The 112515-nt window shown below is 67.8% G+C and carries 111 protein-coding genes, 2 tRNA genes and 1 other RNA gene (2 of these 114 cut by a window edge); 50 read left to right on the top strand and 64 right to left on the bottom strand.

The features are described 5' to 3' along the window. Window positions 1-1032, bottom strand: partial view of a DUF1254 domain-containing protein gene (locus tag MOX01_RS09860; RefSeq protein ID WP_141369457.1) — the 5' portion only. The gene continues 300 nt to the left of window position 1, outside the view; only the first 1032 of its 1332 coding nucleotides appear in the window; it begins with the start codon at window positions 1030-1032; its stop codon lies off the left edge, out of view. Window positions 1033-1161: 129 nt separating this feature from the next. On the opposite strand from MOX01_RS09860, the gene MOX01_RS09855 reads away from it, so the two are divergent. Further along, a complete protein-coding gene (locus tag MOX01_RS09855) occupies window positions 1162-2286 on the top strand; it encodes an AI-2E family transporter (RefSeq protein WP_230977899.1) in 1125 nt (374 codons plus the stop codon). 23 nt (window positions 2287-2309) lie between these two features. Here MOX01_RS09855 and MOX01_RS09850 read toward each other — a convergent pair whose 3' ends face one another. The 4 genes from MOX01_RS09850 to MOX01_RS09835 are packed head-to-tail and all read right to left on the bottom strand — an operon-like array spanning window position 2310 to window position 7844. Continuing rightward, the gene (locus tag MOX01_RS09850; RefSeq protein WP_141369456.1) at window positions 2310-3230 is read right to left on the bottom strand and encodes a diacylglycerol/lipid kinase family protein; all 921 of its coding nucleotides are present in this window, start codon (window positions 3228-3230) and stop codon (window positions 2310-2312) included. Window positions 3231-3280: 50 nt separating this feature from the next. Next, a complete protein-coding gene (locus tag MOX01_RS09845; RefSeq protein ID WP_141369454.1) occupies window positions 3281-6256 on the bottom strand; it encodes a bifunctional [glutamine synthetase] adenylyltransferase/[glutamine synthetase]-adenylyl-L-tyrosine phosphorylase in 2976 nt (991 codons plus the stop codon). Window positions 6257-6264: 8 nt separating this feature from the next. Beyond that, on the bottom strand, window positions 6265-7602 hold the full coding sequence (gene glnA / locus MOX01_RS09840) for a type I glutamate--ammonia ligase (RefSeq protein WP_046749109.1): 1338 nt from the start codon (window positions 7600-7602) through the stop codon (window positions 6265-6267). 2 nt (window positions 7603-7604) lie between these two features. After that, window positions 7605-7844, bottom strand: coding sequence for a hypothetical protein (locus tag MOX01_RS09835; protein ID WP_058631777.1), 240 nt, complete (start codon window positions 7842-7844; stop codon window positions 7605-7607). Window positions 7845-7912: 68 nt separating this feature from the next. On the opposite strand from MOX01_RS09835, the gene ppgK reads away from it, so the two are divergent. After that, the gene (gene ppgK, locus MOX01_RS09830) at window positions 7913-8659 is read left to right on the top strand and encodes a polyphosphate--glucose phosphotransferase (RefSeq protein WP_046749111.1); all 747 of its coding nucleotides are present in this window, start codon (window positions 7913-7915) and stop codon (window positions 8657-8659) included. A gap of 80 nt (window positions 8660-8739) precedes the next feature. Here the strand turns inward: ppgK and rnpB are convergent. The 4 genes from rnpB to MOX01_RS09810 form a co-directional block, all read right to left on the bottom strand. Then, window positions 8740-9096: RNase P RNA component class A (gene rnpB, locus MOX01_RS09825), an RNA gene on the bottom strand. Window positions 9097-9139: 43 nt separating this feature from the next. Beyond that, a complete protein-coding gene (locus MOX01_RS09820) occupies window positions 9140-10840 on the bottom strand; it encodes a bifunctional 3'-5' exonuclease/DNA polymerase (RefSeq protein ID WP_141369452.1) in 1701 nt (566 codons plus the stop codon). 22 nt (window positions 10841-10862) lie between these two features. After that, entirely contained in the window at window positions 10863-11597 is a 735-nt protein-coding gene (locus MOX01_RS09815) for a zinc ribbon domain-containing protein (RefSeq protein ID WP_046749113.1), read from the bottom strand. Window positions 11598-11633: 36 nt separating this feature from the next. Next, window positions 11634-12056: a YchJ family protein gene (locus MOX01_RS09810; protein ID WP_082738396.1), complete on the bottom strand. Its 423-nt coding sequence runs from the start codon at window positions 12054-12056 to the stop codon at window positions 11634-11636. A gap of 41 nt (window positions 12057-12097) precedes the next feature. Here MOX01_RS09810 and MOX01_RS09805 point away from each other — a divergent pair, with 41 nt between their 5' ends. After that, window positions 12098-12946 carry an aldo/keto reductase gene (locus MOX01_RS09805; RefSeq protein WP_230977900.1) on the top strand — a complete coding sequence of 283 codons (849 nt, stop codon included), beginning with the start codon at window positions 12098-12100 and terminating at the stop codon, window positions 12944-12946. A gap of 10 nt (window positions 12947-12956) precedes the next feature. Here the strand turns inward: MOX01_RS09805 and MOX01_RS09800 are convergent, their stop codons facing one another. After that, window positions 12957-13793 carry a helix-turn-helix transcriptional regulator gene (locus tag MOX01_RS09800; RefSeq protein WP_141369448.1) on the bottom strand — a complete coding sequence of 279 codons (837 nt, stop codon included), beginning with the start codon at window positions 13791-13793 and terminating at the stop codon, window positions 12957-12959. A gap of 100 nt (window positions 13794-13893) precedes the next feature. Between MOX01_RS09800 and MOX01_RS09795 the strand changes: the two genes are divergently transcribed. Continuing rightward, window positions 13894-14658 carry an SDR family oxidoreductase gene (locus MOX01_RS09795; RefSeq protein WP_141369446.1) on the top strand — a complete coding sequence of 255 codons (765 nt, stop codon included), beginning with the start codon at window positions 13894-13896 and terminating at the stop codon, window positions 14656-14658. A 37-nt stretch (window positions 14659-14695) separates the two neighbouring features. On the opposite strand, the gene MOX01_RS09790 is transcribed toward MOX01_RS09795, so the two are convergent. The 3 genes from MOX01_RS09790 to MOX01_RS09780 form a co-directional block, all read right to left on the bottom strand. After that, entirely contained in the window at window positions 14696-15649 is a 954-nt protein-coding gene (locus MOX01_RS09790; protein ID WP_058631885.1) for an L-lactate dehydrogenase, read from the bottom strand. A gap of 67 nt (window positions 15650-15716) precedes the next feature. After that, window positions 15717-16604: a TIGR01777 family oxidoreductase gene (locus tag MOX01_RS09785; protein ID WP_061017313.1), complete on the bottom strand. Its 888-nt coding sequence runs from the start codon at window positions 16602-16604 to the stop codon at window positions 15717-15719. A gap of 121 nt (window positions 16605-16725) precedes the next feature. Then, window positions 16726-17283 carry a dihydrofolate reductase family protein gene (locus tag MOX01_RS09780; RefSeq protein ID WP_058631883.1) on the bottom strand — a complete coding sequence of 186 codons (558 nt, stop codon included), beginning with the start codon at window positions 17281-17283 and terminating at the stop codon, window positions 16726-16728. 95 nt (window positions 17284-17378) lie between these two features. On the opposite strand from MOX01_RS09780, the gene MOX01_RS09775 reads away from it, so the two are divergent. Further along, entirely contained in the window at window positions 17379-17822 is a 444-nt protein-coding gene (locus MOX01_RS09775) for a hypothetical protein (RefSeq protein WP_058631882.1), read from the top strand. A gap of 33 nt (window positions 17823-17855) precedes the next feature. On the opposite strand, the gene MOX01_RS09770 is transcribed toward MOX01_RS09775, so the two are convergent. Then, a tRNA-Val gene (locus tag MOX01_RS09770) sits at window positions 17856-17928 on the bottom strand. Window positions 17929-18081: 153 nt separating this feature from the next. On the opposite strand from MOX01_RS09770, the gene aceE reads away from it, so the two are divergent. The 6 genes from aceE to MOX01_RS09740 all read left to right on the top strand — a co-directional run bounded on the left by aceE (window position 18082) and on the right by MOX01_RS09740 (window position 25699). Continuing rightward, window positions 18082-20808: a pyruvate dehydrogenase (acetyl-transferring), homodimeric type gene (gene aceE / locus MOX01_RS09765; protein WP_046749121.1), complete on the top strand. Its 2727-nt coding sequence runs from the start codon at window positions 18082-18084 to the stop codon at window positions 20806-20808. A 31-nt stretch (window positions 20809-20839) separates the two neighbouring features. Further along, a complete protein-coding gene (locus MOX01_RS09760; protein WP_141369677.1) occupies window positions 20840-22036 on the top strand; it encodes a PucR family transcriptional regulator in 1197 nt (398 codons plus the stop codon). A 91-nt stretch (window positions 22037-22127) separates the two neighbouring features. After that, complete coding sequence (locus tag MOX01_RS09755) at window positions 22128-23048, top strand: ACP S-malonyltransferase (protein ID WP_058631872.1); 921 nt, start codon at window positions 22128-22130, stop codon at window positions 23046-23048. Then, on the top strand, window positions 23045-24046 hold the full coding sequence (locus tag MOX01_RS09750; protein WP_058631871.1) for a beta-ketoacyl-ACP synthase III: 1002 nt from the start codon (window positions 23045-23047) through the stop codon (window positions 24044-24046). The genes MOX01_RS09755 and MOX01_RS09750 overlap by 4 nt, the downstream gene beginning before the upstream one ends. Window positions 24047-24114: 68 nt before the next feature. Then, window positions 24115-24363 (top strand): acyl carrier protein, encoded by a 249-nt coding sequence (locus MOX01_RS09745; protein ID WP_017202249.1) that lies wholly within the window; start codon window positions 24115-24117, stop codon window positions 24361-24363. A 97-nt stretch (window positions 24364-24460) separates the two neighbouring features. Then, window positions 24461-25699, top strand: a complete 1239-nt coding sequence (locus MOX01_RS09740; RefSeq protein WP_141369444.1) for a beta-ketoacyl-[acyl-carrier-protein] synthase family protein — start codon at window positions 24461-24463, stop codon at window positions 25697-25699. A gap of 141 nt (window positions 25700-25840) precedes the next feature. Here MOX01_RS09740 and yczE read toward each other — a convergent pair whose 3' ends face one another. Then, the gene (gene yczE / locus MOX01_RS09735; protein ID WP_058631870.1) at window positions 25841-26506 is read right to left on the bottom strand and encodes a membrane protein YczE; all 666 of its coding nucleotides are present in this window, start codon (window positions 26504-26506) and stop codon (window positions 25841-25843) included. Between the two features lie 95 nt (window positions 26507-26601). On the opposite strand from yczE, the gene yczR reads away from it, so the two are divergent. Then, window positions 26602-28005: a MocR-like transcription factor YczR gene (gene yczR / locus MOX01_RS09730; RefSeq protein ID WP_058631869.1), complete on the top strand. Its 1404-nt coding sequence runs from the start codon at window positions 26602-26604 to the stop codon at window positions 28003-28005. A gap of 138 nt (window positions 28006-28143) precedes the next feature. On the opposite strand, the gene MOX01_RS09725 is transcribed toward yczR, so the two are convergent. Both MOX01_RS09725 and MOX01_RS09720 read right to left on the bottom strand, forming a co-directional pair. Further along, a complete protein-coding gene (locus MOX01_RS09725; protein ID WP_046749126.1) occupies window positions 28144-28647 on the bottom strand; it encodes a DUF3145 domain-containing protein in 504 nt (167 codons plus the stop codon). A gap of 192 nt (window positions 28648-28839) precedes the next feature. After that, window positions 28840-29613 carry a hypothetical protein gene (locus tag MOX01_RS09720; RefSeq protein ID WP_021200730.1) on the bottom strand — a complete coding sequence of 258 codons (774 nt, stop codon included), beginning with the start codon at window positions 29611-29613 and terminating at the stop codon, window positions 28840-28842. A 176-nt stretch (window positions 29614-29789) separates the two neighbouring features. Here MOX01_RS09720 and MOX01_RS09715 point away from each other — a divergent pair, with 176 nt between their 5' ends. The 3 genes from MOX01_RS09715 to MOX01_RS09705 are packed head-to-tail and all read left to right on the top strand — an operon-like array spanning window position 29790 to window position 33383. Then, window positions 29790-31793, top strand: coding sequence for a DUF262 domain-containing protein (locus MOX01_RS09715; RefSeq protein ID WP_058631868.1), 2004 nt, complete (start codon window positions 29790-29792; stop codon window positions 31791-31793). 2 nt (window positions 31794-31795) lie between these two features. Beyond that, window positions 31796-33043, top strand: coding sequence for an alpha/beta fold hydrolase (locus MOX01_RS09710; protein WP_170224187.1), 1248 nt, complete (start codon window positions 31796-31798; stop codon window positions 33041-33043). A 55-nt stretch (window positions 33044-33098) separates the two neighbouring features. Next, window positions 33099-33383: a hypothetical protein gene (locus MOX01_RS09705; RefSeq protein WP_230977901.1), complete on the top strand. Its 285-nt coding sequence runs from the start codon at window positions 33099-33101 to the stop codon at window positions 33381-33383. A 68-nt stretch (window positions 33384-33451) separates the two neighbouring features. On the opposite strand, the gene MOX01_RS09700 is transcribed toward MOX01_RS09705, so the two are convergent. The 3 genes from MOX01_RS09700 to glgA all read right to left on the bottom strand — a co-directional run bounded on the left by MOX01_RS09700 (window position 33452) and on the right by glgA (window position 35789). Further along, window positions 33452-33709 carry a type B 50S ribosomal protein L31 gene (locus MOX01_RS09700; RefSeq protein WP_021200734.1) on the bottom strand — a complete coding sequence of 86 codons (258 nt, stop codon included), beginning with the start codon at window positions 33707-33709 and terminating at the stop codon, window positions 33452-33454. Between the two features lie 91 nt (window positions 33710-33800). Then, a complete protein-coding gene (locus MOX01_RS09695) occupies window positions 33801-34586 on the bottom strand; it encodes an ABC transporter ATP-binding protein (protein WP_141369440.1) in 786 nt (261 codons plus the stop codon). A gap of 18 nt (window positions 34587-34604) precedes the next feature. Further along, window positions 34605-35789 (bottom strand): glycogen synthase, encoded by a 1185-nt coding sequence (glgA, locus tag MOX01_RS09690; protein ID WP_058631864.1) that lies wholly within the window; start codon window positions 35787-35789, stop codon window positions 34605-34607. A gap of 46 nt (window positions 35790-35835) precedes the next feature. On the opposite strand from glgA, the gene MOX01_RS09685 reads away from it, so the two are divergent. The 3 genes from MOX01_RS09685 to MOX01_RS09675 are packed head-to-tail and all read left to right on the top strand — an operon-like array spanning window position 35836 to window position 38503. Further along, window positions 35836-37077, top strand: coding sequence for a glucose-1-phosphate adenylyltransferase (locus tag MOX01_RS09685; RefSeq protein ID WP_141369438.1), 1242 nt, complete (start codon window positions 35836-35838; stop codon window positions 37075-37077). Window positions 37078-37125: 48 nt separating this feature from the next. Next, the gene (gene serB / locus MOX01_RS09680; RefSeq protein ID WP_046749133.1) at window positions 37126-37761 is read left to right on the top strand and encodes a phosphoserine phosphatase SerB; all 636 of its coding nucleotides are present in this window, start codon (window positions 37126-37128) and stop codon (window positions 37759-37761) included. Between the two features lie 46 nt (window positions 37762-37807). Then, window positions 37808-38503, top strand: coding sequence for an alpha/beta fold hydrolase (locus MOX01_RS09675; RefSeq protein WP_061015389.1), 696 nt, complete (start codon window positions 37808-37810; stop codon window positions 38501-38503). 15 nt (window positions 38504-38518) lie between these two features. On the opposite strand, the gene MOX01_RS09670 is transcribed toward MOX01_RS09675, so the two are convergent. Then, a complete protein-coding gene (locus MOX01_RS09670; RefSeq protein WP_046749399.1) occupies window positions 38519-39229 on the bottom strand; it encodes a beta-ketoacyl-ACP reductase in 711 nt (236 codons plus the stop codon). A 155-nt stretch (window positions 39230-39384) separates the two neighbouring features. On the opposite strand from MOX01_RS09670, the gene MOX01_RS09665 reads away from it, so the two are divergent. From MOX01_RS09665 to MOX01_RS09650, 4 genes are read left to right on the top strand one after another with little or no spacing between them, the layout of a single operon-like run. After that, the gene (locus MOX01_RS09665; RefSeq protein ID WP_141369436.1) at window positions 39385-39996 is read left to right on the top strand and encodes a DUF4190 domain-containing protein; all 612 of its coding nucleotides are present in this window, start codon (window positions 39385-39387) and stop codon (window positions 39994-39996) included. 55 nt (window positions 39997-40051) lie between these two features. Then, complete coding sequence (locus MOX01_RS09660) at window positions 40052-40399, top strand: DUF3099 domain-containing protein (RefSeq protein ID WP_058633205.1); 348 nt, start codon at window positions 40052-40054, stop codon at window positions 40397-40399. After that, on the top strand, window positions 40396-40590 hold the full coding sequence (locus tag MOX01_RS09655; protein WP_046749137.1) for a hypothetical protein: 195 nt from the start codon (window positions 40396-40398) through the stop codon (window positions 40588-40590). Before MOX01_RS09660 ends, MOX01_RS09655 begins: the two co-directional genes overlap by 4 nt. Then, complete coding sequence (locus MOX01_RS09650) at window positions 40587-41399, top strand: SURF1 family cytochrome oxidase biogenesis protein (protein WP_046749138.1); 813 nt, start codon at window positions 40587-40589, stop codon at window positions 41397-41399. Before MOX01_RS09655 ends, MOX01_RS09650 begins: the two co-directional genes overlap by 4 nt. Window positions 41400-41415: 16 nt before the next feature. On the opposite strand, the gene MOX01_RS09645 is transcribed toward MOX01_RS09650, so the two are convergent. The 3 genes from MOX01_RS09645 to abc-f all read right to left on the bottom strand — a co-directional run bounded on the left by MOX01_RS09645 (window position 41416) and on the right by abc-f (window position 44155). Further along, a complete protein-coding gene (locus MOX01_RS09645; protein ID WP_046749139.1) occupies window positions 41416-41853 on the bottom strand; it encodes a cupin domain-containing protein in 438 nt (145 codons plus the stop codon). Then, the gene (locus MOX01_RS09640; RefSeq protein WP_141369434.1) at window positions 41850-42467 is read right to left on the bottom strand and encodes a pyridoxine/pyridoxamine 5'-phosphate oxidase; all 618 of its coding nucleotides are present in this window, start codon (window positions 42465-42467) and stop codon (window positions 41850-41852) included. The genes MOX01_RS09645 and MOX01_RS09640 overlap by 4 nt, the downstream gene beginning before the upstream one ends. Window positions 42468-42556: 89 nt before the next feature. Next, window positions 42557-44155: a ribosomal protection-like ABC-F family protein gene (abc-f, locus tag MOX01_RS09635; RefSeq protein WP_017202270.1), complete on the bottom strand. Its 1599-nt coding sequence runs from the start codon at window positions 44153-44155 to the stop codon at window positions 42557-42559. Window positions 44156-44318: 163 nt separating this feature from the next. Here abc-f and MOX01_RS09630 point away from each other — a divergent pair, with 163 nt between their 5' ends. From MOX01_RS09630 to MOX01_RS09615, 4 genes are all read left to right on the top strand, one after another. Beyond that, a complete protein-coding gene (locus MOX01_RS09630; RefSeq protein ID WP_141369432.1) occupies window positions 44319-44936 on the top strand; it encodes a DedA family protein in 618 nt (205 codons plus the stop codon). Between the two features lie 5 nt (window positions 44937-44941). After that, the gene (locus MOX01_RS09625; RefSeq protein WP_141369430.1) at window positions 44942-46303 is read left to right on the top strand and encodes a sensor histidine kinase; all 1362 of its coding nucleotides are present in this window, start codon (window positions 44942-44944) and stop codon (window positions 46301-46303) included. Beyond that, entirely contained in the window at window positions 46300-46971 is a 672-nt protein-coding gene (locus MOX01_RS09620) for a response regulator (protein WP_141369428.1), read from the top strand. Before MOX01_RS09625 ends, MOX01_RS09620 begins: the two co-directional genes overlap by 4 nt. 113 nt (window positions 46972-47084) lie before the next feature. Further along, the gene (locus MOX01_RS09615) at window positions 47085-48401 is read left to right on the top strand and encodes an acyltransferase family protein (protein ID WP_141369426.1); all 1317 of its coding nucleotides are present in this window, start codon (window positions 47085-47087) and stop codon (window positions 48399-48401) included. Window position 48402: 1 nt separating this feature from the next. Here MOX01_RS09615 and MOX01_RS09610 read toward each other — a convergent pair whose 3' ends face one another. Together MOX01_RS09610 and MOX01_RS09605 are read right to left on the bottom strand one after the other, a co-directional pair. Then, window positions 48403-48996, bottom strand: coding sequence for a CbiQ family ECF transporter T component (locus MOX01_RS09610; protein WP_141369424.1), 594 nt, complete (start codon window positions 48994-48996; stop codon window positions 48403-48405). Further along, window positions 48993-49691, bottom strand: a complete 699-nt coding sequence (locus MOX01_RS09605; protein ID WP_230977903.1) for an energy-coupling factor ABC transporter ATP-binding protein — start codon at window positions 49689-49691, stop codon at window positions 48993-48995. The genes MOX01_RS09610 and MOX01_RS09605 overlap by 4 nt, the downstream gene beginning before the upstream one ends. A 64-nt stretch (window positions 49692-49755) precedes the next feature. Here MOX01_RS09605 and MOX01_RS09600 point away from each other — a divergent pair, with 64 nt between their 5' ends. Then, the gene (locus tag MOX01_RS09600) at window positions 49756-50340 is read left to right on the top strand and encodes a TetR family transcriptional regulator (RefSeq protein ID WP_046749404.1); all 585 of its coding nucleotides are present in this window, start codon (window positions 49756-49758) and stop codon (window positions 50338-50340) included. Here MOX01_RS09600 and MOX01_RS09595 read toward each other — a convergent pair. From MOX01_RS09595 to sufB, 7 genes are all read right to left on the bottom strand, one after another. Then, on the bottom strand, window positions 50303-51673 hold the full coding sequence (locus tag MOX01_RS09595; protein WP_141369422.1) for an MFS transporter: 1371 nt from the start codon (window positions 51671-51673) through the stop codon (window positions 50303-50305). The genes MOX01_RS09600 and MOX01_RS09595 overlap by 38 nt on opposite strands. Further along, a complete protein-coding gene (locus MOX01_RS09590; protein ID WP_141369421.1) occupies window positions 51670-52824 on the bottom strand; it encodes a MalY/PatB family protein in 1155 nt (384 codons plus the stop codon). The genes MOX01_RS09595 and MOX01_RS09590 overlap by 4 nt, the downstream gene beginning before the upstream one ends. 92 nt (window positions 52825-52916) lie before the next feature. Further along, window positions 52917-53246: a metal-sulfur cluster assembly factor gene (locus MOX01_RS09585; RefSeq protein ID WP_021200756.1), complete on the bottom strand. Its 330-nt coding sequence runs from the start codon at window positions 53244-53246 to the stop codon at window positions 52917-52919. Between the two features lie 9 nt (window positions 53247-53255). Then, complete coding sequence (gene sufC, locus MOX01_RS09580) at window positions 53256-54026, bottom strand: Fe-S cluster assembly ATPase SufC (protein WP_046749145.1); 771 nt, start codon at window positions 54024-54026, stop codon at window positions 53256-53258. A gap of 3 nt (window positions 54027-54029) precedes the next feature. After that, complete coding sequence (locus MOX01_RS09575) at window positions 54030-54356, bottom strand: non-heme iron oxygenase ferredoxin subunit (protein ID WP_046749146.1); 327 nt, start codon at window positions 54354-54356, stop codon at window positions 54030-54032. Then, on the bottom strand, window positions 54353-55558 hold the full coding sequence (gene sufD, locus MOX01_RS09570; protein ID WP_141369419.1) for a Fe-S cluster assembly protein SufD: 1206 nt from the start codon (window positions 55556-55558) through the stop codon (window positions 54353-54355). Before sufD ends, MOX01_RS09575 begins: the two co-directional genes overlap by 4 nt. Next, window positions 55559-56977: a Fe-S cluster assembly protein SufB gene (sufB, locus tag MOX01_RS09565; RefSeq protein ID WP_021200759.1), complete on the bottom strand. Its 1419-nt coding sequence runs from the start codon at window positions 56975-56977 to the stop codon at window positions 55559-55561. Window positions 56978-57210: 233 nt separating this feature from the next. On the opposite strand from sufB, the gene MOX01_RS09560 reads away from it, so the two are divergent. Together MOX01_RS09560 and MOX01_RS09555 are read left to right on the top strand one after the other, a co-directional pair. Next, window positions 57211-58317: a COX15/CtaA family protein gene (locus MOX01_RS09560; protein WP_052748805.1), complete on the top strand. Its 1107-nt coding sequence runs from the start codon at window positions 57211-57213 to the stop codon at window positions 58315-58317. A gap of 67 nt (window positions 58318-58384) precedes the next feature. Further along, window positions 58385-58849 carry a hypothetical protein gene (locus MOX01_RS09555; protein WP_141369417.1) on the top strand — a complete coding sequence of 155 codons (465 nt, stop codon included), beginning with the start codon at window positions 58385-58387 and terminating at the stop codon, window positions 58847-58849. Window positions 58850-58953: 104 nt separating this feature from the next. Here MOX01_RS09555 and MOX01_RS09550 read toward each other — a convergent pair whose 3' ends face one another. Further along, window positions 58954-59859, bottom strand: a complete 906-nt coding sequence (locus tag MOX01_RS09550) for a heme o synthase (protein ID WP_046749149.1) — start codon at window positions 59857-59859, stop codon at window positions 58954-58956. Window positions 59860-60077: 218 nt separating this feature from the next. Between MOX01_RS09550 and tkt the strand changes: the two genes are divergently transcribed. The 6 genes from tkt to pgl are packed head-to-tail and all read left to right on the top strand — an operon-like array spanning window position 60078 to window position 68191. After that, window positions 60078-62189, top strand: coding sequence for a transketolase (tkt, locus tag MOX01_RS09545; protein ID WP_141369671.1), 2112 nt, complete (start codon window positions 60078-60080; stop codon window positions 62187-62189). Next, window positions 62186-63298: a transaldolase gene (tal, locus tag MOX01_RS09540; RefSeq protein WP_113681601.1), complete on the top strand. Its 1113-nt coding sequence runs from the start codon at window positions 62186-62188 to the stop codon at window positions 63296-63298. Before tkt ends, tal begins: the two co-directional genes overlap by 4 nt. Then, entirely contained in the window at window positions 63295-64902 is a 1608-nt protein-coding gene (locus MOX01_RS09535; protein ID WP_046749151.1) for a glucose-6-phosphate isomerase, read from the top strand. The genes tal and MOX01_RS09535 overlap by 4 nt, the downstream gene beginning before the upstream one ends. Window positions 64903-64923: 21 nt before the next feature. Then, complete coding sequence (zwf, locus tag MOX01_RS09530) at window positions 64924-66474, top strand: glucose-6-phosphate dehydrogenase (protein WP_046749152.1); 1551 nt, start codon at window positions 64924-64926, stop codon at window positions 66472-66474. Continuing rightward, window positions 66471-67406 carry a glucose-6-phosphate dehydrogenase assembly protein OpcA gene (locus tag MOX01_RS09525; protein WP_046749153.1) on the top strand — a complete coding sequence of 312 codons (936 nt, stop codon included), beginning with the start codon at window positions 66471-66473 and terminating at the stop codon, window positions 67404-67406. The genes zwf and MOX01_RS09525 overlap by 4 nt, the downstream gene beginning before the upstream one ends. 5 nt (window positions 67407-67411) lie before the next feature. Beyond that, on the top strand, window positions 67412-68191 hold the full coding sequence (pgl, locus tag MOX01_RS09520) for a 6-phosphogluconolactonase (protein WP_174799767.1): 780 nt from the start codon (window positions 67412-67414) through the stop codon (window positions 68189-68191). Window positions 68192-68224: 33 nt separating this feature from the next. Here the strand turns inward: pgl and MOX01_RS09515 are convergent, their stop codons facing one another. Next, window positions 68225-69316, bottom strand: a complete 1092-nt coding sequence (locus tag MOX01_RS09515) for a DMT family transporter (protein ID WP_058633217.1) — start codon at window positions 69314-69316, stop codon at window positions 68225-68227. Between the two features lie 61 nt (window positions 69317-69377). Here MOX01_RS09515 and def point away from each other — a divergent pair, with 61 nt between their 5' ends. Both def and MOX01_RS09505 read left to right on the top strand, forming a co-directional pair. Next, a complete protein-coding gene (gene def, locus MOX01_RS09510) occupies window positions 69378-69944 on the top strand; it encodes a peptide deformylase (protein WP_141369413.1) in 567 nt (188 codons plus the stop codon). Window positions 69945-70064: 120 nt separating this feature from the next. Next, a complete protein-coding gene (locus MOX01_RS09505; protein ID WP_061015334.1) occupies window positions 70065-70580 on the top strand; it encodes a hypothetical protein in 516 nt (171 codons plus the stop codon). Window positions 70581-70641: 61 nt separating this feature from the next. Here the strand turns inward: MOX01_RS09505 and MOX01_RS09500 are convergent, their stop codons facing one another. Continuing rightward, window positions 70642-72060 (bottom strand): PucR family transcriptional regulator, encoded by a 1419-nt coding sequence (locus tag MOX01_RS09500; protein ID WP_058633212.1) that lies wholly within the window; start codon window positions 72058-72060, stop codon window positions 70642-70644. Between the two features lie 113 nt (window positions 72061-72173). Between MOX01_RS09500 and MOX01_RS09495 the strand changes: the two genes are divergently transcribed. Both MOX01_RS09495 and MOX01_RS09490 read left to right on the top strand, forming a co-directional pair. Continuing rightward, on the top strand, window positions 72174-73271 hold the full coding sequence (locus MOX01_RS09495) for an alcohol dehydrogenase catalytic domain-containing protein (RefSeq protein ID WP_141369411.1): 1098 nt from the start codon (window positions 72174-72176) through the stop codon (window positions 73269-73271). Window positions 73272-73338: 67 nt separating this feature from the next. Then, on the top strand, window positions 73339-74775 hold the full coding sequence (locus MOX01_RS09490; RefSeq protein WP_141369409.1) for an APC family permease: 1437 nt from the start codon (window positions 73339-73341) through the stop codon (window positions 74773-74775). A 128-nt stretch (window positions 74776-74903) separates the two neighbouring features. Here the strand turns inward: MOX01_RS09490 and MOX01_RS09485 are convergent. From MOX01_RS09485 to dusB, 5 genes are all read right to left on the bottom strand, one after another. Then, window positions 74904-74979 (bottom strand) — tRNA-Asn (locus MOX01_RS09485). Between the two features lie 97 nt (window positions 74980-75076). Beyond that, entirely contained in the window at window positions 75077-75850 is a 774-nt protein-coding gene (locus MOX01_RS09480; RefSeq protein WP_141369407.1) for an ATP-binding cassette domain-containing protein, read from the bottom strand. 36 nt (window positions 75851-75886) lie between these two features. After that, complete coding sequence (gene dnaG / locus MOX01_RS09475) at window positions 75887-77746, bottom strand: DNA primase (RefSeq protein ID WP_046749180.1); 1860 nt, start codon at window positions 77744-77746, stop codon at window positions 75887-75889. Next, on the bottom strand, window positions 77746-79131 hold the full coding sequence (locus tag MOX01_RS09470) for a deoxyguanosinetriphosphate triphosphohydrolase (RefSeq protein ID WP_141369405.1): 1386 nt from the start codon (window positions 79129-79131) through the stop codon (window positions 77746-77748). The genes dnaG and MOX01_RS09470 overlap by 1 nt, the downstream gene beginning before the upstream one ends. Further along, a complete protein-coding gene (dusB, locus tag MOX01_RS09465; protein WP_061015339.1) occupies window positions 79121-80275 on the bottom strand; it encodes a tRNA dihydrouridine synthase DusB in 1155 nt (384 codons plus the stop codon). The genes MOX01_RS09470 and dusB overlap by 11 nt, the downstream gene beginning before the upstream one ends. Window positions 80276-80334: 59 nt before the next feature. On the opposite strand from dusB, the gene MOX01_RS09460 reads away from it, so the two are divergent. Further along, on the top strand, window positions 80335-80829 hold the full coding sequence (locus MOX01_RS09460; protein ID WP_046749183.1) for a glutathione peroxidase: 495 nt from the start codon (window positions 80335-80337) through the stop codon (window positions 80827-80829). Window positions 80830-80843: 14 nt separating this feature from the next. Here the strand turns inward: MOX01_RS09460 and MOX01_RS09455 are convergent, their stop codons facing one another. Then, window positions 80844-81530 (bottom strand): DsbA family oxidoreductase, encoded by a 687-nt coding sequence (locus MOX01_RS09455; RefSeq protein WP_058631369.1) that lies wholly within the window; start codon window positions 81528-81530, stop codon window positions 80844-80846. A gap of 69 nt (window positions 81531-81599) precedes the next feature. Here MOX01_RS09455 and MOX01_RS09450 point away from each other — a divergent pair, with 69 nt between their 5' ends. Further along, complete coding sequence (locus MOX01_RS09450) at window positions 81600-82211, top strand: P-loop NTPase family protein (protein ID WP_061015340.1); 612 nt, start codon at window positions 81600-81602, stop codon at window positions 82209-82211. Here MOX01_RS09450 and MOX01_RS09445 read toward each other — a convergent pair. Further along, on the bottom strand, window positions 82151-82954 hold the full coding sequence (locus tag MOX01_RS09445; RefSeq protein ID WP_058631371.1) for an isoprenyl transferase: 804 nt from the start codon (window positions 82952-82954) through the stop codon (window positions 82151-82153). The two genes, MOX01_RS09450 and MOX01_RS09445, sit on opposite strands and share 61 nt — an antisense overlap. After that, window positions 82951-83694 (bottom strand): DNA repair protein RecO, encoded by a 744-nt coding sequence (recO, locus tag MOX01_RS09440; RefSeq protein ID WP_141369403.1) that lies wholly within the window; start codon window positions 83692-83694, stop codon window positions 82951-82953. The genes MOX01_RS09445 and recO overlap by 4 nt, the downstream gene beginning before the upstream one ends. A 34-nt stretch (window positions 83695-83728) precedes the next feature. Here recO and MOX01_RS09435 point away from each other — a divergent pair, with 34 nt between their 5' ends. Further along, window positions 83729-84421, top strand: a complete 693-nt coding sequence (locus MOX01_RS09435) for a trimeric intracellular cation channel family protein (protein WP_046749188.1) — start codon at window positions 83729-83731, stop codon at window positions 84419-84421. 5 nt (window positions 84422-84426) lie between these two features. Here MOX01_RS09435 and MOX01_RS09430 read toward each other — a convergent pair whose 3' ends face one another. Continuing rightward, complete coding sequence (locus MOX01_RS09430; protein WP_141369401.1) at window positions 84427-85170, bottom strand: TetR/AcrR family transcriptional regulator C-terminal domain-containing protein; 744 nt, start codon at window positions 85168-85170, stop codon at window positions 84427-84429. 66 nt (window positions 85171-85236) lie between these two features. Between MOX01_RS09430 and MOX01_RS09425 the strand changes: the two genes are divergently transcribed. After that, the gene (locus MOX01_RS09425; protein WP_141369399.1) at window positions 85237-85617 is read left to right on the top strand and encodes a VOC family protein; all 381 of its coding nucleotides are present in this window, start codon (window positions 85237-85239) and stop codon (window positions 85615-85617) included. Between the two features lie 72 nt (window positions 85618-85689). On the opposite strand, the gene leuA is transcribed toward MOX01_RS09425, so the two are convergent. Then, entirely contained in the window at window positions 85690-87444 is a 1755-nt protein-coding gene (gene leuA, locus MOX01_RS09420) for a 2-isopropylmalate synthase (RefSeq protein WP_046749191.1), read from the bottom strand. Window positions 87445-87637: 193 nt separating this feature from the next. Here leuA and MOX01_RS09415 point away from each other — a divergent pair, with 193 nt between their 5' ends. Continuing rightward, a complete protein-coding gene (locus MOX01_RS09415) occupies window positions 87638-88285 on the top strand; it encodes a hypothetical protein (RefSeq protein WP_141369397.1) in 648 nt (215 codons plus the stop codon). Between the two features lies 1 nt (window position 88286). Here the strand turns inward: MOX01_RS09415 and MOX01_RS09410 are convergent, their stop codons facing one another. The 12 genes from MOX01_RS09410 to hrcA form a co-directional block, all read right to left on the bottom strand. Beyond that, entirely contained in the window at window positions 88287-89240 is a 954-nt protein-coding gene (locus MOX01_RS09410) for an NADP-dependent oxidoreductase (protein WP_141369395.1), read from the bottom strand. A 13-nt stretch (window positions 89241-89253) separates the two neighbouring features. Further along, a complete protein-coding gene (locus tag MOX01_RS09405) occupies window positions 89254-89727 on the bottom strand; it encodes a hypothetical protein (protein WP_141369393.1) in 474 nt (157 codons plus the stop codon). Continuing rightward, window positions 89724-90704, bottom strand: a complete 981-nt coding sequence (locus MOX01_RS09400) for a hypothetical protein (protein ID WP_058631378.1) — start codon at window positions 90702-90704, stop codon at window positions 89724-89726. Before MOX01_RS09400 ends, MOX01_RS09405 begins: the two co-directional genes overlap by 4 nt. Further along, the gene (locus MOX01_RS09395; RefSeq protein ID WP_113681134.1) at window positions 90697-91224 is read right to left on the bottom strand and encodes an RNA polymerase sigma factor; all 528 of its coding nucleotides are present in this window, start codon (window positions 91222-91224) and stop codon (window positions 90697-90699) included. The genes MOX01_RS09400 and MOX01_RS09395 overlap by 8 nt, the downstream gene beginning before the upstream one ends. 54 nt (window positions 91225-91278) lie before the next feature. After that, window positions 91279-92175, bottom strand: a complete 897-nt coding sequence (gene era, locus MOX01_RS09390) for a GTPase Era (protein WP_046749411.1) — start codon at window positions 92173-92175, stop codon at window positions 91279-91281. Next, window positions 92168-93463 carry a hemolysin family protein gene (locus MOX01_RS09385; protein ID WP_046749196.1) on the bottom strand — a complete coding sequence of 432 codons (1296 nt, stop codon included), beginning with the start codon at window positions 93461-93463 and terminating at the stop codon, window positions 92168-92170. Before MOX01_RS09385 ends, era begins: the two co-directional genes overlap by 8 nt. Continuing rightward, window positions 93460-93918: an rRNA maturation RNase YbeY gene (ybeY, locus tag MOX01_RS09380; protein ID WP_017202321.1), complete on the bottom strand. Its 459-nt coding sequence runs from the start codon at window positions 93916-93918 to the stop codon at window positions 93460-93462. The genes MOX01_RS09385 and ybeY overlap by 4 nt, the downstream gene beginning before the upstream one ends. Continuing rightward, the gene (locus tag MOX01_RS09375) at window positions 93915-94940 is read right to left on the bottom strand and encodes a PhoH family protein (RefSeq protein ID WP_227751189.1); all 1026 of its coding nucleotides are present in this window, start codon (window positions 94938-94940) and stop codon (window positions 93915-93917) included. Before MOX01_RS09375 ends, ybeY begins: the two co-directional genes overlap by 4 nt. A 79-nt stretch (window positions 94941-95019) precedes the next feature. Beyond that, a complete protein-coding gene (locus MOX01_RS09370) occupies window positions 95020-95370 on the bottom strand; it encodes an HIT domain-containing protein (protein ID WP_046749197.1) in 351 nt (116 codons plus the stop codon). A gap of 66 nt (window positions 95371-95436) precedes the next feature. After that, window positions 95437-96165, bottom strand: a complete 729-nt coding sequence (locus tag MOX01_RS09365) for a 16S rRNA (uracil(1498)-N(3))-methyltransferase (protein ID WP_141369392.1) — start codon at window positions 96163-96165, stop codon at window positions 95437-95439. Between the two features lie 2 nt (window positions 96166-96167). Beyond that, entirely contained in the window at window positions 96168-97283 is a 1116-nt protein-coding gene (dnaJ, locus tag MOX01_RS09360) for a molecular chaperone DnaJ (protein ID WP_061018470.1), read from the bottom strand. 36 nt (window positions 97284-97319) lie between these two features. Then, window positions 97320-98351 (bottom strand): heat-inducible transcriptional repressor HrcA, encoded by a 1032-nt coding sequence (gene hrcA / locus MOX01_RS09355; protein ID WP_113681136.1) that lies wholly within the window; start codon window positions 98349-98351, stop codon window positions 97320-97322. Window positions 98352-98454: 103 nt separating this feature from the next. Here hrcA and MOX01_RS09350 point away from each other — a divergent pair, with 103 nt between their 5' ends. Further along, window positions 98455-99873, top strand: coding sequence for a carboxylesterase/lipase family protein (locus MOX01_RS09350; RefSeq protein WP_230977904.1), 1419 nt, complete (start codon window positions 98455-98457; stop codon window positions 99871-99873). 15 nt (window positions 99874-99888) lie between these two features. On the opposite strand, the gene hemW is transcribed toward MOX01_RS09350, so the two are convergent. The 4 genes from hemW to lepA all read right to left on the bottom strand — a co-directional run bounded on the left by hemW (window position 99889) and on the right by lepA (window position 104172). Next, entirely contained in the window at window positions 99889-101106 is a 1218-nt protein-coding gene (hemW, locus tag MOX01_RS09345; protein ID WP_141369388.1) for a radical SAM family heme chaperone HemW, read from the bottom strand. Next, window positions 101106-101759: a DUF1990 domain-containing protein gene (locus MOX01_RS09340; protein WP_046749203.1), complete on the bottom strand. Its 654-nt coding sequence runs from the start codon at window positions 101757-101759 to the stop codon at window positions 101106-101108. Before MOX01_RS09340 ends, hemW begins: the two co-directional genes overlap by 1 nt. A gap of 67 nt (window positions 101760-101826) precedes the next feature. Then, window positions 101827-102288, bottom strand: a complete 462-nt coding sequence (locus MOX01_RS09335) for a DUF1990 family protein (protein WP_141369386.1) — start codon at window positions 102286-102288, stop codon at window positions 101827-101829. Window positions 102289-102318: 30 nt separating this feature from the next. After that, window positions 102319-104172 (bottom strand): translation elongation factor 4, encoded by a 1854-nt coding sequence (lepA, locus tag MOX01_RS09330; protein WP_141369384.1) that lies wholly within the window; start codon window positions 104170-104172, stop codon window positions 102319-102321. A 241-nt stretch (window positions 104173-104413) separates the two neighbouring features. Between lepA and MOX01_RS09325 the strand changes: the two genes are divergently transcribed. The 5 genes from MOX01_RS09325 (at window position 104414) to MOX01_RS09305 (ending at window position 110982) form a co-directional block, all read left to right on the top strand. Further along, window positions 104414-105397, top strand: coding sequence for an ABC transporter permease (locus tag MOX01_RS09325; RefSeq protein WP_058631388.1), 984 nt, complete (start codon window positions 104414-104416; stop codon window positions 105395-105397). A 2-nt stretch (window positions 105398-105399) separates the two neighbouring features. Further along, window positions 105400-106329, top strand: a complete 930-nt coding sequence (locus MOX01_RS09320; RefSeq protein ID WP_058631389.1) for an ABC transporter permease — start codon at window positions 105400-105402, stop codon at window positions 106327-106329. Beyond that, on the top strand, window positions 106326-108254 hold the full coding sequence (locus tag MOX01_RS09315) for an ABC transporter ATP-binding protein (protein WP_058631390.1): 1929 nt from the start codon (window positions 106326-106328) through the stop codon (window positions 108252-108254). The genes MOX01_RS09320 and MOX01_RS09315 overlap by 4 nt, the downstream gene beginning before the upstream one ends. 115 nt (window positions 108255-108369) lie before the next feature. Beyond that, window positions 108370-110079, top strand: a complete 1710-nt coding sequence (locus MOX01_RS09310; RefSeq protein ID WP_058631391.1) for an ABC transporter family substrate-binding protein — start codon at window positions 108370-108372, stop codon at window positions 110077-110079. Window positions 110080-110154: 75 nt separating this feature from the next. Next, complete coding sequence (locus tag MOX01_RS09305) at window positions 110155-110982, top strand: alpha/beta fold hydrolase (RefSeq protein ID WP_141369382.1); 828 nt, start codon at window positions 110155-110157, stop codon at window positions 110980-110982. Here the strand turns inward: MOX01_RS09305 and MOX01_RS09300 are convergent. Together MOX01_RS09300 and MOX01_RS09295 are read right to left on the bottom strand one after the other, a co-directional pair. Then, window positions 110926-112164 (bottom strand): MFS transporter, encoded by a 1239-nt coding sequence (locus MOX01_RS09300; protein ID WP_141369381.1) that lies wholly within the window; start codon window positions 112162-112164, stop codon window positions 110926-110928. The two genes, MOX01_RS09305 and MOX01_RS09300, sit on opposite strands and share 57 nt — an antisense overlap. Next, a protein-coding gene (locus MOX01_RS09295) for a glycoside hydrolase family 1 protein (protein ID WP_141369379.1) crosses the window boundary here: on the bottom strand, window positions 112161-112515 show its 3' portion. The gene runs 1007 nt beyond the window's last position; 355 of the gene's 1362 nt are visible here — the last part of the coding sequence; the start codon falls outside the window, past its right edge; the stop codon is at window positions 112161-112163. The genes MOX01_RS09300 and MOX01_RS09295 overlap by 4 nt, the downstream gene beginning before the upstream one ends.

Below are 112515 nucleotides of genomic sequence, written 5' to 3'. Positions count from 1 at the left end.
CGCGAGGTGGAGGGTGTAGTTCCTCTCCCCGGTGAGCTGCTCCCCGCGATCATCGACGTACGTCATGATGTACGCCGCCTCGTAGCCGTGATTGCCCCAGAGCCCCGCCTTGGCCGATCCTGCTCGCAGAGCCAGGCGCTGAAGCCCCTCGGGTGCTTTCCACTGAGGGTCGTCCAGTGCACCGATCTGGAAGAAGTCGAGGTTGTAGTCGAACACATGCAGAGTCATCTGCCAGCCGTTGATCACGGGAGCGGATCCGGACTGAAGGATCGCATCGAGCGCAGCGCTTCCCTCCGCGAACGCATCCTCGAGACGGGCCACGGCGGTCTCGCCGAGTCCGCCGACCGGAGCCTCGCCGGTGATCCCGAGTTCGACGAACGTGGCCTCGAGCGCACGGTCTCGCGCCGCGCCGGGGAAGGCCCGCGACCACACGCGGAACTGCTCCCAGAAGTCCAGAGCCTCGGATCCCTGCGGCGCGGCGTCGGGAAGCCCCTGTCCGGCAACTCCGCTCAGCGACATCGCGTCCTGCAGCGCGTGAACGGCCGGAAGATCAGCATCGCCGTCGACGGCCCAGCGACCGACGAGCGAGACGACATCCGTCGGCGCATCGATCTCGATGACGTCGGGGACGGCCTGCGTCTCGGACCGAGTCGACGGTCCCCGCAGGACCACGTCCTTCGCCCCTCCGCCTGTCGCACGGGTGCCCACGTACGCGAAGTTGTTCGTCCACGCATCGACGAACTGCATCACGTGATACCGATCCCCCGCGTCCGGCAGATGCAGCCGTACGGGACCAGCGCTCAGATCGATCTGCGCGAAGGAGTACACCGTGTCGTTGTTGATCGAGACGAAGTCGTCGTCTGCGCTCGCGAGCGTGCGGGCGTGGGCGATGGCGTTGAGAGGGGTCGCCGCCATGGTGCCGATGCCGTTCTGCACCGAACGTCGAACCTGTCCGAGATTGAATACCAGCGGGAAGGCATACAGGTAGGCGGTGACGGCGAGGGCGTCGCGGTGGGGAGCGTGTTCGGTCATGGCTCATCTTCTCGTCGAACGAGGGGGCGCGCCAGTGCCCGTTCCCGGCTTGACCCGGTGGACTCGCGAGTGATCAACTGGTGAGTCTGAGCATCGACCGGGGGAACCATGCGCCGTAGAAGAGTCATCGTGAACACCGACGCACACACGCCGGTCGCCGCCGCACCGTCTCAGCCCTCGAACGCGGTCGTCGCATATGCGAGGACCAACCCGTTCATGTTCGGCCTGCTGGGCGCCCTCGGGGTGCTGGTCGCCCTGGCCATCGGCGGAGTGATCGGCCAGCTCGCGACCGTCTTCGTCTACATCGGAGTGGCGGTCTTCCTGGCCCTCGGCCTCGACCCGATCGTCTCGTTCATCGAGAAGAAGCTCCCGCGCGCCGCCGCCGTAGCCATCGTCGTCGCTGCTGTGCTCCTCGCGTTCGCCGGCATCATCCTCGCCATCGTCCCGCTCCTCGTGGAACAGGTCGGCAACCTGATCAAGGACGGGCCGAAGATGGTCGAGGACTTCATGGCCAGCGCCTGGTACAAGGACGTCAGCAGCCAGTTCGGCACCATCGACGACGCCGTTCAGGGCGTCCTCGGGTTCTTCAAGGATCCCAACAACTTCTTCGACATCGGCGGCGGCGTCTTCGCGGTCGGCGCCGGTATCGCCGGCGGGTTCACCGGTGTCACCATCGTCCTGATCCTGACGCTGTACTTCATGGCATCGCTGCGCAGCATGAAGCACCTCGCGGCACGCTTCGTCCCGGCGTACCAGCGGGACACCTTCAGCGGCCTCCTCGAGGACGTCTCCGGGGCCGTGGGCCGCTATGTGATGGGCCAGGCCAGCCTTGCGCTGATCAACGGCATCCTGAGCCTGATCTTCCTCACCATCATCGGCGCGCCCGTTCCGGCGCTGCTCGCACTCATCGCCTTCATCGGGTCGATGATCCCGTTGGTGGGAACGCTGACGGCGTCGATCATCAACTCTCTGATCTGCCTCTTCGTCTCCCCCGTGACGGCGCTCATCGCGATCATCTACTACCTGATCTACATGCAGATCGAGGCCTACATCCTCTCGCCGCGGATCATGAGCAAGGCCGTCGCGGTGCCGGGAGCGCTCGTCGTCATCGCCGCCGTCGCCGGCGGTGCACTCGGCGGTATCCTGGGAGCCCTCGTGGCGATCCCCGTCGCCGCGAGCATCATCATCATCGTGCAGAAGGTGACGTTCCCGGCCCAGGACAGGAAGATCGTCCCGCCGGCATCGGCGCGCTGATCACGGCTCCTACCGGGGCGCCCTCAGCGGACGAGGAGAGCGTCGGCCTCGACGCGGACGTCGAATGCCGAGACCTCGCCCATCTCCTCTCCGTCGATCTCGAACACGAGAGGCGTCTTGAGCTCGACGGAGATGGTCTCCACCGGGAGGTGACGTGCCGAGTCGGTGCTGACGGCCTCATCCGTCGCGCCGAACAGGCGACGGATGCCGTTGTCCCACACGAATGATCGCAGCGTATCGAGCCACTGCAGCGCGCCGTCGGCGCTGATCATCAGCACGTCGAGCTTGCCGTCGTCCAGCACGGCGTCCGGCAGCAGTCTGATGCCGCCCTGCACCATCCCGCAGTTGCCGATCAACATGGTGTGGCCCCGCACCGCGACGGCCTTCTCCCCGTCGATCGTGAGGGTGATGTCGGTCATCTCGGTACCGGCGAGAGCGCGTCCCATGGCCTCGACATAGGCGAGCCAGCCCGCCTTGGACTTGAGGTCGTCGTCGGTCTCCACCAGCATCTGGGCGTCGACCCCGAATCCGACCATCACGGCGAACGCGTGCTCGGTTCCGTCGTACGACACCCAGCCGAGGTCGATGCGACGGGGCTCGGCGTCGCGCACCCGCTCCAGTGCGGCCTTCACGTTGTTCAGCGGTACCTCGAGGTTCCGCGCGAGGAGGTTGCCGGTCCCCTGCGGGACGATCCCGAGCGCAGTCTCGGAACCCGCCAACGACTCGGCGACCGCGCGTACCGTGCCGTCTCCCCCGACGGCGACCACGATGTCGCGGCCGTCTTCACGCGCCTGGCGAGCCATGCCGCGACCCGGGTCCTCGGGGGTCGTCTCCCACCAGCGGATGTCGTACCCGTCGTCGAACACTTCGCTCACCGCGGCTTGCAGGACCTCCTGCTCGACCTTCGAAGGGTTCCAGACGATGCCGATTCGCGCGTTGGTCATATCGTCAGCTTGGGACACGACACGCGATACCGCAAACCGACGCTCTCGACTCACCCGTAGAAGAGCTGCTCGAAGGTCTTCCTGGCGCGCCGGGTCACCCCGAGGTAGTCCTCCTCGAGTTCTGTGGCGGAGCGATCGGGATAGCCGAGCAGACGACCGATCGCATCGAGCTGACGGCGATCGGCGGGGAGCACGTCGCTGGTCTGCCCGGTCAGCAGAGTGATCGCTGACCTGAGACGACTAGACAGCAGCCACGCCGCGCGAAGACGCGCGGCGTCCTCCTCTGCGACCAGATCGGCCGCGACGGCGGCTTCGAGCGCACCGAGCGTCGAGGTCGTGCGCAGCCCGGGAACACCGTGCGCATGCTGCAGCTGGAGGAGCTGGACCAGCCACTCCACATCGCTCAGTGAGCCGGGGCCGAGCTTCAGGTGGCGACGGGGATCAGCACCCTGCGGCAGCCGTTCCCCCTCGACCCGCGCTTTGATGCGCTTGATCTCGCGGGTGCCCTGGAGGTCGATGGACTCCGGGTAGCGGATCGTGTCGGCAAGCGCCGTGAACCGGGCGATCAGCTTCGCGCTGCCCGCCACTCCGCGCGCCCGGAGCAGCGCCTGGGCCTCCCACGACAGCGACCAGCGGCGGTAGTACTCCGCGTATGCCTCGATGGAGCGGACGATCGGACCGTTCCGCCCCTCCGGCCTCAGATCGGCATCGAGGTCGAGCGGCAGCCGGTGATCGGTCAGGTGCTCGCGGAGGCCGGCCACGATCTGCGTCGCGAGCTTCTGCGCGCGCTGGGGATCGACACCGTTCGCGTCGTAGACGTACAGGATGTCGGCGTCGGATCCGAACCCCAGCTCGGCACCGCCGAAGCGCCCCATCGCGATGACGGCGAAGTCGAGCGCCTCGTCATCGACCGGGACGACTTCGCGCATCACCGCGCGGAGAGCGGCCTGGATCGTCGCCTCGGTGATCTCCGTGAGTGCGGTGGCGACCTCTTCGATCGTGAGGACATCGAGCACCGCCCCCATGGCCGTGCGCAGGAGCTCTCTCCTCCGCAGCGCCCTGACGGCCCGCAGCGCATCGCCGATCGTCTCATGGCGCGTCTGGATCGCTCTGGCCTCTTCGTCGAGGGCTGCGGCCCCGCGCGGGCGCAGCCGCCCAGCGTTGTCCAGCCAGGCCACGGATTCCGGGATCCACTCCAGGAGCTCGCCGATGTACCGGGAAGAGGACAGCAGGCGGGTGAGGCTCTCCGCCGCCCCCGACGAATCGCGCAGCATCCTGAGGAACCACGGGGTGTCTCCGAGACGCTCGCTGATGCGGCGGAAGGCGAGGAGCGCGTAGTCAGGATCGCTTCCGTCGGCGAACCACCGCACCATGATGGGCATCAGGTGTCGCTGGATGGTCGCCTTGCGGCTGAGCCCGCTCGTGAGCGCACCGATGTGGCGGAGTGCGCCCGCCGGATCCCGGAAGCCGATGGCTGCCAGGCGGTCGTGCGCCTGAGCGGCGGAGAGGGTCCGCTCCTCTTCCGGCAGACCGGCGACAGCGCTCAGCAGTGGACGGTAGAACAGGCGCGTATGGATCTCGCGCACCTCCCGCCGGACGCTCTCCCAGCGGGCCCACACACTGTCACCGCTCTCCGCGAGGCGTGTGCCCCTCGCCAGGATCCGCAGGCCTGCCGGAGTCCGAGGCATCAGATGCGTGCGGCTGAGCTCTCTCAGCTGGAGGCGATGCTCCATGAGCCGGAGCAGGCGGTAGTCCTCGGCGAACGCCGCCGCATCGACCCGCCCGATGTAACCGCCCTCGACGAGCGCATCGAGGCTCTCGAGGGTCCCGCGCGTGCGCAGCGACTCGTCGGTGAGTCCGTGGACGAGCTGCAGCAGCTGCACGGTGAACTCGATGTCGCGAAGCCCACCCGCCCCGAGCTTCAGCTGATACGGAGCGTCGTCCGGGTCGATGTGCTCCATCACGCGCTCCCGCATGCGCTGCACGCTCTCGACGAAGTCCTGCCGCGCGGCACTGGACCAGACCTTCGGCTGCACCGCGGCGATGTACTCCGCCCCGAGTTCCGCATCTCCGGCGAGGGGACGCGCCTTGAGCAGAGCCTGGAACTCCCAGCTCTTGGCCCAGCGGTCGTAGTACGCGAGATGGGATGCGAGCGAGCGGACCAGAGCACCTTGCTTGCCCTCTGGACGCAGCGCGGCATCGACCTCCCAGAGCGGCGGTTCCACCTCGATCGCGTCGAGGTTCCGCATGGTCTCGCGCGCGAGCCTGGTCGCGATGTCGATGGCACGCGCCTCCGTGACGATCTCTTCGTCGCTGCTGCCGCCCACGAAGATCACGTCGACGTCGCTGACGTAGTTCAACTCCCGAGCGCCGGCTTTTCCCATTCCGATGATGGCGAGACGGGTCGCCGCCACCTCATCCCGCCCCATCGACTCCTGCACCCGGGTCCGCGCCACCGCGAGCGACGCCTCCAGGGCAGCACCCGCGAGGTCGGCCAGCGCTGCCGACACGGGGCCTACTGCCATCTCCGGTGCCGTGCGCGAGAGGTCGAACGCGGCGATGGCAGCGAGATTTCGTCGGTAGGCGACTCTGAGCGCGACGACCGCGTCGTCCCCACCCGACTGCGCGAACCCGTCGCACGCACCGACTGAGGCCAGCAGCCGCTCCTGGAGCTCCTCGGCCGATGGCAGTGCATCGCGGGGTGCTTCCAGGACGCTCAGCTGGTCCGGGTGACGGAGGAAGAACTCGGCGAGTCCCTCCGAGGCGCCGAAGACCCGCCAGACACCGCGGCGGGTCTCCTCGTCGACGAGGAGCCCGCGCAATGACGACTCATCCCGACGCGCCACGCGGAGCAGCCCGCGGACGGCGGCATCGGGATCCGCGGCATCGGCAGCCTCGAGCAGCACCGTCCGCGGCTGATCGAGAATCTCCGCCAGCTCAGCGAGGCCTGCCGCGGCCTCGCTCAGCTCGGAGAAGCCGAGCCTGGCGAGGGCGGAGAGGGAGACCGAATCGTCAGGACGCGCCATCGGGCGGGTCAGAGCAGCTCGAGGTTGCTCTTCAGCTCGAACGGGGTGACCTGACCGCGGTAGGCCTCCCATTCCTTGCGCTTGTTGAGCAGCACGTAGTTGAAGACCTGTTCGCCCAGAGTCTCCGCGACGAGCTCGGACGCCTCCATGTACTCCAGGGCGTGGTCGAGACTCGCCGGCAGTGCCTCGTAACCGAGAGCTCGCCGCTCGGCGTCGCTCAGCGACCACACGTTGTTCTCGGCCTCCGGCGGCAGATCGTATCCCTCCTCGATGCCCTTGAGCCCGGCTGCGAGCAGGAGCGCGTAGGCGAGGTAGGGGTTCGACGCGGAATCGATGCCGCGGTACTCCACGCGGGACGACTGGCTCTTGTTCGGCTTGTACATCGGCACGCGGACGAGTGCGGAACGGTTCGCGTGGCCCCAGGTGACGAAGCTCGGTGCCTCGTCGCCGCCCCAGAGCCGCTTGTACGAGTTGACGAACTGGTTGGTGACCGCGGAGATCTCGTTCGCGTGACGCAGGAGGCCCGCGATGAAGTGCCGGCCCGTCTTCGACAGCTGGTACTTCGCGCCCTCTTCGTAGAAGGCGTTCTGGTCGCCCTCGAACAGTGACATGTGCGTGTGCATACCGCTTCCGGGCTGGTCGCTGAGCGGCTTCGGCATGAACGTCGCATAGACGCCCTGCTCGATCGCCACCTCCTTGATCACCGTCCGGAAGGTCATGATGTTGTCGGCCGTGGTGAGGGCGTCCGCGTAGCGGAGGTCGATCTCGTTCTGACCGGGCCCGCCCTCGTGGTGACTGAACTCGACCGAGATGCCGAGGTCTTCCAGCATCCGGACCGAACGGCGACGGAAATCGTGCGCGGTGCCGCCAGGCACGTTGTCGAAGTAGCCCGCCGAGTCGACGGGCACGGGCCCCTCCGGCCCGAACGACGAGGACTTGAGCAGGTAGAACTCGATCTCGGGGTGCGTGTAGAACGTGAACCCGGCGTCAGCGGCCTTCGCGAGCGTGCGCTTGAGCACGTGACGGGGATCGGCGACGGCGGGCTGGCCGTCGGGAGTCGTCAGGTCGCAGAACATGCGCGCGGTCGGGTCGATCTCGCCGCGCCAGGGCAGCGTCTGGAACGTCGTCGGATCGGGCTGGGCGAGCAGGTCGGACTCGTAGGTGCGTGTCAGCCCCTCGATCGCCGAACCGTCGAACCCGATTCCCTCCGCGAAAGCACCCTCGACCTCGGCCGGCGCGATGGCCACCGACTTGAGAGTGCCGATCACGTCGGTGAACCACAGTCGCACGAACTTGACGCCGCGCTCCTCGATGGTCCGGAGGACGAAGTCCCTCTGCTTGTCCATGGCTACTCTGCGCCCTGGCCCTTTGCGTCGCCCGTGTTCTGGGGGCCCTTGACGTCCCAGCCCTGCTCGACGGCCTCTTCCTCGGCCCAGGCGCGCGAACGCTCTTTGACGACCTCCGGAGCACGACGGGCCTCAGCCTCGGTGTCGAACGGACCGATGCGGTCGATGGAGGGCGAGATCATCCCGAACTCGATCTCGCCGGTCGTGGAGTTGTACCAGTACTTGTGGTCACCGTCAGACATGTCTGCCCCTTCTTCACGTGATGTCATCGATCCTACTGGCGTGCACCGCGGTCGCTAAGCTATCGCCCATGGCAAAAGCGATCGGCGTCGACATCGGCGGCACGGGTATCAAAGCAGGAATCGTCGACCTCGAGCACGGAATCATGGCGTCCGACCGGGTACGGGTACCGACCCCCGAGGGCGCATCGCCCCAGGACGTGCTCAATGCCGTGCAGACCGTGCTGAAGACCCTCGACGTGCACGACTCGACCCTGCCGCTCGGCGTCGCATTCCCGGCGATCGTCAAGCGCGGCAAGACCCTCTCCGCCGCCAATGTCTCCAAGGAGTGGATCGACTTCGACGCCGAGCGGTTCTTCCGGGACGGTCTCGGTCGCAACATCGTGTTCGTGAACGACGCCGACGCCGCCGGTGTCGCCGAAGCCCGCCACGGAGCGGCCAGGGACGTGCGCGGTTTCACGCTCCTCACGACGCTCGGCACCGGCATCGGATCGGCCTTCCTCTACGACGGCGTGCTCCTTCCGAACACCGAGCTCGGTCACCTCAACTTCGGCGAATACGAGTCGGTCGAGACCTACGCTGCGACGTCGGCACGGGAGCGCGAGAACCTCTCGTGGGCCGAGTGGGCCGAGCGTCTGCAGGCGTTCTACTCGCACATCGAGTTCCTGTTCAGCCCCGACCTGTTCGTCGTCGGCGGCGGCGTGTCGAAGAACGCCGGAGACTTCCTCCCGCTGCTCGACCTGAAGACCCCGATCGTCCCGGCGATCCACCGCAACAACTCCGGCATCATCGGCGCGGCGTCGCTCGCCGGGGACTGACCTTCGACAGGCTCAGCCACCCGGATCCGCACGAAGGCCCCGACGACTCTCCAGTCATCGGGGCCTTCGTGCGTGTGAGGCGAATGGGCCGACCTGTACGCCGGGTTCTGTTCCGGGGTTCTTCGCCCCTTCGACGGCCATCTCTCTCGGCGACACGTTGCCGTGGCACTCTAGCGGTCTACCCGAGGACTCGGCGAGCCGCGTCAACATCCTCTGTCTGACCTTGCTCCGGACGAGGTTTACCTGGCGGGCCATGTCACCATGACCCCCGGTGGTCTCTTACACCACCCTTTCACCCTTACCCCTTGCGGGGCGGTCTGCTCTCTGTGGCACTTTCTCGCGGATTGCTCCGGGTGGGCGTTACCCACCGTCCTGCCCTGAGGAGCCCGGACGTTCCTCGGTACGGTTGCCCGTAACGCGGCCGTCCAGTCGACCCATTCGCCTCTCCAGTCTACGTTCTCCTGCGCACACGACCGGCGGCTACTTCTCCGCGGACTCCGCGATGCGCAGGTCGAGGGGCACGTCGATGGGAAACGAGCCGAAGAGCCTCGTCGTGGCCGTGGCCGCGGCCTCGCGCACCGCCTCGGCAGCCTCCTCCGCGTGTTCCAGGGGAACGTGGAGGATCACCTCGTCGTGTAGGAAGAACGCCAGGTGCGCAGAGCGCGCGAACGGACCGGACGCCGCCGCCTCGGCGAACACCTCAGGGATCTGCTGCAGGCGATGCCGGATCTCCGCGAGCCAGATCAACGACCACTCGGCAGCAGTGCCCTGCACCACGAAGTTCCTGGTGAACCGGCCCCAATCGCGTCCACGCCGCCGTGCGAGCGCGACGACCGCGGGGTCGGCATCCGCACCGGTCGCGTCCGCCTGCAGCCGCACCCACTCCGTCGACGGACGAGGCGATGACCGCCCTAGCCAGGTCGAGACGATTCCCCCGTCCTCCCCCGTGCGCGCCGCGGCATCCACGAGCGCCATCGCCTTCGGGTAGACCTTGCGCAGCCGCGGGACCAGCCGGCCGCTGTCTCCGGTCGTGGCGCCGTACATCGCTCCGAGAACCGCGTACTTCGCCTCCTCGCGGGTGGAGACGGCCCCGGACGCCACGACGCCTGCATAGAGGTCGCTCCCCCGCGCCGCGCGGGCCATCGCTTCGTCGGAGGCCATCGCGGCGAGCATCCGCGGCTCGAGCTGCGCGACGTCTGCCACGACCAGGGTCCACCCCGGGTCGGCTCGGACAGCGGGGCGCAGGCTCCGCGGAAGCTGAAGAGCCCCTCCACCGGCGGACGCCCAGCGACCGGTGACGACACCGCCCGGGATGTAGACCGGACGGAACCGACCCTCATGCACCCACTCCGCCAACCATGCCCATCCGTTGGCGCTGAGCAAGCGGGAGAGCTTCTTGTAGGCGAGGAGGGGCTCCACGACCGGATGCTCGTGCTGGGCGAGCTCCCATCGACTCGTCGACTCCACCTGGACCCCGACGCGATGCAGCGCCCTGAGCAGCTTCTGCTGGCTATCGAGGTGGAGCGACGGATCGCCGAGGAGCGCGCGCACCCGATCGCCCAGCTCGACCATGCGACTCGGTGCTCCCCCGGCGGCAGGACGGGTGCCGAGGGTGTCGGTCAGGATGGCATCGTGCACGCCTTCATCCCAGGGCAACCCCGCGACCCGCATCTCCTCTGCGATGAGTCCGCCTGCCGACTCCGCAGCGCACAGGAGGGTGAGGCGTCCGTCCTGTGCAGCGGCCATCACCCTCCGCTGTGCGCGGTACTGATCGAGTGCGGTCGTGATCGCATCGTCACCGCTCACGTCGTCGAACACGTCGAACAGCGAGGGCACCGCTGCCGTCGGCTCTCGCCGCTCCCACTCCGGCGAGGCCGGGAGCGGGCTCTGCACCGACGACGTGTCGCGCAGGATGGCGTGGCACAGCACCAGATCGTGACTGCGGGTGATCCGAACGCCGTGCTCGAGCAGGAACGCGTAGGTCTCGGCGGCGCTGCGCATGACCCACCGCGGGGCATCGGAGTCCTCGACGGAGCGCACCCATTCCGGGAGCTCAGCAACACGCAAGGACGTGCGATCCAGCTCCTCGTCGTTCCGATCGAGCTCGATCGCGACGTACTCCTGCGCTCCGACGGAGACGAGTGCGATGCGGCGTTCGACCCCCGCCGCCGGCGCCGTCATCGCCGACGCGCGCAGGCGCGACTCATGCGAGCCCGGACTCCTCGGTGCGCACCAGGATGCACCCACATTCGGGGCAGGACACCACGAGGTCATCCGCCGCTCGCCTGATGTCGTTCAGATCCGTGCTGGGGAGCAGGATGCGGCACCCCTCGCAGGTACCGCGGGTCAACAGGGCGGCACCTGCGCTGTTCTTCGCGCGGCGGTCGTACTCCGCCAGCAAGGCAGGCGACACGGTCTCCGCGACGGCCGCACGATCGCGGGCGAGCTGTGCGCCGAGGTCGGTGGCTGCTGCGACGTCCGCCTTCGCCTGCGCGGTGAGCGCCGACCCCTCGGCGGTCGTCGTGTCGAGGAGCGCCTGCTGCGCGGCGACGGCGGCCTCTGCCTCTTCGAGACGGCCCATGACGTCGAGCTCGGCATCTTCGAGGTCACTCTGTCGGCGGGCGAGGCTGCCGAGCTCGTGCTCGAGCGCCTGCGCGTCCTTCGGATTCGTCGATGCGGCCAGGCGTTCGGCGTCGCGGTTCCGGCGTGCCTCGACGACGGCGACATCCGACTCCAGCCGCTTCAGCTCGGTGCGCACGTCGTCTCTGGTACCCGCGAGTGCGGTCAGCTCGCGGAGCTGGTCCTGACGGATCGCCACGAGCTCGGTGATCCGCTCCGCCTGGCTCGGCTTGGTCTTGGCACGCTCGGCCTGCGCGATGCGCCGGTCGAGGTCGGCGATGTCGAGCAGGGTGCGCTGGTTCTCGGGGCTGGCGTTCACGCTCTCAAATCTAGCCGCTGTCGCGACATCCGCCCATCAGTGCACGTCGCCGTCGACGTAGTACCAGTGCCGATCCTCGCGCACGAAGCGGCTGCGCTCATGGAGCGAGCCTCTCGTGGCGCGCTGCTGCCAGAACGCCTCGAACTCCACGATGCCCTCGCGGTCGAACGGGCCCCCGGCCTCGCGATCGATCACGAGCAGCCGCCGCCACCGCAGATCCGGTTCGAACTCGATCGTCCCCGGTCTCGTCGTCGGATGCCACGTGCGCAGGAGATGCGCCTCGTCTCGCAGAGAGAACGCGGTGTAGCGCGAACGCATCAGGCGTTCGGCCGTCGGCGCCGTCGCTCCGTGGAGGAGCGGACGGCAGCAACGGCCGTACACGTCGCCGGATGAGCAGGGGCACCGCTCGAGCTCGTCGATCATGACGTCATCCGACGCCATCTCCGCCTCCGATGTCATCCCCTCAGCGTACGCTCGGGGAAAAGGCCAGAAGGAGCACCGTGACCACTCAGCCCGTCGTCCCCTCGTTCACCGCTCACAACGGGTTCGCCCTCCCCGCGATCGGCTTGGGCACGTACGCCCTGAACGGCGATGCCGGGGCCGAATCGGTCAGCGCCGGCATCGGTGCCGGCTACCGGCTCGTCGACACCGCATTCAACTACGAGAACGAGGGCTCGGTGGGCCGTGGGGTCGCAGCTTCCGGGGTGGCACGTTCGGACGTGATCGTCACCACGAAGCTCCCCGGACGGCACCACTCCTCGGCGAAGGCGCGCACCAGCATCGAGGAGAGCCGCTCCTGCCTCGGACTCGACGTGACCGACCTGCACCTCATCCACTGGCCCAACCCCAACCAGGACGAGTACGTCCAGGCGTGGGCCGCGCTCGTCGACGCGCAGGCCAGAGGCGTCGTCCGCCAGATCGGCGTCTCCAACTTCCTCCCGGAGCACCTTGAGCGCATCGAGCGGGAGACCGGGGTCAGGCCCGTGGTCAACCAGATCGAAGTGCATCCGTACTTCCCGCAGGACGAGCAGCTGGCCTACCACCGCGAACGCGGCATCCTCACCGAAGCGTGGAGCCCGTTGGGGCGTGCGAAGGAGCTCTTCGACGAACCCGTGATCAACGAGATCGCATCGTCCCGGGGTATCACCACCGCGCAGACGGTGCTCGCATGGCACGTGGCCCGTGGCACGGTCTCCATCCCGAAGGCCTCGTCACTCGAGCACCAGGTGACGAACCTCGCCGCCGCGGAGATCGTGTTGGACGACGCGGAGGTGGCCGCGATCACCGCGCTCGGTCGCCCGGACGGGCGCCTGTTCGACGCCGATCCCCGGACCCACGAAGAGTCCTGACGACCGCTGGTCAGACGTTCTGCGTGCCGAGGACCCGCAGGAACTCGAGCTTGCTCGCGGATTCGCTCCCCGGCGCTGCCGTGAGCACGATGAGCGCCTGCGACTCGTCCTCGGTGAACAGCGCCTGACAGTCGACCTCGATCTCACCCAGCTCGGGATGCACCATCACCTTGTGCTGCTCGAATCGTCGACTCACCTCGTGCGCGTCCCACAACTCCACGAACTCCGAGCTGCGCACCGTCAGCTCCGCAACGATGTCACCCGCCCTCGATCGAGCACCCATCACCCCGTATGCGGCACGCAGCGAGCCCACGAGCGCACGGGCCTGTCGCGGATGGTCGGTTTCCCGGTAGCGCAGCCGTTCGGTATCGGGGTAGGCGAACCAGCGGTAGATGCCGCTCCGGTCGAGTCCGGTGAGGGTGGTCGCGTCGCCGATCAGCGGACGGGATGCGTCGTTCTGCACGAGCACTTCGTCGAGCACCGAGACGACGAACGCGGGGGTGTCGTGCAGCCGGTCGAGCACGCGGAGGATGCCCGGGCGCACGTACTCCGCGTGCCAGGCACGATCGGGGGCGATGTGTCCGCAGAGCCGGAAGAGATAGTCCCGCTCGTCTTCGGTCAGCCGCAGGGCCCGGGCCAGGGCGGTGAGGATCTGGACACTCGGCTGAGGCCCTCGTCGTTGTTCCAGTCGCGTGTAGTAGTCCGTCGACATCGTCGCCAGCTGCGCGACCTCTTCTCGGCGCAGACCCGCGGTGCGACGCCGCGGCCCTGCCGCGAGTCCGACGTCGGCCGGGCTCAGCGCCTCGCGTCGACGGAGGAGGAATTCGGCCAGTGCTTCGCGGTCCACCTCAGAAGTATCCCCCGCTGCCGGCTCGCGTTCCAGGGATCGCCCGTCCCTGGATGACCGCTCTCTGGAGCGGCTGCCACAGGAGGACGACGGTGGGGATATGAACATCAGCGGAAACACCATCTTCATCCCCGGCGCCACGAGCGGCATCGGTCTCGCTCTCGCGTTGCGGCTGCGGGAACGGGGGAACACCGTGATCGTCGGAGGGCGCCGCGAGGACCGTCTCGCGACGATCGCCGACGAGCACCCCGACATCCACACCGTACGGGTCGACACGACGGATGCGAGCAGCATCGAAGCAGCGGCGGCCGAGGTGCTCGCCGCGCACCCCGGTCTCAATGTGCTCATCACGATGGCGGGCGTCATGCGGGCCGAGGACTGGAGCACGCCCTCGGGATTCCTCTCCGCCGCGGAGGAGACGGTCGTCACCAACATCCTCGGCCCCATCCGACTCATCGCCGCTTTCGTCGAGCACCTCCGCGCCCAGGGCGACGCGACGATCATGACCGTCTCGTCCGGACTCGCGTTCGCCCCGCTCCGGGTGACACCCACCTACAACGCCAGCAAGGCCGCGATCCACATGCTCAGCGAGTCCCTGCGCCTGCAGTTCGAGGGGAGCAGCGTGTCGGTGCTCGAGCTCGAGCCTCCCGCTGTGCGCACGGCGCTCATGCCGGGCCACGAGGACAACGAGTCGGCGATGCCGCTCGACGAGTTCATCGACGAGGTCATGGCCTTGATCGAGGCCCAGCCCGACGCCGCCGAGATCCAGGTCGAGCGGGTGAAGTTCCTCCGCTACGGCGAGGCCCGCGGTGATTACGATCAGGTCGTCGCCACGCTCAACCGCACGGACCCGCACGGCCGGTGATGCGGAGCGGGGTGTCGGCTTCGCAACGATCCCCCGCTCACGGACGCAGGGATGCCGCCGCAGTCGTGAGGGCGTCGGCGGACTGGCGCAACAGGGCCAGCTCCCCGTCGGAGAACGATGTGTTCCGGATCGGCACCGCCCCCGTCGCGCTCACGATCGACGGCACCGAGAGTGCGACACCGTCGATACCGTGGAAATCACGCAGCACGGTACTCACCGGCATCACGGCGTGCTCGTCACTCAGGATCGCCTCGACGATGCGCGCACTCGACAGGCCGATCGCGTAATTGGTCGCGCCCTTGCCCAGGATCACCTTGTACGCGGCGTCACGCACGTCCACGGCGATCTCCTGCAGCTCATCGAGGGTGAATCGCGGGTGCCCCGGAGTCTCCCACTCCAGGATCGGCACCGTGCCGATCGTGGCACGGGACCAGAGCGGGAACTCGGTGTCGCCGTGCTCGCCGATGATGTGCGCATGGACGCTCGCCGTCGAGACACCGGCGCGCTGTCCGAGCTTCCAGCGCAGCCTCGAGGTGTCGAGCACGGTTCCCGAGGCGAAGATGCGCTCGGGCGGAAGCCCGGTCTCCTCCTGCGCGATGACCGTCAGCACGTCGCAGGGATTCGTGACGATCACGTAGATCGCGTTCGGGGCGACCTCCAGCAGATCCGGCATCATGCCACGGATGATGCCTGCGTTGACCTCGGCGAGCTCGATGCGAGTCTGGCCTGGCTTCTGCTTCGCGCCGGCCGTGATCACGACGACGTGCGAACCCGCGGCGACGGAGATGTCGCTGCCGCCGATGATGTCGCTCGAGCCGGTGAACTGCGTGCCGTGAGCGAGGTCGAGCACCTCGGCCTCGACCTTCTCGGTCGCGATGTCGTAGAGCGCGACATGCCGCGCGGAACCCCTGATCAGTGCCGCATAGGCGACACTCGACCCCACACTTCCCGCGCCGACGACCGTGAGCTTCGAGTTCTCGATGATCTCCATGCGCTCAGTCTCGCAGTGGAACGTGTCGATGCGGGAGGGCTGTCGCCGGAAGAATGCCCCAGAACGGTCAGAGCGCGGCGGCCACAGCGTCGGCGGCGGTCGGATGTGTGAATCGGAAGCCGGACAGCTCCAGCACCTGCGGACGCACATCCGCATCCGGGAGCAGGAGCGAGTCGGCGGCATCGCCGAGTGCGATCCGGAGCGCCCAGGCGGGGGCGGGGAGCCAGAACGGCCGGTGCATCCGCTCGGCGAGAGCACGCCCGATGTCGTTCGCAGACGCGGGAGTGGGCCCCGTGAGGTTGACCGGCCCCGAGATCTTCGCGTCGAGGATGTGACGGATCGCACGCACCTCGTCGTCGAGTGAGATCCAGGGCCAGATCTGCGTGCCCTGACCGAGCGGGCCCGAGACGCCGAACCGGGTCAGCTGGATGAGCGGTTTGAGCACTCCTCGCCGATGGATGACGGGAGCGGTACGCAGCAGCGCGACCCTGGTGTGGTCCTCCGCGCGTCGGGCTTCGGCCTCCCACCGCACCGTCAGCTCCGCCAGGAACGTCTGCCCTGCAGCGGAGTCCTCCGTGAGGATCTCGCCGGGAGCGGAACCGTAGTAGCCGACCGCGGACGCCGAGACGAGAGCCGGAGCATCGGACCGCAGCGCACGGAGGGCGGTCGTCAGGGTGCGGGTGGCCTGCAGACGCGAGTCGACCAGCTGACGACGATAGCCGCGCGTCCACGGAAGTCGTCCGACGCTGGCACCCCCGAGCGCGACCACGGCGTCGGCGCCTGCCACGACATCAGGGTCGAGCGCGCTCTCGCCCGGCGCCCACTGCGCCTCATCCTCGGATCGCGGCGCACGACGCACCAGGGTGGTGACCTCGATACCGTCGGTGCGCAGCGAAGCGGCCAACGCGGAACCGATCAGGCCAGAGGCCCCGCTGATGACGATGCGTCCCGCCATGTGTGAAAGCTCCCCGCTGTCGATTCTGGAGTCCTGCCGTGCGGTACAGCGTACGCGCCGCGCTGCGCCCGCCCCTCGGGCCTTGCCTCGGCGACCGCGACGCGGTATGCACCGGGCCGGATCACTCGGCGCGCCTGTAGTGCGTCACGATCGCTCCGTTGCGCAGCGGCTCCGCCGAGACCAGTTCGAGCTTCCGCGTGTCGGACGATCGATCCCGGAACAGGGTCGGACCGTGCCCCGCGATCCGGGGGTGGATGAGGAACCGGTACTCGTCGATCAGATCGAGCCTGTCGAGTTCGGCGGCGAGGGCGCCGCTTCCGAGGAGAACACCCTCCGGCGTGTCGTCTTTGAGACGCTGCACGCCCTCTCGCAGGTTCCCGGCTATCCGATGGGTGTTCGTCCAGGGGAACTCATCGCGCGTGGAGGACACCACGTACTTGGGTTTGACCTCGAGAGCGAGCGCCCACTCGCGCAGCGCCGGCGGGGCCTCCACCTCGCCGCGAGCGACCGCGGGCCAGGCGTCCTCCATCATCTCGTAGGTCGTGCGACCCCAGAGCACGGCGCCGGAATCCTCCAGCAACCGCGTGAAGTAGGCGTGGGTCTCGTCATCGGCGATCCCCTCCTCATGGTCGACGCAGCCGTCCAGGGTGATATTGAGGCTGAAGGTCAGAAGTCCCATGTCGGGAGCCTAGATCCGCAGCGAGGCGACCGCCAGGGAGTCGACGGGAAGCCGAAGGGCAACGGACCCCGCATCTGCCCGATAAGGTCGCGATCATGGGTTTCTCGGTGCTCGGGCTCGCGCTGAGTCTCGCCGTGTTCGCCCCCAACCTGCTGCTGGTGTGGTTCCCTCCTCGACCGGCGATGGAGCGCGTCGCCGTGCCGAAGGTCGTCGAGGTCCTCGAACGTTCAGGGCAGGCACTCTGCGTGACGGTGCCGGTGATCACGGTGGGCGATCGCCCGCTCTGGTGGTGGGCGATCCCCGCGGCGATCCTCGTCGTGGCGTACTGGGCCCTCTGGGGGCGTTACCTCGTGTCGGGCAGACGACTGTCGTCGCTGTTCGCCCCGGTCGTCGGAGTTCCCGTTCCGATGGCGCTGCTACCGGTCGGCGTGTTCCTCGCCGGTGCCGCGTGGCTCCAGAACCCTTGGATCGCGATTGCGGCGGCGGTGCTCGCCGCCGGGCACATCCCGAACTCGGTGATCGCTGCGAAGCCTCGTTAGTGGTCGCGGCGGGGTGAGCCGTCTCGGTGGAGGTGGGCCCTGCCGGGATCGAACCGACGACATCCACGGTGTAAACGTGGCGCTCTACCAGCTGAGCTAAAGGCCCTGGTGTGCCCAGTCTATCGGGCGGACGATGCGCACCCGTGTCGTGGAAGAGGGATAGGCTGAACCCGGCGCGCGTTGTGCACAGCTGACAAGGCTGCCCGTGTCGCTTCCCGTTTCCTTGGCATGACCTGCCAGCTTGACGAAAGGTTCCCCCGTGACCGTGCACGACCAGGATCCGTACTCCCAGGGTCCCCAGGACAGCGACCCGGAAGAGACGGGCGAATGGCAGCAGTCGCTCGATGAGCTGGTTGACGCCAAGGGCCACGGACGTGGCCGCGAGATCATGCTCAGCCTCCTCAAGCGCTCCAAGGAGCTGCACCTGGGCGTGCCGATGGTCCCGACCACCGACTACATCAACACCATCGCGCCGGAGAACGAGCCCGAGTTCCCTGGCGACGAGGAGGTCGAGCGCCGGTACCGCGCCTGGATCCGCTGGAACGCGGCCATCACGGTGCACCGCGCCCAGCGCCCCGGCATCGGCGTCGGTGGTCACATCTCGACGTACGCGTCCTCCGCGGCGCTGTATGAAGTGGGCTTCAACCACTTCTTCAAGGGCGCCGACCACCCCGGTGGCGCCGACCAGATCTTCATCCAGGGCCACGCCTCACCCGGCACCTACGCCCGCTCCTTCCTCGAGGGGCGCCTCACCGAGGACCAGCTCGACGGCTTCCGCCAGGAGAAGTCGCACGCGCCGAACGGCATCCCGTCCTACCCGCACCCGCGCCTGATGCCGGAGTACTGGCAGTTCCCGACGGTGTCGATGGGCCTCGGTCCGATCAACGCCATCTACCAGGCGATGTCGAACAAGTACCTCGAGAACCGCGGCATCAAGGACACGTCCCAGTCGCACGTCTGGGCATTCCTGGGCGACGGCGAGATGGACGAGGTCGAGAGCCGCGGACAGCTGCAGGTCGCAGCCAACGAGGGACTGGACAACCTCACCTTCATCGTCAACTGCAACCTGCAGCGCCTCGACGGCCCCGTGCGCGGCAACGGCAAGATCGTGCAGGAGCTCGAGTCGTTCTTCCGCGGCGCGGGCTGGAACGTCATCAAGGTGGTCTGGGGCCGCGAGTGGGACGACCTGCTCGCCCGCGACACCGAGGGTGCGCTGCTCAACCTCATGAACGTCACCCCCGACGGCGACTACCAGACGTACAAGGCCGAGTCCGGCGCATACATCCGTGAGCACTTCTTCGGCCGCGACGAGCGGGCCGCGGCCCTCGTCAAGGACTACTCCGACGACGACATCTGGAACCTCAAGCGCGGTGGCCACGACTACCGCAAGGTCTACGCCGCGTTCAAGGCCGCGACCGAGCACAAGGGCAAGCCCACCGTCATCCTCGCGAAGACCGTCAAGGGCTACGGCCTCGGACCGCACTTCGAGGGCCGCAACGCGACCCACCAGATGAAGAAGATGACGCTGGACAACCTCAAGACGTTCCGCGACGCCATGCACATCCCGATCACGGATGCGCAGCTGGAAGAGAACCCGTACCTGCCCCCGTACTACAACCCGGGGCCTCAGGACGAGACGATCCAGTACATGCTCGAGCGCCGCAACGCGCTCGGCGGGTTCCTCCCGGAGCGCCGCTCGACCCACGTCGGGCTCTCCCTCCCGGACGATTCGGCATATGCCTTGCCCAAGAAGGGCTCCGGCACGCAGGAGATCGCCACGACCATGGCGTTCGTCCGCCTGCTGAAGGACCTGCTGCGCTCCAAGGAGTTCGGTCACCGCATCGTGCCGATCATCCCCGACGAAGCGCGCACGTTCGGCATGGACGCCTACTTCCCGTCGGCGAAGATCTACAACCCGAACGGCCAGCACTACACCTCGGTCGACCGTGAGCTCCTCCTCGCCTACAAGGAGAGCCCGCAGGGCCAGATCGTGCACGTCGGCATCAACGAGGCCGGCGCCCTCGCCGCCTTCACCGCGGCGGGCACGTCCTATGCCACGCACGGCGAGCCGCTGATCCCGGTCTACATCTTCTACTCGATGTTCGGATTCCAGCGCACGGGCGACGCCCAGTGGGCAGCCGGCGACCAGATGGCCCGCGGGTTCATCATGGGCGCCACGGCCGGTCGCACCACCCTCACGGGTGAGGGACTCCAGCACGCCGACGGCCACTCGCACCTGCTCGCCGCCACCAACCCGGCGACGATCTCGTACGACCCGGCCTACGGCTACGAGATCGCGCACATCGTGCGCTCCGGTCTCGAGCGGATGTACGGCGGCCAGCACGAGGACCCGAACGTGATGTACTACATCACGCTCTACAACGAGCCTCTCGTGATGCCGGCCGAGCCGGAGGATGTGGACGTCGACGGCATCGTCCGCGGTATCCACCGCGTCTCCGTCGGCGAGGGCGAGGGACACCGCGCACAGCTGTTCGCATCCGGTGTCGGACTCCCCTGGGCCCTCGAAGCGCAGGAGCTGCTGAAGAAGGACTGGGGCGTGATCGCCGATGTCTGGTCGGTCACCTCGTGGACAGAGCTGCGCCGCGACGGCCTCGCCGCCGACGAGCACAACTTCCTGCACCCCGAGGCCGAGCCGCGCACCGCGTACCTCACTCAGAAGCTCCAGGGTGCCGAGGGACCGGTCGTCGCGGTCAGCGACTTCATGCACGCCGTGCAGGACCAGATCCGTCCGTGGGTCCCGAACCGCTTCGCCACTCTCGGTGCCGACGGCTTCGGCTTCTCCGACACCCGTGCCGCCGCACGGCGCTTCTTCAAGATCGACGGCCCGTCCATCGTGGTCCGCACGCTGCAGTCGCTCGCCGAGGACGGCAAGGTCGACCGTTCGCTCGCGGCCCAGGCGATCGAGAAGTACCGCCTGCACGATGTGAACGCCGGGACCAGCGGCAACGCGGGCGGCGAAAGCTGAGCCCTCGGTGACAGGTTCTTCTCCCTCCGGCATGGACAAGGCCGCGACACTCACCTGGCTGCGCCGGATCTCCGGTGACATCGCTTCGGTGACGATCAAACGCCTGGAGGACACCCTCCCGTGGTACGCCGACATGCCACCAGCCCGCCGCTCCGCGGTCGGGCTGGTGGCCCAGGCGGGCATCACCTCGTTCATCCAGTGGTATGAAGACCCCACCTCCACGCCGTGGATCGCCGCCGACATCTTCGCGGCAGCCCCGCGCGAGCTGCTGCGCAGCGTGAGCCTCCAGCAGACTCTGCAGCTCATCCGCGTGACGGTCGAGGTCACGGAGGAACGCGTCGCCGGACGAGGCGACGATCTGCGGGAGGCGATCCTCCTCTACTCCCGCGATGTGGCCTTCGCCGCCGCTGATGTGTATGCCAGAGCCGCCGAAGCCCGCGGACTCTGGGATGCCCGGCTGGAGGCCCTCGTCGTCGATTCGATCCTCACCGGCGAAGCCGACGAGGAGCTGCCGAGCCGGATCGCCGCACTCGGATGGCATGGTCATGGCGAGGTGGCCGTGCTCGTGGGCACCACGCCCGCGCAGTTCGACGTCGACCTGGTTCGTCGCACCGCACGCAAGCTCGCGGTCGACGTGCTCATCGGCGTGCAGGGTTCCCGGCTCGTGCTGGTCCTGGGGCGCGCCCGCGTCGAGGGGCAGGAAGGCGAAGAGGAAGAGCTCGGGTTCCGGGAGATCGCCTCCCGCCTCGAGCCCTCGTTCGGTCCTGGCTATGTCGTGCTCGGACCGGAGGTCGCCGCACTCGTCGATGCGAGCCAGAGTGCCCGTGCCGCTCTCGCCGGTTTCGCGGTCGCCCGTGCATGGCGCGGTGCTCCCCGCCCGGTCGAAGCCGACGACCTGCTGCCCGAGCGCGCCCTCGCCGGCGACCCGCTCGCCAAGCAGACCCTCATCGAACGCATCTTCCGCCCGTTGCAGGCCCACTCGACCGACCTGGTCACCACGCTGTGGAGCTACCTCGACAACGGGCGCTCCCTCGAGGCCACGGCACGCGAGCTCTTCGTGCATCCCAACACCGTGCGATACCGCCTGAAGCGCGTCAGCGAGGTGATCGGCTGGGATGCCACCGGTCCCCGCGAGGCCCTCATCCTGCAGACCGCGCTGATCCTCGGCTCGATCGGCGCCGCAGACCAGGTCCGTCGACGCGCACCGCTTCGCCGCCCTTCGCGCTGAGTCGGCTTTCTGTACGCCACACACAAGGGTTTTTCGGAATCTTGTGATGGATCATCCACCGCTTCGCCCCGATCGTTGGCAGACTGGGTGGGTGATTGTCGTCGTATGCCCCGGACAGGGCTCGCAGACCCCCGGTTTCCTCGCCCCCTGGCTCGAGCTCGACGGAGTGGCAGACCGCCTCGCCGTGTACTCGGACGCCGCGGGGGTCGACCTGATCGAGCACGGGACGGTGTCGGACGCCGACACGATCCGGGACACGCGCGTCGCGCAGCCCCTGATCGTCGCCGCGTCGCTGATCGCCGGTGACGCACTGACGCAGCGAGCCGGACGCCGCGCCGACGGGATCGCCGGTCACTCGGTCGGTGAGATCGCCGCGCTCGTCGGCAGCAACGTGATCGATGCCGACACCGGTATGCGCCTCGTGGGCATCCGCGGGCGGGCGATGGCTGATGCCGCGGCGCAGGAGCAGACGGGTATGAGCGCCGTGCTCGGAGGCGACGAAGACGCTCTCCTCGCGCGCCTCACCGAACTCGACCTCTCGCCCGCCAACTACAACGGCGGCGGCCAGATCGTCGTCGCCGGCGCCCTCCCCGCACTCGCCGCACTCGCGGAGGAGCCGCTCAAGGGCACCCGCGTGGTCCCGCTGCAGGTCGCCGGAGCATTCCACACGCAGTACATGGCTTCCGCCGTCACAGCCCTCCGTGACGCCGTCGCCGACGTCACGCCGGCAGATCCCGACATCACCCTGTGGACCAACCGCGACGGCTCTGCCGTCACGGACGGCCCGCAGGCGCTGAGCTTCCTCGTCGACCAGGTGTCGTCGCCGGTGCGATGGGACCTCTGCATGCAGTCGTTCGCCGAAGCCGGCGTCACCGGTGTGATCGAACTGGCCCCGGCCGGCGCTCTGGTGGGTCTCGCCAAGCGCGGCCTCCGTGGTGTCCCCACCGTCGCCGTGAAGACCCCTGAAGACCTCGATGCAGCAGTCGCGCTGCTGAACGGAGAAGCCGCATGAGCGTCACCCTCGCCCAGCTCACGGGTCCCGCGTACACGCGCATCTACTCGTACGGCGCCGCCCGCGGTGAGAACGCCGTGCCCAACGAGGACCTGATCGGCCCGATCGACTCCAGCGACGAGTGGATCCGTCAGCGCACCGGCATCGTGACGCGCGCTCGCGCCGACAAGGGCACGGACGCGATCGACCTGGCCACCGCCGCGGCTGCCGAGGCGATCGAGAAGTCGGGTGTTCCGGCAGATCAGGTCGACCTGGTGATCGTGGCGACGATCAGCAACCCGAAGCAGACCCCCTCGGTCTCGGCGATCGTCGCCGACCGCGTCGGAGCGAATCCCGCTGCCGCGTACGACATCAACGCCGCCTGCGCCGGATACGCCTACGCGATCGCCCAGGCCGATGCGCTGATCAAGGCCGGGGCCGCCCGCTACGCGCTGGTCATCGGTACAGAGAAGCTCTCCGACGTCGTCGACCCGACCGACCGCAGCATCTCGTTCCTCCTCGGCGACGGGGCGGGCGCCGCATTGATCGGTCCGAGCGACACGCCCGGCATCGCCCCCGCCGTCTGGGGATCCGACGGTTCCAAGGCCGACGCCGTGGGAATGAACGGCACCCTCACCGACTTCCGCGACGGCGTGGTTCCGTGGCCGACCCTGCGCCAGGAAGGTCCCACCGTCTTCCGCTGGGCGGTCTGGGAGATGGCGAAGGTCGCGCGCGAGGCACTGGACAAGGCGGGTGTGGAGCCGGCCGACATCGCCGCCTTCATCCCCCACCAGGCCAACATGCGGATCATCGACGAGTTCGCCAAGCAGCTGAAGCTGCCGGAGACCACGGTCATCGCGCGCGACATCGAGACCACGGGCAACACCTCGGCTGCGTCCATCCCCCTGGCCAGCCACCGTCTGATGGCCGAGCACCCCGAGCTTTCCGGTGGACTCGCGCTGCAGATCGGATTCGGTGCGGGACTCGTGTTCGCCGCACAGGTCGTCGTCCTTCCCTGAGAATGCGCTGACTTTCCCTAGACTGTTCCACGGTTCCGAAAACAACCCGCAAGAAAGAGGAAGACCACATGGCTTTCACCAACGACGAGGTCCTCGCTGGCCTCGCAGAGCTCATCACCGACGAGACCGGCATCAACGCTTCCGAGGTCGCCCTCGAGAAGTCGTTCACGGACGACCTCGACATCGACTCCATCTCGATGATGACGATCGTCGTCAACGCCGAGGAGAAGTTCGGCGTCACCATCCCCGACGACGAGGTCAAGAACCTCAAGACCGTCGGCGACGCCGTCAACTTCATCGTCGCGGGCCAGGAGTAATCCCGGCAGGATGCCACCCCCGCACCTCGCGGGGAGTGGCATCCGCCGACCTGCCCTCTCACCCGTTCGACTTCGTTTCGACAAGGAACCACACCCCATGACCAAGCGCATCGTCGTCACCGGCATCGGCGCCACCTCCGCCATCGGCGGCACGGCCCCGGAGAACTGGACGAACCTGCTTGCCGGCATGTCCGGCACCCGCACGCTCGAACACGACTGGGTGCAGCAGTACGAGCTGCCCGTCACGTTCGCCGCCGAGGCGATCGTCCGCCCGGAAGAGGTTCTCCCCCGGCATGAGGCCAAGCGCCTCGACCCCTCGTCGCAGTTCGCGTTGATCGCGGCGCGCGAAGCCTGGGAGGATGCAGGTTCCCCCGAGGTGGCTCCCGAACGGCTCGGCGTCGACTTCGCCACCGGGATCGGCGGCCTCTGGACGCTTCTCGACGCATGGGACACCCTGCGCGAGAAGGGTCCCCGTCGGGTGATGCCGCTCACGGTCCCGATGCTCATGCCGAACGCCGCTGCGGGCAACCTGTCGCTGCAGTTCCATGCACGTGCCTACGCGCAGACCGTGGTCAGCGCCTGCGCCTCCAGCACCGAGTCGATCATCCACGCTCTCCACCACCTTCAGGATGGCCTCGCGGACGTCGTGATCGCCGGTGGCACCGAGTCGGCGATCCACCCCATCACGATGGCCTCCTTCGCCTCCGCGCAGGCGCTGTCCCGCCGGAACGACGACCCGGCCCATGCCTCCCGCCCCGGTGCGATCGACCGCGACGGGTTCGTCATGGGTGAGGGCGCCGCCGCACTCATCCTCGAGACCGAGGAGCACGCGAAGGCACGCAGGGCCAAGATCTACGGGTATGTGCTCGGCGGCGGAGTCACAGCCGACGCCTACCACATCACCGGGAACGACCCCGAGGGGAACGGTGCGGCACGAGCCGTGACCCAGGCCCTCGACGAGGCCGGCGTCACCGCCGACCAGGTCACGCACATCAACGCGCACGCGACGTCGACGCCGGTGGGCGACCCGAACGAGTACGTCGCGCTCAAGAAGGTCTTCGGCGAGCGGATCGACGAGATCCCGGTCTCCGCGACGAAGGCTTCGACCGGACATCTGCTGGGCGGCACCGGCGCGCTCGAGGCGATCTTCTCGCTCCTCGCCCTGCGCGACCGCGTCGCACCTCCGACGATCAACATGACGGAGCCGGACCCCGCGGTCCCGTTCCGTCTCTCGGGCGAAGCCACGCCTCTCGGCGACGGCCCGCAGATCGCGATCAGCAACTCCTTCGGCTTCGGCGGACACAACGCGGTCCTCGTTCTCGCCAGCGCCGACTGATACGCCACGCACACGAAGAGCGGCCCTCGGGATTCCGAGGGCCGCTCTTCGCGTATGCATGAGGATCGCACGGATGCATGAGTATCCACCGGTACTCGGTCATGCCCGTATGCACAGGTCATGCAGATGCACACGGATCCGTCAGGCGGAGCGGAGGCTCCCGAGCTTTCGCGAACGGGTCTCGCGCATCCGGGTGATGCGCGGGAGGAACCAACCGATCAACGGACCGACGCCGAAGGCGAAGAGGACGGTTCCTACTCCGACGGGGCCTCCGAGGAGGAAGCCGACGAGCAGCACGCTCCCCTCGATCAACGTGCGCACCAGCCATACCGCCCAGCCTGTTCGCCGAACGAGTCCCGTCATCAGGCCGTCACGAGGGCCCGGGCCGAAGTCGGCAGCGATGTAGAGGCCGGTCGCGAAGGCCAGCAGCAGCAGCCCGAAGACGAACATCGGAGCGCCGATCCATACCGAGGACGGCTGCGGGATCAGGGCGAGCGCGAGGTCCGCACTCGGACCGACGAGCAGGGCATTCAACACGGTGCCCAGCCCCACGCGTTGGCGCAACGGGATCCAGAGCAGGAGGACGACGATCGAGACCAGCACGGTCATGACGCCGTATCCGAGCCCGGTCTGCTCCGCGAGACCGAGTGCCAGCACGTCCCACGGTGCCACTCCGATGCCACCGCGCACCATGAACCCGAGCGCGACGCCATAGAGGAACAGACCGACGAGCAGCTGCACGAACCGCTCGACGAGGTCACGCCGACTGGTGGCGGTCACGGGGAGGAGCACGGAACGGAGGATCATCCCTCCACTCTGGCCCCTGTCCCCCCATCCGAAGCGATACCACTCACCGCAAAGTGGCCTGCGTAGATCAGTCCACTTTGCGTCATGCTGGACATATGGGATCACGTCTCGTCGAACAGCTCGGGGTGCACAACGTCGCCGGCGCCACGGCATCGGCGCTCGCAGACCAGATCAGGGCGCTGATCCTCGACGGCCGCCTCACCGTCGGCGAGCGTCTCCCGAGTGAGCGCGCCCTTGCGCTCGAGCTGCGCCGTTCTCGCTCCACGATCACTCGCGCGTACGGCATCTTGGAATCGGACGACTACGTCTCGCGCCTGCACGGGGGAAGCACGCGCGTCACCCTCCCGAATGGACATGCTGCTCCTGGAGCCGAGGCCGACGACGAGTCGATCGACCTCTCCATCGCGTCGATGGACTCGACGCCGGGGTTGTACGACGCGACCGTGCGGTCGCTGCCCCGTCTCGCGGCGCTGCGCGGCACCAGCGGGTACTCGCTCCGCGGACTCCCCGAGCTGCGCGAGGCGGTCGCTCAGCGCTTCCGCGATCGGGGCGCACCGACGTCGGCCGACGAGATCATCATCACCTCCGGAGCGCTCAATGCGATCAATCTGATCCTCGCGGCGATCGGGCGTCGCGGAGAGAAGGCGCTGGTGGAGCAGCCGACTTTCCCTCACGCGCTGGAGGCCCTGCACCGCCACGGGTACCGGCTTGTTCCGACGCCCGTGGATGCCGACGGGTGGGATGCCAGGCACCTGAACGAGACGCTGCTCAGCGCCCGGCCGCATGTCGCCTACCTCATCCCCGACTTCCACAACCCGACCGGAGCGACCCTTCCCGATGACGAGCGGTCGCGGATCACGACCACAGCCCGCAACGTGGGTACCCACCTCATCGTCGACGAGACGACCACCGAACTCGACATCGACCGGGGATGGTCACCGACTCCGATGGCCGCGGGCGGGCCCAATGTGATCACCGTCGGATCGATGTCGAAGATCGCCTGGGGCGGGATGCGCATCGGCTGGATCCGTGCGGAGTGCTCCGTCATCGCGCGGCTGCTCGCCGTGCGCCCCTCCTTCGAACTCGGCACGGCCCTGCTCGAGCAGTGCATCGCCGTCGAACTCCTCGCCGACATGTCGGCGCTCACAGCGCATGTCCGTCGACGTCTGCACGCCGGACGCAGCGCCGTCGAGGAAGGGGTGGCCGCCATCCCCGGGTTCCGGATGCCACATACGCCTGGCGGACTCTCCGCCTGGGTCGACATCGGCGCACCGCTGTCGACCGCGCTCTCTCTCGCCGCCCGCGAAAGGCAGCTCGTCCTTCCTCCCGGCCCCCGCTTCACGACGGGCGGAGTGCTCGAACGCCGACTGCGCATCCCCATCACGCTGCCCCCCGAGCGCATGTCGGAAGCGATGCGGCGGTTGTCCCTGGCCTGGGACGACGTGCGCGGCGGGAGCCCGTCCGCGTCCGGTGCGTTGCAGCACGCGGCCGTCATCTGACACGGACGACGAGGACCCCGCCTCGTTTCCGGGGCGGGGTCCTCGTCGTGCGGAGCGGGGATACGTCTTCTCAGCGTCCGGGATCACTCACCGGCATCCGATACTCACGCCTCCCCCGTTCCGGTCTGTGGCGCCGGGCTAGCCGACCTTATGGAGCCAGACGACTCTGGCGTCGTCGCTGGCATGACGGAAGGGCTCCAGTTCCTCATCCCACGCCGACCCCAGGGCGATGTCGAGTTCGCGCTGCAACTCGACGGCACTCCCTGCCGCGATCTCCATCGCGTAGCGGATGCGGTCCTCGCCGACCACGATGTTGCCGGCTGCGTCGGTCTGGGCATAGTGGATACCGAGGTCGGGCGTATGCAGCCACCGGCCGCCGTCGCTGCGCGGCGTGGGGTCCTCGGTCACCTCGAAGCGGAGGTGCTCCCACCCACGGATGGAGGTCGCGAGAGCCGCGCCGGTACCGACGGGGCCGTCCCAGTAGAACTCCGCCCGTCGGGCACCCTCGAGCACGGGCTGCTCGGTCCAGTCGAAGTTCACCGCACGCCCGATAGCGCGACCCACCGCCCATTCGAGGTGCGGGCAGAGCGCGCGAGGCGCAGAGTGGATGAACACCACTCCGCGTGCGTAAGCCGTCGCCATGATCTCTCCGTTTCATCAGGTGCGTCTTCCCCAACGACCTGAACCACGAAGTGGCGAGAATATGCGGTTGTGCGCCCATTCTCGCCGAGATCCCCGCAAATCACAAGCATGTGGTTCCACGACGAGGGCCCCGGTCCGTAGACCGGGGCCCTCGGGCGCTTCGACGGGCTCAGCGACCCACCGTGGAGATGCTCACGCCTCGCTCATGGCCTGCTTGACCTGCTGGCCCTTCGCGGCGTAATAGGCCGCGCGAGCAGCATCCTTGCGGGCCTGCTCGGCATACCCGAACTCGAGCGTCTCCTGGTCGACCTCGTAGTTGGGCACGTCGTCGGTGCCGTGGTACTTCTCGATGTAGGCGTCGAGCTCGGGGCCCGAGGTCCACGACGTGATGAGGCAGTAGCGGGGCTCGGTGCCGTTGTGGGTGGCCGCGTGCCACAGGCGCTGCGTGTCCACGATGAGCTGAGCACCGGCCGGGAGGGCGATACGGTACTCGATGCTCGGGTCGGTGCGGTTCTCACGCAGGACGAAGTAGCTGTCCTTGTCGTCCGTGAGGTTGAAGAAGCCACGGACGACCCAGCCGGTGCCATCCGGGTTGAGGCGGTTGTTGTCGTCCTGGTGGAGGTTGTAGAGGCAGTCACCGTAGGGCGTCGGCTGCAGCTCGATGACGCGGCACCGACCAACGTTCGCACCCGGCTCCTGAGCGCGCCGCGTCAGGTTCGGGGCCTTCTCGGTCTGGGAGTCGATCCAGACGCCGTCCTTGTCGGTGCGCGGCGGCTTGTGGTTCCAGAACCCGTTGCACTCGATGTCGCCGAAGGCACTGGCGAGAGGTGCGAAGCGGGTGTCGCCCGACGACTTCCAGTCGTTGTACTCGATGTCGAGCCACTCCTTGGGGTCGAGCTCCTGGTTGTAGCTGTCGAGGACGACGAATCCCTTTTCCTCGAGCGCAGCGGACTTGATGTATCCCATGATCGAGTCATGTTCCTTTCATCGGGGGCCAGCACGTTTTAACAGGCCCTGATAAGGCAAGCCTAACAGCGTCCCCCGCGAGCCCCTCGGAGGTAGACCGTGCATAACCGAATAGACTGATCGGGGCGCCCGGCCAGGCCTCGGCACCCGTCGCAACGGGAGGACGAGACACCAGCATGAGCACCGCGACCAACGTCGAGGCGACAGCAGTCAACACGATCGAGTGGCTCGCGGCGGGCGGCACCACCATCGTGGTCCCCGTGTATCAGCGGCAGTACCGATGGGACATCGGCGGCTGCGAGCGGCTGCTCTCCGACATCCGCGCCGTGGCAGGCGAAGACGACGCCCACCGTCACTTCATCGGTTCGATCCTCTCCGCGCAGGACAACGTCTCCTCCGATGCCGACCTCATCCTCATCGACGGCCAGCAGCGCATCACCACGCTGATGCTGCTCGTCGCTGCGCTGCATCACTCCATCCGCGACACCGACCCCTCACTGGCGGCCGATCTCGAACGCGTGCTCGTCCGCTCCGACTCCCCCGGTCGCACGAAGCTGCGCCCGCACGACGCCTGGGCTGACCTGTACGAATCGGTCGTGTTGGATCGACGCGGCGATGCCGATCGCGAGTCCCGCTTCGACGACAACTACGCCTTCTTCCGCAGTCAGATCCATGTCGACGAGGTACCCACCATCTGGCGAGGGCTGCAGAAGCTCGAGCATGTGTCGATCACCCTCGGCGCTCGCGCCAACGCCCAGCAGATCTTCGAGAGCCTGAACTCGACAGGCGAACCGCTGCGTGACCACGAGCTCATCCACAACTACATCCTCATGGGACTCAGTCACGCCGAGCAGATCGACGTCGAGACACGTTTCTGGCTGCCGATCGAACGGCACACCGGTGAGGCGATCGGCGCCTTCTGGCGGCACTACCTCGTGTTCGTCACCGGCCGCGAGGTCGCCGCAAACGGGGAGCACGGGGTCTACAGCGCCTTCCGGCAGTCGTTCCCCCGCGTCGACGTCGCCCACCTGCAGGCCCACGCGGCGCAGTGGCGACACTACGCGGAGATCTACGGCATCCTGCTCGACCCGTCGCAGGAGCAGGACCCCGGGATCGCGCAGCAGCTGCGTCACGTCAACACCTTCGGTCGTTCCTCGTACCCTCTCGTGATGAGCGCGTACAGCGACCACGTCCGCGGGGTCATCGACCGCGACGAGTTCATCGAGACCCTGGAGTGGCTGCAAGCCCTGTACCTGCGCCGTGCGCTGGTGAACCTGCCGGCCGAACGACTCGTCGCGAGACTGTGCCGGGCCCGCCGTGACGGCAGGGATGCGCTCGCGCGGGCGTTCGCTCGCATCACCCCGTCGGACGAGCGGGTGAGCGCGGTGCTGAAGTACAGCGAACTCCCCCACCCTGCCTACGTGCTCGGACGGTTGGAAGGCGTGGAAGACCTCGACGCCTACGACATCGAGCACATCGTCCCGACCGTGCCGGGCGACGCGTGGTCCGGCGACGGTACGCGCCAGTGGAGCGAGTACTCCGAGGACGAGCAGAACAGCCATCGCGCGCTCGCCCCGACCCTCGGCAACCTCACCCTGCTCGAGGAGCACCTCGCTGAGCGCGTGTTCGGCGCCTCGTTCCCTGTCAAGCGCTCGGACGCGTACGCACGCAGCGCGGTGCCGGCGACGCGAGAGCTGGCCGACGTCGACTCGTGGAACACCGCAGCGATCACACGCCGCACCGTCGCGCTCACCTCCGACCTGATCCGCATCTGGGCGCGACCCGCCCTCCCCGAGATCGACGACGACGGACTGACCCCGATCCTGGATGCCGTGCGCCGCCGCGGGTGGCCGACCGGATGGGAGCGGGAGTTCGACTACGTCGAGTATCGAGGCGAGCGCTGGGAGGTGCCGGACGTGAAGTACCTCTTCAACCGGGTCTTCCGCCGCGCCTGGACCGACACGAGAGACGCAGCCCTCGCCTACTGTGCCGCACACGGAGGGCCCATCTATCAGGACATGGCCTGGAAGGGTCAGTGGGATGAGCTCGGCGAGGGGCACTTCCTCTACATGGGCTGGGATTCCAACTACATGATGACCGCTGTGCAGGGTGTGCTCGAGGAGTCGGGCATCGCCTCGGAGGTCTTCGTCAAGTACTCCTACATCGGGAATGTGATGTGAACATGAGCACCATCGTGCGCAAGCTGCAGGACCTCACCGTCGAAGAGCACACTCTCACCGTCCCGCTGGTATGGGGCGACCCCATGGACCATCGAACCATCGACGTCTTCGCGCGCGTGGTCGCTCGCGAGGGCGGTGAGGCCCTTCCCTACCTGGTGTTCCTACAGGGCGGACCCGGCCACGAAGCGCCGCGCCCCTTCCACTCCTCGACGTCGCCTGCCTGGCTCGACGAAGCGCTCGCCCACTACCGTCTGGTGCTTCTCGACCAGAGAGGCACCGGACGTTCGACCCCGGTCGGCGATCTCGACCTCGAACGCGGTTCGGCAGCGGTCGCCGAGCATCTGACCCATCTGCGGGCCGACGCGATCGTGCGCGACTGCGAGGCTCTGCGCGAGCACCTGGGAGCCACCACCTGGAGCGTGCTCGGACAGTCCTTCGGTGGCTTCACGACCCTCGCGTATCTCTCCACCGATGCCGGATCCCTCGACGACGTCTTCATCACCGGCGGGCTCAGCGCGGTGGGGCGTCACCCCGACGATGTCTACGCTCTCTGCTACGACAAGATGCGGGATGCCTCCGAACGCTACTACCGCCGTTTCCCCGAGCACCGCGACGCGATGCGAAGGCTCGTCGATCTCGCGGACGCGGGCGACATCGTCCTCCCCGACGGAGAGGTCGTCTCACGCTCGCGCCTGCGGTCGATGGGATCCGCACTCGGCACCGACGACGGATGGCAGACCGTCTGGTCGCTCCTGGAGCGCGATCCCGCCTCCAACGCCTTCCGATACGACCTGATGCACGCGATGCCCTATGACGGCCGCAACCCGCTGTACTTCACCTTCCACGAGTCGAGCTACGCCGACGGTCACGCCACTCGGTGGTCGGCCGAGCGCACCGAGCCCACGGACTTCCGCGACGACCCGACGCTGTTCACGGGCGAGCACATCCGCCGTGAGTGGACCGAGTCGGTGCCGGCCTTCCAGCCGTGGCGTGATGTCGCCCTCGAGCTCGCAGAATTCGAGTGGCCGCAGATCTACGACGCCTCAGCGATCGTCGCATCGGGGGCCACCGGCGCGGCCGCGGTCTACGTCAACGATGTCTACGTGCCGTACGAGTTCTCCATCGAGACGGCGAAGCTCCTGCCCGGCGTACAGCTCTGGCAGACGAGCGAGCATGAGCACAACGGCCTGCGTTCCGGCCCCGTGCTCTCCCGCCTGATCGACCTCGCCCACGGCCGACGCATCCGCTGACGGCATCCGCCGAGAGGAGGATGTCCTTTCTCGCCGACCTGCCTATCCTGTAGTCGTGAAGGATGCGATGGCGTGGACGACGGTGGTCTTGATCCTCGCCGTGGGTCCTGCCCTGCTGATCTTCGGAATGATGCACACGTTCTCGCGCAAGCCGGTGGAGAAGAAGTACGAGCGTGTCGCGAACGGCGGCCTCGTCGGCGTGTTCGACAGCGTTTGGTCTCCCACCGCGCACGAGGCGGCACAGGAGCGCGATCGCCAGACACAGCGCACAGCCCCCGCGCCCTCTCCGGGCGATCCTCCGAGCTCTATCGACGACGGCCTTATCGTCATCGACATCTGAGCACGAGCATCTGAGTACGAAGAAGGCCCCACGCTCCGAGGAGCATGGGGCCTTCCGTGCGGCAGTCGTTACTTGGACGAGCCGCCGAAGCCCTTGAAGCGCTGGTTGAACTTCTCGACGCGGCCGGCCGAGTCCATGATGCGCTGCTTTCCCGTGTAGAACGGGTGCGAAGCCGAGGAGATCTCGACGTCGATGACGGGGTACTCCACGCCGTCGAGCTCGATGGTCTTGTCGCTCGAGACGGTCGAACGGGTGAGGAACGTCTCGCCCGAACCCAGGTCGCGGAACACGACAGCCTTGTACTCGGGGTGAATGTCAGTCTTCATGGGATTCCTTAGTTGCTGCCCTGGATTGTGCCAGGGACGAGGGAAGTCTGCGGTGCAGAGAGCACCAAGGGTCGATTCTATCAGACCCTGATCAGGACGCCGCGCGCGCGGCGTAGCGTCCGTCTTCGCTGCTGAGCACGATCGGCATCCCGAACGTGTCGGTGAGCGTCTCCGCTGTGAGCGTGTCGGCGATCGGGCCCGCCGCGACGACGGAGCCGTCACGGATCAGCAGCACGTGGGTGAACCCTACCGGGATCTCCTCGACGTGGTGCGTCACCATAAGCATGGCCGGCGTGGTCGGAGACGACGCGTATCCGCTGAGGAGCGCGAGGAGCTCCTCACGGGAGCCGAGGTCGAGGGAAGCCGTCGGCTCGTCGAGCAGCAGGAGCTCAGGGTCGGTCATCACGGCACGCGCGATCTGGACCCGCTTCTGCTCGCCGTCGCTGAGCGTACCGAACGTCCGGTCGGCGAGGTGGTCGAGACGCCAGTCACCGAGGACGCGGAGCGCGCGACGCTCGTCGATGTCCTCGTAGTTCTCGTTCCAGCGACCGAGCACGGAGTATGCGGCGGTGAGCACGGTGTTGAGCACGGTCTCGTCTCGCGGCACGCGCTTGGCCATCGCCGACGACGCGAAGCCGATGCGCGGCCGAACCTCGAACACGTCGGTCCTGCCGAGGGTCTCCCCCAGCACGGTCACCGTTCCGGCCGTCGGATGAATGAGCGTGTCGGCCAGCTGGAGCAGGGTCGTCTTGCCCGCACCGTTCGGGCCCAGGATCACCCATCGCTGGTCGTCGTCGACCCGCCAGTCCACGTGATCGATGATGTTGCGCCCCTCACGGCGCACGACGACGTCGGTGAATTCCAGAGCGCTCGGCATGCCCCCCAGCCTATCGGCTCAGGCGGTCAGCTCCGCGTAGAGCGCGCGCGTCGTCTCGGCGATCGCCGCCCAGCTGAACTCGTTGCGCGCCCTCTCGCGCCCGGCCTCGCCGTACGTACGTGCGCGGTCCGGGTCCATCGCGACCTCGGTGAGCACGGCTGCGAGGTCGGCCACATAGCGCTCCGGGTCGACCGGCGTGCCCGTTCCGTCCTGCGCCTGCTCGATCGGCACGAGGCGACCGGTCACGCCGTCGGCAACGACCTCGGGGATACCGCCGGTCGCCGTCCCGACGACCGCCGCACCACAGGCCATCGCCTCGAGGTTCACGATCCCCAGCGGCTCGTAGATGGAAGGGCAGACGAACGTCGTCGCGGCCGTGAGAATCGCCGAGAGCTCGTCGCGGGGAAGCATGCGCTCGACCCAGATGACGCCGTCCCGCTCCTGCTGGAGCAGGCGCACACCCTCCTGGACTTCGGCCATGATCTCCGGAGTGTCCGGAGCACCCGCGCAGAGGACGAGCTGCACCTCGGGAGGGAGGAGCCGCGCCGCCTGCAGCAGATACGGCAGCCCCTTCTGCCTCGTGATGCGGCCGACGAAGACGACGGACGGACGAGCGGCGTCCATCCCGATCGATCGCAGGAAGGCTTCGTCGTGCACCGGACGCCACCGGTCGACGTCGATCCCGTTGTGGATCACCCGCACCCTCGCCGGGTCCACCTGCGGGTAGCTGCGCAGGATGTCGGCGCGCATCCCGGCGCTCACCGCGATCACGGCGGCCGCGTTCTCGTACGCCAGTCGCTCGATCCCGCTCGACACCGCATAGCCACCGCCCAGCTGCTCGGCCTTCCACGGCCGAAGGGGCTCGAGGCTGTGCGCCGTCAGGACGTGAGGGATGCCGTGCAGCTGTGAGGCGAGGTGACCGGCGAAGTTCGCGTACCAGGTGTGACTGTGCACGATGTCGGCGTCGGCGATGGCCGACACGATCTCCAGATCCGTGCCGAGCGTCTGCAACGCGGCGTTGGCTCCGGCGAGTTCCGTCGGCGTGCGATAGGCGAAGGTACCCGCCTCATCGCGCGGTGACCCGAACGCGCGGACCTGGACGTCGAGGTGCCGTCGGAGCGCTGCCACGAGCTCGGCGACGTGCACGCCGGCACCGCCGTAGACCTCCGGCGGGTACTCCTTCGTGATCATTTCAACTCGCATGTCTGAACGCTAGTACAGCGAGGAGGATGGCATCTATGGTGGAGCCATGTCCGCTCCAAAGAAGGTCTTCGGGATCATCCTCGCCGGCGGCGAGGGCAAGCGCCTCATGCCCCTCACGGCCGATAGAGCGAAACCCGCAGTGCCGTTCGGCGGACAGTACCGGCTCATCGACTTCGCCATCTCCAACCTCATCAACTCGGGCCTCCGACAGATCGTCGTGCTGACGCAGTACAAGTCGCACAGCCTCGACCGGCACATCTCCCAGACCTGGCGCATGTCGGCTCTCCTCGACTCGTACGTCGCCTCGGTGCCCGCCCAGCAGCGCCTCGGCAAGCGATGGTTCTCCGGCTCCGCCGACGCGATCCTGCAGAGCATGAACCTCATCAACGACGAGAAGCCCGACATCGTCGTCGTGATCGGTGCGGATCACGTCTACCGGATGGACTTCCGGCAGATGCTCGAGGCGCACATCGAGTCGGGCGCCAAGGCCACGGTCGCGGGGATCCGCCAGCCGCTCGCGCTCGCGTCGCAGTTCGGCGTGATCGATGCCGACGCGGAGTCGGGCCGGATCAAGCAGTTCCTGGAGAAGCCGACCGACATCGCAGGGCTCGAGGATTCGCCGAACGAGGTGCTCGCCTCGATGGGCAACTACATCTTCGACGCTGATGCACTGATCTCCGCCGTCGAAGCAGACGGGGAGTCGCCCGTGTCAGGTCACGACATGGGCGGCGACATCGTCCCGTACTTCGTCGAGCGCGGCGAAGCGGGCTACTACGACATGAAGCAGAACGAGGTTCCGGGGTCCTCGCCGCGCGACCGCTCGTACTGGCGAGACGTGGGAACCATCGACTCCTTCTTCGATGCGCACAGGGACCTCATCTCGACACTGCCGATCTTCAACCTGTACAACATGGAATGGCCGATCCACTCGCAGGCGGTGAACTCTCCGCCGGCGAAGTTCGTCAGGGACTCCGTCGGTCGCATCGGCAACGCGATCGACTCGATCGTCTCCCTCGGATCGGTGCTGTCGGGCACGCACCTGGAACGCAGCGTGGTCGGTCCATGGACTCTGGCGGGGGGCGGATCGACCATCACGGACTCGGTCGTGTTCGATCACGTGCAGGTCGGGCAGGGTGCGCGCATCCACCGCGCCATCCTCGACAAGAACGTCGTCCTGGCCGATGGCGCGACGGTCGGGGTCGACCGTGAGCGCGACCTGGCCCGTGGCTTCACCGTCACCGAGTCCGGCATCACCGTCGTGGGCAAGGGCGTCTTCATCGAACGCTGACGCGTCATGCGGCGCTCAGGCGGTCCGGGCGGTCGCTAGGCTCGACGGGTGACCGCTGCGCGATTCCTCGTCGTCCTCGATGCTGATTCCACCCTCATCCGCAACGAGGTGATCGAACTCCTCGCCGACGAAGCAGGCCGTCGCGCCGAGGTTCAGGCGGCGACCGAGGCGGCGATGCGCGGCGAAGTGGACTTCGCGACGAGCCTGCGCTCCCGGGTCGCGGCCCTACAGGGAGTGCCCGTATCGGCGTTCGAGCGCGTCCGCGCGCGGATAGAGCCCACCCCCGGAGTCCGCGAGCTCACGGCGGCAGTCCACGATCGCGGCGGTGTCGTCGGGGTCGTCTCCGGCGGCTTCCACGAGATCCTCGACGCGGTGGCGCCGGAACTCGGCGTCGATCGCTGGCGAGCGAACCGCCTGGATGTCGTGGACGGCGTCCTCTCCGGCCTTGTCGAGGGCGACATCGTCGACGGAGCCGCGAAGGCGGCGTCCCTTCAGGAGTGGGCTGCAGAACTCGGCGTAGGTCCGCGCGCCACGATCGCCATCGGGGACGGCGCCAATGACCTGCCCATGATGGCGGTGGCGGGGCTCGGCATCGCCTTCAATGCGAAGCCCACCGTACGGCAGACCGCCGCGCTCGTGATCGGCCCGCAGGACCTCTCCGAAGTCATCGCTCTGCTTCCGTAGACGGATCCCTCTGGAGGTTGTCCGACGCCGCCGCTAGCGTCGACGCATGGACATCATCCTCATCCCCGGGCTCTGGCTCGATGCGTCCAGTTGGGAAGACGTCATCCCCTCTTTGGAAGCGGCGGGGCACCGCGCTCATCCCCTCACCATGCCCGGCCTCGGCGAACCGGCGTCGGCGTCGTCCGAGGTCGGCATCTCGGACTGGATCGATGCCGCGGTCGCGGCGGTCGATGCGCTTCCCGGTGAGGTCGTCGTCGTCGGTCACAGCGGCGGAGGAAACGTCGCATGGGGTGTCGTCGATGCGCGCCCCGAGCGCGTCGGCCGCGTCATCTTCGTCGACACGGCACCCCCGCCGACGGGAAGCGGCATCAGCGAGTTCGAGCTCGTCGACGGCGTGGTCCCCTTCCCGGGGTGGGACTTCTTCCCCGAGGAGGACGTGCACGATCTCGACGAGGCGACCCGTGTGCGCACGACACCGCTCACCCGGAGCGTGCCCGCGAGGGTGCCGACCGACGGCATCGTCCTGCGTGACCCGGCACGGTATCGCGTGCCGGCGACCCTGCTCATGGGTGGCGTGGATCAGTCCGCGTTCGAGAAGATGATCGCCCAGTGGGGCGAGTATGCCGACGAGTTCCGTGCGATCGACGATGCCGAGGTCGTTCGCATCGGTTCCGGGCACTGGCCGCAGTTCTCCATGCCGGAACGGCTCGGAGAACTGCTCACCGCCTCGATCGCGAGGTGAAAACCCCGGTCCGGATCAGTGGCCCATCCCGAGTCCACCGTCGACCGGGATGACCGCGCCCGAGATGTAACCGGCATCGTCACCGGCGAGCCATGTCACCACGCCCGCCACCTCGTCGGGGGTCGCGAACCGCGCGGCGGGGATGCTCGCCTTGTACTGCTTCTGCGTCTCCTCGGGGAGCTCCGCGGTCATGTCGGTCTCGATGAACCCCGGAGCGACGACGTTGGCGGTGATACCGCGCGCACCGAGTTCACGCGTGATCGAGCGGGCGAAGCCGACGAGCGCGCTCTTCGACGCCGAGTAGTTCGCCTGGCCGGCGGAACCGTACAGACCGACGACGCTCGAGATCAGGATGATACGACCGAATCGTGCGCGCAGCATGCCCTTCGAGGCGCGCTTCACCACGCGGAACGTGCCGCCGAGGTTCGTCGCCACCACGCTGTCGAAGTCGTCTTCGCTCATGCGCATGAGGAGGGTGTCCTTGGTGATCCCGGCGTTCGCGACGACGATCTCCACCGGGCCGAGCTGCTGCTCCACCTCCGTGAACGCGGCGTCGAGCGCGGTGGCATCCGTGACATCCGCCCGCACGGTGAGGGTTCCCTCTGGTCCTTCGCCGCTGCGCGCGGTGACCGCGACACGGTATCCGTCCCGCACGAAGCGCTCCGCGATGGCACGGCCGATACCGCGGTTTCCGCCGGTGACGAGGACGACGCGCTCAGCGCTCATGAGGACACTCCTGCTCTGGACCTGCGGTCCGAGGTCTCGGACCGTCATCGATCCTACCGACGATGCTCCGAGCGACGACGCCGCGCGCACCCTCATCGCGACGTTGACACAGGCGGGCGCTGCTGGAACCCTGATCGAGACGAAAGGGCAACATCGTGAGCGACAATCCTCCTCCTCCGGCAGGCGACGCGCCGTTCGCGCCGGTACCACCGGCCCCGCCGAGCGCCCCGCAGGCCGCCCCCGCTCTGCCTGCGTATCCGACCGCGCCGTACCCGCCCCAGCCCCCGCAGACCGCCCAGTCTCCGCAGACCGTCCAGTCTCCGCAGACCGTCCAGCCCCCTCAGCCCGGCCAGGCGTACCCCGGGTCCACTGCTGCGTATGCCGCCCCGGCCCCGCAGGTATGGCCGGTGCAGCCGAATCACGGGACCGCGACCCCTTACGGAGCCTATGGGACACCGACGTACCCGCTTGCTCCACCGCGTCCCACGAGCGGACTCGCCGTCACCTCCCTGGTGTGCGGCATCGCCGGTGTCGTCCTCATCTGGGCGATCCTCCCGATCCTCGCCTCCATCGCCGCGGTCATCACCGGTCACATGGCGCTCAAGCAGACCAAGAGCGATCCGAGCGTCGGAGGACGAGGAATGGCCATCGCGGGCCTGATCCTCGGCTATGCGATGATCGCCATCGGCGCCTTCACGCTCATCAGCATCATCATCAGCTTCCTGTTCGTCGGAGCGTTCAGCCTGCCGTTCATCTTCTCGCGCTGATCTGCGGCAGAAGCGGCACGCCGGGAGGTCCGCACCGGCGTAGGCTTGAGGCATCGTGAAGAACGCGCGTCAAATCCCGGCCGTCACCTCCCTGCCGCAGTCTCCGCAGGATGAGGGTGACCACCGTGTGCGTCGTTACGTGCTCACGATGTCCATCCGCATAGCCTGCTTCGCCCTGATGGTGCTGGTGCAGCCGTACGGATGGTACACCTGGGTCTTCGGGATCAGCGCGGCCGTGCTCCCGTACATCGCCGTGGTGTTCGCCAACGCGGGCAGCGACAGCACCGAGATGACAGCCGAGTCGCCGCGACAGGAGCTGGAGGCTCCCGGGCCCGCTCCGATCGCGAATGAGACGACCGGCCCGCAGGTGTTCACGATCCACGAAGGCCCGAAGGACCGATGACAGAGCTCGAATGCTCGCGCGCCGGCTGCCGGAGCGCGGCGACCAGACAGGTCGTATGGCGCAACCCCCGCATCCACGCCGCCGACCGGGAGAAGATCTGGCTCGCCTGCGACGAGCACGTGGACTACCTCCGCGACTACCTCGCGGCGCGGGACTTCCCGGTGACCGTTCGTGACGGGGCTCCCGCATGAGTCAGCGACTGCTCCGGTGGGGCGTCTACGTGCTGATCGCCATCGGATTCGCGATCGCGTGCGTCTTCCTGTCGAACTGGCAGTTCGAGCGGAACGAGACGAGAGCCGCCCAGATCGAGCTCGTCGAGCAGAACTACGACGCCGAGCCTGTCCCCCTGGCAGACCTCGTCGGGGAGGACGGCGCGCTCGACCCCTCGGATGAGTGGCGCCCGGTGACCCTGCAGGGCGAGTATCTGGCCGACGAACAGCTGCTGGTGAGAAACCGCCCGCACGGAGGAACCAGCGCCTTCGAGGTGCTGGTTCCGTTCCGCGACGCCGACGGCCGCGTTTTCATCGTCGATCGGGGCTGGGTACCTCCGGGCGACGGCGACGCTCCGGATTCCGTGCCTGCGCCGCCCGAGGGCGAAGCCGAAGTCACCGTGCGTCTGCGCCCGGGCGAGCAGCTTCCTGCTTCGGGCCGTGGCGCCCCCGAAGGTCAGGTGCCGACCATCAATCTCCCGGCCATCGCGAAGCTCGTCGACGGCGATGTGATCACGGGCGCCTACGGCCGCGTCATCAGCGAAAGCCCCGCGGGCGAAGGCACCCTCGGGGGATTCGACTCCCCCACCGACGACCCCGGCCCGCACCTGTCTTACGCGATCCAGTGGATCCTGTTCGCGCTGATGGGCTTCATCTTCATCGGCTACATCATCCGGACGGAGATCGTGAAACACCGCGAAGAGGTCGAAGGCGTGCCGTCTCCGGTCAAGGTCAGCCGCCGCAAGGACCATGACGCCGACGTGGAGGACGAGCTGCTCGACGTGCGCTGAGCGCGGTCCGCCGCAGTCACTCCACGGACCACGGCATGGGACGCTCCGGCAGCCGCGAGCTGTCGTCGGGAAGGTGTGGAAGCGCCTCCCCACCCGCGCGAAGACAGAGCCACCGCAGTTCACCGGGACTGTCCGGACGAGCCCGCCACGTGCGAGCGACCCCTTGCCCCACACGGACCACGGTCCCCGGCCCGACTTCCACCACATCGTCGTCGAGACCCATCTGCCCTCGCCCATGAAGGAACACGTACACCTCTTCGATCTTCCGGTGTACGTGCCAGTAGCCGGCTTCCTCCCCCGGCTGCAGGGCATTCGCGGTCATCCCGATGTACTGCATCGTCAGTTCGTGATCCACGACACGACGCCCGTCCCGCGAACGCGCGGCGTCGAAGCCGCCGTGATGCGCTCGCCATTCCTCGAGCGCTCCGATCTCCACCACCTGATAGCCGCTCATGCGTGCTCTTCCTGTCCGGCCGTTGTCCCTGTCATGGCCGCGGCCCCTGTCACCGTGAGATCCCACGCCGCATCCGTTCGCCGATACACGATCCGCGTGTGATCACGGTCGGCCGCCCCTTGCCAGAACTCGACGCGGGTCGGCACGAGCCTCCACAGGGCCCAGTCCCCCGGCGCGATGCCCGCCCTGGCCGCCGCAGACCGCGCCGCGAGATCGGCTGCGCTCTCGCCCTCGCCGGCCTCCTGAACCCGTCCACGTACACGGACGGCTCGCGCCAGCGGCTGCCACCAGAAGTTCAGCGCTCCGGCAGGGGTGCTCGCGAGCTGCGACCCTTTGCGAGACGAACGCGCACCGGCGAAGGCCCACCCTCGCTCATCGACGTTCTTGAGGATCAACGTCCGAGCATCCGGTATGCCGTCTCCGTCGACCGTCGCCAGGGTCGCCGCATGGGGTTCGGCGACTCCGACGGAAGCCGCATGTCGGATCCAGTCCAGGAAGAGCGGAACCGGGTCGACGGGAAGTCCTGTGACATCGAGTGCTGGCGCGACGCCGGTGAGCGCCGCTTGTGCACGCAGCCAGCTCCCGGTGTCGGGCGATCGGGAGTCCGTCGGCATGTTCTCGACTATGCCACGTACCTCAGCCGCCTAAGAATCGGAGCGCGCGCTCGGGCAGCACCCGCTTCGGTCGGGAGGCGACTCCGACGTCAGGCGAGCTCGATGAGGTCCTGGTACTCCTGGCTCCAGATGTCCTCGACGCCGTCGGGCAGGATCAGCACACGCTCGGGATTGAGCGACTGCACCGCCCCCGGATCGTGGGACACGAGCACGACCGCACCTTCGTAGTGTGCGAGCGCACCGAGGATCTCTTCACGAGAGGCCGGATCGAGGTTGTTGGTCGGCTCATCGAGCAGCAGCAGGTTCGCCGACGACACGACGAGCGTCGCGAGCGACAGACGCGTCTTCTCCCCACCCGACAGGACTCCTGCAGGCTTGAGCACATCGTCGCCTGTGAACAGGAACGACCCGAGCACCTTGCGCGCCTCGGTCTCGGTGATGTGCGGAGCGGCCGAGACCATGTTCTCGAGCACCGAGCGGTTCACGTCGAGGTTCTCGTGCTCCTGGGCGTAGTAGCCGACCTTGAGCCCGTGTCCCGGCTCGAGCTGCCCGGTGTCGGGCTGATCGACGCCGGCGAGCATCCTCAGCAACGTGGTCTTGCCCGCACCGTTGAGCCCGAGGACGACGACCTTGGAGCCGCGATCGATCGCCAGGTCGACATCGGTGAAGATCTCGAGCGACCCGTACGACTTCGAGAGGCCGGACGCCATCATCGGGGTCTTGCCGCAGGGTGCCGGCTTCGGGAAGCGCAGCTTCGCGACCCGGTCTTCCTGACGCACCTCGTCGAGCCCCGCCAGCAGCTTCTCCGCACGCGCGATCATCTGATGCGCCGCAGCGGCCTTCGAGGCCTTCGCACCGAAGCGGGCCGCCTGCAGCTGCAGGGTCGTGGCCTTCTTCTCGGCGTTCGCGCGCTCCTTCTTGCGGCGCTCCTCATCGGCCACCCGCTGACGCAGGTAGTTCTTCCAGTTCATGTTGTACGTGTCGATGACCTGACGGTTCGCGTCGAGGTAGAACACGCGGTTGACCGTCTCACCGACGAGCTCGACATCGTGGCTGATCACGATCAGCCCGCCCTTGTAGCCCTTGAGGAACTCGCGCAGCCACACCACGCTGTCGGCATCGAGGTGGTTGGTCGGCTCGTCGAGGATCATCGTCTGCGCGTCGGAGAAGAGGATGCGCGCGAGCTCGATGCGGCGACGCTGTCCACCGGAGAGGGTCGACAGCGGCTGGTCGAGGATGCGGTCGGGGAGCGAGAGGTTGTTGGCGATCGACGCCGCCTCCGCCTCCGCCGCATAGCCGCCCTGGGCCTCGAACTGCTCGGTGAGGCGGGCGTAGCGCTTCATTGCCTTGTCGGCCACTGCGGGGTCGTCCGACCCCATCGCGAGGGCCGCCTCCGTCATCCCGAGGTTGAGCTGACCGAGCCCACGGGCGTCGAGGATGCGCGTGCGCGCGAGGTCTTCGGGGTTGCCCGAACGCGGGTCCTGCGGAAGGTAGCCCAGTTCGCCGGAGCGGGTCACGCTTCCGCCGGACGGCAGCACATCGCCGGCGAGCACCTTGGTGAGCGTGGTCTTCCCGGCCCCGTTGCGGCCGACGAGTCCGATCTTGTCTCCGTCGGCGACGCGGAACGAGACGTTCTCCATCAGCAGGCGCGCGCCAACGCGGATCTCGAGGTCGTGCACGGCAAGCACAGCGGACGTCCGTTCTTTCGGGGAGGGTGTTCGGCCGATCGGCCAGCCTCCCAGTATAAGCCGCGTCGCCGAGAGTCGCGGTCAGCAAGATCAACCTGGAGAGTGAGCACGCCGATACTCCGGTGGGATGCCGCCCCTCCCACTCCCCGAATACCGTGCCGGAGTGGACATCCTCAACGACCTGATCATGCAGGCGATCGCCTCACCCTGGCTGTACCTGGTGCTGTTCGCCGTCACCATCGTCGACGGCTTCTTCCCCCCGGTGCCCAGCGAGACCGTGCTCGTGGCCGCAGCCGCCGTGGCCGCCTCGACGGGAGAGGGGAATCTCCTTCTTCTCGGGGCAGTGGCTGCCATCGGTGCGGCGATCGGTGACAACGTCGCGTTCCTGATCGGACGAGGGCTGGGCGCCACCCGCTTCGCGTGGATGCGCCGACCGCGCGTCGCCGCAGCGTTCGCGCATGCCCAACACGCACTCGATCGCCGCAGCGCCACGCTCATCCTCGGTGCCAGATACATCCCCGTCGGAAGGGTGGCGGTCAACATGTCGGCCGGGGCTCTCGATTTCCCTTGGCGCCGGTTCCTCCCGTTGAGCCTGATCGCCGGAATCAGTTGGAGCGTGTTCAGCCTCGTCATCGGTCTGCTCGCGGGCGCCTGGATCAAGGACCAGCCTCTGCTCAGCGCGGGGCTCGGCATCGTCATCGCGCTGCTCATCGGTCTGGTGATCGATCGGATCGCCGCCGTTCGCCGCCGCCGTGCCGCGGCGCCGCAACTGGCAGGATGAGAGCCATGGCACGCCGCCGCGAGCGTTCACCTCGCCGAACACGCATCAGCCGTCGCACCGCCGCCTTCGTGGCACTGTGCACGGCAGTGGTGGCGCTGTTCACGGTGCTCGTCTCGCTGCAGAGCGTCCTGTACGGCACACCCGTCCCGTTGTCGTTCATCCTCGGAGCGGCTCTGTGCGTCTCCCCGCTGCTGGCGATCTCTCATCCTCGCTGGGCCGTCGGCCTCTTCACGGCCGGGGCGCTCGCTCTCCCACTCACCGTCGTTCCCGAGCTCGCGATCGCGTCCCCATGGCCCTGGTCGGTCCCTGCGCTGCTGACATTCATCCTGTTCGTCGGAGTCGTCACATTCCTCCACGGTGCACGGCTCGGCGCGTTCGCTCTCATCCTCGGGGCCATCGCCTCGCTCGTCTCGCCGATGCTCCGCCCCGACATGGTGGCCGTGCCGGAATCGTCCGCCAGCGCCACGGCCGACCTCATCGTGACGACCTCCCTCGCCTCGGCCATGTTCCTGATCGCTTCGCTGATCGCCGGACGCGTCAGGGTGGCGGCCGAGCTTTCACGGGAGAGGGAGCACAGCGCACTCGAGGAGGCCAGACGCGCACTCGTGGAAGAGCGCACGAGGATCGCTCGCGAGCTGCACGACGTCGTGGCACACAGCATGTCGGTGATCCAGGTGCAGGCCTCGACCGCGAAGTACCGCATCCCCGACCTGGATGACGTGGCCGTCGCGGAGTTCGAGGACATCGCCGCGACCGCACGGAGTTCGCTCGCCGAGATGCGGCGCATGCTCGGCGTGCTGCGCACCGAGGATCAGAGTGCCGAGCTCGCCCCGCAGCAGGGCATCGACGACATCCCCTCCCTGGTCGACAGCATCCGCCGCGCCGGCGTCGAGGTCGGACTCGTCCTGGAGGGTGGGGACGCCGCTACGGCGGCGACACCCGCCGTCCAGATCGCCGCCTTCCGTATCGTCCAAGAAGCTCTGAGCAACGCCGTCCGTCACGCCCCTGGGGCACAGATCGCCGTGCGCGTGCGCGCCGAGTCCCGATCGATCCGGATCGTGGTGCACAACACCGCCCCGCCCCGCCTTCCGGACGGTCACGTGGGCGGATACGGTCTGCGCGGCATGCGGGAACGCGCGGAACTCCTCGGTGGGAGCCTCTCCGCCGGCCCCTCGACCGACGGGGGCTGGGAGGTCGAGGCCGTCCTCCCGGTCAGTCCGGACAGCCCGAATGATCCCTCACCGGCCGACCTCCCTTCATCTGCCACTCCTCTCGGTGCCACCCCTCGCGACACCGCCCTTCGCGATACCGCCCCTCACAACACCGCCCCTCACAACACCGCCCCTCACAACAAGGAACGCTCGTGACGATCAACGTGCTCATCGCCGATGACCAGGCCATGGTCCGTGCCGGCTTCGGGGCGCTCCTCGACGCCCACGACGGCATCAGGGTGGCCGGCCAAGCGGCCGACGGTGCGGAGGCGGTCACGCTCGCGGCGCGCCTCGACCCCGACGTGATCCTCATGGACGTGCGGATGCCGGAACTGGACGGCATCGAAGCCACTCGTCGCATCCTCGGGCCTTCGTACCCCGCGGCGCATATCCCCCGGATCATCATGCTCACGACGTTCGACATCGATGACTACGTGTACGACGCGCTCGAGGCCGGTGCCAGCGGTTTCCTGCTGAAGGATGCGCTGCCGGAGGAGCTCGTGCACGCCGTGCGCGTCGTCGCCGGCGGTGATGCTCTCCTCGCTCCCAGCGTGACACGACGCATGATCGAGCAGTTCGCCGGACGCCGACCCCGGACTCCACGCGCAGCGACGGCGCTCGCCGACCTCACCGACCGCGAACGGGAAGTCCTCGTGCTCATCGGTCGAGGCCGCTCCAACACCGAGATCGCCGCCGAGCTGTTCATCGCCGAGCAGACCGTCAAGACACATGTGGGCAAGGTGCTCGCCAAGCTGAACCTCCGTGACCGCGTGCACGCCGTGATCCTGGCGTACGACACCGGGCTCGTCGAGCCTTCGTCCTGACGACGCATCGCCGCGACTCATCCCGTCGTAGGGGGTACGACGGGACCCGAGGGTGATGTCTCCGCCCGCACCACGTCCATAGTCTCCTGGAACATCGCTTCCGAGGAGGACTCATGGCCATCGTCCAGACACCGCCCGTCGCCGCCGGGCTGCGCACATCCCGCGATACGGGCATCGACTTCCTGCGGGCTCTCTGCGTGCTCGGGGTCGTGTTGCTGCACGCGATCATGGTGGGCGTCACGGTCGGCGATTCCGGTCCGATCTTCGAGAACGCCAGCGACGGCACCGCGTGGATCGCTCCGCTGAGCTGGCTCCTGCAGGTGATGCCGCTGTTCTTCGTGATCGGTGGATTCTCCGGATTCCTCGCGCATCAGCGCATGCGGCAGCGCGGCGGCACGGCGGTCGGATTCGTCGCCGGCCGCGTTCACCGACTGTTGCGCCCGGCGATCCTGACGATCGCGGTCGTCGGGCTCGCGCTCGCTCTGCTCACGATCTTCGGCGTTCCCGCCGACCTCATCGCGACGGCCGGGTTCCGTTATGGCCAGCCGCTCTGGTTCCTCGGGGTCTTCCTCCTCTGCCAGGCGCTTCTCCCCCTCTTCGCCGCCGCTCACCGGCGTGCGCCGCTGTGGACGATCGCCGCCCTTGCCGCTGCCGCGATCGCGATCGACGTCCTCCGCGGAGTCTCCGGCGTCGAGGGCCTGGGCTTCCTGAACCTCGCCTTCGTGTGGATGGCCCTCCAACAGCTCGGCTTCTTCCTCGCCGATGGACGCATCGAGCGCCTCAGCCGACGGATCCGCATCGTTGCGGGCCTCGCGGCCGTCCTCGCGCTCATCATGACCTTCGCCGTCGGCGTCTACTCCGCCGACCTCATCGCGAACATCAATCCGCCGACGGCCGCCCTCCTCCTCGTGGGGGTCGCGCACACGAGCCTGCTCTCCCTGCACCGCGAGCGTCTCGAGCGATTCAGCCGACAGCCGCACGTGGCCGCGTTCACCGCCTTCGTGACGGTGCGGACCATGACGATCTACCTCTGGCACATGCCCGTGCTGCTGCTCATGGCGGGCTCGACCGCCGCCTTTGCGCTCCTGACCGGCGCCTCGCTCCCGGCACTGGACAGCGCGGCGTGGTGGTCGGGACGCCCGCTGTGGCTCGCGACGGCGCTCGCTCTCACGGCCGTCGTCGCCGTCGCGTTCACGCGGTTCGAATCGCAGGCCGCACCCGCCGCCGCGTCTTCGCTCGGTCGCATCGTCGCCAGCGCTCTCAGCGCCCTGGTCGGGATCGTCCTGCTGCTGGTCCTCGGTACGTCCGTCGCAACCGCCCTGATCGCACTCGCGCTGATCGCTGGTTCTCTGCGGCTGGCTTCGCTCCCGACGCCACGGACCGCAAGGCAGCGACCGTCGACGGTCCCCGTCGCGCCGGCCCTCGTGTGAGTCAGCCGATGCCTCTGGCCGCCAGGGCGTCTCCGACATCATCCGCATGCTTCAGAGCGAGCACGAGCAACGGCACCACCGTGCGGATACCCAGCCGTGCACCACGAGCCTGCTCCGCCTCCCGCACGCGCACGGCGAACCCCGCGATCACCGGGACGGTCGTGAGGGTCAGGGAGATCGTCAGGGCCACCGCCTCGGGATCGACTCCGAGCCGACGCAACGGTCGCAGCAGCTGCTGCAGGACATCGAGCAGCGCCGACATCCTCGTGGTCAGAGTGAGCAGACCGGCGAGGAGCAGCACCGCGACCACACGTCCTGTGCTGATCCATGCCGCCTCGGGCGACACGAAGATCAGGAGCGCAGCCGTGAGCACGAGCACGATCCAGCGCAGGCGCCACGCCTCGGCGGCGAGCACGCGGAACGGGAGTCCACTCACGCGGTAGAGCCCCACCACCACGAGGAGCGCGACCGCGATGCTCACCGGATCGTGCGGATACAGCGACAGGACGAGGGCTCCGAACGCCAGCATCCCCAGCTTGAGCGCGGCCGGCGCCCGATGCACGATCCCCGTCCCCGGGTGATACAGCGCGATCACGCGCACGCCTCCCGGTACGCAGCGATCACACGTGAGGGCACGCCGGAGGTCACGATGCGTCCCTCGTCGAAGAGCAACGCGCTGTCGCAGCGAGAGGCGAGTTCGAGGTCGTGTGTCACGATGACGATCTGTGCCTGGACCCCGAGCAGCAGATCGGCGATGCGACGGGAATTGCGCAGATCGAGCAGGGTCGTCGGCTCGTCGGCGACGATCACATGTGGATCGGCGATCAGCACGGAAGCCAGGGCGAGCATCTGCTTCTGCCCGCCGGACAGGGCGGCCGCCGGGACGTCCGCGTGCTCCGCCAGACCGTGCGTCTCGAGCGTCTCCCTCACGAGTTCGGACACCTCGGACTTCGGACGCCCTCGGAGCGAGAGTGCGAGGTCTTCGGCCGGAGTCGGCATCAGGATCTGCGCATCGGGGTTGGTGAAGACGAAACCGACGAGCTTGCGCACGGCGGTGCGGTCTCGGACGGTGTCGAGTCCGTGCACCGAGACGGTTCCGTCTCGCGGAGGGACGAGGCCGTTGAGGAGGCGCGCGAAGGTCGACTTGCCTGAGCCGTTGGCTCCGATCACCGCCGTCGTCCGTGCGGTCAACCCGACGCTGACGTCGTGCAGCACCATGCGCCCGTCGATCTCGACCGACACCCGGTCGAGGGTGATCGGAGCGGGTCCGATCGATGAGGAACTCTTCACCGCTGCTTCCTCCGCGTCGCACCTGAGCACTGTTCACCTGAACGTCGTTCACTATAATCGGAGCATGAGCCCAGAGCCCAATCCGGCCCGACACGACCGCGACAGCGTGGCACGGAGCGCACTCGCCCTGCTCGATGAGGTCGGACTCGCCGACCTCTCCATGCGACGTATCGCCGCGGGCCTCGACCTGCAGCCGAGCGCCCTCTACTGGCACTTCGCGAACAAGCAGGAGCTGCTCGCCGAGCTCGCCGACCGGATCACCGCGTCGATACCGCACGGTGGAACGGACATCATCGTCACAGCGCGCGGCATCCGCGATGCCCTCTTCGCCTATCGTGACGGTGCCGAGCTGGTCCTCAGCACCTACGCACTCCAGCTCGGTTCCTCCACTGCGCAGAAGGCTCTGGTCGACACCCTGCGTGCACAGGGTGCCTCGGATGCCGAGGATCGAGGAATCGCCATCCTCCACTTCGTGCTGGGCCACGCCACGCTCGTGCAGCAGCGCATGCACGCCGACAGCCACGGCGCGCTCCCGGCCGCGGAGGATGCGGATGTCACCGCCGGACTCGACCGCGTCTTCGACCTCGGGGTCGCTGCCCTCGCGGGAGCGCTCAGGTCGCCGGAGACTCGGCCGCGTGCCCGAGCCTGAGACCGGGCACCACAGCCAGCGCCACGAGGGCGATGCAGAACGCGAAGACGGCGCTGAACGCCCCGGCCCCGCCGCCGAGCGTCGCCACACCGAGACCCGCCAGCGCGATCGCGACAGCCGATCCTGAGGCGTCCGAGATCGACAACGCGGACGAGTTGAACCCCTGATTGGTCTCGTTCGAGTACGCGAGCGTCAACACGGTCAGGCGCGGGTAGAGCAGGCCCATCCCGCCGCCGGCGAAGGCCCAGCCGACGACCACCAGAGCGGGCGAGACATCGAAGACCGCAGCGAAGAGCACGCACAGCATCGCGATCAGCAGCGAGCCCAGGCTGATCGCCGTGATGCGGCGGTTGCCCAGACGCTCTCCGAACCGCCCCTGCAGGGCTGAGGCGCCTGCCCACGCCAGTGCCGCCAGCATCAGGGCGATGCCCGCCCAGGTCGCACTGAAGTCGAACTTCCTCATGAGCAGATACGGGATGTAGGCCTCCGTGGCGAAGAACGCACCGGCGACGATGCCGCGCATCAGCACGACGCTGGGCAACCCGGGTCCGGCTCGAAGCGTACCCCGTGGCAACAGCGGCAGCACCGCGAACCCGATCGCCAGCACGGCTCCGATCGCGACGGGCCACCCGATCGACGGCTCCATCTCGGCCGAGAAGCCGATGACGACCGCGAGTACCGCCACCACCACTGCGAGCAGCAGCCGGACGACGAGCGCCCTCCGATCCTGCGGTTCCCCCTGCCCCAGGTCGACCCCACGGAGCCGCACCGCGATCATGAGGAAAGCCGAAGCGGTGAGCACGGCCACGCCGAGGAAGGCCCAGCGCCAGTCGAGATACTCGGCGACGGCTCCCGCGAGGAACGGACCGACCATCGACGGAACGACCCAAGCCGCGGCGAAGGCGGCGAAGATGCGCCCGTGCAGGTGAGGCGGGTACAGCCGCGCCACCACGACATAGAGCGCGACCGTCTGTCCACCCGTCCCCAGCCCCTGCACCAGTCGCCCGATCAGGAACTGGTGCATCGTGACGGCGAAGCCCGAGATCAGCAGGCCGACGATGAAGAGCGACACGGCGACGTACAGCGCGCCGCGGGGACCCCGGGCGTCCGACCATGCTCCGGTCGCGACCATGCCGATCACGCTCGTGGCCAGCGTCCCCGCGAAGGCGACGGCGTAGAGCGCCTCTCCATTCAGGGCCGCGCTCACGATGGGCATGACGGTCGTGACGGCGAGAGCCTCGATCGCCGCGAGGAAGATCAGTGCGACCGCGCCGAGGGTCACCCAGATGCGGTGACGATCCCAGATCGTCGCGGCCTCGGACGGGGCGGTCATCGGCCGACGAGCGACGCTATGCGCTCGATGGCCTCGGTGAGGATCTCCGGACTGGTGCCGAAGTTCAACCGCACGTGGCCTGCGCCCTCCGCGCCGAAGGCGGGCCCGAAGTGCAGGGCGACCTTCGCGTCCTTCAGGATCCGTCTGGCCGGGTTGTCGCCCCACTCCAACGCGGTGAGGTCGATCCACGCCAGGTAGCCGGCATCGGGAATGCGGTACCGCGCTCCGGGGAGGTGCGCGGCGAGCAGATCCTCGAGCAGCAGGCGGTTCTCGTCCAGAGTGCGCAGCAGCCCGTCGAGCCACTCGTCGCTCTCCTCCGAGAACGCAGCGACGGCGGCGAGCAGACCGAACTGCCCGGTGCGCCATTCAACCTCGACCGGGAGTCCGCGCACCACGGCGCTCGTCTCGTCGTCGGCCGTGACCATGAGGGCGCATTTGAGCCCGGCGAGGTTGAAGGCCTTGCTCGCGCTCACGAGCGCGTACCCCACCCGCTGCGCGACATCACTCACCGCGAGGAAAGGTGTGAACCCCGAACCCGGCTGGGCGAGCGGCGCGTGGATCTCGTCCGACACCACGGCGACACCGAACTCGTCGGCGAGCTCCGCGAGAGCAGTGAGGCTGTCGCGTCCGTGCACCGTACCGGTGGGGTTGTGGGGGTTGCAGAGCAGGATGGCCGTCGCTCCGTCTTCGAAGACGGCGCGGATCCCGTCCAGATCCAGCTCCCACCGGGTCCCGGTGTCGCGGAGGGGAACCCGCTCCACCTCCGCACCGGCTTCGGCGACCAGGTCGTAGAAGGGCGGATAGACCGGCGGCGTCACGACCACGCGCTCCCCCGGCTGCGTGACACGGCGCAGGATCTCGACGATCCCCATGCTCACATCCGCCGTGCTGCGGATTCGCGCGGGGTCGGGCTCCCACCCGTAACGGCGGGATGCGAAGTCCGAGAAGGCCTGCGCAAGAGGGGTCCTCGACGCCATATAGCCGGTGTCGCCGATCTCGACCGCACGCTGCAGGGCCGCCGTGATGGCAGGCGCGAGAGGGAAGTCGGTCTCGGCGACGAACAGGGGAAGCACGTCGGCCGGATACTCCCGCCACTTCTCGCTCGTCCGCTCGCGAAGCTCGGCCAAGGGCAGGGCTTTCACCTGAAGCATTCGTTCTCCCGAGTCTCGCCCCGCGCCGGTGCGGAGTCAGCGAAGCGGGCGCGTAGTCGCGCCCGCTTCGTCCTGCTTGACGTTCTGTGCGGTCAGATCGCGAATCCGAGAGCGCGCATCATGTCGCGCCCGTCGTCCGTGATCCGCTCCGGACCCCACGGGGGCATCCAGACCCAGTTGATCCGGAAGCGATCGACGACGCTGTCCAGAGCCTGAGCGGTCTGATCCTCGAGGACGTCGGTGAGCGGGCAGCCGGCGCTGGTCAGCGTCATGTGGATGACGAGAGCGTCGTTCTCGTCATCCCAGGCGAGGTCGTAGATGAGGCCGAGGTCGACGACGTTGATCCCGAGCTCGGGGTCCATGACGTCTTTGAGAGCCTCGGTGACCGCGTCGTACTTCTCGTCCGTGAGGGTCGCTGTCATGCGATCAGCCTACGCCTCGATGGGGGCTGCGGGGTCGAGGAAACGGTCGTATCCCTCGTTCTCCAGCCGGTCTGCGAGCTCGGGGCCGCCCTCTTCGACGATCTTTCCCGCGACCACCACGTGGACGAAGTCGGGGCGGATGTAGCGGAGGATGCGGGTGTAGTGCGTGATCAGCAGCACGCCGAGTCCGGTGGACTCCTTCGCGCGGTTGACGCCCTCGGAGACGATCTTGAGCGCGTCGACGTCGAGGCCGGAGTCGGTCTCGTCGAGCACGGCGAACTTCGGCTTCAGCACCTCGAGCTGGAGGATCTCGTGGCGCTTCTTCTCGCCACCGGAGAAACCCTCGTTGACGTTGCGCTGCGCGAACTTCGGGTCCATGCGCAGGTTCGACATGGCCTCCTTGACGTCCTTGGTCCAGCCGCGGATCGCCGGCGCTTCGCCGTCGAGGGCGGTCTTGGCCGTGCGGAGGAAGTTCGTCACCGTCACGCCGGGGATCTCCACCGGGTACTGCATCGCGAGGAACAGGCCGGCACGGGCCCGCTCGTCGACGCTCATCTCCAGCACGTCCTGACCGTCGAACGTGATCGAACCGGACGTCACCGTGTACTTCGGGTGACCGGCGATCGTGTACGCCAGCGTGGACTTGCCGGAGCCGTTGGGGCCCATGATCGCGTGGGTCTCCCCCGTGTTCATGGTGAGGTTGATTCCGTTGAGGATCGGGGTGGTCCCCGCCTCGGTCTCGACCGTCACATGCAGGTCGCGGATCTCGAGAACAGACATTCTTCAGACTTCCTTAATCACAGTCGGATCGATGAGCACGTCGTCGCCGTCGATCTGGACGACGTAGACCGGGACCGGCTCATACGCGGGGAGATTCTGGGGCTTGCCGGTGAGGAGGGAGAACGCGGAGCCGTGTGCCCAGCACTCCACCGTGTCGCCCTCCACGAAGCCCTCGGACAGCGAGATGTCGCCGTGCGTGCAGGTGTCGCCGATGGCGTGGATCACTCCTTCGCCGTCCTTGATCACCGTGATGGGCACGCCGCTCGGGTCCACGCGCAGCGGTGTGTCCTGTTCGAGGTCGGATACTCCGCAGACGCGTTCGGCGGTCATGCGCTCACCTCGGCGAGCTCCGCCTCGATGGCCGCCAGCAACTCGGTCTCGAGGGCGGGGATGCCGAGGCGCTGCACGATATCGGTGAGGAATCCGAGCACGACCAGACGACGGGCCTCCTCCTCGGTGATGCCGCGGGCCTGCAGGTAGAAGAGCTGCTCGTCGTCGAAACGACCGGTCGCACTCGCGTGCCCGGCTCCCAGGATGTCGCCGGTCTCGATCTCAAGGTTCGGGATCGAGTCGGCACGAGCACCCTCGGTCAGCACCAGGTTGCGGTTCGCCTCGTAGGAGTCGGTGCCCGTGGCGTCGGCACCGATCAGCACGTCGCCGATCCAGACGCTGTGTGCGCCCTCGCCCTGCAGCGCGCCCTTGTAGAGCACGTCGCCCTTGGTGTGCGCACCCTTGTGGTGCAGGTAGACCTGGCTCTCGAGGTGCTGACCGCCGTCGGCATAGGACAGCCCGTAGAGGTATCCCTCGGATCCGGCACCCGTGAGCTCCACGCTCGGGTTCACGCGCACGACACCGCCGCCGAAGCTGATGACGAAGTGCTTCAGCGTGGCATCGGCACCGACGGTGGCCTGGTGAGCCGCGGCGTGCACCGCGTCATCGTCCCAGCGCTGCAGGCTGATGACGGTCAGGCTCGCGCCGTCGCGCACGATGATCTCGACGTTCTGCGCGTACTGCGCGGAACCGGAGTGGTCGAGCACGACGGTGCCGCGCGAGTGCGGCTTCGCCTCGATGAGGATCTGACCGAACGCACGCTTATCGGCGCCCGTGCCCGTGATCGGGACCACGACCGGCTCGTCGAGCTCTGCCTCAGCCGGGAGCTGGATGTGCAGTCCACGCGGGCCATGCTTCCAGGCGAGGGCGCTGGAGAGATCTTCAGGACGGAAGAACTCCCCGTAGGGCCCTTCCTCATCCGAGGAGGGCTCCAGGAACGCCTCGACAGCGTCGAGATCGTAGGTCACGGCGTTCTCCTCGCCCGGCTCATCGGAGAAGAGTCCGGCGAGCTTCGCCACCGGCGTGTGCTTCCAGTTGACCTCGCGTCCGGTCGGTGCTCCGAAGTCGGACGGTTCGAACGAGTGCGGCCGCTCGGAGCGGGTCTGCACCGGGACGAAGCCCGCCGCCGCGACCTGAGCCGCAGGGTCGATGTGCGCGTTCGTGTGCTGCGCCTCACTGGGCGCTGTCGTCGAGGCCGCCATTTAGCCGACCGATCCTTCCATGCCCATCTCGATGAGCTTGTTCAGTTCCATGGCGTACTCCATCGGCAGTTCTCGGGCGATCGGCTCGATGAAACCGCGCACGATCATCGCCATGGCCTCGTCCTCGGGCATACCGCGGGACTGCAGGTAGAAGAGCTGCTCCTCGCTGACCTTGGAGACCGTGGCCTCGTGGCCCAGCTGCACGTCATCGACGCGGATGTCGATGGCCGGGTAGGTGTCGGAGCGCGACTTCGTGTCCACGAGCAGGGCGTCGCAGCGCACGGTGTTCGCGGAGTGGTGCGCAGCGGCATCGACACGGACCTCCCCGCGGTAACCGGCACGGCCGCCTCCGCGTGCGATCGACTTCGAGACGATCGACGACTGCGTGTACGGCGCCATGTGGATCATCTTCGCGCCAGCGTCCTGGTGCTGACCGGGTCCGGCGAAGGCGACGGACAGGGTCTCGCCCTTCGCGTGCTCGCCCATCAGGTAGATCGACGGGTACTTCATCGTCACCTTGGAGCCGATGTTGCCGTCGACCCACTCCATGGTCGCGCCTTCGTAGGCCACGGCACGCTTGGTGACGAGGTTGTACACGTTGTTCGACCAGTTCTGGATCGTCGTGTAGCGCACACGGGCGTTCTTCTTCACGATGATCTCGACGACGGCCGAGTGCAGGGAGTCCGACTTGTAGATCGGGGCCGTGCAGCCCTCGATGTAGTGGACGTAGCTGTCCTCGTCGGCGATGATCAGGGTCCGCTCGAACTGGCCCATGTTCTCGGTGTTGATGCGGAAGTAGGCCTGCAGCGGGATCTCGACGTGCACGCCCTTGGGGACGTAGACGAACGATCCGCCCGACCAGACAGCGGTGTTCAGCGCGGCGAACTTGTTGTCACCGGCGGGGATGACCGTGCCGAAGTACTCCTCGAAGAACTCGGGGTGCTCGCGCAGAGCCGTGTCGGTGTCCATGAAGATGACGCCCTGGGCCTCGAGGTCCTCGCGGATCTGGTGGTACACGACCTCGGACTCGTACTGCGCGGCGACTCCGGCGACCAGGCGCTGACGCTCGGCCTCGGGGATCCCGAGACGCTCGTAGGTCTCGCGGATCTCGGCGGGGAGGTCTTCCCACGTCTGCGCCTGCTTCTCGGTGGAGCGGACGAAGTACTTGATGTTGTCGAAGTCGATCTCGCTGAGGTCTGCACCCCACGTCGGCATCGGCTTGCGCCCGAAGAGCTGGTATCCCTTGAGTCGGGTCTTCAGCATCCATTCGGGTTCGTTCTTGAGGCTCGAGATCCCCCGGACGACATCTTCGGAGATGCCGCGTTTCGCGATGGCACCCGCAGCATCCTCATCGTGCCAGCCGAATTCGTACACCCCCAGACCGTCAAGCTCCGGGCGGTCGATCAGCACATCCGACATCCAACACTCTCCTCACAGGTCCCAAACGGTGTCATCCGCCCCGACACACCTGATCCCCGTCGAGTCTGCGGGAGCGGGTGCCGTTGGTGGGCCCTCATCACCGGCGCTTCCATCGCGCCTAAACTGTTGACGATGCTTCAGCGCTGTCAGCGCCCATCGCAACAATCCGATTCTACAGGTTCCGCCTGGCGGACGGGCCATGCCCGCCACGTCTCGCGCGGTCCGGAGGACTTATGCCCGAGACGTTGATCCCCACCACCTCGACGACGCGAGGGGTCGCTCCTCGTTCCGCGTCCTGGGGGCGTGCGTTGACGGTCTTCGCGTGGTTGTCGTTCCTCAGCGAGACCATCATCATCGGCACCGGCGGAGCCGTCCGCCTCACCGGTTCGGGCCTCGGATGCTCGGACTGGCCGCTGTGCACCCCGGACTCCCTCGTTCCCATCCTCGAGGTGCAGGGCATCCACGGGATCATCGAGTTCGGCAACCGCCTGATGACCGGTGTCGTCGGGATCATCGCCCTCGTCGTCGTGCTGCTGGTGCTGCACCTGTTCACCGGGAAGCGCGGCCTCGTCAACGCGCTCTGGTTCGCCTTGGGCGGGATCGTCGCGGCTGCCGCCGCGTTCGCCATCGCCGCTCCTCTGCACTTCCCCGCCTCGCCGATCGCCCTGGGGGTGCTGCTGGTCGCCGTGATCGCTGCAGCAGTCCGCTCCGTGCGCTCGACTCCCACCAGGCGCGACCTCGTCCTGCTCGCCTGGCTCGTGCTGATCGGCGTCGTCGCGCAGGCCCTCGTCGGCGGCATCACCGTCCTGACCGGGCTGAACCCGTTCATCGTCGGTTTCCACTACACGTCGTCGCTGCTGCTCGTCTGCATCACCGCGGCGTTCCTGGTGCGGCTCCGGACGCCCGCCGGCCCGCGAGAGCGCGCAGTGCCCGCCTGGTTCGCAGCCGTGACCCACGTGACGGGCCTCGCACTCGCCGTCACGATCGTGTTCGGCGTCCTCACGACGGGGTCGGGACCGCATTCCGGTGACGCCGACGTCCTGCGCCACGGCTTCGACGCGACGGTGCTTGCGCACGTGCACTCCTGGCCCGGCTACATCCTCGCCGCGCTGGTCGTCTTCCTGACGGTGACCGCCTGGGTACAGCGTCTGGAGCCCCGCCGCTGGCTCCTCGTCCTCGTGCTCGCGATCCTCGTCCAGGTCGGTGTGGGCGTGTGGCAGGCACGAGAGGGCCTCCCCCCGCTCCTCGTCGGGATTCACATGGTGCTGGCCTCGCTCTCGGCAGCCACCTACACGGTCGTCGTGCTGCATCTGAAGCGCACGGCCGCCGTCGAGGACTGATCTCCGCACAGTCGACTCATAGCTCCCGCATCGCGGGCTCATCAGCGCATCCGCAAGGGTGGGTGTCATGAACAAGTCACTCACTCGAAGCATCGGATTCTGGCTGCTCCTGGTCGTCTCCCTCGCCACGACGGCCGTCGGCGCCTGGCTGATCTCCGGTCAGATCGCCACGATGACGACCACGCTGCTGGATGGCACCGCCACCGGCGTCGAGGTCTACGTCGGACAGTCGCTCGTCGTCGTGGGTGCCGGAGTGCTCGCCGCAGGGATCGTCGGCATCCTGCTCACGCTCGGACTCGTCGCCGCCCGCGCACTCGTCGCGTCCCCCGCTCCTGCAGTCGTCGAGGCGATCGACTGGACCGCCGCCCCCGACGAGACGCACGCTCCTGTCACGGACACCGCTTCGCCCGTCACGGACACTGCGGCGGACGCCGACGCGGGATCCGACGCCGCTGCGGCGCCGGTGGCCGCGCTCGATGACGCGCCGGCGAAGGACGCGAACTCAGACGACTCCCCGTCGATCACCCGCTGAGCACCTGTGCGCAGGTGATCCCTGAGCACAGAACGACGGAGCGGCGCCGAGGACATCCTCGGCGCCGCTCCGTCGTTCTGGGAGACCAGCCTCCCTGCGTCAGGTCAGAAAGGAAGCAGCGGGTCGACCGCGACCGCGACGAAGATCAGCGTCAGGTATGTGATGGACGCGTGGAACACGCGCATCGGACGCGGCTCGGTCCCGTGGACGGCGCGGTTGTAGAGACGGTGCGATTCGTAGATGAACCATCCACCGAACACCGCGGCGGACACCGTGTACACGAGCCCCATGCCCGCGATCGGCACCAGGAGGAGCGAGCAGGCGACGGTGGCCCACGCGTAGAGGATCACCTGGAGGCCGACCTGGGAGGCGTTGCGCGTGACACCCAGCATGGGGACGTCGACGTCTTCGTAGTCGTCCTTGTACTTCATCGACAGCGGCCAGTAGTGCGGCGGCGTCCACAGGAAGACCAGGAGGAACAGGATGAAGGCGGGCCAGTCGAGCGAGCCGGTGACCGCCGACCACCCGATCAGCACGGGGAAGCAGCCGGCGATACCGCCCCAGATGATGTTCTGCTCGGTACGGCGCTTGAGGATCATCGTGTAGATCACGACGTAGAAGAAGATGGCCGTCGCCGACAGCGCAGCGGTGAGCCAGTTGGTCGTCAGCAGGAGCCAGCCCGTGGAGGCGACCGCCAGCGTCCAGGAGAAGATCAGCGCGCCGCGCGGGCTGACCTCGCCCGTGACGAGCGGACGGTTCTCGGTGCGATGCATGTGCGCGTCGATGTCGCGATCGAGGTACATGTTGAAGGACGCCGCGGAACCGGCGCTCATCGAGCCGCCGATGACGGTGGCCAGCACGAGCCACAGGTTCGGCATTCCTCCCTGCGCAAGGAACATCACCGGCACGGTGGACACGAGCAGGAGCTCGAGGACACGCGGCTTGGTGAGGGTGATATAGGCCTTCACCGTGCGACCGACGGACGACTTCCTCACGGTCTGATCAGACATCGTCGAGATCTCGATCGCCTCCTCCGCACGTGTGACCGGACAACCTCTCCAGTGTATGACACGGGATGACGTGTTCCGGCTCCCGGTCCCGCGTAGTGCGACTCACGTCACCGCTATGCTGAAACCACTCGCGCGCCCGGCGATGTGCACCTCACCGTGAAGTCGCGGACCTGCCAGGGAATACGGGCGCCCTCGAAACTGTCGGAAAGGGCATGAACGTGTCGGAATTGCAGTGGGATGAGATCGATCGACGCGCGGTGGACACCGCACGGATCCTGGCGGCCGATGCCGTCGAGAAGGTCGGCAACGGTCACCCCGGCACCGCGATGAGCCTCGCTCCCGCCGCGTATCTCCTGTACCAGCGCGTTCTGCGCCACGACCCGACCGATGTCGACTGGCTGGGGCGCGACCGCTTCATCCTGTCGGCCGGCCACTCGTCGCTCACCCAGTACGTCGAGCTCTACCTCGGCGGCTTCGGGCTCGAGCTCGACGACCTCAAGGCCCTCCGTACGTGGGGTTCCCTCACGCCGGGCCACCCGGAGTACGGCCACACCAAGGGCGTCGAGATCACGACCGGTCCTCTCGGGCAGGGCCTGGCCTCCGCCGTGGGCTTCGCCTACGCCGCACGCTACGAGCGCGGCCTGTTCGATCCCGAGGCCGCGGCGGGCACGAGCCCGTTCGACCACTTCGTGTACGTGATCGCCGGTGACGGCGACCTGCAGGAGGGCGTGACCAGCGAGGCCTCGTCGCTCGCGGGCCACCAGCAGCTCGGCAACCTGATCGCGATCTACGACTCCAACCAGATCTCCATCGAGGACGACACAAACGTCGCCTTCACCGAGGACGTCGCCGCTCGCTACGAGGCCTACGGCTGGCAGGTGCAGGTCGTCGACTGGAAGAAGACCGGCGAGTACGTCGAAGACGTCGCCGAGCTGTACGCGGCGATCGAGGCCGCCAAGGGCGAGACCTCGAAGCCGTCGCTCATCATCCTCAAGACCATCATCGGCTGGCCGTCGCCGGGCAAGCAGAACTCCGGCAAGATCCACGGCTCCGCGCTCGGTGCGGACGAGCTCGCCGCGACCAAGAAGGTCCTGGGCTTCGACCCCGAGGAGCACTTCGCAGTCGCCGACGACGTGATCGAGCGCACTCGCGGGCTCGCGGCCCGTGCCGCCGAGGTGCGTGCGTCCTGGCAGGAGTCGTTCGACGCGTGGGCCGTCGCCAACCCGGAGAAGAAGGCCCTTCTCGACCGCCTCGAAGCACGCGAACTGCCCACCGACATCGCTGCCGCGCTCCCCGCGTTCGAAGCCGGCAAGGAGGTCTCGACCCGCGCCGCGTCCGGTCAGGTCATCAACGCCCTCGCTGCGGAGCTTCCGGAGCTGTGGGGCGGTTCCGCCGACCTCGCCGAGTCGAACCTCACCACGATCAAGGGCGCCCCGTCGTTCATCCCCGCTGAGTGGTCGACGCATGAGTGGTCCGGAAACCCCTACGGTCGTGTGCTGCACTTCGGCATCCGCGAGCACGCCATGGGCGCGATCATCAACGGCATCGTCCTGCACGGTCCGACCCGGGCGTTCGGCGGTACGTTCCTGATCTTCAGCGACTACATGCGTCCGCCCGTCCGTCTGGCCGCCCTCATGAACGTGCCCAGCATCTTCGTCTGGACCCACGACTCGGTCGCCCTCGGCGAGGATGGCCCGACGCATCAGCCGATCGAGCAGCTCGCCACCCTCCGCGCGATCCCGAACTTCACGGTCGTGCGCCCGGCTGACGCGAACGAGACCGCTGCGACCTGGTTGGAGATCCTCCGTCGTCACGAAGGCCCCGCCGGCATCGCACTGACGCGCCAGAACATCCCGGTGTTCGAGCGCGGCGATGGTGCTGCCGAAGGCGACACCTTCGCCTCCGCCGACAATGCCGCAAAGGGCGCCTACGTTCTCGCCGAGGCGCCGAACGGCACGCCGGACGTCATCATCGTCGCCACCGGGTCCGAGGTGCAGCTGGCGGTCAACGCCCGTGAGGCTCTCGCCGCCGAGGGCGTCAACGTGCGTGTCGTCTCCGCCCCGTCGCTGGAGTGGTTCGACGAGCAGGACGCCGAGTACCGCGAGAGCGTGCTCCCTGCCGCCGTCACCGCCCGCGTGTCGGTCGAGGCGGGCTCCGTGCTCAGCTGGCGCGGCATCGTGGGCGACCGCGGCCGCTCGGTCGGCATTGACCACTTCGGCGCCTCCGCCGACTACAAGACCCTCTTCGAGAAGTTCGGCATCACCACCGAGGCCGTCATCGCGGCCGCCCGCGAGACCATCGCGGCCAACAGCACCAAGGAGAACGCATGAGCACCCCCACCGCGCAGCTCGCCGCCGCAGGCGTCAGCATCTGGCTCGACGACCTCTCCCGCACCCGCATCTCCTCCGGCAACCTGCAGAACCTCATCGACACGAAGAATGTCGTCGGTGTCACCACGAACCCGACGATCTTCGCCAACGCGATCACCGACAAGAACGACACGTCGTACGACGCGCAGGTCACCGAGCTCGCCGGCTCCGGTGCCACCGCGGAGGAAGCGGTCTTCGCTGCCACCACGCAGGACGTCGCCGCAGCCCTCGACGTGTTCCGCCCCGTGTGGGAGGCCTCCGACCACGTCGACGGCCGCGTCTCGATCGAGGTCTCCCCCGACCTCGCGCATGACACCGCGGGTACCGTCGCGCAGGCCAAGGAGCTGTGGGCCAAGATCGACCGCCCCAACCTGCTCGTCAAGATCCCCGCGACCAAGGCGGGGCTTCCGGCCATCGCCGAGGCCATCGGCGCCGGCATCAGCGTCAACGTGACGCTGATCTTCAGCCTGGAGCGCTACGCCGAGGTCATCGACGCATACCTGACCGGGCTCGAGACCGCGAAGGCGGCGGGCATCGACCTGTCGACCATCCACTCGGTCGCCTCGTTCTTCGTGTCGCGCGTCGACACCGAGACCGACAAGCGCCTCACCGCGATCGGCACTCCCGAGGCGGAAGCACTCAAGAGCAAGGCAGGCCTCGCCAACGCCCGCCTCGCGTACGAGCTGTTCGAGAAGACGTTCGCCGGAGATCGCGCCACGGCGCTGCTCGGCGCGGGGGCGAATCTGCAGCGCCCGCTGTGGGCGTCGACCGGCGTCAAGGACCCGGCTCTTCCCGACACCCTCTACGTCACCGAGCTCGTCGCCCAGGGCGTCGTCAACACCATGCCGGAGAAGACGCTCGACGCCACCTTCGACCACGGCGTCGTCACCGGTGACACCATCACCGGCGGCTACGACGACGCCCGCGCCGTGTTCGCGGGGATCGCCGAGCTCGGTATCGACTTCACCGACATCACACAGGTGCTCGAGGACGAGGGGGTCGCGAAGTTCATCGACTCCTGGCACGATCTGCTCGCGCAGGTCACCGAGGCTCTGGAGTCGCAGCGATGACCTTCTCGATCCACACGTCCGGCGCCGCGCGCGCCGCGATCGACGAGACGGTTCCCGCCCTCGTCCACGACCTCGTCGCCTCCCGCATCACCAGTGGCGACGCGACGCTCTGGGGTCCTGCGGCGGAGGCGGAAGCGTCTGTACGACTCGGATGGGTGGAAGCCGTCTCCGTCTCGCGTCCCCTCGTCGCCGAGATCGTCGCGCTCCGCGCCGACCTCAACGCCAAGGGCGTCACCCGGGTCGTGCTGGCCGGCATGGGAGGCTCCTCGCTCGCGCCCGAGGTCATCGCGCAGACGGCCGGCGTGCCGCTGACGATCCTCGACTCGACCGCTCCCGGCCAGGTGCTCGCCGCCCTCGATGAAGGGCTCGCCGACACGGTGCTGGTCGTGTCGTCGAAGTCGGGCTCCACCGTCGAGACCGACTCCCAGCGCCGCACGTTCGAAGCCGCGTTCCGCGATCTCGGGATCGACCCCGTCGAGCGCATCGTGGTCGTCACCGATCCCGGCTCACCGCTCGACGCCTCCGCCCGCGAGGCCGGATACCGCGTCTTCAACGCGGACCCGAACGTCGGCGGCCGCTACTCGGCGCTCACCGCCTTCGGGCTGGTGCCGTCCGGGCTCGCCGGCGTCGACATCGACGAGCTTCTGAACGAGGCCGAGGCTTCGCTGCTCGAGGTCGCCGTCGACTCGGCCGAGAACCCCGCCCTGCGTCTGGGCGCCGCGATCGCGGCGACGAACCCGCGACGCGACAAGCTCGGTCTGATCACCGACGGCACGCACATCAAGGGCCTCCCGGACTGGATCGAGCAGCTCATCGCGGAGTCCACCGGCAAGGAAGGCACGGGGATCCTCCCGGTCGTCCTGCTCCCGGTCTCCCCCGAGCTCGACCCGGTACCGGCTGACCTGCAGATCGTGCGACTGGTCGACGACGCCAACGAGTTCCACCTGCACGAGCGTCATGAGGGCGAGATCCTCGTCAGCGGGACGCTGGGCGCCCAGCTCATCGTGTGGGAGTACGCCACCGCGATCGCCGGACACCTGCTGCACATCAACCCGTTCGATCAGCCCGACGTCGAGTCGGCCAAGGTCGCCGCCCGCGGACTGCTCGACGCTCGCCCGGAGCCCACGGCGCCGGCGTTCGTCGAGAACGGTGTGGAGGTCCGGGTGTCCGACCCCGCCCTCGCCGCCTCCGGCACGGTCGAAGGTGTGCTGGACGCCCTCTGGGCCCAGCTCCCCGCCGACGGCTACGTATCCATCCAGGCGTACGTCAATCGCCTCGAGGTGCCGCAGCTCCAGGGCCTGCGCGAGCTCGTCGCCGCGGACTCCGGACGGCCGACCACCTTCGGGTGGGGACCCCGTTTCCTGCACTCGACCGGTCAGTACCACAAGGGCGGCCCCGCGCAGGGAGTGTTCCTGCAGATCCTGGAGCGCACCGAGGTCGACCTCGAGATCCCCGACCGGCCCTTCACCTTCGGGCAGCTCATCCAGGCGCAGGCCGCCGGTGATGCCGCCGTGCTCGCCGAGCACGGGCGTCCCGTCGTCACCCTGACGATCACCGAGTCCTCGGACGACGTGCTCGCCCTCTTCGAAGCCGCACAGAAGTAACAGCAGGAGAATCCCCCACCGATGTCTGTTCCCATCTCGCGCGGGCACAACCCGCTGCGTGACCCCGATGACCGCCGTCTCAACAGGATCGCGGGCCCCAGCGCCCTCGTGATCTTCGGCGTCACCGGAGATCTCTCACGCAAGAAGCTGATGCCAGCGGTCTACGACCTCGCGAACCGCGGTCTGCTCCCTCCCGGGTTCGCCCTGGTGGGATTCGCCCGACGCGACTGGGAGGACCAGGACTTCGCCCAGGTCGTCTACGACGCCGTGAAGGAGCACGCCCGCACGCCGTTCCGCGAAGAGACGTGGACCCAGCTGCTGCAGGGCATCCGCTTCGTCTCGGGTGAGTTCGACAACCCGGACTCCTTCCGCAAGCTGCGCGACACCATCGAGAAGCTCGACGTCGAACGGGGGACGATGGGCAACCACGCGTTCTACCTGTCGATCCCGCCGAAGGACTTCCCGCTGGTCGCGAAGCAGCTCAAGGAATCCGGTCTCGTCGGCGAGAACAGCGACGATGACGAGCGCTGGCGTCGTGTCGTGATCGAGAAGCCCTTCGGACACGATCTCGAGTCCGCGCGGGCTCTGAACGCCGCTCTCGAGGTGGCCTTCCCCGCGGACTCGATCTTCCGCATCGACCACTACCTCGGCAAGGAGACGGTTCAGAACATCCTGGCCCTGCGCTTCGCCAACGAGCTGTACGAGCCGATCTGGAACCGCAACTACGTCGACCACGTGCAGATCACGATGGCCGAGGACATCGGCGTCGGCGGGCGTGCCGGGTACTACGACGGTATCGGTGCCGCACGAGACGTGATCCAGAACCACCTGCTGCAGCTGCTGGCGCTGACAGCGATGGAGGAGCCGATCAGTCTCTCGGCCGAGCACCTGCGCGCCGAGAAGGAGAAGGTCCTCGCGGCCGTGCATGTGCCCGACGACCTGTCGCTCGCGACCGCCCGCGGGCAGTACGCGGGCGGATGGCAGGGTGGCGAGAAGGTCACCGGCTTCCTGGAAGAGGAGGGGATGAACCCCGAGTCGACCACGGAGACGTACGCCGCGATCAAGCTCGAGATCGACACCCGTCGCTGGGCGGATGTGCCCTTCTACCTGCGGACGGGGAAGCGTCTGGGCCGTCGTGTGACCGAGATCGCCGTGGTCTTCAAGCGCGCGCCTCAGCACCTGTTCGGCCGCGGCAACGCGTCCGAGCTCGGACAGAACGCGCTCGTCATCCGCGTGCAGCCGGACGAGGGCGTCACGATCCGCTTCGGCTCGAAGGTGCCTGGCAGTGGCTCCAACGTCCGCGACGTGACGATGGACTTCGGCTACGGCCACGCCTTCACGGAGGCGAGCCCTGAGGCGTACGAGCGTCTGATCCTCGACGTCCTGCTGGGCGATCCGCCGCTGTTCCCGCGGCACGAGGAGGTCGAGCTCTCCTGGAAGATCCTCGACCCGGTCGAGAAGTACTGGGCCGCCCAGGGCGGTCCGGTGGAGCAGTATGCGCCCGGCTCGTGGGGACCGGCATCCGCCGACGACCTGCTGGCCCGCGATGGACGAGTCTGGAGACGCCCGTGATCATCGACCTTCCCGACACGACCGTCAGCCAGGTCGCGAAGCAGCTGGTCAAGGTGCGCGAGGAGGGCGGAGCTGTCGCCCTCGGCCGCGTGCTGACCCTCGTCATCGCTGCCCGCAACGGAGTGGCGGAGGCGGCGATCGATGCCGCCAACGACGCTTCGCGGGAGCACCCGATGCGTGTGATCGTGATCACCACAGGTGAAGGCGAGTCCCGTCTCGACGCGCAGATCCGCGTCGGCGGCGACGCCGGCGCCAGCGAGGTCGTCGTCCTGCGCGCCTTCGGGGATGCCGCGAGCAACGAGGAGAGCCTCATCACGGGCCTCCTGCTGCCCGACGCCCCCGTGGTCGCCTGGTGGCCGGAGTCCGCGCCCGTCGCACCGGCGCAGTCCCCGCTCGGCAAGATCGCTCAGCGCCGCATCACCGACGCCGCGACGGCGCACGATGTCCGCGACCGGCTCGCGCTCCTCGGTGAGACTCATGCCCCCGGCGACACCGACCTGGCCTGGACGCGCCTGACCCACTGGCGCGAGCAGCTCGCGGCCGTGCTCGACCAGCCGCCGTACGAGCCGATCACCGGGGTCGAGGTGCGCGGAGCATCGGCATCCCCGTCCACCGCGCTGCTGGCCGCGTGGCTGCAGATGGCTCTCGATGTGCCGGTGCAGTGGTCGTACGAAGACCCCGACCAGTGGGCTGAGGGCATCAAGTCGGTGCGCCTGACGCGTGATTCGGGAGACATCCTCCTCGAGCGCCCGACGCCGGGCGTCGCCGTGCTCACGCAGCCGGGCCAGCCGAACCACGACCTGCACCTTCCCCGACGCACACTTCGCGAATGCCTCGCAGAGGAGCTGCGTCGACTGGACCCCGACGTCCTGTACGGTCGGGTGATCACCGAGGGCTGGGAGAAGCTGGGTCCGCCCGAGACTGGAGAGTGACGTCGATGACGACATCGTCCGCAGAGAAGCGCGTGGTGGTGGAAGCCACCCCCGCTGCCCTCGCCACCCGTGTGGCCGACCGATTCCTGACGCGGGTGCGTGCGCGCACCCGCAACGGTCGGCTCGCACACATCGCCCTCACGGGAGGATCGATGGGTGGAGCGGTGCTACGTGCCGCGTCCGAACACCCTCGTGCCGCCGAGATCGACTGGTCTCTGGTGCACTTCTGGTGGGGCGACGAACGCTTCGTCCCGCGCGACGATGTCGACCGCAACTCTCTGCAGTCGCGACAGGCGCTGCTCGACCACATCGCCGTGCCCGCGGAGAACGTGCATGAGGTCGCCGGCCCCGACAGCGGCCTGACCCTGGACGAATCCGCCGCGGCTTACGCCGAAGAGCTCGCACGGTTCGGCACCGACGAGCACCCGTGGCCCTCGTTCGCCGTGTGCTTCCTCGGTGTAGGCCCCGACGGCCACGTCGCCTCGCTCTTCCCTGATCGCGAGGAGGTCACGGTGACGGATGCCGCCGTTCTCGCCGTGCGGGACTCCCCCAAGCCTCCGCCGGAGCGCGTCACCCTGACCCGCCCCGTGCTCAACTCGTCCAAGCGCGTATGGCTCGTGCTGACGGGCGCGGACAAGGCCTCCGCGCTGGGCCTCGCGCTTGCGGGCGCCAGCTACACGAGTGTCCCTGCAGCCGGGGCGAAGGGCCGCAAGCGGACGGTCTTCTTCGTGGACGAAGCTGCCGCCTCCGAGGTCTCCGCCGACCTCATCGACCAGACCTACTGATTCCTGCGAGCCCAGCCCCTCCCGGGGACTGCGTCACGGGTGTTCCGAGGATCCATCGCCCCGCTGCGGCGCATCCGGCCCGACGGTGCCGTCGGCGCGCTCGGGAGCGCCCATCGCCGAGGGCGATGCCGTGGAGTCCTCCTGCCCGCTCCGCCCGGGGGCGCCCGGCGCACTGCCGCGCGGTATCCCCAGTTCCTGGCTGTCGCTGAGCACCTGGGGATGGTACCGGGCGAGCCCGACGACACCCCATACGGCGATCCCGCCGGCCACGGCGAAGATCACGAGCACCCACCACGGCGCGGCGGCTGCTTCGCCCAGCACGACCATTCCGATGAGCACCGCCACGAGCGGGTCGACGACGGTGAGTCCGGCGATCACGAGGTCGGGCGGACCCGAGCTGTACGCCGTCTGCACGAAGTAGGCACCGACAGCCGCAGCCGAGATGAGGGCGAGCACGCAGATGGCGGTGATCCACTCGAACTGGCCCGCCTCGATGCGCTTGATGACGACCTTGGCGAGCGTGGCCACGAATCCGTAGAGGATGCCGGCGCCGATCACGTAGAACAGCGCACGCATGCGGCGACGCAGGATCAGCCAGCATGCGCCGAGGACGATGATGACGGCGAGCAGGAGCGCCAGGATGGTGAAGAGCTCGCGGTCGGTCACCTCTTGCTCTGTCGCGTAGATCGCGGCGAAGAACACGAAGAGGAAGATCCCGCCGACGCAGCAGATGATGGCGGTCAACGATTGCCGTGTCGGCGAGTGGCCGGAGATCCGCGCATTGAGCAGCGTCGTGATCACGAGCGCGATCGCTCCGAGCGGCTGAACCACGATCAGCGGCGCCTGCACGAGCGCGGCGAGCTGACAGATGACGGCGAGCCCGAGCATGAGCGTGCCGATGAGCCACGACGGGCGGGTCAGGAGCCGCTTGAGCTGATCGAAGCTCAGTCCCGACGCACCGGTGGCACCGCTGAGACGCTCGACCTTCTCGACGCCGCGGTGCTGGTATTGCGCGCCGAGGGACATGAAGACGGCGCCGGCGAGGGCGAGCGGAATGCCGAGCAGCAGACCGGGGTTCTGGAACGCGCCGACGAGCTGATCGCCGACGTCCTCGACCGCATTCATCCACACCCCAGCACTCACAGTACGACCCTACCTGGCGCGCACCGCCGACTAGGGTTGTGACGTGGCTGTACTTCCGATTCGCATCATGGGCGATCCCGTCCTGCACTCCCCCGCCTCCCCCGTCGACGAGATCACCGACGACATCCGAAGCCTCGTCGCGGACATGTTCGAGACGATGGATGCCGCACCGGGAGTCGGCTTGGCCGCCCCGCAGGTCGGCGTGCCCCTGCGGATCTACACCTACGCATATGTCGATGACGACGACCAGCCGTGGCGTGGTGTCCTCATCAACCCCGAGCTTTGGATGGTTCCGCTCGAACCGGGCGAGGCCGATCCGGACCTCGAGTCAGAGGGCTGCCTCTCGTTCCCGGGCGAGCGATTCCCCCTGCGCCGGTCGGAGCGCGTGCACGTGACCGCGACGGACCTGGAGGGGCAGCCGGTCTCGATCGACGTGGACGGCTGGCGTGCCCGCATCATGCAGCACGAGTTCGATCACCTCGACGGCATCCTGTACGTCGACCGTCTCTCCGACGGGGACTGGAAGACCGTGCAGAAGATCGCCCGCAAGCGCGGCTGGGGGCGGCCAGGCGCGAGCTGGATGCCCGGCGTCGACGACCTCGAGGGGTGAGCCGCTCCCAGCAGAACCACAGCCTCCTCCGAGTTGCATCACAGACTCGGTGACGGCTAACGTGTTCGCGGCGGGGGCTTTCATCGTGCCTCCACATCACGCTTCGGAGGGGAAACAATCATGATGAAGATGCGCGATCGACGGGCTCTGATGCTCGCAGGATCGGCAGTGGCGCTCTCGGTCGCCCTGACCGGTTGCAGCGCCCTCAACGGTATTCTCGGCAGCGGTTCCGGCGACGCCAACCGCGATGAGGAGACCGGCCAGGTCACCGAGAGCTCGAACGTCGGCGTCTTCTCGGTGAAGCTGGGCGACTGCATGCTCGACACCGGAACCGGCATGCTCACGGATGCCAACGTCCTCCCCTGCACCGACCCGCACGACCAGGAGGTGTACTACGAGATCACGATGCCGGACGGCGAGTTCTCCGACACCGACATCGACGCGGCGACGCAGGAGTGCGTCGGAGACGCGTACACCTCGTTCGTCGGCGTCGCCTACGACGACTCCGCTCTCAACGTCACCACGCTCGTTCCCACCAAGGACTCCTGGGAGAAGAACAACGACCGCGTGATCCAGTGCATCATCTTCGACCCGGCCGGGCAGACCACCGGCTCGCTGGCCGGCGCCGCACGCTGACCCGCAGTCGCAGAGAAGGGCTCCGCCTCGTGGCGGGGCCCTTCTTCGTACCCGCGATGGTTCAGTCGTCCGAGGCGCGCAGAGCCAACCAGGCAGCCACGCGGTCGTCGGGGTCGGCCATGGACAGTCCCAGCAGATCCTCGATGCGTCGGATCCGCGCCGCCAGCGTCTGCCGATGGATTCGCAGTCGCGTCGCGCTCTCGCCCCAGGCGCTGTTCGTGGCGAGGAAGACACGCAGGGTCTCGATCAGCTCCGGGTGCTGTTCAGCACCCCTCAGCGGGTCGAGGAGCCTCCCGATGCGCTGCGTCTGATCCGGTCCCAGGTGCCCGAGCACCAGGGACACCGTGGGGATGGACTCGTACCTGACGACGCGCTCACCACCCGCCCGCGCGGTCTCGCTCGCCTGGCGGGCTTCGTCGACGCTGCGCGCGAGCGCGTCCGTCGCACTCGGACGACCGAGACCGAGGTAGAGCGTCGAGGCGAAGGTCCGCACACGATGCGCGATCTCCTCCGCGTGTTCCTCCCGGACGACACCGCGGATCAGTCCGCGCTGAGCGGCGAACACATGCTCGGCCCCGAGCTCGTCGAGCCACAGCGCGAGCAGATGCTCGGTATCGACGCCGCTCGTGCGCGAGACGAGGGCGAATCCCATGAGACTTCTCTCGTGCACACCCCAGCGGCGGAGGAGCCGGGCGGCCTCCTCCCCACCCTCGAGCACGGTCTCCAGCATCATCGAACGTCCGAGACGCTCGAGGTGGCTGCTGTCGCGCGTGCGCATCAGCAGGTCCAGCAGGGCCGCCGCTTGAGAGCTGAGCTCCCTTCCGCGCCCTGAGCTGTCGTTGCGCGGGGCGGTGACGAGCTGCGCGGTGATGTCTTGACCGGGGCCGACCGGATGCACCTGCAGGGCGCGATGGCGCACCCGGACGGGGCGACCGACGGCGACCGCGATCGCGTCGTCGATATGCAGGCTTCCCGCCCCGGCCGTCGTGATGACCTCGCCATGTCGGTCGAGAAGCACCGCCCAGCCGTCGATCCGGTGCGCGAGTTCGGCGATGACACCGGTGATCCCGCTTCGTCGAGCGGCGAGGGTCAGCACGCGCATCGCAGAGGTGATCGCCCTGGCTTCGGCTGCCTGGTCGACGGCGAGCAGCGCGGTCAGCGTCGGCGTCAACAGCTCGTCGGCGATACCCGCTCCGACGATCGACGTGATGCGTCGTTCCTCGAGCACCTGGTGCACCGCCGGCGTGTCCGCGGCGGTGACCACGACCGCGTCCTGGAGCAGTGCGAGCTTCTCCGGGTCGTCGACCAGTTCGCCGAGCTGAGCGACCTCGACGACGACCAGGGTGGTGAAGAGGTGCTCGGAAGGAGCACTGAAGGAGTCCAGACCGACGACGGAGTTCACGTGACGCGAGCTCGGCACCGCTCCGTCCAGAAGCCGTCCTTGGAGGTATCGCGCCACGGAGGCGACATCACGAGCCACCTGCCGATCATACAAAGTGTGACTCCCACGCAGTGAATCCACACATTCGTCGAATGCCTCCAGGTCGGCAGTCTCCTAGCATCGTCGGCATCCCCACTTACCCGAAGGATGTCATGAAAGCTGTTGTCTTCCGCGATCCGCAGTCTCCGATCGAGTTCGTCGACGTCGACCTCGCTCCGCCCCGCGCCGGCGAGGTGCGCGTCCGCATCGCCGCTGCGGGCGTCTGCCACTCCGACCTCCATGTGAAGCGCGGCGAGTGGGATGCTGCCGCGCCCCTGGTGATGGGGCACGAGGGCTCCGGTGTCGTGACCGAACTCGGCGCGGGCGTCACGACCCTGGCGGTCGGCGACCACGTGGTCCTGAGCTGGGTTCCGCCGTGCGGGGAATGTCGATACTGCCGCGCCGGCCATGAGGCGCGCTGCCAGAAGGTGGCGACGGTCGTCGCTCCCTTGGGCGTGCTCTTCGATGGCACATCGCGTCTGAGCCGCGACGGGGAGCAGCTCCACCACTACCTCGGCGTCTCCTCCTTCGCCGAAGAGGTCGTCGTGCCCGCGTCGGGTGCCGTCAAGGTCCGCGACGACGCCCCGCTCGATGTCGTCGCGGTCGTCGGTTGCGCCGTGGCCACCGGGGTGGGTGCGGTCCTCAACACGGCGGCGGTCGAACCGGGATCGACCGTGGTGGTGATCGGCTGTGGTGGCGTCGGCCTCAATGTGGTCCAGGGCGCGCGACTCGCCGGTGCGGAGCGCATCGTCGCGATCGACGTGCGTCCGGAGAAGACGCAGATGGCGTTGCAGTTCGGCGCCACGGACCGCATCGACGCCTCCCAGGGCGATGCCGTGGCGCAGCTGCGCGAACTCATCCCGGACGGTGTCGATTACGCGTTCGACGCGATCGGACGCACCTCCACCACCGAGCAGTCGATCCAGATGCTCGGCCTCGGTGGTGCGGCCGTGATCGTCGGGCTTCCCCCGACGGGCGCCCGCGCATCATTCGAGCCCCTCGTCCTCGCAGAGGCGGATCAGCGCATCCTCGGCTCGAACTACGGCTCGGTGCGCCCCTCCATCGATGTCCCGGCCCTCGTCGACCGCTACATGGACGGACAGCTCAAGATCGATCCGCTGATCTCGGGCCGCCGGCCTCTTGCCGAGGCCGCAGCCGCGCTGGATGACCTCGAGACCGGCTCGGCGCTGCGTACCCTGCTCATCCCCTGAGCACCCCATCCCCCATCCCCCATCCCCATCCCCATCCCCGACCCTGAAACCCGAATCCAGGAGAACCATGTCAGACACCGTCGTCGCCCCGCCTGGCGTCCCCCGGGATGCCGGTCTTCGCACCGGCGTCATGAGCGGACCAGAGCTCGCCGCCCAGGCCATCGCCAACATCGCTCCCAGCGCCGTCATCGCCTTCACGGCGGCGGCCATCTTCCTCGGTGCGGGCAACGGCACCATCTACGCCTTCGCCCTCGCCACCATCGTGATCCTGTGCGTCGGATACTGCGTGGTGGTGTTCGCCCGCAAGCACGCCTCCGCCGGGTCGCTGTACACGTACGTGTCCAAGGGCCTCGGCCCGTTCGGCGCGTTCCTCGCTGGTGTGACACTGCTGATCGGCTGCTTCGGCATCGCGGCGGCCTCCCTCAGCGGGTCCGTGAGCTACATGGCGCAGTTCCTCAGCATGCTGGGACTCCCCGCCCAGGGACTCGGCTGGGACATCGGCCTCGCAATCGTGCTCGGCGGCCTGGCGACGCTGTTCACCATCCGCGGCATCCGCCTGTCCGCGCGGGTGTCGCTCGTCCTCGAGCTCGTGTCCGTCGGCATCATCCTCGTGCTCCTGATCACGGCGCTGGTCTGGGCGGGTCCCGCCGCCTGGGACCCCGCGCAGGTGCTCGCGACAGGATCGTCGTTCCAGGGAATCGCGTCCGGCATGGTGCTCGGCATCCTCGGTTTCGTGGGTTTCTCCTCCGCCGATGCCCTCGGGCGAGAGGCCAAGGAGCCGTACAAGGCGATCCCCCGCGCGATCATGTGGAGCGCTCTCGGCGTCGGCGTGCTCTACGTCTTCGCCGCCTACACGCAGATCACCGTGCTCGGTGACGATCTCGCCACCGCCTCCAGCCCGCTGGAGAGCATGTCGGCCCTGATCGGGATGCCCGGCTGGTTCGCCGCCGTGCTCACCTTCGGCGTCTCCGCGTCGTTCTTCGCCGTCGTGGTCGCACCCCTCAACGTGATCGGCCGCATCGTCTACGTGATGGGCAAAGAGGGCGTCGTCGCCGAGCGCTTCGGACGCACGCACGAGCAGCACCTCACACCTCATCGCGTCCTGATCATCGCCGGAGCGGCGGCCGTCGCGGTCGACATCGTGCTGCTGCTCTCGGGAGCGGCGACCGGCGAGATCCTCGTGTGGGTGAACACCTGGGGCACCTACGGCTACATGGTCGCCTACGCCCTCGTGGCGATCGCCTGCGTGGTCTACACGCAGCGGGCGAAGATGCGCAACGGTCTCGTGAAGGTGTGCGCGACCGTCGCGGTCGGCACCATGGGCTACGTCTTCTTCGCGAACGTGTGGCCGGTGCCGGCGTTCCCGTACAACGTGATCCCCTACGTGTTCCTGGTGACGGTCGCCCTGGCGCTCACCCGGTACGCCTACCTCGCCCGACGTCGTCCCGACGTCATCGCCCGCATCGGCAACACCGAGACGAGCGCGATGGAGGGCGTCGGCTGACCCGACACCGCCGATCGAAGGAGCCTCTCCCCACGGAGGGGCTCCTTCTGTCGAGTCTGGACTCGACAGGATCTCTCGGCCCGCCGGAGAACGAGAAAAGCCCCCTCCGTGGAGGGGGCTTTTCCGATTGGCTCCCCGGCTTGGACTCGAACCAAGAACCTGCCGGTTAACAGCCGGCTGCTCTGCCAATTGAGCTACCGAGGAATGTGCGCCGCTGAGCGGGCAACTCGTCAAGCTTAGCAAACTCCCGGAGGTGTTCACGACACGGCGGCACGGTTCCGGGATGCCGGGCGTGTCGGGGTCAGTGCCGTGAGTCCGACTCCGCGTTCGGCACCCAGAGCAGGTCCTTGCCGACTCCGCGGGCCACGACATGCCCACTGCGGAGCATGAGGGTCTCGGCGTTCAGTTCGCGGATGAAGTCGGCGTCGTTGGTCACGAGGAGGGCCGCCATCGACTGCTCCCTGCGACGGCGGGTGATCGCGTCGAAGACCACCGGACGCACCTCGAGGTCGAGGTTCGCGAGCACCTCGTCGGCGATGAGCACCTTCGGCTCGAGCACGAACGACCGCGCGATGGCCACACGCTGGCGCATGCCGGCGCTGAGTTCGTAGGGGAACTTCGACGCGGTCCCGAGCGGCAGGTGCAGCTCGTCGAGCAGCATGGCCACGCGGATCGAGAGGGCCTTGGTGTTCACCCGGCGCTCCCGGATGAGGATCGGCTCCGCGATCACCTCGTTCACGGTGAGCCGAGGCGGCAGGTCTGCCCCGGCGCCCTGCGGAACGAAGCCGGTGCGATAGGTGAGGATGCGGTGTTTGCGACCGGGACGGCGCACATCGACGCCGCAGACCTGGGCGCTGCCTCCGACGACCTTGACCGAGGGGTCGGTGGAGCCGGCAAGGGCGGCGACCAACGTCGACTTTCCTGAGCCCGTGGGTCCGGCGACGCAGATGAGCCCACCGGGCGCCAGCGAGAACGTGACACCGTCGACCGCGCGCGTCGGCATCCCGTGGCCGATGCGGTCGATCACCAGATCGGAGCAGTCGATCGCGTTCGTTGATTCGGGCCTGCGGGACATGACTCCATCCTGCCGCCTGCCGGCCCCCGCTCCCCGTTACGACTCGGCGAAGCGCTGACGCTCTGCGTCGATGTCGCGCAGGCGCATCCGCAGCGCGCGACCACCATCGGAATCGGCAGGCACGCGTTGCACCGCACCGAGGAGCTCCTGCTTCTCGTGCTCGAGCTGCCGGAGCACGAGCCTGCGGGCGAGGTCGGCCACAGTGGCGACGGCCCGCTCCTCCGTCCGCTCGGGGAACGGCGTCATCAACAGCTCCCCCGCGAGGGAGCGGTAGGGTTCACGCACGCCGTTCACGGCCTCGGTCACCCAGCCGGCCCTGGTGCGGTCCGGAGCCGCCGCAACCGCCTCACGCACGGCGTCCAGCCCTGGAGTCCGGAAGGGTGCCTCCAACGCCCGGTTGAGCAGCGCCTGATCGACCTGGTGTCCGTACTGGAGCGCACCCATCAGCGCGTCGCGTTCGACCGCGACGTCGGGGCTGCGCGGCAGACTCGCCAGCGTCACCGGGGCGACGAGGGGAGCCCCCGTGACCGAGTCGATCTGCGGGGCCTCCCGACGCGGCTGCTGCGGGGTCGAGGCTCCGCGAGCGGCGCGTTCGACCTCACTGCGCACTTCGGTGGGGTCCATCCCGAGCCGCCGGGCCAGTACGCGTTCGTATCCCGGGCGAAGAAGCTGATCGCGGATCTCCGCCACGATGGGAGCGGCCGCCCGCAATGCACCGACGCGCCCTTCCACCGTGGAGAGGTCGAAGCCGCCGAGTTTGCGGTCGATCGCGAACTCGAACATCGGCTGCTTGGTGTCCATCAGCCCCCGAACCGCGGCATCTCCTCGCCGGAGTCGCAGGTCACACGGATCCATACCGTCGGGCGCGACCGCGACGAAGGTCTGCGCGTTGAATCGGTCATCCTCGGTAAAGGCACGCAGGGCCGCCTTCTGACCGGCTTCATCACCGTCGAAGGTGAAGACCACCTCGCCTGAGGCGTTGTCATCACCCATCACGCGGCGCAGCACCTTGATGTGCTCGGTGCCGAACGCCGTACCGCATGTGGCGATCGCCGTCGTGAGCCCCGCGAGATGGCAGGCCATCACATCGGTGTAGCCCTCGACCACCACGACCCGGCGTGGGTCGCCTCTGGCGATGTCGCGCTTGGCGAGGTCGAGCCCGTACAACACCTGCGCCTTCTTGTAGATCGGCGTCTCCGGGGTGTTCAGGTACTTCGGCCCCTGGTCGTCGTCGAACAGCTTGCGGGCGCCGAAGCCGATCGTCTGCCCCGACACGTCCCTGATCGGCCACACGAGACGCCCGCGGAATCTGTCGTAGACACCGCGCTGTCCGGTCGAGACGAGGCCGGCGTTGCTGAGCTCCTCGCGGGTGAACCCCTGCGCGGTGAGCGCCTTCAGCATGCCGTCCCAGCCACGCGGGGCGAAGCCGACTCCGAAATGCGCTGCAGCACCTGCATCGAACCCGCGCTCCCCGAGGAAGCGACGTCCTGCCTCGGCGTCCGGGGTGAGCAACTGCGCGCGGAAGAACTCCGCGGCTGCGGTGTTGGCTGCATACAGCCGACTCCGCCCACTCGTCTCGGGGGCGGCTCCGCCGTCCTCGTAGTGCAGCGTGTACCCGATGCGGCCGGCGAGACGCTCCACCGCCTCCGTGAAGCTGACGTGGTCCATCTCCCGGAGGAAGGAGTACACGTCTCCGGACTCCCCGCATCCGAAGCAGTGGTAGTACCCCACCTGCTGCCGGACATGGAAACTCGGGCTCTTCTCGTCGTGGAACGGGCACAGGCCCTTGAGGGATCCGACTCCGGCGGGCTTCAGCGCCACGCGCTCGCCGATGATGTCGGCGATGTTCGTGCGCGCCTTCACCTCATCGACATCGGCCTGACGGATCCGCGGCATCAGTGCGCTCTTTCCGCGACGGGAACGCGCTCGGTGTGCGGCCGCGCACCGGGGCGGGCGTGACGGGGAGTCCAGATCCCCACCTCGGCCGGGTCGATCTCCCCGACGAGACGGTTGTGCCAGTCGATGGCGCTCTGATCGGTGAGGCTCGCGATCTGATCCACGACGACTCTGGCGCGCTGGGCGTCGGTCTCCGCCGCGATGAAGTCGGCGGCGAACGCGGGCTCGAGCACATCGGAACCCGCGGACCACAGCGCATCGGTCGACCAGAGGGCATCGGCGAGCCTCTTCAGCACGCGCCGCTGCTCCTTGTAGACGCCCTTGCGGGCTTCGATCGTGACGATGGCCTGGCCCATGATGCCCTTCAACACGGCGATCTCCACCTCGATCACCCGCGGGACGATGACATGGGCGTTGTACCGGACCAGCGCCTTCGTACCGTACGCCTCCCTGGTGGCGGAGACCGAAGCACGGGCGAAACGTCCGATCAGGTCACTCGTGAGGTTCTTGAGCCGCGCGAGAGCCTGACGGGAACGGTCGAACGAGGAGAGCCACATCGGCTGCGACGCCAGACGGTAGAGCGCGTCGGCGAGCTCGTCACGCGTGAAGTCGTACCCGACCCACTGCTGGATACGCCCGACGAGTGCGTCGTGCTGAGCGGGGTCGGCGAGCTGGGCGACGTCGACGTAGCCGTTGACGATCGCATCCTCGAAGTCGTGGACGGAGTAGGCGATGTCGTCCGAGAGGTCCATGATCTCGGCCTCGATGCACCGGAGTCGACCAGGAGCGCCTTCGCGCATCCAACGGAACACGGCTTCATCCTCGGGGTACACGCCGAACTTCAGACGCCCACCGGGATCGGGGACCGGGCTGTCGACCGTCCACGGGTACTTGCACGTCGCGTCGAGGCTGGCGCGGGTCAGGTTCAGGCCGACCGAGCGGTCGCTGTCGTCGAGCACCTTCGCCTCGAGTCGGGACAGGATGCGCAGGGACTGGGCGTTCCCCTCGAACCCCCCGATGGGCTCTGCCCACTCGTTCAGTGCCCGCTCGCCGTTGTGACCGAAGGGAGGATGCCCCAGGTCGTGGCTGAGGCACGCGGTGTCGACGACATCGGCCGACACGTCCAGTGCGACAGCGAGCTCGCGCCCGACCTGAGCGACCTCGAGGGAATGCGTCAGACGGTTGCGGGCGAAATCCGCGGTGCTGGCAGGGCTGAGCACCTGCGTCTTGGCGGCGAGTCGGCGCAGCGCCGCGGAGTGCAGGACGCGGGCACGATCACGAGCGAAGTCGTTGCGCTCGGATCGATGGGTCTCGGCGAAGAATCGTTCGGCATCTCGCGCGTCGTAGCCGTCGGCGCGCAGGCCTGACTGGGGGTCAACCGCCACTGTTCTCGATCTCCGCTCCACGCATCATCTCCGAGGTGTCGGATGCGATCTCCCGCGACTCCAACCACTTGTCCGGCAGGGCCGTGCGCTTCGGGTGTCCTGCCCGCCCGCGCTGCCCCTCGGCGTCCGCACCGGGATACGGTGCCGTGTGATCGAGCCGGCCGAGGAGGTCGTCGATCTCGGCGAGGCTGGACGCCGTGGCGAGTCCGGTGCGGATGTCGCCCCCGACCGGGTAGCCCTTGAAGTACCAGGAGACGTGCTTGCGGATGTCACGGCATCCGCGATCCTCATCCTCGAAGAACTCGACGAGGAGCTCGGCGTGGCGGCGGAAGGCGTCAGCGACGAAGCCGAGCGTCGCGTCGACCGTCTTCCCCTCCCCGCCGAACGCGGTCGCCAACTCGCCGAACAGCCAAGGGCGTCCGAGGCAGCCGCGCCCGACCACCACTCCGTCGCAGTCGGTCTGCGCCATCATGCGCACCGCATCGTCGGCCGACCAGATGTCGCCGTTCCCCAGCACCGGGATGCTCGTGACCGCCTGCTTCAGCTCGCCGATCGCGTTCCAGTCCGCGAACCCGGAGTAGTACTCGCCGGCAGTCCTGGCATGCAGCGCCACGGCGGCGGCCCCGGCGTCTTCGGCCGCACGCCCTGCATCGAGGAACGTGAGGTGATCCTTGTCGATGCCTTTGCGCATCTTCACGGTGAGAGGGATGTCGCCGGCGGCTTTCACCGCCTGGTCGACGATGTCGGCGAACAGCTTCGACTTCCACGGCAGCGCCGCTCCCCCGCCGCGACGGGTGACCTTCGGCACCGGGCACCCGAAGTTGAGGTCGATGTGGTCGGCGTGATCCTCGGCGACGATGATGCGCACGGCCTCCGCGATGGTCTTCGGGTCGACGCCGTAGAGCTGGATGGACCGCGGCGTCTCGGACTCGTGATGCCGGATGAGTCGCATCGTGGTCTCGTTGCGTTCGACGAGCGCCCGCGAGGTGATCATCTCGCTCACGTAGAGCCCGGCGCCGTACTCGCGACACAGACGTCGGAAGGCGGTGTTGGTGATCCCCGCCATGGGTGCGAGGACGACCGGCACGTCGAGATCGATCGGGCCGATGCGAAGAGGGCGGGCGGGGGCGGTGGCGAGAGTCATGTCCTGTCCATTCTCCCAGACGCGGAGCCCGGAGGGATGCGGCGATCTAAGCTGTGCATATGACCGAATCCTCGCTCCGCACCATCCCGTTCACCGACGCGAAGGGCGAGGAGAAGACGCTCGACGATCTGGGCGCCGATGTGGTGCTCGTGGTCAACGTCGCATCCAAGTGCGGGCTGACGCCGCAGTACGAGCAGCTGGAGGAACTGCAGCGTCTGTACGGCGATCGCGGATTCACCGTCGTCGGCTTCCCCTGCAATCAGTTCTTCGGTCAGGAGCCCGGCTCTGTCGACGACATCCTCGAGTTCTGCTCGACGACCTACGGCGTCACCTTCCCCGTCAACGACAAGGTCAAGGTCAACGGCAAGAACGCCGCCGAGCTGTACAAGGCGCTCAAGGAGACTCCCGACGCCGGTGGCAAAGCCGGGCGCGTGGAATGGAACTTCGAGAAGTTCCTCGTGCTGCCGGACGGGGACGTCCTGCGCTTCCGGCCGAAGCAGAAGCCGGACGCCCCCGAGATCGTCAGTGCGATCGAAGCGGCGCTGACCCGCTAGAGCGCGCCGGCCCGTCAGACGGCCGCGGTCTCCGGCTCGGCCTCTCCGCGCTTGGACCAGAGGTCGCGGAGAACGTTCTCGAACGCCGCGGGCGGTTGCGCGCCGCTGATGCCGTACTGGCCGTCGACGACGAAGAACGGCACGCCCTGAATCCCGTAGGCGCGGGCCTGCGCCTGGTCCTGACGCACGGCGGGCAGGTACTGCTCGCTCTCGAGTGCTGCGCGGGCACGGTCTGCGTCCAGCCCGACCTCGACAGCCAGCTCGACGAGATCATCGATGCGACCGACGTGCTTGCCCTCGGTGAAGTAGGCGGACATGAGCCGCTCTTCCATCTCGTGCTGCAGCCCCTCTGCCTTGGCGAAGTGCAGCAGCTCGTGCGCCTTCACCGTGTTCGTGTGCTGCAGCAGATCGAACCGGTACTCGAGGCCGGCGTTCGCCGCCACACCCGTCACGTTCGAGAGCATCTGCTCGACCTGCTCGCGCGGCATGCCCTTGTGGCCTGCGAGGAAGTCGATCTCGTCACCGTCGAAGTCGACGGGGGTGTCGGGCGAGAGCTCGAACGAGTGGAAGGTGATGTTGACCTGCGGTGCGTCCTCGTCGGCCGCGACCGCTTCGAGCCCCTTCTCGAGGTTGCGCTTGCCGATGTAGCACCAGGGGCAGGCGATGTCGGACCAGATGTCGATGGAGATGGGTTCAGTCACACTGTTATGCAACCGCATGCACCTACGGGCTATTCCGAACCCGATCCGAGCCGCGGATAGGATTCTCGGATGCTCTCCGCCGAAGACCCGCTGCCCTCCGTCCCCGAGCGCGTGCTCGTCGCCGGCGTCTCAGGATCCGGCAAGACCACGCTCGCCCGACGGCTGGCCCGCCTGTGGAACCTGCGCCATGTGGAGATCGACGGCCTGTTCCACGGCCCCGAGTGGACGCCGCGCCCCGAGTTCCTCGACGACGTGCGGGCCTTCGCAGCGGAGGAGCACTGGATCACCGAGTGGCAGTACACGAGCAAGGGAACGGACGACATCCTCCCCCCGCGCGCACAGCTCGCGATCTGGCTCGACTACCCGTACCGCGTGGTGCGAGGCCGCCTGATCCGGCGCACGCTGGCTCGAGGCGTGCTGCGGCTCGAGCTCTGGAACGGCAACCGCGAGAAGGGGCCGTGGACCATGTTCCGCCGTGATCCGGAGGAGAACATCCTCGCGTGGCAGGCAGCGACACTTCACAAGTGGACGGAGCGCTTCCCCGCGTTGCAGGAGCGCTTCCCGCACCTCACGATCGTCCGTCTCCGTCATCCGCGGGAGACGAGACGGTGGCTGCGTGCTCAGGCAGAGGCGTCGGGAACGTCGATCGCACCGCCGAAGCGACGGTCGCGCGACAGGTAGATCCCGATCGCCCGCCACAGCTCCTCGCGCGAGAAATCGGGCCAGAGCGTGTCGAGGAAGACCATCTCGGCGTATGCCGACTGCCACAGCAGGAAGTTCGAGGTACGTTGTTCGCCCGAGCTGCGCAGGAACAGATCGACGTCCGGCATGTCGGGGACGTACAGATGGCGGCGGATCATCTTCTCGGTGATCGCCTTGGGCTTCACGCGCCCTGCCGCGACATCGTCGGCGATCGCCCGCATGGCATCCACGAGTTCGACCCTGCCGCCGTAGTTGACGCACATCGTGAGCGTGAGCACGTCATTGTCGCGGGTCAGTCGCTCAGCGTGCTGCAACTCCTTGATGACGCTGCCCCACAGGCGCGGCTTGCGGCCGGCCCAGCGGATGCGCACGCCCCATTCGTTGAGCTGATCGCGACGGCGGTGCAGGACGTCGCGGTTGTAACCCATGAGGAAGCGGACCTCTTCCGGCGAACGCGCCCAGTTCTCGGTCGAGAAGGCGTACACCGAGAGGTGCTTGACCCCCGCCTGGATCGCGCCGGCGACCACGTCGAGCAAGACCTCCTCCCCCGCCTTGTGCCCCTCGATGCGGTTGAGTCCCCGGCGGTTCGCCCACCGGCCGTTGCCGTCCATGACGATCGCCACGTGCTCGGGCACGGCCCGGAACGCGGGCGGGTACGAACCTGTCCAGTCCAGCGGTCGATAGGGGACGGCGTCCTTGTGCGTATAGGGCTTCGGGCTCACCGTGCTCCTTCTGAAGTGATGTCTGACACATGGGAGAGGGAGCGGATGCCGCGCTCCAGGTGCCATTGGGCGTACGCGGAGACAAGTCCCGAGGCTGCGGCGGTGTCGGCCGGCGCCGCTGCGTCGATCACGTCCCACTCCCCCGCGATGAGCGAACGGAGCAACGCCAGGGTCTTCTCTGCGACACGCGGGCTGCCTGCCGGGGAGCAGTTCTGGCAGACGAGCCCACCGAGCTGAGCGACGAATCGCGAGTGCGGCCCTGGGGTGCCGCAGCGGGCGCACTCGTCGAGCGATGGCGCCCAACCCGACAGCGACATCACCCGCAGCAGGTACGAGTCGAGGATGCTCCGTGCGACGTGCTCTCCCCGCGACAACGCCCGCAGCCCGCCGACGAGCAGCAGGTACTGATCGGGAGTGGCCTCCGCGTCGCTCAGACGGTCCGCCGTCTCCACCATGGCGTTGGCCGCGGTGAAGCGGTCGTAGTGTGCGGCGATGTCGGTGCCGTAAGAGCCGAGGGACTCGGCCTGCTGCACGATGTCGAGCGAGCGGCCCTGGTACAGCTGCACGTCGGCGACCATGAACGGCTCGAGCCTGGCGCCGAACTTGGACGACGTCCGGCGCACTCCCTTCGCCACCGCGCGGACCTTGCCGTGCCGTCTCGACAGCATCGTGACGATGCGATCCGCCTCACCGAGTTTGTGGGTGCGCAGGATCACCGCTTCGTCTCGATAGGTGGGCACCCTTCGATTATCCTCCGTGCGCGAGAATGAACGGGTGACCGAACCGCTCTTCATCATTCCGCTCTGGGCGGACCTGCTCGGCGTCGGCCTCGGCGGAGTCCAGGGCGCGATGTTCGCATCGGGTTTTCAGGGTCAGAGACGGCTCGACTGGCTCGGGGTGGCCATCATCGGCATCATGATCGGGATGGGCGGTGGTCTGATCCGCGACATCCTGCTCGGGCAGACCCCCGCCACGCTGCAGAATCAGTGGTACCTGGTCACTGCGGCCGGCGCCGCGCTTCTGGGCATGCTGCTCGCCGGGCTCTTCACCCGCCTGAACACCGCCATCGTCGTCCTCGATGCCGTGGTGATCGGCATGTTCGGCGCCTTCGGCACGAGCAAGGCCCTCGCCTTCGGGATTCCCGAGGTGCCGGCGGTCTTCATCGGCGTCTGTGCCGCGGTCGGAGGAAGCGTGCTCCGCGACATGCTGATGGGCCTGCCGACCGCGATCATGCACGTCGGCTCGCTGTACGCGGTCGCTGCCGGAGCGGGGTGCACGTTCATCGTGATCGCCGTCGCACTCGGGATGCCGATTCCCCTCGCGGCGGTCATCGGCATCGTCGTGACGGCCGTGATCCGGATCCTCGCGGTGACGTTCGATGTCTCGCTCCCGGAGCAGCGCCGTCTCTACCGCCGTAAGGTCGCCGCGGAGACCGGCGCGATCGCGATCGTGAAGCCTCAGGACTGACCGGTTCAGGTGCCGCGGAGGCGGTCCGCGCCGCGTACCATGCCGGCGAGTCCGTCGATCACTCGCTCGAGACCGAAGTCCCACGCCGTTCGAGCGTCGTAGGGAACGCCCATGGCTTCCCCCGCAGACTGACCCACCGACCTGGCGAGCGGCATCTCCTCACCGAGGTAGGCCGCCAGACGCGGTGCGGCCTCTGCCCACGATGCCGCGAACGCCGCTGCGCGCTGCTCCTCGCGCATCCGAGCCGCCGCAGCGAGAGTGAAGTCCAGCACGAAGCTCAGCGCCGCGTCACGCTCCACGTCGCTGAGACCGAGGTCGTCGAAAGCATGGAGTTCCCGGTCGTACTTGGCGATGGTGCCAGGGCCGAATGCGACACGGGGATCGTGAATGTCGATGAGCCATGGATGAGCGCGGAGGAGGCGCAGGTTGTCCTCGGCGACCGCCCGGACCGCCGCACGCCAGCCCGAGGCCTCCGCGGGCTCACTGCGAAGACTGGCGTGCATCGCATCCGCCATCAGCACGAGCAGGTCGGCACGGCTGTTGACGTGCGTGTAGATCGACATCGGGGTGAGGTCGAGGGACTGCGCCAGCGAGCGGATCGTCACCGCGCCGAGGCCGTCGGCGTCAGCCAGTGCGACGGCACGATCCACGACGTCATCCGCCGAGTGACGTGCCTTCGGCCCGCGCTGGCGGGTCACGGGAGCCGCGGGGCTGTGCCGCCAGAGCAGATCGACGAGATTCTTGGCCATCGGGAATAGCCTAGACCGCTTCCGCCTTAACCTTGTACACTGTACAGACTTTTGGAATGGAGAACCGTGAACATCACTCAGACCGCCCTCTCGTTCAACGTCCCCGACGTGGCGGCCTCCGCCGCCTTCGCCACGACGCACTTCGGCTTCGAGGAGGCGATGTCCGCGGACGGCTTCGTCTCGTTGCAGCACCCGGGGCCCGTCCCGAACATGATCTTCCTCCAGACCGGGCTCTCGACGTTCCGCCCACAAGAGATCGCCGGCTCCGCCGGTCAGGGCACCCTGATCGTCTTCGTCGTCGACGATATCGACCGGGAGTTCACCCGCATCGCCGACGCAGGCGCTCGTGTGGTCACCCCTCCGGAGACTGAACCCTGGGGCGAGCGCTGTGGTCAGTTCGCCGACCCCAACGGCCTCATCTGGCAGCTGGTGCAGTGGGTGGACTGACCTCTACCTCGAATCGCGCGATCGGTCCCCTCCTGTCGACGGACACGACCGATCGCGCGATTCGAACCGGGATCAGACGGTTGCCAGCTCCTGCTGACGCGTGCGGATCGAACGGTTCACACCCGAGACGATCGCCTTGAGCGATGCGGTGGAGATGTCTCCGTCGATGCCTACACCCCACAGGCGCTGGTCGCCGACCTGCAGCTCGACGTAGGCCGCGGCCTGCGCGTCTCCGCCGGCGCTGAGAGCGTGCTCGACGTAGTCGTAGACCGTGATGTCGAAGCCCTGTCCACGCAACACCTCGACGAACGCCGCGACCGGACCGTTGCCGTTGCCCGTGACGGACACTTGCTGATCGTCGTCGCGGAGCACCACGTCAAGTGCCACGTCGCCCGACATGTCGCTCCGGGTCTGGGTCGCGAGCAGTTCGAAGCGCCCCCACTTGGCTGCGGTGTCGGCCGCGGGGAGATACTCGTCGTTGAAGATCGACCAGATCTGCTCGCTGGTGACCTCGCCGCCCTCGGCATCCGTCTTGGCCTGCACGACTCCGGAGAACTCGATCTGCAGCTTGCGGGGCAGATCGATCGCGTGGTCGGCCTTGAGCAGGTAGGCGACGCCACCCTTGCCGGACTGCGAGTTCACGCGGATCACGGCCTCATAGGAGCGACCGAGGTCCTTCGGGTCGATGGGCAGGTACGGCACCGCCCACTCGATCTCGTCCACCGTGACGCCCTGCGCCTCGGCCTTGGCCGCCATGGCCTCGAACCCCTTCTTGATCGCGTCCTGGTGGGAGCCGCTGAATGCCGTGAAGACGAGGTCACCCGCCCACGGGCTGCGCTCGGGCACCGGCAGCTGGTTGCAGTACTCGACCGTGCGCTTGACCTGGTCGATGTCGCTGAAGTCGATCTGCGGGTCGATGCCCTGCGTGAACATGTTGATCCCCAGCGCGACGAGGTCGACGTTGCCGGTGCGTTCACCGTTGCCGAACAGGCAGCCTTCGATACGGTCGGCTCCGGCCATGTATCCGAGCTCGGCGGCCGCGATCGCGGTGCCGCGGTCGTTGTGCGGGTGCAGCGACAGAATCACGTTCTCGCGGTGCGCGAGGTTGCGGCTCATCCACTCGATCGAGTCGGCATACACGTTCGGCGATGCCATCTCGACGGTCGCCGGGAGGTTGATGATGACCTTGCGGTCGGGCGTGGGCTCGAAGACCTCGATCACCTGGTTGCAGATGTCCACGGCGAACTCGAGCTCGGTCCCCGTGTAGCTCTCGGGCGAGTACTCGTAGTACACCTTCGTGTCGGGGATCGTCTTCTCGAACTCCCGGCACAGCCGGGCGCCCTCGAGTGCGATGTCGATGATGCCCTGCTTGTCGGTGCGGAAGACCACCTCGCGCTGCAGCACGCTCGTGGAGTTGTACAGGTGCACGATGGCCTGCTTCGCTCCCGCGATCGCCTCATAGGTGCGGGCGATCAGATGCTCGCGCGCCTGCGTCAGGACCTGGATCGTGACATCGTCGGGGATGAGGTTCTCCTCGATGAGCTGACGCACGAAGTCGAAGTCGGTCTGGCTCGCCGAGGGGAAGCCGACCTCGATCTCCTTGTACCCCATGCTGACGAGCAGCTCGAACATGACGCGCTTGCGCTCGGGCGACATCGGGTCGATGAGCGCCTGGTTGCCGTCGCGGAGGTCGACCGCGCACCAGCGGGGCGCCTCGGTGATGCGGGCATCGGGCCAGGTGCGGTCAGGCAGCTGGACGGTGATCTGCTCGTGGAACGGCCGGTACTTGTGGATCGGCATCGCGGACGGGCGCTGAGTGTTCTGCATGATGGGGCTTCTTCTCTTCGTCAGGGTAAACGGGCCAACACAAGCGCCGCGACGAGGAAGGCCCTAGCTTTAGGACTCGTCGCGGCAGCTAAGAAGAAGCAGACCGCCGAAAGGCATGTGGTCATGCTAGCAGGGTTGACTCCGCCGATTCGACGGGTGTGAGACGTTTCCTTCGCTGTCGACACTCCCCGATATGAGCACATCGCCGCGTCGCCTGACCCTCGCCGTCGCCTCCGTCTTCAGCCTCCTGCTCCTGAGCGCCTGCACCTCCGGGCCCGGAGGCTCCGCGGCGCCGACGAGCACGTCTGCACCATCAGGGCAGGGGCTCGAAGACGTCCGGCCTGGCCTCCCGGAAGGGCGCGTGATCGGCGTGGGCACGGTGCTCGATGTGGCGGGCGAGGTACAGCTGTGTCTGCGAGCGATCATGGAATCGCATCCGCCCCAGTGCAGCGGAGTGCCTCTCGCCGGCTGGTCCTGGGCCGGACTCGAGGGCAACGAGTCCAGCGGAGAGACCACCTGGGGCGCCTACGCCGTCTACGCGACCTACGACGGTGAACGGCTCACCAACACCGATCCACCGATCATGCTCGCGTTGTTCGACCCGATCCCAGCGGAGGATCCGACGGGCGGCGTCGACGGCACCACACCGGCCGACGAGCTCACGAGGATCCAGGACGACATCGCCACCCGTCTCGGTGGAGAGGCGCTCACCGTCAGCACGGACCGCGGCTACGTCCGGCTCAGCGTCACGTGGGATGACGGTGCCATCCAGGAGGCCGCTGACGCGGAGTACGGTGACGGCGTCGTGATCGTGACCTCAGCGCTTCGGGAGATCGACTGAGCTACGGGATCAACGCGAGCTTGCCTCCGGGGTGACCCGTGGCGAGAAGTCGGTGGGCCGCGCGTGCCTCGGAGAGCGGAAACGTGCGGGCCAGGGGAACGACGAGATCGCCGTTCTGCGCCAGAGCGATCAACTCGCTGCGGACCTCATCCCGGAAACGTGCGCTCTCGGCCATGGAGCCGGCGATGGCGAGGATGCCGTCGGCCGTCGCGCGGTCAGCCGCGGCGATGGTCACGATCCGCCGACGATCGCCTACCAGTTCGAGCGATGCATCCACCGCTTCGTGCGTCCCCACGGCGTCCAATGCCGCAGCGATCGGCCCGTCCGCCAGAGCGCGCACACGTGCGGCGAGCCCCGAACCGTAGCGCACCGGGAGCCCTCCGAATCGTCGCACCTCGTCGAACCGGGACTCGCTCGCCGTTCCGATGACGCGTATGCCCCGCAGGCGTGCCTGCTGCAGCACGCTCGCACCGACAGCACCGGAGGCACCGTGGAGCAGGATCGTCTCCCCCGGCGCCGCACCGGTGACGGCGAGCATCTCCGCGGCAGTCGTACCCACGAGGAGCAGGTTCGCCGCCTCCGGATGCGTCAGGGTGGAGGGCTTCGCGAAGACCTTCTCAGCCGGGACGGTGACCGCGGTCGCATAGCCGCCTCGCACGCGGAAGGCGATGACCTCGTCGCCGATGTCGACAGCGCCCGAACCGATGCGGGTACCCTGGCCGATGGCCGAGACCTCTCCCGAGACCTCATACCCGATCGGCACCGGCAGCTCGACGCCCGGTCGGGCAGCAGCGACATGTTTCGCATCAGCGGGGTTCACCCCGGCGGCGAGGACGCGAATGGTGACCATGCCGTGCTCCGGAGCCGGAATGTCGTGCTCGACGAACTCCCAGAGGTCGGGCGAACCCCACCCCGCGGCGACCCAGTGCCGCGCTCGAGAGACCACCACCGTCATCGCTCGGACCTGCTCAGAGGACGCAGCGGAGGTTGTTGACCGTGCCTGCGAGGTTCGCCCAGCTTCCCGCGTTGACGGTGGTGACCGTGGTGCTGCCGTTTCGCGCCTGCACGTGGCCGGAGCTCCGCGCATTGGCGACCGACTTCGCGATGAACGTGGAGGGAATCGTGTTGACGCTGCACACGCTGAACGTGAGCTTGTTGCCGCCGAGCGACCCGGCGCTGTAGGCGCAGAACCGATCGGTCGCACAGCTCCCGACCGAAAGCGCCGACCGGAGCGCGATGGTCCCGATCGCGAGTTCCATGCCGAGCGCGGGCCACGCCGCATGCGTCGAATCGATGATCACACCGCCGGGCACTTCCTCGAGCATCGCGATGATCTCGGGAGCGACAGCGTCGTCGCCCTCCAAAGCAGCCTGCGCCGGTGCCGCACTGAGAAGCAGTATTGCGCTCAGCATCGTCGCAGCGACGATAACCCTCCGCCTCATCTGATCTCCTCCTCATCGAGGTCCCACATCTGATACGAGATGATCGAACCGGCGGCGAAGACGTCGTCTGCGATCAACACGGTGCGTTCGACGCCCACGATCCTGCCGGTGTCACGGGAGACCAGGATCAGATCGCTGGCGGCGCCATCCGGCGATATGACCCTGACGCCGTTCACTTCCCGCCCCAGACGGTCCTTCGTCATCCCGAGCGCTTCCCCGCCCTGCGCCTCCTCGAGGAGCGCGAGCAGCTCGCGGTGCTGCGCGTTCGTCAGCGTCCACTGGTCGAGGACCGACGTGAAAGCCACCTCGACGTCGTACGCCGTCGGGTTCTCAGGCATGCCGAAGGCACGGAGGATGGCGATCATGTCCTGACGCGTCTCGCCCGGCACGTCCGTCCAGGGGGTGTAGAAATCGCCCGGCGCCATGACGAGGTCGGTGACGACCTCCCCACTGCTGGTCACCTCGGCGGCGTTGCTCGCCACCGCGTCCTCCGGATCGTAGGGGACGCCGGCGACGATCGTCATCCGGCCCGAGCCGTCCGGTTCCCACGTGAGCGTGGAGAGCTGCGGGACGACCTTGCTGACCTTCGCCTCGACCTCGACCGAGAACCCCCAGAAGGCGGTCCGCACGGCGCGCTCCGGCGCTGCGGGTCCGGTCGGACCGGCGAGAGCCGCGTCCGCGTCATCCACCGTCTGCGCGACCGTGGTCGAGCCTTCGAAGTCGAGAGGCGATGGCATCCCGGCCACCGCGGCGCCCTGGGGCGAGAAGACGGCGAAGGCCAGGGCGGTGGATGCGGCGACCGCCGTCAGCCCGGAGGCCCAGCCGATCGCCCGCCGACGTCTCCTGCGAGGCGCCGCACTCGTGCGGAGGATACGATCCCTGGTCGCGAGAGCCAGGGCATCGGGTGCCGCCTCACGCGGCGTCGGTGCGGGATCGGCGTCGATCAGCATCCGTTCGAGTACGGCATCGTCAATCATCACCCGTTATCAGCCCCTCCAGACCCAGCTCCGCACGCAGGCGTTCCCGCGCACGTCCCAGCGACTTCCGCACCCGGAACTCGGAAGTGCGCGACAACTCCGCGATCTCCCCCACCGTGAGTCCGTCCCAGTACGTGAGCATGATGATACGCCTCTGGCGGGGAGTGAGGACAGCCAAAGCCCGCATGACCGCCACCCTGCCGACAGGATCGGGTTCACCTTCCTCGCCGGAGACGCCGAGACGCACGGCATCGAACACACCGTGCGGTGCTGACGTACGACCGGAGCGGGCACCCAGTCGCCGATCAGCTGCCCGCAGAAGCCAGACCCGACTCGGCGGACGGGCAGGGCGCAGCTTCGTCCAGGCGAGCAGGAAGACCTCAGAGACGATCTCGGTGACCTCGGCCTCGGCGCCGACCACGCCCTCGATGTGGTGTCGAACGGCTGCCCAGTGTTCGTCGAACACCCGGCTGAAGACCTCGTCGCGCAGCGGATTCGGGTCTTCGCTGCGGCCGCTCATGTCGTCGGGGTCGGCGGCCTTCCCGCCGCCATCGACGTAGTGCCGGATGTCATCTCAGAACCCGAGTCTGCCGAGCTGTTTCGGGTCGCGCTGCCACTCCTTCGCGACCTTCACATGCAACCCGAGGAAGACGCGCGTCCCCAGCAGTTCCTCGATGCCCGCACGCGCTCGCGCGCCCACCTCGCTGAGACGCTTGCCCTTATGCCCGATGATGATCGCCTTCTGGCTGTCACGCTCCACGACGATGGATGCGTGCACGTCGGTGAGGTCGGTGCCCTCCCTCGGCGCGATGTCGTCGATGACGACGGCGATCGAATGCGGAAGCTCGTCGCGCACGCCCTCGAGAGCGGCCTCGCGGATCATCTCGGCGATCCGGTCCTCCTGCGACTCGTCGGTCGTGATGCCCTCCGGGTACAGCGCGGGCCCCTTCGGCATCAGCGTCAGGATCTCGTCCGACAACACGTCGAGCTGCTCGCGGGTGAGGGCGGACAGCGGGACGACCGCGGCCCAGTCCTCGCGCAGCGAATCGACCTCCAGCAAACGCTCCGTGACCTCGTCACGGCCGGCCGCATCCATCTTGGTCACGATCGCGATCTTCTTCGCGCGCGGGTACCCGTCGAGGGATGCCGCGATCCGCCTGTCCCCCGGGCCCACCTTCTCATTCGCAGGAACGCAGAATCCGATGACGTCGACGTCGCCCAGCACCTGCTCCACGAGGTCGTTCAGCCGCTCGCCGAGCAGCGTGCGCGGCTTGTGGATCCCCGGGGTGTCCACGATGACCAGCTGCCCCTCCGGGCGATTGACGATGCCGCGGATAGCGCGACGTGTCGTCTGCGGCTTCTCGCTCGTGATCGCGATCTTCTCGCCGACGAGGGCGTTCGTGAGCGTCGACTTCCCGACGTTGGGGCGGCCGACGAAGGTCACGAAACCGCTTCGGGTGTCGTCAGTCATCGTCTCGATCTCCTTCATCCTGCGAAGCGTCGGGTTCCCCCGCCGCACGTTCCACGAACACCGTCGCGATACCTCGTCCACGCCCCCGCGATGCACCGCCGGTGAGCACCAGACCTTCCACGGTCGCCGTGGCGCCGGGCTGGGGAACCTGTCCCAGCGCCTTCCCGAGCAGACCGCCGATCGAATCCACGTCCTCGTCCTCGAGCTCGAGCCCGAACAGATCGCCGACGTCTTCGAGCGAGAGGCGAGCACTCACGCGATATCGTCCGTGACCGAGATCGACGAACTCCGCCGATACCTGATCGTACTCGTCGGAGATCTCGCCGACGAGTTCCTCGATGAGGTCCTCGAGAGTCACGAGACCCGAGATCCCGCCGTGCTCATCGATCACCAGACAGACGTGCACGGCATCGCGCTTCATCTGCTGCAGGAGGGTCTCCGCTCGCATCGATTCGGGGACGAAGGTCGCCGGCCTCGCGATCGGACGGATCGACGCCGCGCGCCACGCACTGTCGTCGCGGTAGGCGAACTGCACGAGATCCTTGAGGTACAGCACTCCCACCACGTCATCGGCCTCGTCGTCGACGACGGGCATCCGGGACACGCCGCGGTTCAGGAAGAGTGCCATCGCCTCGTCGGTGGTCGCCGTGGCATCGACCGTCACCATCTCGGTGCGCGGCACCATCACGGCGCGGACGAACTGGTCGGTGAAGTCGAAGACGGAGTGGATGAGGTCGCGGTCGTCCTCTTCGATGAGATCGTTCGACGCTGCCTCGTCGACCATGCTCAGCAGCTGATCCTCGCTGGTGAAGGAGCTGCGCCCCGTGCCGGGGGTGACCCGGTTTCCCAGCAGGACCAGGCCTTGCGCGAGGGGGCCGAGGATGATGCGGAGCCCGCGCACGATCGACGCGGTGCCGCGGATCATGCCCTCGGCGTGCTGACGCCCGAACGACCGCGGGCTCGCCCCCACGAGCACGAAGGTGATCGCCGTCATGAGCACCGCGGCGGCGAGCATCGCCCACCAGTTGTTCTCGATCAGGATTGTGAAGGCGACCGTCACGAGCACGGCTGCCGTCACCTCTGCGAGGACGCGGATGAACGCCACCGCGTTCACGTGAGCGTCGAGATCTGAGGCGATACGCTCCAGTGCCCTGGCCCTGCGGCCCTCGGTCGCCATGTCGGCGAGTCCGGCACGCGAGGTCACCCCGTACGCCGCATCGATCGCGGCCATGAGACCGCCGAACGCCACCAGCAGCACGGCGGCGATCAGGAGGAGAACAGCAGTCATCGTCGGCGTTCAGCAGCCGCGAAACCCTGGATCAGCTCCTTCTGCAGTCCGAACATCTCACGCTCCTCGTCGGGCTCGGCGTGATCGAAGCCGAGGAGGTGGAGCAGACCGTGGGTCGTGAGCAGGATGAGCTCATCCATCAGGGTGTGTCCTGCCGCCTGCGCCTGCGTCTCGGCCACCTGGGGGCAGAGCACGATGTCGCCGAGCAGGCCGGGGGCGGTCGGACGGTCTTCGGTCCCGGGGCGCAGCTCATCCATCGGGAAGCTCAGCACGTCGGTGGGGCCGGGCTCGTCCATCCACTGCACGTGAAGCGCCTCCATGGCGCCCTCGTCGACGAGGACGATGGCCACCTCGGCGTCAGGGCTGACGTGCAGCTGCGCGAGATTGAAATCGGTCAGTCGCTGCAGCACGGTCTCGTCGACGTCGATGGCCGACTCGTTGTTGATCTCGATCATGAGAGTCCTCGTTTCGGGGCGCGATCACGCGGTCCAGGTCGTTGTGCTCCCCGGCGATCGGCACGGTTGGCGAACTCCGCCGCCTGCTCGCGCTCGAATCGCGCTGCGGTGCGCTTCTCGTCGTACTCGCTGTACGCGTCGACGATGCGTCCGACCAGCGAGTGCCGTACCACGTCGTCGCTGGTGAGACGGGAGAAATGGATGTCGTCGATGCCGTCGAGCACTCGGGTCACCAGGCGGAGCCCCGACGACCCCTGCGGAAGGTCGACCTGCGTGATATCGCCCGTGACGACCATCCGCGTGCCGAAACCGAGACGCGTGAGGAACATCTTCATCTGTTCCGGCGTGGTGTTCTGAGCCTCGTCGAGGACGACGAACGAGTCGTTGAGGGTGCGCCCGCGCATGTAGGCGAGGGGTGCCACCTCGATCGTGCCGGTCGCCATCAGGCGAGGGACGATCTCGGGGTCCATCATCTCGTTGAGAGCGTCGTACAGCGGGCGGAGGTATGGATCGATCTTGTCGGTGAGCGTGCCGGGGAGGAAGCCGAGCCGCTCTCCCGCTTCGACCGCGGGGCGCGTGAGGATGATCCTGGTGACCTCCTTGCGCTGGAGCGCCTGGACGGCCTTGGCCATCGCGAGGTAGGTCTTGCCCGTACCGGCCGGACCGATGCCGAACACGATCGTGTTCTCCTCGATCGCGTCCACGTACTCCTTCTGCCCGAGGGTCTTCGGACGGATCACCTTGCCGCGCGTGGTCAGGATCGCCTCGCCGAGAACCTCGCTGGGGCGCGGTCCTCCTTCCTGGCGCAGCATCCGCGCGGAACTGGACACGTCGCTCGGTGCCAGGTCCTGCCCGGCCTTCGTCATGGCGAGCAGCTCCTCGACCAGCGCCCTCGCCTTCGCGACCGCATCGGTGCCACCGCTGAGTGTGATCTCGTTGCCACGGACGAGCACCTGCACATCGCGGTGCTCACGCTCCAGCATCCGCAGCAGCCGGTCCTGCGGTCCGAGCAGCTGCACCATGGCGACGCCGTCCGCGTAGATCTTCTCGACCGCCTCGGGAGGCCGGCCGCCCAGACTCCGCTCCTGGGGCTCGTGGTTCTCAGGCACCGACACTCTTCTCAGTCAATCCGCCGGCCAGCACGTGTGCGTGGACGTGGAAAACGGTCTGTCCGGCGTTCGCGCCGGTGTTGAAGACGAGGCGGAAGTCGCCGTCCTCCGTGTGCTCCGCCGCGAGCTCGCCCGCGAAAGCGACCATCTCGGCGAGCAGAGAGGGATCTGCGGCCGCGACCTCGACGACATCTCGATACTCTGCCGACTTCGGCACCACGAGCAGATGCACGGGCGCCTGCGGGGCGATGTCGCGCAGCGCGAACAGCCGGTCGGTCTCGCCGATGATGTCGGCAGGGATCTCCCCGTTCAGAATGCGCGTGAAGATCGAGGGTTCCGTCATACCGTCAAGTCTACTGACCGGAGCGTGACGACGACCTCGGGCCCGTCCCGTGCCGGTCGGGCGGGGTCACCATCGACCGAGTGCCACCGACAGCACGGCGATCGCGGCCGGGCCCGCCGTCGAGGTACGGAGCACCGTCTCGCCGAGGAGCACACGCTCTGCCCCCGCCTCCGTCAGGTGACGCAGCTCCTCGTCGGAGATCCCGCCTTCCGGTCCGACCACGAGCACCAGGTCGCGTCCGTCCGGCTCGATCTCCGACAGTCGCGTGGGCGCCGTCGGGTCGAGCAGCACGAGGCGCTGCGAGGCCGCGCGCTCCCTGAGCTGAGCCGTCGAGACGGGTGATGCGACGGCGGGCACCCAGGCGCGGTGGGCTTGCTTGGCGGCCTCGCGGACGATCGTCGCCCAGCGCTCCCGTCCCTTCACCGCCTTCGGGCCCTCCCACCGCGAGACGCTACGACTCGCCTGCCAGGGGACGATCTCGTCGACGCCGAGTTCGCACGCCGCCTGCACGGCGAGCTCATCGCGGTCTCCTTTCGCGAGCGCCTGTACCAGAACGACCCGAGGCGTCGGAGCGGGGTGCTCGATGCGCTCCGCGACACGGACCTCCACTCGGGAGGGAGACACCTCCTCTGCCACACCGGTCAGCCACACGCCCGCGCCGTCGCCGACGGTGACAGCCTCGCCGACGCGAAGACGACGGACGACGGCCGCGTGCTTGGCTTCGGCTCCGGTCAACGACACCAGGTCGTCGACTCGGGCATCCGTCGACGATTCGACGAGGAAGTGCAGTGCCATGATCAGTGGCTGCGGAAGCGGTCGCGGAGCTTGGAGAAGAGTCCCTGCTGGAACTGGGCGAGCTGGGGCTCCGGGGACTTCGCCTTCTTCGCGAAGTCCTCGATCAGCGCACGCTGCGCGGAGTCCAGCCGAGTCGGGGTCAGCACCTGGACGCCGACCCGCAGATCGCCGCGCTGCGTGCCGCGGAGCGGGGTGATTCCCCGTCCCTTGATCGTGAGCACGTCACCGGACTGCACTCCGGGACGGATCTCGAGGTCGACCTCGCCGTCGAGTGCCTGGATCTTGGTCTCGGTACCGAGGATCGCGTCGGTCATCGACACCTCGAGGGTCGCGAGCAGGTCGTCTCCCTCGCGGCTGAACGCCGCGTGCGGGTTGACGGTCACCTCGACGTACAGGTCACCGTTCGGTCCGCCCGCCTTGCCGACCTCACCGGAACCGGGAAGCTGCAGGCGGAGCCCCGTCTCGACACCGGCGGGGATGTCGAGCGACACCGTTCTGCGCGAACGCACGCGACCCTGCCCCCCGCAGGTGCCGCAGGGATACGGGATGGTCGTGCCGTAGCCCTCGCAGGTGCCGCAGGGCTGAGAGGTGACCACGTTGCCGAGCAGGCTGCGCACCTGACGCTGTACGTGGCCGGAGCCGCCACAGATGTCGCACGTGACCGGCGAGGTGCCCTCCTGACAGCACGACCCCTGACACGTCTCGCACAGCACGGCGGTGTCGACCTCGATGTCCCGATGCGCCCCGAACACGACGTCGCCGAGGTCGAGCGTGACCCGGACGAGGGCGTCCTGGCCCCGCTCCCGACGCGACCGCGGACGCGCACCGCGCCCTCCCCCTTGAGAAGCACCGAAGAACGTCTCGAAGATGTCGCCGAAACCGCCGAAGCCGCCGAAGTTCCCCGCGGCGCCGTCTCCGCCGCCCATGTCGTAGCGCCGGCGTGACTCGTCGTCGCTGAGGACGTCGTACGCATGCGTGACGAGCTTGAACTTCTCCGCAGCGTCGTCCCCGGGGTTCACATCCGGGTGCAGCTGCCGGGCAAGGCGTCGGTACGCCTTCTTGATCTCATCGGTGGAAGCGTCCCGGGACACCCCGAGAACCTCATAGTGGTCCGCCACAATCGCCTTTCTGCGTGTGTTCTCGTGGCGACCGCGTCAGCGGCCGGCCTCGTCTTCGTCGAGCATCCGCGACAGGTAGCGGGCCACGGCCCGCGCTGCGGCGAGATTGCTCGGGTAGTCCATGCGCGTCGGCCCCATCACGCCGACTCGCGCCGTGCCGCTGGGGGCGGCGTAGTTGCTGGCCACGATCGACGCCTCACCGAGGCCGAAGGGGGCGTTCTCGGTGCCGATGCTGGCCGCGAGACCCTGCTCGTCGGTCACCATCTCGCTCATCAGTCGCAGCAGCGTCACCTGCTCCTCGATCGCCTCGAGAAGCGGATGGATGCTCCCGCGGAAGTCCTGTTCCCGACGCGCGAGGGTGGCCGCCCCCGCCATCACCAGACGTTCCTGACGGAAGCTGCCGAGCTCGTCGACGACGACGCCGGCGAGCGTGCGGAGCACCGCGTCCTGAGGCTTGTCCTCCGCCCCGAGCAGCAGCTGAAGACGGTCGGATGCCTCACCGATGCCCTGTCCGGTGATCAACGACGACAGGCGTGCACGCAGCACCGCGAGGTCGGACTCGTCGATGATCTCCGGCAGGGGGGCGATCCGCTGTGACACGCCGCCGGCATCGGTGACCAGCACGATCAGCAGCCGGTTCGGTGCCAGGGCCACCAGTTCGACATGCGTCACGTGCGCACGCGCGAACGACGGATACTGTGCGAGCGCGACCTGACCCGTCAGCTGCGTCAGCACCCGCACCGTGCGCACCATCAGGTCGTCGAGATCGGCCGGTTCGCCCAGGAACGACTCGATCGCCGAGCGCTGTGCCGAAGAGAGCGGGCGCAACTGGGCGAGATGATTCACGAAGACGCGGTAGCCCTTGTCTGTGGGAACCCTCCCCGACGAGGTGTGCGGAGCGGTGATCAGCTCTTCATCCTCGAGCAGCGCCATGTCGTTTCGGATCGTGGCGGCCGAGACGCCGAAGGAATGCCTGTCGACGATCGACCGGCTGCCGACGGGTTCGTGGGTCTCGACGTAGTCCTGCACGATCGCGCGGAGAACCTGCAGCCCTCGCTCTGTGACCATCACCCTTCCCTTCCGCTGGCACTCGGACGTTCAGAGTGCCAATCCTACCCCGTGCAGCTGCGGGTTCTCCGTACCGCGGACCGACGACTCTAGGATGACGCTCATGACCTCCTCCCCGTATGCCACCCTGTCGACCGGCATCGTTCGTGGCGTCGAGGAGGCGGGGATCGTCCGCTACCTCGGCATCCCGTATGCCATGGCGCCGTTCGGCGAGCACAGGTTCCGCGAGCCGCAGCCTGTCGCGACCTGGGACGGCGTGCGCGACGCACTGGAGTTCGGCCCCACTCCGCCTCAGGTTCCGTATGCGGGCGCCATCGGCGAGCTGCTCGGCTCGGTGCGGATCGACGGAGACGACATCCTCACGGCGAACGTCTGGGCTCCGTCCGACGCCTCCGGCGCCCCCGTGCTGCTCTGGATCCACGGCGGCGCGCTCGAACGCGGCACCGCCGCTCTTCCGCTCTATGACGGCGCGGTCTTCGCGCAGGCGGGAATCGTCTTCGTGTCGATCAACTACCGACTCGGCTCGGAGGGTTTCTCCGTCTTGGAGGGCGCCCCACGGAACCTCGGCCTGCGCGATGCGGCTGCGGCCCTCGAGTGGGTGCACCGTGAGGTCGCCGCTCTCGGCGGCGACCCGACACGGATAACGGCGATGGGCGAGTCCGCCGGTGGAGCCATCGTCGCCGGACTCCTCGCTCGGGCGGACTCCCGCGCACTCATCAGTCGCGCCATCATCGAGTCCGGACCACTCCAGGCGCAGACTCCGAAGAAGGCCGGACGTGTGACGGCTCGACTCGCGAAGCGACTCGGAGTACGAGCCGACCGCGTCTCTTTCGCCGCTCTGACGCCCGAGAAGCTGTTGGACGCACGGAAAGCTCAATCCGCCGGATCGTCTCCCCTCGGCGGGGCTCCGGCGTTCCAGTTGGCGATCGACCCCGAGAGCCTTCCCCGGTCACCGCACGAGGTGCTTCGCGAGATCGACACGCCGCTACTCATCGGGAGCAACACCGACGAGTATCGGCTCTGGTTCCCACCGGAGGTGCTGGCAGGCATCGGAGAGTTCAAGCTGCAAGCCGCGCGACTGCTCTCCCGCATCCCTCGACGTGCGGTGGCGGCCTATCGATCCGCGTTCCCCGACGCCGGCGCTGGAGAGATCCTGGGGCAGCTCGTCACGGACGTGATGCTGCGTGCTCCGTTGAGCCGGGTGGCAGCCGCGCGTCCGGAGAAGACGCACGTCTACGAGTTCGCCTGGCCGAGTCCCGTCCGCGATCTCCGCGCGGCACACGCGCTCGAGCTCGGGTTCGTGTTCGATCGCCTCGATGACGAGGAAGCCGCGCGTCTGGCAGGTCCCGACGCTCCGCGTGATCTCGCCGCCGAGATGAACGCGTCGTGGGTCGGGTTCGTGACGTCGGGCGATCCTGGCTGGCCGGCCTACGGTGACGATCGCCTCACGCGGGTGTTCGACGCCAGGAGCACGACGGTGCCCCAGAGGCGTGCGGCGGCGATGGACCTGCTCCCCGGGTGACGGACGCTTCAGCCTTCAGTCGGTCAGTTCGCGGACGACGGCATCGGCGAGCAGGCGACCGCGTAGCGTCAGCTGCACGCGCCCTTGAAGCGCTGCGAGTGGTTCGACGAGACCGTCGGCGATGAGTCCGGCGACCCTGCTCCTGTTCGCCCTCGGGACTTCGTCGATCGCGATCCCCTCGCGGATGCGGCTGAGCAGCAGGATCCGCTCGAGCGTGCGCGAGTCGTCGTCCGGACGCTCCGTGCCTGCTGCCGGCGACTCGGATGCGGCAAGGCGCTGGGCGTACGCCGCGGGGTGCTTCACGTTCCACCAGCGCAGACCGGCCACGTGGCTGTGCGCTCCGGGACCGAAGCCCCACCAGTCGTTCCCCCGCCAATACGCGAGGTTGTGTCGGGAGCGACGATCGGGCGTGCGCGCCCAGTTGCTCACCTCGTACCAGTCGAAGCCGCCGGCAGCGAGTCGGGCGTCGGCGAGCTCGTACATGTCGGCCTGGAGATCGTCGTCGGGGGTCGGCACCTCCCCGCGGCGGATCTGACGCGCGAGCTTGGTTCCGTCTTCGATGATGAGCGCGTAGGCCGAGATGTGGTCCGGCTCCAGCGCGAGTGCGGCATCGAGCGACGCCTGCCAGTCGGCGAGGGACTCCCCCGGTGCGCCGTAGATCAGGTCCACGCTCACGGCAAGGCCCGCATCCTTCGCGGCGGCGACGGCCGTGCGCACGTTCTCCGGGCGGTGCGTGCGATCGAGGGCGGCGAGCACGTGGGGAACGGCAGACTGCATGCCGACCGACATCCTCGTGACTCCTGCTCGTGCCAAGGTGTGCGCCACTTCGGGCGTCACCGTGTCGGGGTTCGCCTCGACCGTGACCTCCGCGCCCGCTGCCAGGCCGAACGCATCTGTCGCCGCTCCGAGCATGCGTGCGAGGTCGCCGGCGGGGAGAAGCGTGGGAGTGCCGCCGCCGAAGAACACGGTGTCCATCGGCCGCAGCGCTCCCGCGTCATCCAGCACTCGACGAGCGAGGGCGATCTCCGCGATCAACGTCGACGCGTAGTCCTCCTGCTTCGCCCCGCGCAGCTCGGTCGAGGTGTACGTGTTGAAGTCGCAGTAGCCGCAGCGCACGGTGCAGAACGGGATGTGCAGGTAGGCGGAGAACGGCACATGCTCATCGATCCGAAGATCTGCGGGCAAGCGTCCGTCCGCCGGGGCGGGGTCTCCGAGAGGAAGTGGTCCCGCCATCAGACGGGAGTCGCGTACAGCGGGGAGATCGCCCGAAGATAGCGCGCGAAGAGCTCGCGGCGGCGACGCTTCACGAGAGCGGGGATCGTGCGGTAGAGCAGGCCGTTCGGCGCGTCGAAGGCGCGCACGGTGAACCACACCTCGTCGTTGTCTTCACGCCAGTCAACGTCGAACGACTCTTCTCCGCTGACCACCGATCCGCCGACGGTTCCGAGTACGAACCCGACACGACGGGTCTCCTCCGTGACGGAGATCACGCGGAGCTCGGAGTCGGCGCGCATGCCCGCGACGCGCCCGCGGAGGTGCAGGGTCATCCCCGCGCCGACGAACGGCATGCCCTCCGCGTCGTAGCGCTGCTCGACGTCGCGCTTGCTCGGAGCGATCGGGTTGCCCTCGGCGTCGAAGCTCACGCCCGCATAGGCAGGTCCCGGTGCGGGGCGCACGTCTTCGACCGTCAGGCCGGCAGCGCGCTGTGCCGTCCACGACAGAAGCGCTTCGCCGGCGGTCTGGAAGCGTTCGATCCCGCTGCCGATCCGCCAGGATTCCTCCGCCGGGATGCTGCGCTCCGGCGGGTACTGCATCAGATCCGGAGCATGGGTCGCACCCACGGCCGCATAGTCCACCGTGTCGTCTCGGAAAGTCCCGCGCCGCATGACTTCCACCCTACTTCGGGTTACCTGAGCGAACACCCCCACGCGCCGCGGAGCGTCACATCGTGGCTCAGCGCGAGACCGACGACGCCCCCGCCTCATCCTGAACGATGCGGACATACCGGTCGTGCGTGGCTCGCTGCAGCAGCAGGAGCGCCGGCGCCAGCAATCGCCAGAACCAGGTCGAAGGACGCGAGACCGATCGCGCGACGAAAACGCCGTGCTCGTCGATCAGGAACGACTCCTCGCCGTAGATCGGATGCCCAGGACGGGTTTCGTAGCCGAAGCCGTTCTCATCCGCCCATACGACCCGTACGGGCTCCACGAATCGAATACCGAGCAGACGCTTCGCGAGCACGCCCTCGACGCCTGCGGCAGGCGCACCGGCAGGGACTTCGAATCCCGCACGGCGCTTGAAATCCCACGAGCTCACCAGCGCGGCGACCGCAGTTCGCGCGGCAGGGCCGACGACCGTTGAACGCTCGGAGAGGCGCATCCCCTTCGGCACCGCGCGGATCGGGCCGCGCGTCATCCCCCGCTCATACGCCGGGAACGGCACCGGTTACTTCTTTTCCTTGCCTTCGACATCGCCGGAGAGCGCAGCGATGAACGCCTCCTGCGGCACCTCGACACGGCCCACCATCTTCATGCGCTTCTTGCCCTCCTTCTGCTTCTCGAGGAGCTTGCGCTTGCGGGTGATGTCACCGCCGTAGCACTTGGCCAGCACGTCCTTGCGGATCGCGCGGATCGTCTCGCGGGCGATGATGCGTGCGCCGATCGCGGCCTGGATCGGCACCTCGAACTGCTGGCGAGGGATGAGCTTGCGCAGCCGCTCCGCCATCATCGTGCCGTAGGCGTAGGCCTTGTCGCGGTGCACGATCGAACTGAAGGCATCGACCTTCTCCCCCTGCAGGAGGATGTCGACCTTCACCAGGTCGGCTTCCTGCTGCCCTGAGGGCTCGTAGTCGAGCGACGCATACCCCTGGGTCTTCGACTTCAGCTGATCGAAGAAGTCGAAGACGATCTCGCCGAGCGGCATGTTGTAGCGCAGCTCGACGCGCTCCTCGGAGAAGTACTCCATGCCGAGCAACGTGCCTCGACGCGACTGGCACAGCTCCATGACGGTGCCGACGTAGTCCTTGGGCAACAGGATGGCCGCCTTGACCATGGGCTCCGACACCGAGCCGATGCGCCCATCGGGGTACTCGCTCGGGTTCGTGACGGTGACGGTCTCGCCGGTGTCGCTCGTGAGCACCTCGTAGATCACGCTGGGCGCCGTGGTGATGAGATCGAGTCCGAACTCCCGCGCAAGACGCTCGGTCACGATCTCCAGGTGCAGGAGTCCGAGGAAGCCGCAGCGGAATCCGAACCCGAGGGCGACCGAGGTCTCCGGCTCGTACTGCAGGGAGGCATCGGAGAGCTTCAGCTTGTCCAGGGCCTCGCGGAGCTCCGCATAGTCGCTGCCGTCGATCGGGTAGATGCCCGAGAACACCATCGGTTTCGGGTCGGTGTATCCGGGGAGCGCTTCGGATGCGGGCTTGCGGGCGTTCGTGATCGTGTCGCCGACCTTGGAGAGACGGACGTCCTTCACGCCGGTGATGAGGTAGCCGACCTCACCGACCCCGAGCCCCTTGGTGAGAGTCGGTTCAGGGCTGGACACGCCGACCTCGAGAGCCTCGTGGTTCGCGCCTGTCGACATCATCTGGATGCGCTCGCGGGGCGACAGGCCGCCGTCGATCATGCGGACGTACGTGACGACGCCGCGGTACGCGTCATAGACCGAGTCGAAGATCATGGCGCGGGCCGGAGCATCCGCGTCACCCCTCGGCGCCGGGATCTCCTGGACGAGCCTGTCGAGCAGGTCCTCCACGCCGGCGCCGGTCTTACCGGAGACCCGCAGCACATCCTCCGGCTTCCCGCCGATGAGGGAGGCCAGCTCCTTCGCGTACTTCTCCGGGTCGGCCGCCGGGAGGTCGATCTTGTTCAGCACCGGGATGATGTGGAGATCGTTCTCGAGCGCGAGGTACAGGTTGGCGAGGGTCTGCGCTTCGATGCCCTGTGCGGCGTCGACGAGCAGGATCGCTCCCTCGCAGGCGGCGAGGGACCGGGACACCTCGTACGTGAAGTCGACGTGACCCGGGGTGTCGATCATGTTCAACGCGACGGTCTGCCCATCCAGCTCCCAGGGCATCCTGACCGCCTGGCTCTTGATGGTGATGCCGCGCTCACGTTCGATGTCCATACGGTCGAGGTACTGCGCGCGCATGTCGCGATCCGAGACGACGCCCGTGATCTGGAGCATGCGGTCGGCGAGCGTCGACTTGCCGTGGTCGATGTGGGCGATGATGCAGAAATTACGGATCTGCGCAGCCGGCGTCGCAGCAGGCTGAAGAGGAGTGAGAGCGCGTGGGGACATGTCCACTCGATTGTACGGTCAGGGGAGGCTAATCCCCGATTCGGCCATACCGGTGATAGTCTCCCGAAGTTGCCAGGGAAAATCCGTGACACCGGATCCCGCAAGCGATAAGACTCCGTCATACACCCCGTGATGGTCGTCGCGTCGCAGAGTTCGGTGGATGGCGATTGTGTATCCAACTGACTCAGCGTTGCGTCGGCAGATCCCGAGCGCGTCTGTAGAAGAGAAAGACTTACCCCCCTTGATCAAGTACCTCTTGCGCCGAGCACTCGGCTGGCTGCTCATGATCGTGGTCGCCACGAACCTCACGTTCTTCCTGGCGTGGGGCTTCCTCGATCCGCGCAGCAACTATGTCGGGCGCCGACCTCCGCTCACCCCGGAGCAGATCGACAACGTCCTGATCCCGCGCAACCTCAGCGACAGCGTTCCGCTCATGGAGCGCTGGTGGAACTGGTTCAGCAGCATCCTGTTCCGGTGGGACTGGGGCCTGAGCCCCACGGGCCAGTCGGTCAACGAACAGGTGTCTTACCGCATGTGGGTCAGCGCCGAACTCGTGCTCGGTGCGACGATCATCGCCGCGCTGCTCGGTATCTGGCTCGGTGTCTACACGGCCTCACGCCAGTACAAGCTCGCCGACCGCATCGGGCAGGCGACATCGATCATCACGATGAACCTGAACATCATCGTGGCCGGTCTCGGCGTGGTCCTCCTCGCGATCTCGCTCAACGAGTGGACCGGGGTGCGGATCTTCTACGTCACCGGTTCATCGAGTCCCGGCGTGACCGGATTCTTCCCCGTCATCATCGACACCCTGCAGCACCTGACACTTCCCACGATCGCGCTCGTGATCGTCGGCTACGCCCAGTACCACTTCCTGCAGCGGTCGCTCCTGCTCGACAACATCAACGCCGACTACGTGCGCACCGCCCGCGCCAAGGGCCTCACGAAGGCGCAAGCCGTCCGCAAGCACGCGCTTCGCACCTCGCTCATCCCGGTCGCGACACAGGTCGCCTTCACGATCCCCACGATCTTCACCGGCGCGATCCTGACCGAGCAGATCTTCGCCTGGCAGGGCATGGGCCGGTACTTCCTCGACACCATCAACCAGAACGACATCAACGGCGTGGTGGCCGTCGCCGCCTTCGGCGCCGTGCTGACCGCGATCGGCGCAGTGCTCGCCGACATCGTCGTCGTCGTCCTCGACCCGCGAGTGAGGGTGAGCTGACCATGACCGCCGAAATGATCGATCCTCTCGTCGAGCCGCCAGCGGCCCCGCCGACCGCGGACCGCGCCACGGGGAAGTCGCTGTCCAAGTGGACGCTCTACACCCGACGCTTCATGCGCAACAAGGCCGCTGTGGGCGGTGTGGTCGTGCTCATCGTGCTGGTCCTCTTCTCGACACTGGGGCCTCTCCTGTCTCCGTACGCCGTCGACAGCATGGACTTCCTGGCGCTGAGCCAGCCGCCGTCCGCTGCGCACTGGTTCGGCACCAACGGCGCCGGCAACGACACATACACGCAGACGGCCGTGGGACTGCAGCGATCGCTCATGATCGCCATCACCGTGTCCGTCGGCACGACGGTGCTCTCCGCACTCGTGGGAACGGCGGCCGCCTACTTCGGTGGCTGGTTCGAGCGGTTCGCTCTGCTGTTCATCCACTTCATGATGGTGGTCCCCACCTTCCTGCTGCTGTCGATCATCTCGAACGACTCCGGTGGCGTGTGGTGGGTCATCGCGCTCGTGATGATCTTCGTCGGTTGGTTCTTCCCCGCCCGCATCATCTGGACCATGACGCTCTCGCTGCGTGAGCGCGAGTACGTGCAGGCGGCGCGCTACATGGGCGTGCGTGGCCTGCGCATCGTGACGCGTCACCTGATCCCGAACATCGGCTCGCTGCTGGTGATCAACTTCACCCTGGGCATCGTCGCCGCAGTGACGACCGAGACGGGCCTTTCGTTCATCGGGTTCGGCGTCAAGATCCCCGACGTCTCGCTCGGCTCCCTGATCGGCGAGGGAAGCACGACGATCACCAGCTCACCCTGGCTGTTCTACTTCCCCGCCCTGATCCTCACGTTGCTCACCGTCTCGATGGCGCTCATCGCCGACGGACTGCGCGACGCTCTCGATCCCACTTCGGCTGCAGGAGGCCGCGCATGAGCCCTGTACTCTCCGTCCGCGACCTCACGGTCAGCTTCGCCTCCGAGGCCGGCAGGGTCGACGCTGTCCGCGGCGTCTCGTTCGACCTCGAAGCCGGAAAGACCCTCGGGATCGTCGGCGAGTCGGGTTCTGGCAAGTCCGTCACCTCCCTCGCCGTGATGGGACTGCTCGACGAGAACGCCAAGGTCTCAGGGTCCATCGTGTTCGACGGTCAGGAACTCCTGGGAAAGACGGACTCGCAGCTCTCGGCCATCCGCGGCAACGGCATCGCCATGGTCTTCCAAGACCCGCTCACCTCGCTCACCCCCGTGTACACGATCGGCGCGCAGCTCATCGAAGCGCTGACGGTGCATCGCAGCCTCAGCATCAAGGAGGCGACAGCGCGTTCGATCGAGCTCCTGAAGCTCGTCGGCATCACCGAGCCCGAGAAGCGGATGAAGTCCTTCCCGCACGAGTTCTCCGGGGGCATGCGTCAGCGTGTCGTCATCGCCATCGCGATGGCCAACAACCCGAAGCTGATCATCGCCGACGAACCCACCACGGCTCTCGACGTCACGATCCAGGCGCAGATCCTCGACCTGATCGAGAAGGCCCAGGCCGAGACTGGCGCCGCCGTCATGATGATCACCCACGACATGGGCGTCGTCGCCCGCACCGCAGACGACGTGATGGTCATGTACGCAGGCAAGCCCGTCGAACAGGCTCCGGTGCGCGAGCTCTTCCATCAGACGCGCATGCCCTATTCGATCGGCCTCCTCGGCGCGATCCCCCGCGTGGACAAGGCCGAGAAGGAGCCGCTCACTCCGATCAAGGGCAACCCGCCGCTGCTGATCAACCTCCCGGATGCGTGCCCGTTCGCCGACCGCTGCCCCATCGTGATGGACGCCTGCCGCACGCGTGAGCCCGAGTTGCTGCCCGTGCTCACCGGCGGCGGTGAGGAGCACCGCGCCGCGTGCATCCGCGCGAACGAGATCACCGATGGCGGCCTCCTCGGCGGCCTGCCGGTGTATCCGGTGCGCGAAGCGCCGGAGAGCGCGCTGACCCGCCTGCCCCGCGAGGAGCGACCCATCACGCTCGAGGTGAAGAACCTCACCAAGACCTTCCCCCTGCTCAAGGGCGCGTTCCTGAAGCGCAAGGTCGGCGAGGTGCACGCGATCAAGGGCATCAGCTTCGACGTGCGCGAAGGTGAGACCCTGGCCATCGTCGGCGAGTCCGGTTCCGGCAAGACGACGACACTGCTGCAGATCATGGACATGGTGAAGCAGACCGATGGCGACATCATCATCGCCGGAACGAGCGTCAACGACATCCACAGTCACAAGGTGGAGCGCGCGCTGCGTCGCGACATCCAGATCGTGTTCCAGGACCCGATGGGAGCGCTCGATCCCCGCATGACGGTTGCGGACATCATCTCGGAGCCGCTGTCAGCGATCGGCACGTCGAAGGTCGAGGCTCATCGACGGGTCAAGGAGCTGATGGATCTCGTCGGCCTTAACCCCGCACACAGCGACAGGTTCCCGCAGGCCTTCTCCGGCGGCCAGCGCCAGCGCATCGGCATCGCCAGGGCTCTGTCCACCAACCCGAAGATCCTCGTGCTCGACGAGCCGGTCTCCGCGCTCGACGTGTCCATCCAGGCCGGCGTGATCAACCTCCTTGACGACCTCAAGGTCGAACTCGGCATCTCGTATCTGTTCGTCGCGCACGATCTGTCCGTGGTCCGGCACATCGCCGACCGCGTCGCAGTCATGTACCTCGGCGACTTCGTCGAGCACGGCGACGTCGACGACGTCTTCGACAACCCCCAGCACCCGTATACGAAGGCGCTGCTGTCGGCGATCCCGGTTCCGGACCCCGATATCGAGCGCACGCGCGAGCGGATCGTGTTCGACCCGGCGACGGCGACGTCCCGCGCCGTCCCGTCCTGATCGGCCACGGTCACCGTCCGGTAACGGTTAGTCCGGATTCACTTGCCGCAGGCGCATTCGTGCACCCGGCGAACTATTCTCCCCTTATGACACGCCGCAAGGCGAAAGGAGCACCATGAAGCAGTACAAGCTGATGGGAGCGCTGGCACTCACCGGCGCTTTCGCACTCGCACTCAGCGGGTGCGCTGCCGGCAACACCGGCAGTGGCGACAAGAACGACGAGGGCGACGCCGCCGGGGTCGAGATGTCCAACTACAACCCGCAGCCGCGCGAGAACCTCAAGGAGGGCGGCGAGGTCAACTTCGCGCTCACCGAGATCCCCGCCCAGTTGAACGCCTTCAACAGCGATGCGAGCGCCAACACCACGCGCGTGGCCGCCTGGTACATGCCGCAGATCATCCTCATGAAGCCGGATGGCACGCAGTACAAGAACGACAACTACCTCTCCGAGTGGAAGAACGAGGTCAAGGACGGCAAGACCGTGCTGACCTTCACGTTCACCGACGAGGCGCACTGGAACGACGGCACCGACATGGACTGGACTGCCATCGACGCCACGTGGAAGGCCAACCGCTCGTACGACGAGGGCTTCAACCCCAACGCGACCGACGGCTACAAGGAGATCGAGTCCGTCGAGCAGGGCGACACCGCGAAGACTGCGATCGTCACGTTCAAGGGCGAGTTCGCCTGGCCGCAGATGCCGTTCAACGGCGGCGTCATCCACCCGGCCCTCGCCGACCCGACCGCGTTCAACGAGGCGATGAACGAGAACCCGCACCCTGAGTGGGGCGCAGGTCCGTACACGGTCGATGAGTACGACGCCACCAAGGGCTACATCTCGTTCAAGCCGAACCCCGAGTGGTGGGGCGACGCTCCGCTGCTCGACAAGGTCACGATGACGGGCATGGACTACCCCGCCGGCGTCAACGCCTTCAAGAACGGCGAGGTCGACATGACCGAGACCGGATCGCAGGAGCTCATCGATCAGGTGAAGGACGTCGATGGAGCCGTGATCTACCGCGCTCAGCAGACGGCCAACACCATCCTCCAGGTCGACTCGACCAAGCCGCAGTTCGAGGACGTCAAGGTCCGCGAGGCGTTCTTCAAGGCCATCAACATCGACCAGCAGAAGCAGATCGCCTGGAACGGCCTGGGCTACAAGGAGGACCCGGCCGGTTCGCTGACGCTGTTCTCGTTCCAGCCCGGCTACTCCGACTCCATGAAGGAGGCCGGTTGGAAGTTCGACGTCGAGGGCGCCAAGAAGCTCCTTGACGAGGCAGGCTGGGAGGAGGGCTCCGACGGCATCCGCGAAAAGGACGGCGTGAAGCTCTCCGTCGTCTACCCGATCTGGAGCGACTCCGCGACGCAGAAGGCTCTCGCGCAGTCGCTGCAGGCTCAGGAGAAGGCGGTCGGCATCGACGTCAAGGTCGAGGTTCGTCCTTCGAGCCAGTTCTCCGACGACTACACGTCGAAGAACTGGGACGTCTCGGGTCTCCGCTTCACGTCCTCCGACGCCTTCGGTGCTGCCTGGTTCTGCCAGCTGTACTGCTCGGACTCGGGTCTCAACCTGTCGGGTGTCGGTGACGCTGAGCTGGACGCCGAGATCAAGGACAAGGTCGAGTCGCAGAGCGACCCCGAGGCGCAGACCGCTGCCGCGATGAAGCTCGAGCCCGAGATCTACAAGCGCTGGGGCCTCATCCCGCTGTACAACGGACCGCAGATCTACACGGTCCGCGAGGGTCTCGCCAACCTGACGCCTGAGCCCTACCTGGGTCTGGATCTGTTCGGCATCAGCCCGGTCGAGAACGTCGGCTGGGAGAAGTAACACCCTCTGACACGAATCGTGTCTAGGCGGGGCCGGTGGTTCATCCACCGGCCCCGCTTTCCTTATGCTGAACCCGTGAGCGCACAGATCGTCTTCGTGCACGGCATCCGCACCTCGGCCACGATGTGGCGATCGCAGGCCGTCTATCTCGAGGAGCTGGGACACGCCTTTACCGCCGTCGACCTTCCCGGCCACGGATCACGGATGCAAGAGGATTTCACGCTGCACGAGGCGCTGCACACGATCGACGTCGCAGTGCGCGCGGCCGCGGACAAAGGACCCGTCGTCCTCGTCGGCCATTCCATGGGCGGACTGCTCTCGCTCGCCTACGCCGGCGGTGCCGAGGCTCCGCCGATCGCCGCCCTGGTCGCCGCCGCCTGCACGTCCCTGCCCCGCGGCACCGGTCTCGCCGCGTACCGCCTGTTCGCCCGCGCCGTCGACTCCCTCCCCGATCGCGGGATGTGGCTGACACGCCAGATGCTCGCCGCCACCATCCCTCTCGAGAACCGTTCGGACTTCGCCGCCGGCGGCTACGCGCTCGACACGCAGGACGCCGCACTGCGCAGCCTCGCCGCACTCGACATCGCCGCAGCCGTTCCCCGCATCGCTGTTCCGCTGTGGTTCGTGAACGGGCAGTACGACCAGTTGCGGCTGAACGAGCCTCTGTTCCGGCAGCTCGCACCACATGCGGAGCTGATCGTCGTGCCGCGCACCACCCACCTGGTCACCGCGATGCGTCCGGAGATCTTCAACGCCGTGCTGCAGCTCGCCATCGCGACCGTCGAGCAGGCGGATGCAGCTCAGGCGGATGCAGAAGACGTGGACGTAGAGGAGCTCGCCGCGCGCTCACGCCGCCGTGGACGGCTGCCGAGCGAACGCCGTGAGGAGTCCGCCGACCAGTGACAGCACGGCGGCTGCGACGAACACGAGCCAGAACCCGCCCACGAGTGCGACCAGGCCGGCTCCCAGCACCGGACCGATGAGTTGCCCGAGGGCGGCCGTCACGTTGACGATTCCCAGATCCCGCGCGTGGTCCTGCGCATCCGGGAGGAGATCGGCGGCGAAAGCGAGACCGACCGTGGAGAACGCCCCGTATCCGAGACCCATGAGGGCCGCGGCCACCATGGTCATCTCGAACGTCGGGACGAGCGCGATCGCCACCCCGGACGCCGCTTGCACGACCGTTGCGGCGACCGTGAGCGTTCTCCTGTTCCCGGTGCGATCGGACGCGATGCCGGTGACCACGGAGGCGACGACGACGAAGACCGTGTACACGACGATGAGCAGCAGCAGGTTGTCCTGGGCTGTCGCGCTGGGCTGCCCGAGGCCGTGCAACAGGAAGAACAGGAACAGCGCGGTGCCGAGGGCATTCCCCACGTTCGTCACCAGTCGACCGGAGAGCATCCACGCGAAGTCGCGGTCGCGGAGCGAGGCGAGCCGGCGCCCTCCGTTGCGCTTAGGCCGCAGCGCCTCCGTACTCGGCGGATCCGGCAGCAGGAGTGCGGTCGCCGTGCCGACGACCGCGATGATCCCGGCGAGCAGCCAGTACCCCTCGCGGATTCCGAGGCCGAGGAGTACCACGAGCCCCACTCCGACGACGATGCCGACGGCCTGGCTGGAACCGACCGCGGCAGATGCGGCACCTCGCTGCGTCGTCGGCAGCTGATCGGCGATGAGCGCGGTGAAGGCCGCCGATGACACGGCGACGCCGATCGACACGCCCACCCAACCTGCGCCCACGGTCCACGGACCGTCGGCGTAGCCCGTGAGCACGAGGCACACCGCCGTCAGCAGAACCCCGCCGACCGCCCAGGGGCGACGGCGGTGTCTGCCTGCAGCCGCACGGTCCGAGAGCGCACCGGCGGCGGGACCCGCGAGGATGCCTGCGAGCCCGCCGATGCCCAGAACCAAGCCCGAGGAGACGACCCCGCGAATCCAGTCGTCTTCCGGAGTGTCGAGCTGCAGCGGGAGGAGGAGCTGCACCGGAGTGAGCTGCACGGTCCAGATCGCCAGCCAGGCGAGCGTGAACAGCGACATCCATCGCGCGCCGGCTCGTATGGTGCGGGGGTGCTCGGGGGTGTTCATCGCTTCTCCCCCGCTGCACGCGAACTCCGGATGACCTCTCGATACCAGTCGTACGAGGCTTTGGGCGTTCGCTCGCCCGTCTCGAAGTCGACGTGGACGAGGCCGAATCGCTGGGTGTAGCCGTCGGCCCATTCCCAGTTGTCCAGCAATGACCACACCGTGTACTCCTCCACGGGCACTCCGGCCGAGATCGCATCGCCGACGGCCTGCAGATGCCCGGCGAGGTACGAGATGCGGTCGGTGTCCTCCACGCGGGTCGCGCGCTCGGGCTCGGGGAAGGAGGCGCCGTTCTCCCCGATGATCACGGGCGGCATGTCGGGATGGCGACCATGCAGGTCGATCAGCAAGTCG

Source organism: Microbacterium oxydans (genome assembly GCF_006540085.1).
In the GTDB taxonomy this organism is placed as follows: Bacteria; Actinomycetota; Actinomycetes; order Actinomycetales; family Microbacteriaceae; genus Microbacterium; species Microbacterium oxydans.
This window is presented reverse-complemented; position numbering and strand designations above follow the sequence as displayed.

Excerpts from the sequence above, each read along its gene's own strand:
- MOX01_RS09850 (WP_141369456.1), bottom strand. The coding sequence starts at position 3,230 with ATGACCAACGCGCGAATCGGCATCGTCTGGAACCCTTCGAAGGTCGAG.
- MOX01_RS09845 (WP_141369454.1), bottom strand. The coding sequence starts at position 6,256 with ATGGCGCGTCCTGACGATTCGGTCTCCCTCTCCGCCCTCGCCAGGCTC.
- glnA (WP_046749109.1), bottom strand. The coding sequence starts at position 7,602 with ATGGACAAGCAGAGGGACTTCGTCCTCCGGACCATCGAGGAGCGCGGC.
- MOX01_RS09835 (WP_058631777.1), bottom strand. The coding sequence starts at position 7,844 with ATGTCTGACGGTGACCACAAGTACTGGTACAACTCCACGACCGGCGAG.
- ppgK (WP_046749111.1), top strand. The coding sequence starts at position 7,913 with ATGGCAAAAGCGATCGGCGTCGACATCGGCGGCACGGGTATCAAAGCA.
- MOX01_RS09820 (WP_141369452.1), bottom strand. The coding sequence starts at position 10,840 with ATGACGGCGCCGGCGGCGGGGGTCGAACGCCGCATCGCACTCGTCTCC.
- MOX01_RS09810 (WP_082738396.1), bottom strand. The coding sequence starts at position 12,056 with ATGACATCGGAGGCGGAGATGGCGTCGGATGACGTCATGATCGACGAG.
- MOX01_RS09795 (WP_141369446.1), top strand. The coding sequence starts at position 13,894 with ATGAACATCAGCGGAAACACCATCTTCATCCCCGGCGCCACGAGCGGC.
- MOX01_RS09790 (WP_058631885.1), bottom strand. The coding sequence starts at position 15,649 with ATGGAGATCATCGAGAACTCGAAGCTCACGGTCGTCGGCGCGGGAAGT.
- MOX01_RS09785 (WP_061017313.1), bottom strand. The coding sequence starts at position 16,604 with ATGGCGGGACGCATCGTCATCAGCGGGGCCTCTGGCCTGATCGGTTCC.
- MOX01_RS09780 (WP_058631883.1), bottom strand. The coding sequence starts at position 17,283 with ATGGGACTTCTGACCTTCAGCCTCAATATCACCCTGGACGGCTGCGTC.
- MOX01_RS09775 (WP_058631882.1), top strand. The coding sequence starts at position 17,379 with ATGGGTTTCTCGGTGCTCGGGCTCGCGCTGAGTCTCGCCGTGTTCGCC.
- MOX01_RS09760 (WP_141369677.1), top strand. The coding sequence starts at position 20,840 with ATGGACAAGGCCGCGACACTCACCTGGCTGCGCCGGATCTCCGGTGAC.
- MOX01_RS09750 (WP_058631871.1), top strand. The coding sequence starts at position 23,045 with ATGAGCGTCACCCTCGCCCAGCTCACGGGTCCCGCGTACACGCGCATC.
- MOX01_RS09745 (WP_017202249.1), top strand. The coding sequence starts at position 24,115 with ATGGCTTTCACCAACGACGAGGTCCTCGCTGGCCTCGCAGAGCTCATC.
- MOX01_RS09740 (WP_141369444.1), top strand. The coding sequence starts at position 24,461 with ATGACCAAGCGCATCGTCGTCACCGGCATCGGCGCCACCTCCGCCATC.
- yczE (WP_058631870.1), bottom strand. The coding sequence starts at position 26,506 with ATGATCCTCCGTTCCGTGCTCCTCCCCGTGACCGCCACCAGTCGGCGT.
- yczR (WP_058631869.1), top strand. The coding sequence starts at position 26,602 with ATGGGATCACGTCTCGTCGAACAGCTCGGGGTGCACAACGTCGCCGGC.
- MOX01_RS09725 (WP_046749126.1), bottom strand. The coding sequence starts at position 28,647 with ATGGCGACGGCTTACGCACGCGGAGTGGTGTTCATCCACTCTGCGCCT.
- MOX01_RS09720 (WP_021200730.1), bottom strand. The coding sequence starts at position 29,613 with ATGGGATACATCAAGTCCGCTGCGCTCGAGGAAAAGGGATTCGTCGTC.
- MOX01_RS09715 (WP_058631868.1), top strand. The coding sequence starts at position 29,790 with ATGAGCACCGCGACCAACGTCGAGGCGACAGCAGTCAACACGATCGAG.
- MOX01_RS09710 (WP_170224187.1), top strand. The coding sequence starts at position 31,796 with ATGAGCACCATCGTGCGCAAGCTGCAGGACCTCACCGTCGAAGAGCAC.
- MOX01_RS09700 (WP_021200734.1), bottom strand. The coding sequence starts at position 33,709 with ATGAAGACTGACATTCACCCCGAGTACAAGGCTGTCGTGTTCCGCGAC.
- MOX01_RS09695 (WP_141369440.1), bottom strand. The coding sequence starts at position 34,586 with ATGCCGAGCGCTCTGGAATTCACCGACGTCGTCGTGCGCCGTGAGGGG.
- glgA (WP_058631864.1), bottom strand. The coding sequence starts at position 35,789 with ATGCGAGTTGAAATGATCACGAAGGAGTACCCGCCGGAGGTCTACGGC.
- MOX01_RS09685 (WP_141369438.1), top strand. The coding sequence starts at position 35,836 with ATGTCCGCTCCAAAGAAGGTCTTCGGGATCATCCTCGCCGGCGGCGAG.
- MOX01_RS09675 (WP_061015389.1), top strand. The coding sequence starts at position 37,808 with ATGGACATCATCCTCATCCCCGGGCTCTGGCTCGATGCGTCCAGTTGG.
- MOX01_RS09670 (WP_046749399.1), bottom strand. The coding sequence starts at position 39,229 with ATGAGCGCTGAGCGCGTCGTCCTCGTCACCGGCGGAAACCGCGGTATC.
- MOX01_RS09655 (WP_046749137.1), top strand. The coding sequence starts at position 40,396 with ATGACAGAGCTCGAATGCTCGCGCGCCGGCTGCCGGAGCGCGGCGACC.
- MOX01_RS09650 (WP_046749138.1), top strand. The coding sequence starts at position 40,587 with ATGAGTCAGCGACTGCTCCGGTGGGGCGTCTACGTGCTGATCGCCATC.
- MOX01_RS09645 (WP_046749139.1), bottom strand. The coding sequence starts at position 41,853 with ATGAGCGGCTATCAGGTGGTGGAGATCGGAGCGCTCGAGGAATGGCGA.
- MOX01_RS09640 (WP_141369434.1), bottom strand. The coding sequence starts at position 42,467 with ATGCCGACGGACTCCCGATCGCCCGACACCGGGAGCTGGCTGCGTGCA.
- MOX01_RS09625 (WP_141369430.1), top strand. The coding sequence starts at position 44,942 with ATGGCACGCCGCCGCGAGCGTTCACCTCGCCGAACACGCATCAGCCGT.
- MOX01_RS09615 (WP_141369426.1), top strand. The coding sequence starts at position 47,085 with ATGGCCATCGTCCAGACACCGCCCGTCGCCGCCGGGCTGCGCACATCC.
- MOX01_RS09600 (WP_046749404.1), top strand. The coding sequence starts at position 49,756 with ATGAGCCCAGAGCCCAATCCGGCCCGACACGACCGCGACAGCGTGGCA.
- MOX01_RS09595 (WP_141369422.1), bottom strand. The coding sequence starts at position 51,673 with ATGACCGCCCCGTCCGAGGCCGCGACGATCTGGGATCGTCACCGCATC.
- MOX01_RS09590 (WP_141369421.1), bottom strand. The coding sequence starts at position 52,824 with ATGCTTCAGGTGAAAGCCCTGCCCTTGGCCGAGCTTCGCGAGCGGACG.
- MOX01_RS09585 (WP_021200756.1), bottom strand. The coding sequence starts at position 53,246 with ATGACAGCGACCCTCACGGACGAGAAGTACGACGCGGTCACCGAGGCT.
- sufC (WP_046749145.1), bottom strand. The coding sequence starts at position 54,026 with ATGTCTGTTCTCGAGATCCGCGACCTGCATGTGACGGTCGAGACCGAG.
- MOX01_RS09575 (WP_046749146.1), bottom strand. The coding sequence starts at position 54,356 with ATGACCGCCGAACGCGTCTGCGGAGTATCCGACCTCGAACAGGACACA.
- sufD (WP_141369419.1), bottom strand. The coding sequence starts at position 55,558 with ATGGCGGCCTCGACGACAGCGCCCAGTGAGGCGCAGCACACGAACGCG.
- sufB (WP_021200759.1), bottom strand. The coding sequence starts at position 56,977 with ATGTCGGATGTGCTGATCGACCGCCCGGAGCTTGACGGTCTGGGGGTG.
- MOX01_RS09560 (WP_052748805.1), top strand. The coding sequence starts at position 57,211 with ATGCCCGAGACGTTGATCCCCACCACCTCGACGACGCGAGGGGTCGCT.
- MOX01_RS09555 (WP_141369417.1), top strand. The coding sequence starts at position 58,385 with ATGAACAAGTCACTCACTCGAAGCATCGGATTCTGGCTGCTCCTGGTC.
- MOX01_RS09550 (WP_046749149.1), bottom strand. The coding sequence starts at position 59,859 with ATGTCTGATCAGACCGTGAGGAAGTCGTCCGTCGGTCGCACGGTGAAG.
- tal (WP_113681601.1), top strand. The coding sequence starts at position 62,186 with ATGAGCACCCCCACCGCGCAGCTCGCCGCCGCAGGCGTCAGCATCTGG.
- MOX01_RS09535 (WP_046749151.1), top strand. The coding sequence starts at position 63,295 with ATGACCTTCTCGATCCACACGTCCGGCGCCGCGCGCGCCGCGATCGAC.
- zwf (WP_046749152.1), top strand. The coding sequence starts at position 64,924 with ATGTCTGTTCCCATCTCGCGCGGGCACAACCCGCTGCGTGACCCCGAT.
- pgl (WP_174799767.1), top strand. The coding sequence starts at position 67,412 with ATGACGACATCGTCCGCAGAGAAGCGCGTGGTGGTGGAAGCCACCCCC.
- MOX01_RS09515 (WP_058633217.1), bottom strand. The coding sequence starts at position 69,316 with ATGAATGCGGTCGAGGACGTCGGCGATCAGCTCGTCGGCGCGTTCCAG.
- MOX01_RS09505 (WP_061015334.1), top strand. The coding sequence starts at position 70,065 with ATGATGAAGATGCGCGATCGACGGGCTCTGATGCTCGCAGGATCGGCA.
- MOX01_RS09495 (WP_141369411.1), top strand. The coding sequence starts at position 72,174 with ATGAAAGCTGTTGTCTTCCGCGATCCGCAGTCTCCGATCGAGTTCGTC.
- MOX01_RS09490 (WP_141369409.1), top strand. The coding sequence starts at position 73,339 with ATGTCAGACACCGTCGTCGCCCCGCCTGGCGTCCCCCGGGATGCCGGT.
- MOX01_RS09480 (WP_141369407.1), bottom strand. The coding sequence starts at position 75,850 with ATGTCCCGCAGGCCCGAATCAACGAACGCGATCGACTGCTCCGATCTG.
- dnaG (WP_046749180.1), bottom strand. The coding sequence starts at position 77,746 with ATGCCGCGGATCCGTCAGGCCGATGTCGATGAGGTGAAGGCGCGCACG.
- dusB (WP_061015339.1), bottom strand. The coding sequence starts at position 80,275 with ATGACTCTCGCCACCGCCCCCGCCCGCCCTCTTCGCATCGGCCCGATC.
- MOX01_RS09460 (WP_046749183.1), top strand. The coding sequence starts at position 80,335 with ATGACCGAATCCTCGCTCCGCACCATCCCGTTCACCGACGCGAAGGGC.
- MOX01_RS09450 (WP_061015340.1), top strand. The coding sequence starts at position 81,600 with ATGCTCTCCGCCGAAGACCCGCTGCCCTCCGTCCCCGAGCGCGTGCTC.
- MOX01_RS09430 (WP_141369401.1), bottom strand. The coding sequence starts at position 85,170 with ATGGCCAAGAATCTCGTCGATCTGCTCTGGCGGCACAGCCCCGCGGCT.
- leuA (WP_046749191.1), bottom strand. The coding sequence starts at position 87,444 with ATGCAGAACACTCAGCGCCCGTCCGCGATGCCGATCCACAAGTACCGG.
- MOX01_RS09415 (WP_141369397.1), top strand. The coding sequence starts at position 87,638 with ATGAGCACATCGCCGCGTCGCCTGACCCTCGCCGTCGCCTCCGTCTTC.
- MOX01_RS09410 (WP_141369395.1), bottom strand. The coding sequence starts at position 89,240 with ATGACGGTGGTGGTCTCTCGAGCGCGGCACTGGGTCGCCGCGGGGTGG.
- MOX01_RS09405 (WP_141369393.1), bottom strand. The coding sequence starts at position 89,727 with ATGAGGCGGAGGGTTATCGTCGCTGCGACGATGCTGAGCGCAATACTG.
- MOX01_RS09400 (WP_058631378.1), bottom strand. The coding sequence starts at position 90,704 with ATGATTGACGATGCCGTACTCGAACGGATGCTGATCGACGCCGATCCC.
- MOX01_RS09395 (WP_113681134.1), bottom strand. The coding sequence starts at position 91,224 with ATGAGCGGCCGCAGCGAAGACCCGAATCCGCTGCGCGACGAGGTCTTC.
- era (WP_046749411.1), bottom strand. The coding sequence starts at position 92,175 with ATGACTGACGACACCCGAAGCGGTTTCGTGACCTTCGTCGGCCGCCCC.
- MOX01_RS09385 (WP_046749196.1), bottom strand. The coding sequence starts at position 93,463 with ATGACTGCTGTTCTCCTCCTGATCGCCGCCGTGCTGCTGGTGGCGTTC.
- ybeY (WP_017202321.1), bottom strand. The coding sequence starts at position 93,918 with ATGATCGAGATCAACAACGAGTCGGCCATCGACGTCGACGAGACCGTG.
- MOX01_RS09375 (WP_227751189.1), bottom strand. The coding sequence starts at position 94,940 with ATGGTGCAGCTGCTCGGACCGCAGGACCGGCTGCTGCGGATGCTGGAG.
- MOX01_RS09370 (WP_046749197.1), bottom strand. The coding sequence starts at position 95,370 with ATGACGGAACCCTCGATCTTCACGCGCATTCTGAACGGGGAGATCCCT.
- MOX01_RS09365 (WP_141369392.1), bottom strand. The coding sequence starts at position 96,165 with ATGGCACTGCACTTCCTCGTCGAATCGTCGACGGATGCCCGAGTCGAC.
- hrcA (WP_113681136.1), bottom strand. The coding sequence starts at position 98,351 with ATGGTCACAGAGCGAGGGCTGCAGGTTCTCCGCGCGATCGTGCAGGAC.
- MOX01_RS09350 (WP_230977904.1), top strand. The coding sequence starts at position 98,455 with ATGACCTCCTCCCCGTATGCCACCCTGTCGACCGGCATCGTTCGTGGC.
- hemW (WP_141369388.1), bottom strand. The coding sequence starts at position 101,106 with ATGGCGGGACCACTTCCTCTCGGAGACCCCGCCCCGGCGGACGGACGC.
- MOX01_RS09340 (WP_046749203.1), bottom strand. The coding sequence starts at position 101,759 with ATGCGGCGCGGGACTTTCCGAGACGACACGGTGGACTATGCGGCCGTG.
- MOX01_RS09335 (WP_141369386.1), bottom strand. The coding sequence starts at position 102,288 with ATGACGCGCGGCCCGATCCGCGCGGTGCCGAAGGGGATGCGCCTCTCC.
- lepA (WP_141369384.1), bottom strand. The coding sequence starts at position 104,172 with ATGTCCCCACGCGCTCTCACTCCTCTTCAGCCTGCTGCGACGCCGGCT.
- MOX01_RS09320 (WP_058631389.1), top strand. The coding sequence starts at position 105,400 with ATGACCGCCGAAATGATCGATCCTCTCGTCGAGCCGCCAGCGGCCCCG.
- MOX01_RS09315 (WP_058631390.1), top strand. The coding sequence starts at position 106,326 with ATGAGCCCTGTACTCTCCGTCCGCGACCTCACGGTCAGCTTCGCCTCC.
- MOX01_RS09310 (WP_058631391.1), top strand. The coding sequence starts at position 108,370 with ATGAAGCAGTACAAGCTGATGGGAGCGCTGGCACTCACCGGCGCTTTC.
- MOX01_RS09300 (WP_141369381.1), bottom strand. The coding sequence starts at position 112,164 with ATGAACACCCCCGAGCACCCCCGCACCATACGAGCCGGCGCGCGATGG.